The 115343-nt window shown below is 52.2% G+C and carries 92 protein-coding genes and 1 pseudogene (1 of these 93 cut by a window edge); 10 read left to right on the top strand and 83 right to left on the bottom strand.

Annotated elements, in window-relative coordinates:
• Window positions 1-959, bottom strand: the 5' portion of a protein-coding gene (locus tag HMPREF2981_RS08925) for a flavin monoamine oxidase family protein (RefSeq protein WP_070662497.1). Its footprint begins 484 nt before the window's first position; only the first 959 of its 1443 coding nucleotides appear in the window; it begins with the start codon at window positions 957-959; the stop codon falls past the left edge of the window.
• 200 nt (window positions 960-1159) lie between these two features.
• On the opposite strand from HMPREF2981_RS08925, the gene HMPREF2981_RS08920 reads away from it, so the two are divergent.
• Window positions 1160-1858, top strand: coding sequence for a TetR/AcrR family transcriptional regulator (locus HMPREF2981_RS08920; protein ID WP_256370524.1), 699 nt, complete (start codon window positions 1160-1162; stop codon window positions 1856-1858).
• Window positions 1859-1925: 67 nt separating this feature from the next.
• Here HMPREF2981_RS08920 and HMPREF2981_RS08915 read toward each other — a convergent pair whose 3' ends face one another.
• The 24 genes from HMPREF2981_RS08915 to hrcA all read right to left on the bottom strand — a co-directional run bounded on the left by HMPREF2981_RS08915 (window position 1926) and on the right by hrcA (window position 32486).
• A complete protein-coding gene (locus HMPREF2981_RS08915; protein WP_048778199.1) occupies window positions 1926-2660 on the bottom strand; it encodes a polyprenol monophosphomannose synthase in 735 nt (244 codons plus the stop codon).
• 138 nt (window positions 2661-2798) lie between these two features.
• The gene (locus HMPREF2981_RS08910; protein WP_070662494.1) at window positions 2799-3902 is read right to left on the bottom strand and encodes an amidohydrolase; all 1104 of its coding nucleotides are present in this window, start codon (window positions 3900-3902) and stop codon (window positions 2799-2801) included.
• Window positions 3903-3918: 16 nt separating this feature from the next.
• Window positions 3919-6840 (bottom strand): DEAD/DEAH box helicase, encoded by a 2922-nt coding sequence (locus tag HMPREF2981_RS08905; protein WP_070662491.1) that lies wholly within the window; start codon window positions 6838-6840, stop codon window positions 3919-3921.
• Window positions 6841-6901: 61 nt separating this feature from the next.
• On the bottom strand, window positions 6902-7786 hold the full coding sequence (locus HMPREF2981_RS08900) for a twin-arginine translocase subunit TatC (protein ID WP_037230906.1): 885 nt from the start codon (window positions 7784-7786) through the stop codon (window positions 6902-6904).
• A gap of 132 nt (window positions 7787-7918) precedes the next feature.
• The gene (gene tatA, locus HMPREF2981_RS08895) at window positions 7919-8155 is read right to left on the bottom strand and encodes a Sec-independent protein translocase subunit TatA (protein WP_004004679.1); all 237 of its coding nucleotides are present in this window, start codon (window positions 8153-8155) and stop codon (window positions 7919-7921) included.
• Between the two features lie 423 nt (window positions 8156-8578).
• The gene (locus tag HMPREF2981_RS08885) at window positions 8579-10297 is read right to left on the bottom strand and encodes a WYL domain-containing transcriptional regulator (protein ID WP_239668099.1); all 1719 of its coding nucleotides are present in this window, start codon (window positions 10295-10297) and stop codon (window positions 8579-8581) included.
• 476 nt (window positions 10298-10773) lie between these two features.
• Complete coding sequence (locus HMPREF2981_RS08880; RefSeq protein ID WP_048778190.1) at window positions 10774-11169, bottom strand: FKBP-type peptidyl-prolyl cis-trans isomerase; 396 nt, start codon at window positions 11167-11169, stop codon at window positions 10774-10776.
• Window positions 11170-11242: 73 nt separating this feature from the next.
• Window positions 11243-12364: an FKBP-type peptidyl-prolyl cis-trans isomerase gene (locus HMPREF2981_RS08875; protein ID WP_070662485.1), complete on the bottom strand. Its 1122-nt coding sequence runs from the start codon at window positions 12362-12364 to the stop codon at window positions 11243-11245.
• A gap of 205 nt (window positions 12365-12569) precedes the next feature.
• Window positions 12570-14030, bottom strand: a complete 1461-nt coding sequence (pafA, locus tag HMPREF2981_RS08870; protein WP_070662482.1) for a Pup--protein ligase — start codon at window positions 14028-14030, stop codon at window positions 12570-12572.
• A gap of 48 nt (window positions 14031-14078) precedes the next feature.
• The gene (locus HMPREF2981_RS08865) at window positions 14079-14279 is read right to left on the bottom strand and encodes a ubiquitin-like protein Pup (protein ID WP_004004684.1); all 201 of its coding nucleotides are present in this window, start codon (window positions 14277-14279) and stop codon (window positions 14079-14081) included.
• An 8-nt stretch (window positions 14280-14287) separates the two neighbouring features.
• A complete protein-coding gene (gene dop / locus HMPREF2981_RS08860; RefSeq protein ID WP_070662479.1) occupies window positions 14288-16006 on the bottom strand; it encodes a depupylase/deamidase Dop in 1719 nt (572 codons plus the stop codon).
• Between the two features lie 21 nt (window positions 16007-16027).
• Window positions 16028-17686: a proteasome ATPase gene (arc, locus tag HMPREF2981_RS08855; RefSeq protein WP_246825464.1), complete on the bottom strand. Its 1659-nt coding sequence runs from the start codon at window positions 17684-17686 to the stop codon at window positions 16028-16030.
• 273 nt (window positions 17687-17959) lie between these two features.
• Window positions 17960-19015, bottom strand: a complete 1056-nt coding sequence (locus HMPREF2981_RS08850; RefSeq protein ID WP_004004687.1) for a tRNA (adenine-N1)-methyltransferase — start codon at window positions 19013-19015, stop codon at window positions 17960-17962.
• 123 nt (window positions 19016-19138) lie between these two features.
• Window positions 19139-20455 (bottom strand): cysteine--1-D-myo-inosityl 2-amino-2-deoxy-alpha-D-glucopyranoside ligase, encoded by a 1317-nt coding sequence (gene mshC, locus HMPREF2981_RS08845; RefSeq protein WP_070662476.1) that lies wholly within the window; start codon window positions 20453-20455, stop codon window positions 19139-19141.
• A 95-nt stretch (window positions 20456-20550) separates the two neighbouring features.
• The gene (locus HMPREF2981_RS08840) at window positions 20551-21384 is read right to left on the bottom strand and encodes an undecaprenyl-diphosphate phosphatase (RefSeq protein ID WP_172884759.1); all 834 of its coding nucleotides are present in this window, start codon (window positions 21382-21384) and stop codon (window positions 20551-20553) included.
• Window positions 21385-21520: 136 nt separating this feature from the next.
• Entirely contained in the window at window positions 21521-23278 is a 1758-nt protein-coding gene (gene leuA / locus HMPREF2981_RS08835; RefSeq protein ID WP_070662472.1) for a 2-isopropylmalate synthase, read from the bottom strand.
• A gap of 344 nt (window positions 23279-23622) precedes the next feature.
• Window positions 23623-25053 carry an LCP family protein gene (locus tag HMPREF2981_RS08830; protein ID WP_013399089.1) on the bottom strand — a complete coding sequence of 477 codons (1431 nt, stop codon included), beginning with the start codon at window positions 25051-25053 and terminating at the stop codon, window positions 23623-23625.
• Window positions 25054-25083: 30 nt separating this feature from the next.
• Entirely contained in the window at window positions 25084-26202 is a 1119-nt protein-coding gene (locus tag HMPREF2981_RS08825; RefSeq protein ID WP_004004692.1) for a GTPase Era, read from the bottom strand.
• Between the two features lie 38 nt (window positions 26203-26240).
• The gene (locus HMPREF2981_RS08820; RefSeq protein ID WP_070662469.1) at window positions 26241-27608 is read right to left on the bottom strand and encodes a hemolysin family protein; all 1368 of its coding nucleotides are present in this window, start codon (window positions 27606-27608) and stop codon (window positions 26241-26243) included.
• 8 nt (window positions 27609-27616) lie between these two features.
• Entirely contained in the window at window positions 27617-28072 is a 456-nt protein-coding gene (gene ybeY / locus HMPREF2981_RS08815) for an rRNA maturation RNase YbeY (RefSeq protein WP_246825462.1), read from the bottom strand.
• 65 nt (window positions 28073-28137) lie between these two features.
• Complete coding sequence (locus HMPREF2981_RS08810) at window positions 28138-29253, bottom strand: PhoH family protein (protein ID WP_070662463.1); 1116 nt, start codon at window positions 29251-29253, stop codon at window positions 28138-28140.
• 46 nt (window positions 29254-29299) lie between these two features.
• Window positions 29300-30067 carry a 16S rRNA (uracil(1498)-N(3))-methyltransferase gene (locus HMPREF2981_RS08805; protein ID WP_070662859.1) on the bottom strand — a complete coding sequence of 256 codons (768 nt, stop codon included), beginning with the start codon at window positions 30065-30067 and terminating at the stop codon, window positions 29300-29302.
• Between the two features lie 84 nt (window positions 30068-30151).
• Window positions 30152-31288, bottom strand: coding sequence for a molecular chaperone DnaJ (gene dnaJ / locus HMPREF2981_RS08800; RefSeq protein ID WP_004004697.1), 1137 nt, complete (start codon window positions 31286-31288; stop codon window positions 30152-30154).
• A gap of 97 nt (window positions 31289-31385) precedes the next feature.
• Entirely contained in the window at window positions 31386-32486 is a 1101-nt protein-coding gene (gene hrcA, locus HMPREF2981_RS08795; protein WP_070662460.1) for a heat-inducible transcriptional repressor HrcA, read from the bottom strand.
• Window positions 32487-32716: 230 nt separating this feature from the next.
• On the opposite strand from hrcA, the gene HMPREF2981_RS08790 reads away from it, so the two are divergent.
• Together HMPREF2981_RS08790 and HMPREF2981_RS08785 are read left to right on the top strand one after the other, a co-directional pair.
• Window positions 32717-33568, top strand: coding sequence for a DUF3097 family protein (locus tag HMPREF2981_RS08790; RefSeq protein ID WP_246825430.1), 852 nt, complete (start codon window positions 32717-32719; stop codon window positions 33566-33568).
• Window positions 33569-33794: 226 nt separating this feature from the next.
• Window positions 33795-34202, top strand: coding sequence for a DUF4870 domain-containing protein (locus HMPREF2981_RS08785; protein WP_004004700.1), 408 nt, complete (start codon window positions 33795-33797; stop codon window positions 34200-34202).
• 313 nt (window positions 34203-34515) lie between these two features.
• On the opposite strand, the gene hemW is transcribed toward HMPREF2981_RS08785, so the two are convergent.
• The 9 genes from hemW to leuS form a co-directional block, all read right to left on the bottom strand.
• Window positions 34516-35787 carry a radical SAM family heme chaperone HemW gene (hemW, locus tag HMPREF2981_RS08780; protein WP_070662451.1) on the bottom strand — a complete coding sequence of 424 codons (1272 nt, stop codon included), beginning with the start codon at window positions 35785-35787 and terminating at the stop codon, window positions 34516-34518.
• Between the two features lie 110 nt (window positions 35788-35897).
• The gene (gene lepA / locus HMPREF2981_RS08775; RefSeq protein ID WP_070662448.1) at window positions 35898-37757 is read right to left on the bottom strand and encodes a translation elongation factor 4; all 1860 of its coding nucleotides are present in this window, start codon (window positions 37755-37757) and stop codon (window positions 35898-35900) included.
• 178 nt (window positions 37758-37935) lie between these two features.
• Window positions 37936-38199, bottom strand: coding sequence for a 30S ribosomal protein S20 (rpsT, locus tag HMPREF2981_RS08770; RefSeq protein WP_004004703.1), 264 nt, complete (start codon window positions 38197-38199; stop codon window positions 37936-37938).
• A gap of 215 nt (window positions 38200-38414) precedes the next feature.
• Window positions 38415-39011, bottom strand: coding sequence for a type II toxin-antitoxin system PemK/MazF family toxin (locus HMPREF2981_RS08765; RefSeq protein ID WP_070662858.1), 597 nt, complete (start codon window positions 39009-39011; stop codon window positions 38415-38417).
• Between the two features lie 66 nt (window positions 39012-39077).
• Complete coding sequence (gene holA / locus HMPREF2981_RS08760; RefSeq protein ID WP_070662444.1) at window positions 39078-40106, bottom strand: DNA polymerase III subunit delta; 1029 nt, start codon at window positions 40104-40106, stop codon at window positions 39078-39080.
• The gene (locus HMPREF2981_RS08755; RefSeq protein WP_246825429.1) at window positions 40103-41830 is read right to left on the bottom strand and encodes a ComEC/Rec2 family competence protein; all 1728 of its coding nucleotides are present in this window, start codon (window positions 41828-41830) and stop codon (window positions 40103-40105) included. Before HMPREF2981_RS08755 ends, holA begins: the two co-directional genes overlap by 4 nt.
• A gap of 39 nt (window positions 41831-41869) precedes the next feature.
• Window positions 41870-43111 carry a ComEA family DNA-binding protein gene (locus tag HMPREF2981_RS08750; RefSeq protein ID WP_070662441.1) on the bottom strand — a complete coding sequence of 414 codons (1242 nt, stop codon included), beginning with the start codon at window positions 43109-43111 and terminating at the stop codon, window positions 41870-41872.
• 175 nt (window positions 43112-43286) lie between these two features.
• Entirely contained in the window at window positions 43287-44234 is a 948-nt protein-coding gene (locus HMPREF2981_RS08745) for a DegV family protein (protein WP_070662438.1), read from the bottom strand.
• Window positions 44235-44371: 137 nt separating this feature from the next.
• A complete protein-coding gene (leuS, locus tag HMPREF2981_RS08740; RefSeq protein WP_070662435.1) occupies window positions 44372-46867 on the bottom strand; it encodes a leucine--tRNA ligase in 2496 nt (831 codons plus the stop codon).
• 365 nt (window positions 46868-47232) lie between these two features.
• Here leuS and HMPREF2981_RS08735 point away from each other — a divergent pair, with 365 nt between their 5' ends.
• The 3 genes from HMPREF2981_RS08735 to HMPREF2981_RS08725 all read left to right on the top strand — a co-directional run bounded on the left by HMPREF2981_RS08735 (window position 47233) and on the right by HMPREF2981_RS08725 (window position 50530).
• Window positions 47233-48204: an alpha/beta fold hydrolase gene (locus tag HMPREF2981_RS08735; RefSeq protein ID WP_070662433.1), complete on the top strand. Its 972-nt coding sequence runs from the start codon at window positions 47233-47235 to the stop codon at window positions 48202-48204.
• Window positions 48205-48220: 16 nt separating this feature from the next.
• Complete coding sequence (locus HMPREF2981_RS08730) at window positions 48221-49363, top strand: glycosyltransferase family 4 protein (RefSeq protein ID WP_070662430.1); 1143 nt, start codon at window positions 48221-48223, stop codon at window positions 49361-49363.
• A 99-nt stretch (window positions 49364-49462) separates the two neighbouring features.
• On the top strand, window positions 49463-50530 hold the full coding sequence (locus tag HMPREF2981_RS08725) for a hypothetical protein (RefSeq protein ID WP_070662427.1): 1068 nt from the start codon (window positions 49463-49465) through the stop codon (window positions 50528-50530).
• Between the two features lie 252 nt (window positions 50531-50782).
• On the opposite strand, the gene HMPREF2981_RS08720 is transcribed toward HMPREF2981_RS08725, so the two are convergent.
• The 14 genes from HMPREF2981_RS08720 to pyrR all read right to left on the bottom strand — a co-directional run bounded on the left by HMPREF2981_RS08720 (window position 50783) and on the right by pyrR (window position 67959).
• Window positions 50783-51436, bottom strand: coding sequence for a hypothetical protein (locus HMPREF2981_RS08720; protein WP_141756682.1), 654 nt, complete (start codon window positions 51434-51436; stop codon window positions 50783-50785).
• A 543-nt stretch (window positions 51437-51979) separates the two neighbouring features.
• Entirely contained in the window at window positions 51980-54448 is a 2469-nt protein-coding gene (locus HMPREF2981_RS08715; RefSeq protein WP_246825428.1) for a primosomal protein N', read from the bottom strand.
• A complete protein-coding gene (gene metK / locus HMPREF2981_RS08710; protein WP_070620428.1) occupies window positions 54448-55653 on the bottom strand; it encodes a methionine adenosyltransferase in 1206 nt (401 codons plus the stop codon). The genes HMPREF2981_RS08715 and metK overlap by 1 nt, the downstream gene beginning before the upstream one ends.
• 138 nt (window positions 55654-55791) lie before the next feature.
• Entirely contained in the window at window positions 55792-57120 is a 1329-nt protein-coding gene (locus HMPREF2981_RS08705) for a bifunctional phosphopantothenoylcysteine decarboxylase/phosphopantothenate synthase (RefSeq protein WP_070620431.1), read from the bottom strand.
• A gap of 18 nt (window positions 57121-57138) precedes the next feature.
• On the bottom strand, window positions 57139-57591 hold the full coding sequence (gene rpoZ, locus HMPREF2981_RS08700) for a DNA-directed RNA polymerase subunit omega (protein ID WP_004004717.1): 453 nt from the start codon (window positions 57589-57591) through the stop codon (window positions 57139-57141).
• Between the two features lie 154 nt (window positions 57592-57745).
• The gene (gene gmk, locus HMPREF2981_RS08695; protein ID WP_048778143.1) at window positions 57746-58318 is read right to left on the bottom strand and encodes a guanylate kinase; all 573 of its coding nucleotides are present in this window, start codon (window positions 58316-58318) and stop codon (window positions 57746-57748) included.
• Between the two features lie 54 nt (window positions 58319-58372).
• Complete coding sequence (mihF, locus tag HMPREF2981_RS08690) at window positions 58373-58720, bottom strand: integration host factor, actinobacterial type (RefSeq protein WP_037230933.1); 348 nt, start codon at window positions 58718-58720, stop codon at window positions 58373-58375.
• Between the two features lie 178 nt (window positions 58721-58898).
• Window positions 58899-59756, bottom strand: coding sequence for an orotidine-5'-phosphate decarboxylase (pyrF, locus tag HMPREF2981_RS08685; protein WP_070662421.1), 858 nt, complete (start codon window positions 59754-59756; stop codon window positions 58899-58901).
• Window positions 59753-63097, bottom strand: a complete 3345-nt coding sequence (gene carB / locus HMPREF2981_RS08680) for a carbamoyl-phosphate synthase large subunit (protein ID WP_070662418.1) — start codon at window positions 63095-63097, stop codon at window positions 59753-59755. The genes pyrF and carB overlap by 4 nt, the downstream gene beginning before the upstream one ends.
• Window positions 63098-64288 carry a glutamine-hydrolyzing carbamoyl-phosphate synthase small subunit gene (carA, locus tag HMPREF2981_RS08675; protein WP_004004722.1) on the bottom strand — a complete coding sequence of 397 codons (1191 nt, stop codon included), beginning with the start codon at window positions 64286-64288 and terminating at the stop codon, window positions 63098-63100. It abuts the gene before it with no gap.
• A 131-nt stretch (window positions 64289-64419) separates the two neighbouring features.
• Window positions 64420-64965: a PH-like domain-containing protein gene (locus HMPREF2981_RS08670; RefSeq protein WP_070662414.1), complete on the bottom strand. Its 546-nt coding sequence runs from the start codon at window positions 64963-64965 to the stop codon at window positions 64420-64422.
• 31 nt (window positions 64966-64996) lie between these two features.
• Window positions 64997-66304, bottom strand: coding sequence for a dihydroorotase (locus HMPREF2981_RS08665; RefSeq protein WP_070450345.1), 1308 nt, complete (start codon window positions 66302-66304; stop codon window positions 64997-64999).
• A gap of 24 nt (window positions 66305-66328) precedes the next feature.
• Window positions 66329-67330 (bottom strand): aspartate carbamoyltransferase catalytic subunit, encoded by a 1002-nt coding sequence (locus HMPREF2981_RS08660; RefSeq protein ID WP_070662411.1) that lies wholly within the window; start codon window positions 67328-67330, stop codon window positions 66329-66331.
• Window positions 67327-67959 carry a bifunctional pyr operon transcriptional regulator/uracil phosphoribosyltransferase PyrR gene (pyrR, locus tag HMPREF2981_RS08655; RefSeq protein ID WP_048754022.1) on the bottom strand — a complete coding sequence of 211 codons (633 nt, stop codon included), beginning with the start codon at window positions 67957-67959 and terminating at the stop codon, window positions 67327-67329. Before pyrR ends, HMPREF2981_RS08660 begins: the two co-directional genes overlap by 4 nt.
• 244 nt (window positions 67960-68203) lie before the next feature.
• On the opposite strand from pyrR, the gene HMPREF2981_RS08650 reads away from it, so the two are divergent.
• Entirely contained in the window at window positions 68204-68974 is a 771-nt protein-coding gene (locus HMPREF2981_RS08650; protein ID WP_048752107.1) for a hypothetical protein, read from the top strand.
• An 87-nt stretch (window positions 68975-69061) separates the two neighbouring features.
• Here the strand turns inward: HMPREF2981_RS08650 and nusB are convergent, their stop codons facing one another.
• From nusB to hisS, 17 genes are all read right to left on the bottom strand, one after another.
• Entirely contained in the window at window positions 69062-69472 is a 411-nt protein-coding gene (nusB, locus tag HMPREF2981_RS08645) for a transcription antitermination factor NusB (RefSeq protein WP_004004728.1), read from the bottom strand.
• The gene (gene efp / locus HMPREF2981_RS08640) at window positions 69472-70035 is read right to left on the bottom strand and encodes an elongation factor P (protein WP_004004729.1); all 564 of its coding nucleotides are present in this window, start codon (window positions 70033-70035) and stop codon (window positions 69472-69474) included. The genes nusB and efp overlap by 1 nt, the downstream gene beginning before the upstream one ends.
• 209 nt (window positions 70036-70244) lie before the next feature.
• Window positions 70245-71402, bottom strand: coding sequence for a 3-dehydroquinate synthase (gene aroB, locus HMPREF2981_RS08635; RefSeq protein WP_048754021.1), 1158 nt, complete (start codon window positions 71400-71402; stop codon window positions 70245-70247).
• On the bottom strand, window positions 71395-72663 hold the full coding sequence (locus HMPREF2981_RS08630; RefSeq protein WP_246825424.1) for a shikimate kinase: 1269 nt from the start codon (window positions 72661-72663) through the stop codon (window positions 71395-71397). The genes aroB and HMPREF2981_RS08630 overlap by 8 nt, the downstream gene beginning before the upstream one ends.
• A 3-nt stretch (window positions 72664-72666) precedes the next feature.
• Complete coding sequence (gene aroC, locus HMPREF2981_RS08625; protein ID WP_070662408.1) at window positions 72667-73884, bottom strand: chorismate synthase; 1218 nt, start codon at window positions 73882-73884, stop codon at window positions 72667-72669.
• A gap of 82 nt (window positions 73885-73966) precedes the next feature.
• Window positions 73967-74881, bottom strand: a complete 915-nt coding sequence (locus tag HMPREF2981_RS08620; RefSeq protein ID WP_070662405.1) for a shikimate dehydrogenase family protein — start codon at window positions 74879-74881, stop codon at window positions 73967-73969.
• A 163-nt stretch (window positions 74882-75044) separates the two neighbouring features.
• The gene (gene mltG, locus HMPREF2981_RS08615) at window positions 75045-76256 is read right to left on the bottom strand and encodes an endolytic transglycosylase MltG (protein ID WP_004004734.1); all 1212 of its coding nucleotides are present in this window, start codon (window positions 76254-76256) and stop codon (window positions 75045-75047) included.
• On the bottom strand, window positions 76253-76780 hold the full coding sequence (gene ruvX / locus HMPREF2981_RS08610; protein WP_013399125.1) for a Holliday junction resolvase RuvX: 528 nt from the start codon (window positions 76778-76780) through the stop codon (window positions 76253-76255). The genes mltG and ruvX overlap by 4 nt, the downstream gene beginning before the upstream one ends.
• Before the next feature lie 28 nt (window positions 76781-76808).
• Window positions 76809-79490: an alanine--tRNA ligase gene (alaS, locus tag HMPREF2981_RS08605; protein ID WP_070662401.1), complete on the bottom strand. Its 2682-nt coding sequence runs from the start codon at window positions 79488-79490 to the stop codon at window positions 76809-76811.
• A gap of 85 nt (window positions 79491-79575) precedes the next feature.
• The gene (locus HMPREF2981_RS08600; protein WP_070662399.1) at window positions 79576-80055 is read right to left on the bottom strand and encodes a peptide chain release factor 4; all 480 of its coding nucleotides are present in this window, start codon (window positions 80053-80055) and stop codon (window positions 79576-79578) included.
• Window positions 80056-80451 (bottom strand): DUF948 domain-containing protein, encoded by a 396-nt coding sequence (locus tag HMPREF2981_RS08595; RefSeq protein ID WP_004004740.1) that lies wholly within the window; start codon window positions 80449-80451, stop codon window positions 80056-80058.
• 468 nt (window positions 80452-80919) lie between these two features.
• Window positions 80920-81552, bottom strand: coding sequence for a 30S ribosomal protein S4 (rpsD, locus tag HMPREF2981_RS08590; protein WP_070662395.1), 633 nt, complete (start codon window positions 81550-81552; stop codon window positions 80920-80922).
• Between the two features lie 483 nt (window positions 81553-82035).
• Window positions 82036-83481 carry a replication-associated recombination protein A gene (locus HMPREF2981_RS08585; protein ID WP_070662392.1) on the bottom strand — a complete coding sequence of 482 codons (1446 nt, stop codon included), beginning with the start codon at window positions 83479-83481 and terminating at the stop codon, window positions 82036-82038.
• A 31-nt stretch (window positions 83482-83512) separates the two neighbouring features.
• Window positions 83513-83947 (bottom strand): D-aminoacyl-tRNA deacylase, encoded by a 435-nt coding sequence (gene dtd, locus HMPREF2981_RS08580; RefSeq protein ID WP_070662389.1) that lies wholly within the window; start codon window positions 83945-83947, stop codon window positions 83513-83515.
• Between the two features lie 34 nt (window positions 83948-83981).
• The gene (locus HMPREF2981_RS08575; protein WP_246825423.1) at window positions 83982-84497 is read right to left on the bottom strand and encodes a P-loop NTPase family protein; all 516 of its coding nucleotides are present in this window, start codon (window positions 84495-84497) and stop codon (window positions 83982-83984) included.
• Between the two features lie 168 nt (window positions 84498-84665).
• Window positions 84666-86438 (bottom strand): aspartate--tRNA ligase, encoded by a 1773-nt coding sequence (gene aspS / locus HMPREF2981_RS08570; RefSeq protein ID WP_070662383.1) that lies wholly within the window; start codon window positions 86436-86438, stop codon window positions 84666-84668.
• A gap of 142 nt (window positions 86439-86580) precedes the next feature.
• Window positions 86581-87948 carry a histidine--tRNA ligase gene (gene hisS, locus HMPREF2981_RS08565; RefSeq protein ID WP_070662380.1) on the bottom strand — a complete coding sequence of 456 codons (1368 nt, stop codon included), beginning with the start codon at window positions 87946-87948 and terminating at the stop codon, window positions 86581-86583.
• Between the two features lie 282 nt (window positions 87949-88230).
• On the opposite strand from hisS, the gene HMPREF2981_RS08560 reads away from it, so the two are divergent.
• Window positions 88231-89502: a DUF349 domain-containing protein gene (locus tag HMPREF2981_RS08560; RefSeq protein ID WP_246825422.1), complete on the top strand. Its 1272-nt coding sequence runs from the start codon at window positions 88231-88233 to the stop codon at window positions 89500-89502.
• 141 nt (window positions 89503-89643) lie between these two features.
• Here HMPREF2981_RS08560 and HMPREF2981_RS08555 read toward each other — a convergent pair whose 3' ends face one another.
• The 14 genes from HMPREF2981_RS08555 to HMPREF2981_RS08490 all read right to left on the bottom strand — a co-directional run bounded on the left by HMPREF2981_RS08555 (window position 89644) and on the right by HMPREF2981_RS08490 (window position 105542).
• Entirely contained in the window at window positions 89644-92049 is a 2406-nt protein-coding gene (locus HMPREF2981_RS08555) for a RelA/SpoT family protein (RefSeq protein WP_070662374.1), read from the bottom strand.
• A 252-nt stretch (window positions 92050-92301) separates the two neighbouring features.
• Complete coding sequence (gene secF, locus HMPREF2981_RS08550; RefSeq protein WP_070662371.1) at window positions 92302-93399, bottom strand: protein translocase subunit SecF; 1098 nt, start codon at window positions 93397-93399, stop codon at window positions 92302-92304.
• A gap of 2 nt (window positions 93400-93401) precedes the next feature.
• Window positions 93402-95096 (bottom strand): protein translocase subunit SecD, encoded by a 1695-nt coding sequence (gene secD / locus HMPREF2981_RS08545; RefSeq protein ID WP_070535028.1) that lies wholly within the window; start codon window positions 95094-95096, stop codon window positions 93402-93404.
• 89 nt (window positions 95097-95185) lie between these two features.
• Window positions 95186-95524, bottom strand: a complete 339-nt coding sequence (gene yajC, locus HMPREF2981_RS08540; RefSeq protein ID WP_048752078.1) for a preprotein translocase subunit YajC — start codon at window positions 95522-95524, stop codon at window positions 95186-95188.
• 296 nt (window positions 95525-95820) lie between these two features.
• A complete protein-coding gene (gene ruvB, locus HMPREF2981_RS08535; protein WP_210398828.1) occupies window positions 95821-96807 on the bottom strand; it encodes a Holliday junction branch migration DNA helicase RuvB in 987 nt (328 codons plus the stop codon).
• A gap of 138 nt (window positions 96808-96945) precedes the next feature.
• Window positions 96946-97566, bottom strand: a complete 621-nt coding sequence (gene ruvA, locus HMPREF2981_RS08530; RefSeq protein ID WP_004004756.1) for a Holliday junction branch migration protein RuvA — start codon at window positions 97564-97566, stop codon at window positions 96946-96948.
• Between the two features lie 120 nt (window positions 97567-97686).
• Window positions 97687-98352: a crossover junction endodeoxyribonuclease RuvC gene (gene ruvC, locus HMPREF2981_RS08525; RefSeq protein WP_070662365.1), complete on the bottom strand. Its 666-nt coding sequence runs from the start codon at window positions 98350-98352 to the stop codon at window positions 97687-97689.
• A gap of 117 nt (window positions 98353-98469) precedes the next feature.
• Window positions 98470-99228 (bottom strand): YebC/PmpR family DNA-binding transcriptional regulator, encoded by a 759-nt coding sequence (locus HMPREF2981_RS08520; protein WP_070662362.1) that lies wholly within the window; start codon window positions 99226-99228, stop codon window positions 98470-98472.
• A gap of 190 nt (window positions 99229-99418) precedes the next feature.
• Entirely contained in the window at window positions 99419-100180 is a 762-nt protein-coding gene (locus HMPREF2981_RS08515; protein ID WP_070662359.1) for a type 1 glutamine amidotransferase, read from the bottom strand.
• Complete coding sequence (locus tag HMPREF2981_RS08510; RefSeq protein ID WP_070662356.1) at window positions 100180-101466, bottom strand: Mur ligase family protein; 1287 nt, start codon at window positions 101464-101466, stop codon at window positions 100180-100182. Before HMPREF2981_RS08510 ends, HMPREF2981_RS08515 begins: the two co-directional genes overlap by 1 nt.
• Window positions 101467-101621: 155 nt before the next feature.
• Complete coding sequence (locus HMPREF2981_RS08505; RefSeq protein WP_070662353.1) at window positions 101622-102662, bottom strand: DUF2797 domain-containing protein; 1041 nt, start codon at window positions 102660-102662, stop codon at window positions 101622-101624.
• Window positions 102663-102719: 57 nt separating this feature from the next.
• Entirely contained in the window at window positions 102720-103598 is an 879-nt protein-coding gene (locus tag HMPREF2981_RS08500) for a DUF6318 family protein (protein WP_070662351.1), read from the bottom strand.
• 306 nt (window positions 103599-103904) lie between these two features.
• A complete protein-coding gene (locus HMPREF2981_RS08495) occupies window positions 103905-104474 on the bottom strand; it encodes an HIT family protein (protein ID WP_070554424.1) in 570 nt (189 codons plus the stop codon).
• Window positions 104475-104522: 48 nt separating this feature from the next.
• Window positions 104523-105542 (bottom strand): potassium channel family protein, encoded by a 1020-nt coding sequence (locus HMPREF2981_RS08490; RefSeq protein WP_070662348.1) that lies wholly within the window; start codon window positions 105540-105542, stop codon window positions 104523-104525.
• Between the two features lie 250 nt (window positions 105543-105792).
• On the opposite strand from HMPREF2981_RS08490, the gene HMPREF2981_RS11140 reads away from it, so the two are divergent.
• Window positions 105793-107085: a DNA alkylation repair protein gene (locus tag HMPREF2981_RS11140; protein ID WP_141756681.1), complete on the top strand. Its 1293-nt coding sequence runs from the start codon at window positions 105793-105795 to the stop codon at window positions 107083-107085.
• A 131-nt stretch (window positions 107086-107216) separates the two neighbouring features.
• Here HMPREF2981_RS11140 and HMPREF2981_RS08480 read toward each other — a convergent pair whose 3' ends face one another.
• The 3 genes from HMPREF2981_RS08480 to thrS form a co-directional block, all read right to left on the bottom strand.
• Window positions 107217-107909, bottom strand: coding sequence for a HEPN domain-containing protein (locus HMPREF2981_RS08480; protein ID WP_070662345.1), 693 nt, complete (start codon window positions 107907-107909; stop codon window positions 107217-107219).
• Between the two features lie 3 nt (window positions 107910-107912).
• A complete protein-coding gene (locus tag HMPREF2981_RS08475) occupies window positions 107913-108983 on the bottom strand; it encodes a DUF262 domain-containing protein (RefSeq protein ID WP_083313879.1) in 1071 nt (356 codons plus the stop codon).
• A gap of 414 nt (window positions 108984-109397) precedes the next feature.
• Entirely contained in the window at window positions 109398-111434 is a 2037-nt protein-coding gene (thrS, locus tag HMPREF2981_RS08470) for a threonine--tRNA ligase (protein WP_070662338.1), read from the bottom strand.
• Between the two features lie 310 nt (window positions 111435-111744).
• Between thrS and HMPREF2981_RS08465 the strand changes: the two genes are divergently transcribed.
• Window positions 111745-114648: an FAD-binding and (Fe-S)-binding domain-containing protein gene (locus HMPREF2981_RS08465; protein WP_070662335.1), complete on the top strand. Its 2904-nt coding sequence runs from the start codon at window positions 111745-111747 to the stop codon at window positions 114646-114648.
• 488 nt (window positions 114649-115136) lie between these two features.
• On the opposite strand, the pseudogene HMPREF2981_RS10940 reads toward HMPREF2981_RS08465, so the two are convergent.
• Window positions 115137-115343, bottom strand: a pseudogene (locus HMPREF2981_RS10940) (hypothetical protein); the annotation flags it as partial.

The raw sequence follows: 115343 nt of genomic DNA, 5'->3' as shown, positions 1-115343 counted from the left end.
TGCACCTTGATAACCAGACCAAGGGACTGGTGCTGATGCATTTGATGCTGTCGGCGATCTAGCGGCGGCACAAAATGGATACGTGAATATAGGTTCGGAGGAACCGCAACAACAGCGTACTTTGCTCGAACAATGATGTTTTTTTCAGGTGAGGTCTCTCCACCTTCGGAGAAGGCTTCAGCTTCAGCAAGTACGGGGTATTCTCCGTCTTCTTGCCAACGTAGAACGCGGACCGGGTGTTCAAGAATTATATTCTCTTGTCCTATTTTTTCTGCGAGGGCTAAGGAGACGGACTGCATGCCACCCAGAACACGTTTGTCGAGAATAAAATCTTCATCGACAAGGTTAGAGAACGACCCTGCAGATGCAGCCATAAGTACTGCCTGTAAAGCTGAGAATGCGTGAGCCGGTTTAGTGAGCATACCACCAGCAATGAAGAGCCCAATATTGTTACATGCTTCTTCATCATTGGATTGTTCGCGGAGCCAATGGTGAAAACTAATTGTATCGAGCTCGCGTGCCTTGGGGTGCGCCCAAGGTTTCTCGGCTCCGATCTCTGCTGCAAGCTCATCTAAAATTCCGATGAGTCGTTTCATTTCTTGCTGGGTGTGCTCGTTGGCAGGAAACATGTCTCCGTTGTACCGGTGCATGGTACCGTCAGGGTCGCGATAGAGATTCTCACCTTCGCGGTAACGAGAGAAGGTCTTAAGCCCGAGCTCTTCAACGAGCTCGGTGAGAACAGTCTGATCGGGGGAAATCCATTGTCCACCGATTTCAAGGAATGCGCCGTCAATATGGTTGTTCCATGTACGCCCACCTACACGTTCACGCGCTTCAAGGACTGCAACGGTATGTCCTGCTTGCTGCAGCCGGTATGCTGCAGTGAGTCCGGAAGGACCTGCGCCGATAATTACGACGTCTCGGGTCAGTTCATTCGTAGTTTCGTTCTTGGTCGTCATGGTTAAACCCTTTCGCTCAAAGAAGCACAAAACGAATTGTGTTCGTTTTAGTGTATCCCAGAACACAGAAATTACAAATCTAGGGGCATTTATGAAGCGTAAAATTTCTGATGGTATGTTTTATAACTGCTCACAGACGGGACGGCAGTACACGCCGAAAGCAAAGAAATAGTAAAGGATTTATCGTGATCTCTTCCCCCATGCGACGCGCTGGACGTCCCTCTTCGACAGTGTTAAGCGCATCCAAAATTGTGCGGTCAGCACGTAGACTTTTGGCCGATCAAGGAAATTTCACTATGAGCGCACTTGCTCAGAAGCTAGGCGTCGCCCCCTCTTCCTTATACAATCACTTTCAGTCTCGTGACGAAGTACTGGGAGCTATAAGCGATGCGGTCATCAATGACATTACGCTGGAGCCCCTGATACGAGCGACTAAAATTCTTAACGAGCAGCACCTATCCCCCACCGAAAAGCTAGAACTCTGGACTGAATCTTTGAGTCTGTGGGGGAAGTCTTATCGAGACGCGTTCAGTGAGAGCACTGATTTGGTAACAGCGCTCGCATTGACCCCGATCGATCGGGCCCCTCAAACGTTACATATGTATGACGTCCTCATTCAGACGTTAAGAGCTTTTGGGTGTCCAGAATATAAAACTTTAAATGTTATTGAATCTTTAGAGGCATTCCTGCTGGGATCTGCAGTAGACTCCCACGCCCCCGAATCTATCTTTAACCCTGCGGCTTCAGCAGATGAGTATCCGTATTTACAAGACGCATATACAGCGATGCAGCGTAGCTCGCAGACTCCAGCAGAGAACGCATTTAGCTTAGGACTCGAAGCGATTCTTCATGGTCTGGCGCGTACAGCTATACAGGAATACAACACGAATACAGAGTGACATTATACAAAAGTGCCCGAACTATCAAAGGGTAGTTCGGGCACTTACTTATTCTTGTGAAGTTTAGTTATTTGCCTAGCTTCTGTTTGAGCTTATTGATGCGGTTGGAAACGCCCCAAGTCGTCACTTTACGCATAGAATCAAAAATTATATTTCCGGTCATCTTTGATGCTCCGACCTCACGCTCAACAAAGGTAATAGGAACCTCAACAATTTTGAGCCCTGCTTGCTCAGAACGCCAAGCGAGGTCTACCTGAAAGACATAGCCCTTAGATTCAATGCCTTCAAGATTCAAACGTTGTAGTGCTTCACGCCTATATGCGCGGAAACCTGCTGTGATGTCTTTGATCGCAGTCCCTAGAACAACCCGCGTATAAATATTTGCTCCACGAGAAAGAATTTGGCGTTGAACGGGCCAGTTTTCTGTTTTTCCGCCGGGTACATAACGGGAGCCAATAGCTAAATCTGCCCCAGCTTCAACAGCATGTACTAGCGATGGTAACTGCTCGGGCTGGTGAGAACAATCAGCGTCCATCTCGATAAGGACTTCATATCCCTCATTGAGACCCCAATCAAACCCCGCAAGATAAGCTCCACCAAGACCGTCTTTCACGGTACGGTGAAGAACGTGAATCTGTGAATCTTGCTCAGCCATAGCATCCGCAATCTGACCTGTACCGTCAGGGCTATTATCGTCAACTACTAGAATATCGACGTCGGGTGCTGCCTTACGAAGACGTTCAACAACAACGGGTAAGTTTTCCTTCTCGTTATACGTCGGAATAACGGTCAGTACACGCATAATAATTCCCTTGTTTTCCTTTGTTAGAGTGAAGGTAGGGTCTAGGTTTACTAGTATAACCGGCGAAATACGGCGTAAGGGCGTATTCTGCAGATGCACGGTATATTTTCAGGTAACTTTTACGAGCTAGGAAACGTACTATTCCCCTCCCCTAGTGTACATGCGATCTAATACGGGCAATGGCACATCTGAAGCAAGAACCGGTAAAAGTGGAATACGAGCACGGGGATCAGTACTCCACGAGGCTACGCGAGAATCCGGGGCTTGGACCATAAGCTCAGTGACGTTCCAGAGTGCTATATTCGCTGGTGTATCAGGGAGTATTTGGCCCGCAAAGGGGTTCTCGTCGTGGGCTAGCCGGTAGACTCCTCGCGTAAGTGCTGCGAAACCACTGCGTGCTGAAATACCATCTGCGGGTTTTATAAGGGCTGAGATGAGCTCCCATCCAAGAGGCACTTCAACAAGAGATGAGTCTGACCCTAGCGCGAACGCGGTACCAGCTGCATTCGCCCGGTGGGCTAACTTTGCAGTCTCAGTATCAAAGGTTGCTTGGATACCTAAGTTGATCCGTGCATCTGCGAGATCCTGAAGACGTTGATCATCAATGACTCCACGAACCTGATCAAGTCGGACATTAAGCCAAGGATGCTGTTCCCTAACGGCTAGCGCATAGCTAAAGGCATTAGTGAAACTATCTTGGGTGTTGATGGAGAGTACAAGACCATGTTCTGCTGCTTCGGAGGCCAGAGTAGGTAGGTGGTCTAGATTTGTGGCGTGAAATCCAGTGAGTGCTATAGATGATTTATTGAGCAGGTCTTGGGCTGTGGTGACGAGCTCAGCGTACGATGCGGAGGTCGCTTGTGGCTCTGGGATTATGAAGAATCGTACGTCTGGGGCTGTTGAGTGTGTTGTATAAAACGTGTCGAGTGATGCGCGTAGGGTCGGGATGTCTCGTATTGTTCCTGCGAGTGTGTGGGTATGGTATCCCTGGGTATGTGTTCTGAGGAAGTACTCGTAGAGTGTTTTTTCGCTGTGGTTGTTTATGGGTGCGAAGGCACGTGCGAAGGTGGGCGTGATGAGTTTGCCGTTTAGATCGATAGCTCGCATGCGTTCGTCCGTGATGGAGCGAGCTCCCGCATCTGAGCCTATCCAGGTTACGGTACCGTTTTCGGTGAGGAGCGCTGTGGCGTAGGGGTCGGCGGGGCTGTAGATGCTCCCGTTGGTATAGATATAGATGCTCATGTTCTTTCCAGCGGTTTTAGGAGTCTAGTGCGACGACTCCGCGGCGGATGAGGGCTATAGCTTTTTCGCAGCTTGCTCGTAGGTTTGGGCTTATGGTGGGGATATGGGCGATCTGGTCGAGGGCGTCGATAACTTGTTTTGCCCAGCGTACGAAGTCGCCGGCGGCGAGGTCGGTATCTTCGAGTGCTTTTGCGAGGTGCATACCGCGAGCCCAGCGGTAGATAGGGGTGACGAGGCCTAGATCGCAGGGTGGGGTTTGATCTAGTTTGTGACGTTCTTCGTGGGCGTTGAGCCGGGCTAGTTCACGGTTGATGGTCGCGATGGGTGCTTGTAACGAGGGATGTGGGTAGCGTGGGAGAATTTCGATGGTTTCCTTTTTGCCCTGGTATGTGAGCGCGGCTATGGTTGCTGCTATAGCCGCAGGATCCAGATCTGTGAGGAAGCCTTTTTCGAGACAAATAGAGGTGAGAAGGTCTTTTTCCCCGTAGAGTTTGCGCAGGGCTTCCCCCCTCGTCGTTAGCTTGAGCCCGTTATGGGAGTCAGCAGTAACGTAGCCGTATTCAGTGAGGAGCTTTGCGATGCGGTTGAAGACCTGGGCAATAGTGTTGGTGCGTCGGGTAATTTGGCGGCGTAGTCCTTCTGTTTCTGCGTTGAGTTTGCGCCATCGTTCTGCCCAGCGTGCATGGGTTTCCCGGTCAGAGCACCCGTGGCAGGGGTGGTTACGTAGTTGGGTGCGTAGTGTGTCGAGTTTTTCTTGGGCATCGTTATGACGTGTGGCGATGGGGGTATTTCCGAGTTTGCGGGGCGGTCGTTCATCGATGAGCGCTTGACGCATCCGTGAGACGGCGTCGCGGCGTTCTTTGGGTGTTTTAAGGGTTATTTTCTTGGGGATCTTGATATAGGAGACGGGTTCAATGAGCCCCGTGAAATCACGTGCGCTTGCGGTGCGCTGCTGATTGTCTTCGGTAAGGATACCAATGCGTGGGTCTGTGTTGGATTCGGCACGGGTGATGACGATAGCGTAGCCGCGGGAGCGCCCATGAGGTATGTGAATGATGTCTCCGGGCATAAGTTCTTGGATGCTTTGGTGGGTTTGGGCGCGTGCATGTTGTTGGTTGGCTTTGCGGGTTTTTTTCTCTAGATCTTTGATGTTTTGCCGCAGGCGCATGTATTCTGTGAAGTCTCCAAGGTGGCACTGCATGGAGTCTCGGTATCCTTCGAGCGCGTTTTCGTTTTTACGTACTCGTGCAGCTGTTCCTACGACTGATTTATCTGCTTGGAACTGGGCAAAGGATGATTCGAGGATTTTGCGGGTTCGTTCGGCACCATAGGCTGCGATGAGGTTCGCAGCCATGTTGTAGGTGGGGCGGAATGATGAGTTAAGGGGGTATGTGCGAGTGGATGCGAGGGTGGCAACCTGTTCTGGTACAAGACCTGGACGCCAGAGGACTACGGCGTGTCCTTCAAGATCGATTCCGCGGCGCCCTGCCCGCCCGGTAAGTTGGGTGTATTCTCCGGGGGTGATATCGACGTGGGTTTCACCGTTGAACTTGGTGAGTTTTTCGAGGATGACGGTGCGGGCTGGCATGTTGATGCCGAGTGCGAGGGTTTCGGTGGCAAAGACTAGTTTGATAAGACCCTGCGCAAAAAGTGTCTCAACAACTTCTTTGAAGAGCGGCAGCAGACCCGCATGGTGGGCTGCCACCCCGCGGATGAGTCCGTCTCGCCATTCGTAATATCCAAGGGCATGAAGGTCTCGGTTATCAAGGTGTGCGGTGGTTTCTGCAATATAGGCACGGATGGTTTGCTCCTGTTCCTCGGTGGTGAGGACGATATTCGCGTTGACGCATTGGGTAACGGCGTCGTCACATGCTGCCCGTGAAAAGATGAAGCATATGGCAGGCAATAGCCCTTGCTTGTCTAGGATATGGGCCATTTCAGGGCGAGATATGCGGTGCGGACGCAGAACGTCGGTGTCTTGGGTGAAGGTTTTATGACGGGATCGTTCGAGTGCATGTGTGTGTTTGTCATGCCGGTTGCGGCCGCGTCGGAAGCGCTCGCGTTTGGGTGCATTGTGCCGGGGGGTGTGCCGGCGAAAGCCTGGCCGCAGTTGTTTGAGGAGCGGGTTAATGCGTAGCCCCGCGGGAGCGTTTTGGGGTGATTTTGTGTGGTTTTTACGACGTTTTGTAGGTGAAGCCTCTTTCTGAGAAGTTTCATCGGGTACGAAGAGGTCGATGACACGGTTTCCTACCATGAGGTGCTGCCAGAGCGGGACGGGGCGGTGCTCAGAGAGGATAACATCAGTATCACCCCGTACGGTATCTAGCCATGCTCCGAATTCTTCGACGTTGGATACAGTCGCAGAGAGTGAGATGACAGTGACATGTTCGGGAAGGTGAATAATAGCTTCTTCCCAGACTGCTCCACGGAACCGGTCGGCGAGATAGTGTACTTCGTCCATGATGACGTATCCCAGACCGATGAGGGTCGTAGATTCGGCGTAGAGCATGTTGCGAAGGACTTCGGTAGTCATGACGACGATGGGGGCTTCGGTATTGATGCTGGTGTCACCGGTGAGCAGACCCACGCTTTCTTCACCATATTCACGCACAAAGTCATGGTATTTCTGGTTGCTGAGTGCTTTGATAGGGGTTGTGTAGAACGCTTTTGTTCCAGTTTGGAGGGCAAGGTAGATGCCGAATTCTCCAACAACTGTTTTGCCAGCACCGGTGGGTGCAGCAACAAGGGCTGCATGCCCGGCTTCGACGGATTGACATGCCTGACGTTGGAAGCTGTCAAGGGGGAACCCAAGAGTCTTTTCGAACTTCCCAAGCGCTGTTTTTGCGTGAGCGTTACGTTCTTGCGCTTCCTGATACTGTGCAGAGTAGCTCGGGCGGTCGTTCGAGCCGTGAGTGGTTTCTTGGGGATTTTCAGCCATAATTCTAGTGTACCTGCGCCTAAAAATCCTCCGTCTTGAGTAGACGGAGGATTCTGGAGTTTTACTTTTGGGAGGGTTCCTCTTCAAGCTGTCCTAGCTTTTCAAGGTCTTCAGCGCTGGTGGCCGTATTGAGCTCGGTCTCTGTAAGACCCTTTGCTAGTTTAGCTTCGCGGCGGTCGCGCCGTTTATCGTTGAGCAAGCATATTGCTATGGCGAGGAAGAAGAAAGTTAGGAGCGGAATCATCAGGTAGAACATCATCATGATATCCGTCCCGGGGGCCGTCATAGCTGCGATAAGCGCTACAAGAACCACGATCCAGCGCCAAGATTTGAGGATAGTTTTACCCCGAATAACCCCCAGCATGTTCAATCCCACGAGGATGACGGGGATGATAAATGCTAGTGAGAAGAAGAAAATAAACTTAACGATGAAGGAAATATAGGTTGGAGCGTCAATGACGTTCGATCCACCGGGTGGGGTGAACATTGTGAGTGCACGAACAACGCCGGGCAGACTGTACCAAGAGATGAAGACACCGCAGGCAAAGGCAAAGATTGAGCCGCTGAGGAAACCATAGAGGTATTTTTTCTCTTTGGTGTGTAATGCGGGAAGTAAGAAGCGCAGCCCTTGATAGAGCCAAACGGGTGCAGCAAGTCCAAGACCGATATACGTACCCACGCGAATGAGTTGGTCAAAAGGTGAAGAAATTGAGCCGTAGTTTAAGGTTGCAAAGCGGTTATCTGCTGCGTTGATTTGTTTGAGAGGCTCAGAGATTGCATCAATAAAGGGCTGATACAAGAAAATAACGGAAAGTACGGCGGCGATAGCAGTTGCAATAGCCGCTTTAATGAAGCGGTCACGAAACTCACGTAGATGTTCCTTCAGCTCCATACGGGCTTCAGGATTTAGTTTGCGGTTGCGTACATCCTGATCCGGTTTTGCCATCGTTTTCCTCGTTGTATTCTAAGCTCCGCCTCATACCTGTTATTCAAAAATTATCGATATGGGTAGATAAACTACTGGACAACCCGTGCCACCAGAGAGGTGGTTGCACGGGTTGCGTTGTTGTACTGAAAATTAGTTTTCAGACTTTTCGGACTTAGCTTTGTTGTCAACAACTTCAGCGGTGACAACATCGTCCTTATCGTCTTCTTTCTTACTATCGCTCTTCATGCCCTCGACTTCGGACTTGAAGATACGCATCGACTGACCAAGGCTACGTGCCATACCTGGAAGCTTGGGAGCGCCAAAGAGCAGAACGATGAGGAGGATGACTACGATAATAGTTGCCGGGTGACTGAACAACTGACCCATAAGGTATGAACCTTTCTGTGCTTAGAGCAGGTCTCCGATATTTTGAGGTTGGCCGAGTCGATCTCGTCGGGAGACCCGTCGCTTGATCCGCTCAGACCTGCGTGTCTGTTTTCCTTGTTCGTATTCATTGTACGCCGTGGTTACCGGGGTAAAAATCCCTAGGCTTTGCTCGGCGGGCAATTTTCGGCGGGTATTCGCTTGCGCTTCGTCGAAACGAGTTTCGATGGATTCCATCCATGTTGCTACAAGATCGAGTAGCATGAAGCCCCGTGTGAGTGCACGATATACGAACCACGCTAAAAACGCTAGAGAACCTATCGTTAAGGTGCCCCATAGTAATACCCAAAACCACCACGGCATAGGAATTATTATACAAGGTTGTTATTCCACTTATAGATGTCTGGGCGTGTCTTTCGCAGATATCTATGCTAGAAGTGACATCAGACGATCTTTAAGTAGAGACCGTACAGGTTCTGGCTCAAGAATCTCTAAAGCACCTTCATACGCTACAACGAAATGCAATATTTGCTTAAGACCTGCCTCGTTTTCACCAGGATAATAGTGCAGCTCATGGTAAATCAAGGGTGTTTCAGGTTTAGAAGGCTGGGACCGTGAAACGTGAGTACTCCGTCGTTTCAAAGTACGGATAGTACTCTCTCGCCGCTCTGTTTTGAGATTTTCAACGTGGATTTTGATTCGAACATAAGGGTGTTCTGTATTTGTCTGTTGCTGCCGAGACCAAAGATGTGGGGTGTTGGGAGTCTTAGAAGCAGCGACCTGATGGCTTTTACCGCCAAGCCGTGCATTTTTCATGCGGTCAAGAGCAAAATTTCGCCAGGCATTAGAATCGGTAGTTTCACGACACAGCCCATGCAGATAAAAACGATTATTTTCAAAGATCAGTGAGCAAATATCAACGGTGCGCTGCACCCCTGCATAGTCAAAAATAAGGGTTCGTTTCTGAGAGACTGCCCGATGTATTAAAGGAATAAGATGGTGTTCAGGAGTAAAAATTAGGCTTCCGCGCAAGCGCTCAGCATCCTTTGGGTAGCTCACCAACAGCAGCTCACGAATTTTGGAAACGCGTGCATCGTCTGGGTAGAGAACCTCAGCAGCTGACATCGAAAAGAAGAGCATGGCACGCTCTAAAGCTGACAGAGGAACGCCCTGATAAATCAGATCGTCACATGAATAGGTTAGCTCGGCGTATAGTTCATGATCCTGACGGGGCGTGAAGACTATAGGAGGCGCAAGATCCAACTCTGCAGCTCCATAGTCCTCGCATACATCGGTAAAATCACTGACAAGGTTGCTTTTAGACTTGCCGTTATCCACTTGTAGAAGTGAAGTCGCTGGTTTAAAAGGAACGCCCCCTTCGGACCAAGCCGCATCGTCTTGGCTTAGACGATGTAGTACCAAGAGCATATCGATAAAACGGTCTGTATCATCATCGCGTTCACGGCGAGAATTCTTACGCCATGCTTCAGACAAAACAGCCTTGTGATGATGGGTATAAAGCAAACGTTCCACCAGCTTGTGCTGAGCTCGATATGCATCCCGGGCCCGTTGAAGGTCTTTGCCCGAAAAATCTGCGGACGATTTTGGGATCAGTATTTTCAATCCGCGTGCGGTGGCTTTCACCGCAGTTTCTCGAATACCGTAGGAGTCAAGAAGCAGCTGCTCATGTGAATCTAAGGATAAGGCGGGTACGGTACGGGCATAGCCCTGAAGGTTTTCAGAAAGCATGGTTTGAAAATCAAACGTTTCACCAGGCCGAACAAAATTCTTTTGCTGCTGTTGACTACCGTTGATGCGCATACTCTGAATGCGCTCAAAACGGTGAATATACGCACGATTCGGTTCTTCCTCCGGAGCCTCAGAACCCTCGCGAGGGGGATAGTGCGCCGTAAAATACCAATTGCCGTAACGATACCCTATCCCCCACACGGACAGATTCTCGCTATGGCGAGTATTGAGGTCCCCATAGTCCATATCAATGGTTTTATGCTCGCTAAAGGCACTAAAAATCTCTTCTAGATGGGAATCATCACTTAGACGTATACGCTGGAGTGGTTCCTCTAGTTCCTCTAAACGTATAGAAGCTGAGAGCGTGGGAACGCTAAGAACGATCTTACGCATCATACGATGTGCAGAGCTCTCAAGCTCGGTACCTTCCCAGGCACGGCACAGGCTCATGAGAAATTGTGTGTCCTCTAACGTAAGTTCCCAATCAAGAAGCGGATTAGGAGCCGGAGTGTACACATAGTAGCTTTTGCCGTCATGTTCAATATGCTTAAACGTGATACCAGCATCACGCAAACAGTCCTTTGCACGCTCAAACTTTTTAGCGATGGTCTCAGCTTTTCGTTTATTCCCCGAGCCAAAGATGGTGTATTCGTCTAAACCGTACACTTCTAAAAACTCTGCGCGAGAAATACCGCGCCGCGAGCTATTGCATAGCCGATGATAAATCCTAATCAACGATGAACTAGACGAAACATCTCGCGCTTTTGTTGCCATACATCCATCATACGGGGATATATAAAACCTTAAACAACTCAGGGGCTGCTGTATTCGTACCCGTAAATTACGACAGCAGCCCCAAAGTTTAAGATTTTCTAGCTAACGTCTACCAAATCCACTACAAAGATCAGGGATTCACCAGGTTTAATGACCGATCCTGCGCCGCGGTCACCGTAGGCCATGCTTGCAGGAATTTCGAGGCGACGCCGACCGCCAACCTTCATGCCTAACAGTCCTTCATCCCAACCGCGGATAACCTGCCCCACGCCAACCTGGAACGGAAGCGGCTCGCCGCGGTTCCATGAAGCATCGAATTCCTCACCAGTGGAAAAAGCAACACCTACATAGTGCGCCAAGACACGAGAACCGGGAACAACCTCAGCCCCCTTACCTTCGATAAGATCTTGGATAACAAGTTCGGTCGGGGCATTGCCCTCGGGAAAATCAATTTCCGGCTTTTCTCGATCAAGCTTACGCTGGCCAAAAGACATAATATGTTTCCTTTTCTCTCAAGTGCCCTACCGAAGACGGGTACAGCGCTTATCGGCAGAGCTCGAATAGAATTTACTGTTTGGTGGGATCAGCCGTAGGCGCCAAGCTAGACGGGATAGCTGTGGGGGAAGCTGAAGAAGGCTCCTTAGCCTGCTGAGAAGGCTGCGCTGAAGCGTGGGCTGGGCTCATGGGAACAGTTGCTAAAATATCGACAACAAATACTAGGGTTCCCTTGGGTCCACCATTCTGTCCCTCTTCCCCATAGGCAAGTTCAGCAGGAACAACAAGCTCAACTCGAGAACCTACTTTCTTACCCTTTAAGCCCTGTTTCCAACCCTTAATAACTCCGTTAAGCTGGAAATTTGCGACCTGTTTATCGTAGTTCCCATCAAAGACCTTACCATCAGACCACTGAGCGCCAATATAACGCACATATACTGCATCGTTCTCATTGACTTCGGCACCGGTACCAGTAATCAAATCTTGAGCAACAAGCTCATGCGGAGCCTCTCCCCTATCATCTGCGAACTTCAGCTCTGCCTTACCCGTAGTCTCATTCAGAGAGAAGGCAGGAAGCTTCGGATTGGGAGTTTGCTCAGTACCCTGAGCATATTTAGGAAGATCCTTCTCTGTGGGAAGCTTCCGAGCTACGGTATAAACCTCAAGATTGGTTGGTGCACCAGCTTCGACAGTTGGTCGTACTGAGGAAGCAGACTGCTGTTGCTGCTGCTCGTGGGACACATTCGTACTATATACAAAAGAACCACCAACCTTCATCTTCTTCATAACTTCGTAAATAGTGGGTTCTATCGTTTTTAATCGACCAACTTGAATGGGTATAGATTGCTCATTTTCCTTATAAGAACTGCCTACCAATGAACCATTTTCACCATTAAAAATTGAAGCGTTGACGAGAACAGTATCGCTATCCTGAAGGGAGTCACCTGTACCTTCATCCAGTACCCTGGCAACCTCCCGATCTGTAGAAAAAGGTGTAGAAAAAGATACAGCGGGAACCTGAGTTCCGCCCTTAAGATCTACCTGTACTTTGTCAAGTGCTTCTGAGCTACTCACAGTGTTTTCACTAGCAGAAGCGGACGGCGAAGATTCGTTTTGACCCGAGTCACCAGCGCCGCAAGCGCTTAGCAACATCGAAAGAGTGAGTACTGAAGCAGCCAAGGCTTTTTTCGACACGAAGGTTCCTTCCCTAGGTTTTCTTTATTTCGGAGTTCAGACGTTTAAGATACGCCGAAATTATGTGATGCTCTATAACTCAATATTAAACGGGCGAAAACCCGACAAATACAACGGTGTAGAGCAAATCAATAAGAACATAAAACATACGTAAAGTATCAAACCCTAGAATAAAAAGCTAGTTGTAGAACCATATTGTGGAACATTACACCAAAGGCGGAACGGACTGAGGAGGGTTCTTATGGCGAAGCATCTCAAGAACCTTTGTGAGTTCGGAGCTCTCCGTCTGAAAAGGATCTTTAAATACTAGGGTGTGCTGTGGGTATGCGTTGAGTTTAAGGTGTACCCAATCTACGGTAGACTGCTCCCCCGCATTTTTAGCCGCCTCTACAAACTGTGAACGTAGTCGTGCGCGGGTTGCCGGGGGCTCCTGCATCGCACGCTGTGCGGCATCAGGCGGGAGGAGCGTTGTGATGGCTCCACGCCGGGCTAGAGCATGGTAAACCCCGCGGTGGGGGTCAATATCATGGTAAGCAAGATCGAGCTGTTGGATGCGAGCGCTCGCATAGTCTGTCGGAGTTCCAGCCGCGTTGCTACGGGCGATGTATGCGTCTAGGAATTTCTTTTTGATAGCCCAGTCGATTTCGGTGTCAATACTGCTGTAGTCACCGGTTTCGATGGCGTCGAGGGTGCGCTGCCAGAGGTCTAGTGCGTAATCGACACGATGGTGGTGGGTCCCGTATTGCGTGATGTATTGGCGGGCAGCGTCGAGGTAGTGCCTTTGAACGCTTAGAGCTGTGTAGCGTTGTCCGTCTGTGGTTTCAAAAGCTGCGGTTCCGGTGAGGTTGTGGCTGATGGTGCGTAGAGCTTGCGGGACCGATGCGAGTTCTAAGCTGGTGACAGGAAATCGGTCTTCGAGCATGCGTAGCACGAGGTCGGTGCTGACTATTTTGAGCAGTACCGTGGGTTCCGCCATATTGGAGTCGCCGTTGATGACATGCATACGGCGGTATCGTGAGGCATCGGCGTGGGGTTCGTCGCGGGTGTTAATGAGGGGTCGCGTGCGGGAGGTTGAGGTGCTTGCTGCTTCCCAGATATGGTCTGCTCGCTGTGAGAACGAGTACGAAGGTATGCCTGTAGTGGCTTGTGGATCTGTTGAACCTGGTAAGGGTCCTCCGTGGGGGTGGGTTTTTCCTGCGCCTACAAGGATTTGACGGGTGACGAGGAATGGTACGAGTTGTTTAACGAGGATGGGGAATTCGAGTTTGCGGCTGATGAGGTAGTTTTCGTGGCTGCCGTATGAGTTTCCGGCGGAGTCTACATTGTTTTTGAAAAGGTAGATCGTGCCGTTGAGAGGGCGATCGTGGTGTGCGCGCAATTGCTCTTGGGCTTGTTGCGCTAGCTGAGCGAAGAGGAGCTCGCCCGCGCGTTCTTGGGCGAGGAGTTCGTCGATGGTGGCGCATTCGGCGGTGGCGTATTCGGGGTGTGAACCTACATCGAGGTAGAGCCGTCCACCGTTGGGCAGGAAAACGTTAGTAGAGCGCCATTCATCAAGGACGGGCTTGAAGAGCGCTGCAGCTGTTTCTTCGACGCTGAGCCGTCCTAGCCCCTGGGGTACGTAGCTAAGTCCGAATTCGCTTTCTATGCCAAATATGCGTTGTTCCATGGTGTGTTTCTAGTAAGGGGACGAAAGTGCTTTGAGCAAGTCTTTGAGTTACTGACCGCCCTTTTGGACGAATCCGGTGACGAATTCTTCGGCGTTTTCGGCGAGCAGCCCGTCGATTTCGTCGAGGATATCGTCGACTTCGCTTATGTCATGTACAACGGTCGTGTCTTGTTGGGTGAGGGATTCCTCCTGTTCAGTGAGTTCTTCGTGGTACTGGAGCTCTGAAGCGTGGATGCGTTCACGTGACATGTTTTCTCCTAAAGGTCTTTATGGGGTGTCGTGTTCTGTTGGAGGAGTTGAAGCAGTTCGTCGGAGTGGGTAACTCGTGGTAAGAGCGGGTCTACTTCAGATTGAGTGTAGCGTGTGGGCTCTGGCATGGCGAGTCGGGTAAGTTCGTGGGAGTAACGCCCCCGGCAAGATACGGTATCCCAGTTGATACCAATGATTTCATCGGGCCATCGGCTCATCAGGGTTCCTCGGAGATAAGCACGGGTGTCTGATGGTGGGGTGCGGGCGGCGTCTTCGATGTCTTGAGACGTGAAGAGGGTGCGCATCCGACCACGCGCAACGAGGCGGTGGTAAAGACCCCGTGTAGGATCTATATCTGCATAGTGTATGTCAAGGGCTTTGAGCTTTGCATCGGTATAGGGAACACCTTTAGCCACATAGCTGCTGACGAGCGCATATTTAGCGACCCAGTCGAGACGATCTGCAAGTGCGAGAGGATTTGTTTCTAGAGCATCGAGTGTTTCTTCCCAGAGGGCGAGTATTTGTTGGGTGTCGTTATCGACTCCGGTGGGGTTCTCATGTTCGTGGCTTTTGCAGGCGTTGAGGTATGCGCGTTGAATTTCTAGAGCTGTGGCGAATTTGGTGGTGCTGTCAGAATCTTCTGTGAGCGGGAGCTGAGCACTGAGTGATAGGTCGTGGCTGGTGGTGTGTAACGCTGTTACTGGGTCGGCGAGGTGTAGGTTTGGGGCGCGTCCGGATTCTATGAGGTTTAGTACTAGAGTGGCTGTGCCGAATTTAAGGAGGTTTGAATAGTGGGAAAGATTGGCGTCTGCAGGGATGACGTGCAGACGACGGTAGCGCTCGGAGTTGGCGTGGGGTTCATCGCGGGTGTTAACGATGGGCCGTCGAATAGTTGTTTCAAGCCCGACAGGGCGTTCAAAGAAGTCGGCCCGTGAGCTGATTTGGAATCCTGGAATTTCGCCGTTAACACCTATGCCTACGCGGCCTGCCCCGGTATAGATGATGCGTGTTGCAAAGAAGGTTAGGAGCGTGCTGGCAACGTCTTCGAAAGGGATATCGCGGCTGATGAGGTAGTTTTCGTGTGCACCGTAGGATTGTCCCTTGGAATCGGTGTTGTTTTTGTAGAGTTTGATGGTTGGTAGGTTATCATCGGTGTGGTGCGCTACTTCGGTGATCGAATCGTAGGCTATTTTGTCGCCCGCAGCATCGTAAAGTACTGCTTGGAGCGGGGTGAGTACTTCGGGGGATGAGTATTCGGGATGGGCGTGGTCGACGTAGAGTCGGGCGCCGTTGGCGAGCATGGCGTTCATGGTGACTCGGTCCCAGTCGAGGCGTTCCGGGTAGCCTCCTCGTCCGTGGATGAGCTCTTGGGATCCGTCAATTCCTGCTTCTCGTAGGGCTTCAAGCGCTATATCTTCGCTTGTGAGTTCTCGACGGGTGTGTGTGAGTTGTGAGGAGTGTGCCTCTTGTTCTTTGACGGTGTGTCCGAAGGCGTCAGTGAGCGGGGACTCGGATTCTGTAGACCAGTACGTGTGCTGTGCTTTTTGCGCGTTATCCTCAATGGCTCGACGTAGAGATTCTGTGCGCTTTGCTTCCAGTTTTTCGTACGTGTTGACTACGATAGCGGACAGTATCGTGGGGTTTGTGCCGAGGGCATCCGGGGATATAACACCGTATTCGGTTTCTGCTCCCATGATGCGGTGAATACCGTAGACGGGCTGGAACATGAGGTTACTTTCTTGGAACGATTAAGGTGTAGTGGCGGTATGTGGCGGCGTGATGGAAAGAATCCTGCCTCGTATTCCGCGTACGGTGAGTGCGTCTTCAACATCAGGTAGGGGCGGCAGCTCAACTTGATCTTCAAATTCTGCGCGTACCGCTTCGAGAAGGTGTCGTGTGGTAATACCTTCTGGTTGGGGTTCATGGGCAATACCGGTGGGAGGTGAGCTTGTGTAGCTGAGGTGTTCCTTGATGGCGTACTTTTTAGCGCGATCCACAATGTTGCGGATAACGGCGCCAGAGACAAAGTCACCGCGATATAGGGTCTCTTCGTGCAGGCGGGGATTATCTGCCGTGTTAATACCCTGGTCCAAAGTTGCTGCTACATAGGCGTTAGCGGAAGTACGAGCGTAAAGCTGTGCGACGGCGGCAGAGATCATGGCTGCTAGCGTCGCATCTGCTGAACCGTGCTTGGCTACTTCGTGGGGATCTAGAGGCAGATCGTCCGTGAGATATAGCCCGAAAATCTCGGTAGCGCCAGAGGCATCTGGGCGGTTAATACGGATTTTCAGGTCAAGACGGCCTGGGCGCATAACTGCGGCGTCAATGAGGTCTTCACGGTTTGTGGCACCGATAACGATAACATTCTGTAAGGATTCAACGCCATCGATTTCAGCAAGAAGCTGCGGAACGATGGTGGTTTCTATATCTGAAGAACGCCCCGTGCCGCGGGTACGGAATAGTGACTCCATTTCGTCGAAGAACACAACGACTGGGTGACCAGCTTGGGCTTTTTCCCGTGCTGCCACGAAAATATCACGGATCTGCCGTTCGGTCTCCCCCACAAATTTATCGAGCAGCTCGGGGCCTTTGATATTAAGGAAATAACCGCGAGTATTTGTACCTGGGTTTAACGCGGCAGCGCGCGCCGCTAGTGAGTTCGCCACAGCTTTGGCGATCATGGTCTTACCGTTTCCGGGTGGTCCGTAGAGCAATATACCTTTGGGTGGCGCCAAATGGTAACGCTCGAAAATTTCTGGGTGCAGGTAAGGCAGCTCAACGGCATCGCGGATCTGCTCAATTTGCGCTCCGAGGCCACCAATATCTTCGTAAGAAATATCCGGAATTTCTTCGAGGACGAGTTCTTGAGAGCGGCTTGCCGGAACTATCCCGGTAACCATCCGGATGCGGCTATCTAGGGTAACTGCATCACCTGTGCGCAGGGAATCGACATCAAGCTCCCCAGAGACACGGGCAACTTGCTGAGCACCAGACGCAGTATCGATGAGTACTTTCTGGGGACTCAGAACCTCACGAATCGTCACAACGTCCCCATAGGATTCATATCCAAGGGATAGAACAGCTTCAGACTGTTCATTGAGGAGCACCGTCATACCCGGTGCCAAGTTTTTACGGTCCAAAAGCGGGGAGAGCGGAATACGCATAAAACGTCCTCCGATTTGGACATCAAGGTAGTCCTCGGTTTCAGCGGGACTCTTATCGTCAGCAGCCTGCGCGTAGGTCATACGCTGTCCCGTACTGACTGCGAGAATAATTCCCGAGTTCAGCGGGGGCATGATCTCTTGTGCTAGTGAAGCCCGTAGCCGCTCAATCTCATATTTGAAGTGAGTAAGTGCCTCAACCAATTTACGATTTTTCTCAGAAGCGGCTCGTAACTGTCGGTTCATATTAGTGCGGGTAGACTCAGCGGCGCTTACACGCCTCAGTAAAGCCTCATACTCTTGGGGGCTTACCGCGCGCGAGGAAGGTATTGGCACCTGACTCTGCGTTGCAGAATAATGCGGCGCGGGGCTTGGCTGACGAGCCGACGACTTGGGATCTGAAGACGATTCCCGAGACGGATTTATATGTTCAGGCGTCAAATCCTTTTCCTCTCATCAGCAAACTTGTCATGGGCGGTGTTTTTGCCCACCGCTGCGGGCCAGGAATACTGGTCAAGCCTACTCGGGTTTATCTAAACCATTGGGCATAGAAGTTTCTTCCTGAGATTCAGCTACAGCCACCCGATGGGCATGCACTGCATGCTCCGCAAGATTTTTAGCGTCCCGTAGAGCACGGCGCACCTTCTTATCAGTAACCTCTCGCTCCCCCACATTCATCGGAATCCAGGCATTCATATCATCATCGGTGAAGTCGTTTTTAGAAGCCCGACGCTTCGGAGAAAGACGAACTGCACCATCTGCAAGGCGCCGGGCTACGATCAGAAAAGCTGTATGCGCAACCATCCGGTGATCTGGACGAACCGCTAACCCCTCAACATGCCAGCCACGTACCATAGTTTCATCGCACTCAGGCTCTGTAAAACGACCATCCGCACGCAGCCCTTCCACCAGACGAGACATTTGGGTTACCGTTGCCACATAACAAATTAACACCCCGCCCGGTGCAAGAGCCTGCGCAACAGCATCCAAACATTCCCAAGGCGCAAGCATATCAAGTACCACACGATCGACACTGCCGGGCTGCTCAACTTCGGGAAGTCTCTCTTGGAGATCGCCAATGCTCAGCTTCCACGCTGGATGCGTTCCCCCGAACATAGTCTCAATATTTGCACGCGCGACCTCAGCGAATTCTTCGCGACGTTCAAAAGAATGCACACAGCCATCATCGCCTACAGCTCGCAACAAAGCGATAGAAAGAGCACCGGAACCAACACCGGCTTCGACAACACGAGCCCCCGGAAAAATATCGGCCTTCACAATAATCTGAGCGGCATCTTTGGGGTACACCACGGCAGCACCACGCGGCATAGACAACACAAAATCTTTGTACAGAGGGCGCAGCGCCTGATAAAGAAAACCGTGAGTGTTCTCAATAACAGTTCCTTCAGGCGCACCGATGAGTTCATCGTGTTTGAGGAACCCTCGATGTGAATGGTACTCCCCACCTTGCTGCAGAGTGATGGTGGTGATGCGACCACGCTCGTCGGTTAATTGCACGCGCTCGCCGGGGCGGAATGAACCACGGCGGTTAATGGCACCGGTGGGAGTGGTCATATGCTGTGTGTCTCCTTGTCACGTAGTTTATTTCTATTCTACCGGTTCTATGGATAAACAAAGGTTCCCATATCAAGACTCAAAGCTTAGTACGGGAACCAGTCGTTCATGGTAGAACCTGTTTTAGAGCACAACTCCTAGGCGTGCTGAGAGCGTGTCTCGAATAAGTTCTCCGCCGCCACAAGGCTCAGCGTTACCATCGCGCACCTGCTCAAGAGCCGAAATAGCCCAAGCGTCAAGTGCCATGAGCGCACCTGATGTTTTCAGATCATCCGCCAGATACTCCCGTACCTTCTCTAGCGCCTGTTCAGCCGCAGATGAATCAGTACCGTTAGCGCTTTCAACCGCCTGACGGTAAAGATCTAGGCGAGCCTGAGCCTTCTTAAGATCCTCATCAGTCCAGAACCAATCTTCACGGTAGTGGTGATCCATAATAGTGAGTCGGATCGTATTGGGGTCAACACCCGCTGCACGAAGTTTAGAAACCAGCACGAGGTTACCGCGGGATTTACTCATCTTATGACCATCAAGTCCCACCATCCCAGTGTGCGCATAGTGCAAAGCATGTGGGCGGTTCGAGACGGCCCATGAATGTCCGGCGCCCAAATCATGGTGCGGGAATTTTAGATCGGAACCACCTGCTTGAACCGTCAGCGGACCATCTATAAATTTACGAGCAATCATCGTGCATTCAATATGCCAGCCGGGACGTCCCTCCCCTAGAGAGCCTGCATCCCACGAAGGCTCACCTTCACGCTTAATACGCCACAAAAGCGGGTCTAAAGGGTCACGCTTGCCCGAACGCTCAGGGTCTCCCCCACGTTCAGAGAAAATACCGAGCATCTCATCGCGGCTCATGTGGCTGACTTCGCCAGGAGTCCAGGAATATCCGTCCTCATTCTGTGGAAGTGCCTGTACCGCCTTTAGATCAAGATAGATATCACCGCCGGGGTGCTGCACACCCTTTTCATCGACATACCCCGCCACACGATATGCCAGGGAACGTTCAACAAGATCCTCAATCACCGGGAAAAGCCATTGAATGGATTCAACGACGCCCACATAATGATCAGGCGGAAGCACATGAAGCGCCTCCATATCGGTCCTGAAAAGTTCAGTCTGCTCTTCGGCAAGTTCTTGCCAATCAACGCCATTAGCAGTGGCACGCTCTAATAGTGGGTCGTCCACATCAGTCACATTTTGTACATAGGTGACATCTACTCCGGCGTCACGCCAAGCGCGGTTGAGTACATCAAAAGCAACGTAGGTTGAAGCATGGCCCATATGCGTTGCATCGTACGGGGTTATCCCGCAGACATATAACCCTGCGTGTTGGGGCTCTTGAAGCTGAACCACAGTGCCCATCGAAGTATCAAAGATCTGCGGTAGTGGCGCCGACCCCGGCAGAGACGGAACTGTGGGCGTATCCCAAGCTCGCATAGGGCTTCCTTTCAACGACCAAAAATCTACCTACAAGCATACCCGCCCAGCTCAACCTAGCGGACGGGTATGACATGGTGAACGCTCAAAGCGTACTACGACGTAATAAAGCCTGTACCCAGGCCTACGAAAATTAGCGTGCCCAGAATAATGCGGTACCACACGAAAATACTGTATGACCGAGTCGATACATACTTGAGGAACCAACCGATGATCAAATAACCAACGACAAAAGCAATCACGGTTGCGATGAGCGTGGAGAGCAAACCGTAATACTCTAGGTGTTCTTGACCGATAACCACTTTACTGGCCTTATAAAGCCCAGACATATACACAGCAGGCATCGCCAGCAGGAATGAGTAGCGGGCTGCAGCCTCACGAGTGTATCCCATGAACAAGCCAGCCATAATGGTGCCGCCCGAGCGAGAAACACCTGGGATAAGAGCTAAGGATTGTGCCAAACCATAGACTAGACCATGATTCATATTGAGGTCTTTAAGCTCTCGTTGTTCCTTACCGAAACGATCGGCCACCGCAAGGAAGACAGCAAAAACGATCAGAAGCGCCCCGACAATCCACAAAGACCTGAACGAGGTGTCGATGTAGTCTTCCAAGAGGAAACCCAGAACACCAATGGGGATTGAACCAATAATAATGAGCCATCCCATACGTGCATCAGGGTCATCTCGCTTGACTTTACCGGTGAGCGAACCGAACCAGGCACGAATAATACGCACAATATCACGCCAGAAAAAGACTAGGACCGCCGTCTCAGTCCCCAACTGGGTAATAGCGGTAAAAGCGGCACCAGGATCAACATTTTCGGGCAACAGTTGACCGACAATGCGCAAATGGGCAGACGACGAGATCGGAAGGAACTCGGTAAGGCCCTGTACGAAACCTAGAATAATTGCTTGAATATACTCCACGATAATCAAGAATACCGTACCTGATAACGCATGTCTGGGTTTGTGAACCGTCGTCCTCACGCGTTCCCTAACAAACAGCAGGGTTCTAGCAGCACATGTACCACTAGAACCCCGTGTTTACAGGCAGGATTTACCTTTAGATGGATGATGAATGCGCTTCATCACGCAACGCACGGTTCACAGCTGAAACCATAGCCTTCAGCGCTGCACGAGTGGTCGAGTCATCCACCCCGATGCCCCAAAGCACACGCGCATCAATAGCAACCTCAATATAGCAGGCAGCGTTTGCGGTTGAGCTGGAGGACATGGTGTGTTCAGAATAATCGAGCACACGCAGATCTACGCCTTCGTCACGAAGAATACTCTGAAGCGCATCCACGGGACCAGTTCCCGTACCGGTACGGGTAAAGAGATGACCATCAATATTCAGCCCTACGCGAAGGGATGTCGAGCCCGTGTCAGCAGACTCAATATTGATCGACTCAATACGATACTTACCCCAACGAGGCTGATCATCAGGAGCAGGCAAGTATTCATCCGTGAAAATATTCCACAGATTTTGCGAGGTCATCTCGCCGCCGTCGGCATCAGTACGAGCCTGCACAATCTGTGAGAACTCAACCTGGGCACGCTTGGGCAAATCCAGGCCGTAATCCTTCTTCAGCAGATATGCAACACCGCCCTTACCAGACTGCGAATTCACGCGGATAATGGCTTCATAGGTGCGTCCCAAATCTCGTGGATCGATAGGAAGGTACGGAACTTCCCAGAAAACCTCGTCCACAGTCTTACCCTGCTCGGCCGCACTAGTTTCAAGAGCTTCAAAACCCTTCTTGATAGCGTCTTGATGCGAGCCAGAGAAAGCGGTAAACACCAGATCGCCGCCATAGGGGGAACGCTCATGAACCGGCATCTGGTTACAATATTCAACGGTTTTGCGGATTTCATCAATATTAGAGAAATCAATCTGAGGATCGACCCCCTGGGTATAGAGATTCAAGCCCAGAGTAACCAGATCGACATTACCGGTGCGCTCCCCATTGCCGAAAAGACACCCCTCAATGCGGTCAGCACCCGCCAAATATCCTAATTCGGCGGCGGCAACACCCGTACCACGGTCGTTATGGGGATGTAGGGACAAAACGATGTGGTCACGGTGATTGAGATGACGGTTCATCCATTCCACAGAGTCTGCGTAAACATTAGGCGTTGCCATCTCAACGGTAGCAGGCAGGTTTACGATGAGCTCGCGACCATTGACGCCGACCTCAAGCTCATCTGCGACGGCATTACATACGCGCGCCGCATACTCAAGCTCGGTCCCCGTAAAAGATTCCGGCGAGTACTCATGCAGAACCTTGGTATCCGTAATCATTTGCTCTTCGTATTTCTTACACAGGCGTGCACCCTGCAGAGCAATATCCAAGATACCGTCTTCATCTTGACGGAATACTACGCGGCGCTGCAGCACAGAAGTTGAATTATAAAAATGAACAATGGCTTGAGGAGCGCCTTCGATGGCTTCAAAGGTACGAGCAATCAGATGCTCTCGCGCCTGTACCAAAACCTGAATGGTGACATCTTCCGGAATATGTCCGTCTTCTACCAGAGTGCGCACAAAATCAAAATCAGTTTGTGACGCTGAGGGAAAACCAACCTCAATTTCTTTGTACCCCATACGAACGAGTAAATCGAACATCGCCAGTTTGCGTTTTGTGTCCATGGGATCGACCAATGCTTGGTTGCCGTCACGCAAATCAACTGCACACCAACGTGGCGCTTGAGTAGCTACATGTGAAGGCCAAGTACGATCCGGCAGATCAACTTTAATCTGCTCGTGAAAAGGACGATATTTATGTACTGGCATGGACGAAGGCTGCTGGAAGTTTTGCATACTAAATTCCTTGAGAATCGTGCCTTGAAATTAGGCTCATAAACGGGTGTGATAAATCGCGAAAATGCGCCGCACAAAATACCCGGAACGGGTGCGGAAATAACTAAGCCCCGTTCCGGCGAATAAGGAGAAGCAGATGCGAAACTGCACAGTCGCCGAGAGTCTTCATATCTCAACGCTACCACGAGACAGAAGAGGAGCTATTTCCCAACACTCCTCTCGTCCATCATATGGAATAGAAATTTTCCAAGACGTACCTGCTGAAGCAGAAGCGGGAGGTGCCGCCTAAGGTTTTAAACCTTAGGCGGCACCTCCCGTAAAGTAGGCGTCAAAGCCTTACTACATTAATAAGCAAATGCATGCTGGCAGGTGGCCTGATCAGCAGTCTGACCGGCAGCTCCACCCGCGATCTGCGAATCTTGTTTCTCCATCGCATCACCACTGGGGAAATCGGTGCCGATGGTAAGCGTTACGCCGGTAACCTGAGCGTTCGGCTCTACCCGCGTGATATTCATCTTTGCAGCAATTTCGCGCGCCTCAGCTTCGTAACCCTCGCCATAAGAAATTGTGGTGGTAGAAACAGATTCGGCAGTACTTGCCGGGGTTACACTTGTGTATCCAAGATTACCGATGATACGAGCAAGGGCTGCAGCACGACCGTCAATGCCCGTAGCGTTATACACGGTGATAGGTATCGACTTATCAAGCTGTGCAGGTGCATTATCGCCTTGCTTAGCTTCTTCAACCTTCAACGACTTATCATCACGAAGGCGCTGGAACACCGACTGCGCCTCAGAGGTAAGCTGCAGGCGGTTGGGATCTTGGTTCCACGGCTCGGTTGGGATAGTTGCAAAAACCACCTCGGACAGGTCGATGCCGCCAATGGTCGCACCGATACCGGCAATCTCGTTGGGATTGCCCAGATCATCATCAACCGTGACGTTCTGGGTGATAGCCTCCGCAATATTCAAAAGTTTATTTGGATTATCGAGTGTTCCCTCTGCCTTGACCTTACGAAGCAGAGCTGACAAGAACCCCTGTTGAGCTTGAATACGACCAATATCAGAGCCATCACCAAAGCCGTGGCGTGAACGTAGGAATGCAAGCGCCTGCTCTCCCTCGACCTTCGAGTTGCCAGCGGGTAGATTCAATCCGCTGTACTCGTCGTTGACGGGGTTATCTACACAGACTTCGACGCCGCCTACTACGCGAGAGAGTTCTTTAACAGCATTGAAATCTACCAGCATGAAGTGGTCAATGTGTACGCCCGTGAGTTTGCTGATAGTAGCTGCCGTACATCCCGGACCGCCGCGTGCCAATGATTCATTGATTTGTATATCATCCTCAGCTTCATAGGCTTTATTAGTCTTGGGGTCGGTGCATTTTGGGATCGAAACCACCAAGTCACGAGGAAAGGACAGCACATTTACGTTCTTGCGATCTGCACTGATCTGCAGGAGCATCATCACATCGGAACGAGCTTCTGAGTTGCGGTCATCATCGTTCCCGTAGGCGCCATTATTACCTTTACGGGTATCCGATCCAATAATCAGAATGTCGAGTGCACCATTTTCAACCGCACCCGTGAAGTCACTAATATTCAGCGGCTCAGTATGCAAATTTGCGCGCAGACGCAGCAGAATAGCTCCGCCGAAGCCCATGAGGACGACCAACATGCAGACGCTCAAGAGCGCAATCCACTTGTTACGCGCCGACTTCATGATGCCGTGGCGCATATGGCGACCACTACTCTTCATAGAAGGTGCCTGAGGCATACCAACTCTCTTTCTATGTATCAGGACCGCTTAAAAACCTAGACGATTCAGCGCTCGGGGATCAGATTGCCACTCTTTAGCTACCTTGACATGAATATTGAGGTATACACGAGTGCCTAGCATAGCCTCAATCTGCTCACGCGCTTGTGTACCAATCTTCCGAAGATGAGAACCACCCTTGCCGATAATAATGTACTTTTGCGATTCGCGTTCCACAAACAGGTTAACATGTACATCCAGCAAGGGGTTATCTTTTGAACGGCCTTCTCGAAAGTTCATTTCCTCAACGGTAACGGCAATAGAATGAGGCAGTTCTTCACGCGCGCCTTCTAAGGCGGCCTCACGCACAAATTCTGCGATCATGGTAGCTTCAGGTTCGTCTGTAAGTTCACCCTCAGGATAGAGTGGAGGTGAAACCGGCATGTAACTTGCTAAAACGTCAGCAACGGCATCGACTTGAAAGTGCTGTACCGCTGAAACCGGGATAATATCAGCCCAACCACCCTGACCGTCATGGACTGTGGGCTCATAATTTTTGCCAGTTCGTCGTTGAGCTGCGGGACCTGAACCTTTGGCAAAAGGTATATTTTTATTGTCTTTCTTGCTACGCGATACACGATTCTCACGATGCGTAGCCCGGCGGGCTCGATCGGCGCGTTCTGCGCTCATTACCTCTTCGCCAAGAGCCTGCACCGCTATAAGCTGTTCAGAAAGCTGATCGTTACCGACAGTATCAGATTTTGTGACTATTGCCACGACAGGTTTATTACTTGAAGCCACCAACTGAGAAGCAATATAACGGTCACCGGGACCAATTTTCTCGTTTGCCGGGATGCAAAACCCCAAGACATCCACTTGAGAAAGAGTGCCCGCAACAAGATCATTAAGTCGCTCCCCCAAAAGGGTACGAGGGCGGTGAATACCTGGAGTATCAACAAGGATCAGCTGATAATCGTCTCGATGCACAATACCGCGAATCGTGTGGCGTGTTGTTTGGGGGCGACTTGATGTAATCGCCACCTTCTGCCCTACCAAAGCATTCGTAAGGGTCGATTTTCCAGCGTTGGGACGCCCCACTAAAGATACAAACCCTGCACGATAATGCTCAGGGAAAGCAGGCTGAGCAGAGCCGCCACGTTCGATATCCATGATTCCTCGTTTCTGATGAAATGCTAAGCGTATAAAAATTAGTTGAATGTTTGCTGAGAAGAAGATGAATCTAGCGGCGTATTGAAGCCTGTGCCCTCCGGTGAGTTTGATTCTTCTCCTAAGTGAGGCTGCGATTCTTGACGGTACACTCGTAACATATCAACTTGATGGCGCCGCCCGCTGCTACCAATGGCACGAATGGTAATACCCTCAACCGTGACTTCAGACCCCACGATAGGTACTTTTCCTAGGTGCTTCGCTAACAAACCGCCTACGGTATCTACATCTTCATCGTCAAGGTCAATCCCAAAAATTTCTCCAAGATCTTCAATGCTTAGGCGCGCCGAAACTTTGAAGCTTCCATCTTCCTGAAGGGAATACTCAGGTTTCTCGTTGTCATATTCGTCCGAAATATCGCCAACGAGCTCTTCGATAAGGTCCTCAAGCGTGACCATACCGGCGGTACCGCCATACTCATCAACAACGACGGCAACGTGCGTTGATTCCCGTTGCATTTGTCGCAAAAGATCCATAACTTTTTTCGATTCAGGCTCAAAACGTGCCTCACGCATAAGAGAGATAATGCTAGGCTCTGGCGCATCACCGCGGCTATAGGCAAGATGAGCCTGCATGCAGTCCTTGAGATATAGGATGCCAAGCACATCGTCGTTTGATTCCCCAATCACCGGCATACGCGAATATCCCGAACGCAGAAAAAGGCTAAGCGCGTTCTCAATACTCTCATTAGCCTCAACAGTCAACATATCTGTGCGCGGCACCATAATAGAGCGGATGCGCGTATCATCAAGCTCGAAAACCGACTGAACAATCTGTGCCTCATCATCTTCAATAGTCTCAGCATCAGAGGCACGATCCAGGAACTCGCGAAGCTCATCTTCGGCAAAAACACCGGCAGGACCATCTAAAACACGCTGTGGTGCTGCCTTATGTACAAGTGCATCAAGAAAAGACGACAACCACCCGAGAGTAATCGCGGTGAAATGCACAGGAGCAGCAAGACCTTTTAACATCACAACCGCGCGGTTTCGGCCTAAAGCCCGGGCCAACACCGTAAGCAGCGGATATCCCACTAACGCGACACATGCCAGAGTAATAAGCCCAGCCAGCCAGTGATGCTCGACTATGCTAAGGATAGCGACCATAAAGGCAAGAGTAGCCACCCCGGTCGTAAGAACCCGCGCCAGCCGCAAGGGATGCGTATACCGCTCGTCATTTCCGGTACTTGCTTCGGTCAAAACCCGCGCAAAAACACTATGTGGGTGTTCTTGCGCGACTTCCTCTGCCTCAGTGCGCGGTAAATAGACAAAGGCGGTTTCCGCAACAGTGATTGTAAACGCTAAAACCGTTGCGATTAGAGCAAGGATAAAGAGTAATAGCCCGACCATAAATACCCCTAATGTCGGGTCTCGACGGGGGCAGCACGTCCCAAGAAGCCTTCAAGCAAAGAGCGTTGAAGCCCAAACATTTCAGCTTCTTCCTGTGCACTGCCATGATCATACCCCAAACAATGGAGAATCCCGTGCGTTGTCAGCAGACATAGCTCATCAAGCGTGGAATGCCCGGCGTCAGCACCCTGACGAGCCGCAACCGGCGGGCAGAGCACAATATCGCCCAGCATACCCTGGGCAAGCTCATCTTCAGTGCCGGGAACAAGCTCATCCATTGGAAAGCTCATGACATCGGTTGCCCCAGGTAAGTCCATCCATTCCAGATGAATCTTCTCCATCTGCTTCTCCCCAACAACGGCGATAGAGAGATAAGTATCTTTGCTTATGAAAAGCTTCGCGAAGATGTAATCCACCAGATTGCTGAGAACTTCAGTATCTACTGACGCAAAAGCATCATAAATAAGCTGAGTCGTGACGTTACCAGGCTTCTCATTAGGGTCCTCAACATGAAAATCAAGTACAGCCACTAGCGTTGTCCACCCTTCTGCTGTGACTGGTTCTCCCCAGACTCACCACCGTTAATTCCGGCTCGATCCAAAAGTTTCTCAGCCGCAGCTTCAATCGTGGCGCGCTTAACTTTACGATTACGTTTACGTTCCATAGCCTTTTGATCTTCGCCCCACTGATCGTACGCGGAGACAATGTTAGACACTAGACTATGGCGCACAACATCAGAGGAATCCAGGGTGCTAAAAACAATGTCATCAACCCCGGTCAAAATATTACGCACCTGTTTAAGCCCCGAAGCTTGGCCACCCGGCAAATCAACCTGTGTAATATCGCCGGTGATTACCATCTTGGAGCCAAAACCTAAACGAGTCAGGAACATCTTCATCTGTTCAGCCGTCGTGTTCTGTGCTTCATCAAGGATGACGAAAGCGTCATTCAATGTACGCCCGCGCATATATGCGAGGGGGGCAACCTCAATTGTTCCTGCCTCCATAAGCTTAGGGATAGCCTCCGGTTCAAGCATGTCGTGTAGAGCATCATAGAGAGGACGCAAGTAAGGGTCAATCTTATCGTTGAGAGTTCCCGGTAAAAAGCCTAGACGCTCGCCTGCTTCTACTGCGGGGCGAGTTAAGACAATTCGGTTAACCTCGCGGCTTTGTAGGGCTTGCACTGCTTTTGCCATAGCTAAATATGTTTTACCGGTACCAGCGGGACCAATGCCGAAGACAACAGTATTTGCGTCAATAGCATCCACATATTTTTTCTGGTTTACCGTCTTCGGGCGAATCGTCGTACCGCGTGTTGAAAGAATACTCGCTGAGAGCGTATGTGCCGGATTTGAAATTTCATCACCGAGCATACCCATCAGACGATGGATAACTTGTACTGTAATCTGTGTACCGTGACTAGCGAGTACACGAAGTTCATTGAGAAGCTTCGCAACCGTGGTAACAGACACGGACGGACCGGAAATAAGAAGATCAAGATCCTTGGGACGAATTGAAATATTGTCAAAATAGTCCTCAACAATAGTGAGATGCGCGTCTTGAGGACCAAGAACCGCTATCATCTCTGCGGCGCTTTTGAAAGATACGGTACGTGCCGTTGAGAGAGGTCGTGAGGTAGTCGTCAAAAGTAAGCTCCTTGGCTTGTTGGTTCTTAAATAAGTGTAACGTTACTTACCAGCGTCCCAACACTACGTTGATAGTGCACAGTGCTGCGGCACCAGCAGTGGAGGCTCGCAGAATTTCAGTTCCTAACAGTGCTTTGTGCGCACCCGCCCGCGTGAAAAGTTCGATTTCCCGCTCGGTGATGCCTCCTTCAGGTCCTACAAGAATATAAATTCTGGTGGGATTATCAGGGCTGTACCCAATCTTTCGCAGATATTCGCTTAAGGGTTCAGTGGCCTGTTCATGCAGAATATAGACATACGCTCCCTGAGCCGTGAGCTCGCGTATATGTTCTGCGAGTTCCTGCGAAGAATACAGCTCTTCCACGGTAGGAATGAGTGCTCGACGCGATTGCTTAGCGGCGGCAGAGACAGTATTTTGCCACTTTTGGTGAGCTTTAGTAGCGCGTTCCCCTTTCCACCGCACGATAGAGCGATCGGCACTCCACGGGATAACGCTCCGAATTCCAAGTTCGGTGCCGGTCTCAATTGCCAATATGTCTCGGTTATCTTTGGCGAGTGCCTGCACAAGGGAAACTGAGAGGCTGTTATCATCCTTATCTAAGTTTTGGACTGTAACTTCAAGTCCTTTAGAGGAAATCGCTGAAACAATACCGTGGATACGATGCCCTTGGCCGTCTGCAAGGTCAAGGTTCTCCCCTATAGCTAAGCGTTTCACCTTGGCGTGATGCGCTTCCGGGCCAGTTAGAGTAAATGTACTCCCTGCCGTGCAGCTGGCTAGCTCTTTGGCGGTAATGTAGAAAATGGGGGCGCTCATAAGATCCTTGATAAAGCTGTATCCGAAGTGTTTCATCTTACCGTACTAGGATTTTCAGAACACTTCGGATACAAAGAATGTTGTCTATTTAAATTGGTCTTTGAGTCGCGAAAAAAGACCATGTTTTTGTTTGACGTGGGTGCCTTCGTGCAAGTCTTCTCCACGAAGTTCAGCGAATTTTTGGAGCAACTCACGTTGTTCGGAGTTTACATTGGTCGGTGTTGTGACCTGAATACGTACCTGTAGGTCTCCGCGTTTATCGGAGTGAAGGCGGGTAACACCTAAGCCGTTCAAAGTTACGATGTCGCCGCTTTGTGCGCCTTCAGGGATGGTGATCTCTTGAACCCCATCGAAGGTTTCTAAGGGTACGGTGGTTCCTAAAACGGCTGCGACCATAGGAATATTCACCGTTGTGGTGAGATTATCACCATCGCGAACAAAGTATTTATCGCGCTTAACGTTGAGATCAATATAAAGATCGCCATTGGGACCACCATTGAGTCCAGCTTCGCCTTTACCTCGCAGACGTATGCGGGCTCCGTCATTAACACCGGCGGGAACGGTGAAGGTCAGCGGGAGTTTTTCGCCCACACGGCCCTGTCCGTGGCATTCTGGGCAGCGGTGTTTGATGACGGTGCCATATCCCTGACAGCTGGGGCACTCTACCTGCTGCATGACGGTTCCTAGGATGGATTGAACACGGCGCTGCATGAATCCCTGGCCATGACAGGTCTCACAGGTTTCGGGGTGGGTTCCGGGAGCGGTTCCTTCACCTTCACAGGATTTACAAGTGACGGCCGTGTTAAGCTCTACAGTCTTTTCGACGCCAAAAACTGCGTCTTTAAGGGATATCGAGACGTTGATAAGTGCGTCTTGTCCCTGGCGTACGCGGGATGCGGGACCGCTTTGTCCACCGCCTCCGGTAAACATATCGAAGAGGTCTTGGAACCCGAAACTTCCTGAGCCAAAGCCGCCGAACCCTCCTGCGCCTCCAGGGAATCCTGCACGACCCTGTTCATCGCCGGTAGCGTCGTAATTACGGCGTTTCTCGTTATCTGAGAGTACTTCGTAGGCGAGGGTTACACGTTTGAATTCCTCAGCTGCCTCTTCGGATGGGTTAACGTCGGGGTGCAGTTGACGCGCCTTTTTACGGTACGCTTTTTTGATCTCTTCGGGGCTTGCATCCTTCGAGACTCCAAGAGTTGAGTAGTGATCGCTCACGTGTTTCTTCTATCCTTTTCGTACCGGAGTGCTCCGGATATGGTGTCAATATAAAATCGGTAAGTTTACGGGGTTCTGAGGAATTACTCGCACGATGTCATGATGCTCGTGTGCCTAAGACATGACCTAGATAGCGAGCTACCGCGTTCACCGCCGCAATGTTACCACGGTAATCCATGCGGACTGGACCCACCACGCCAAGTTTTGCCGTATGCTTCCCCAAGGCGCCTTCATTATCTGGTAAATGTTGTTTGTTGTATGAAACTACAACGGGTGAATCGTATTCACCAGTGACAATAGAAGCTCCTTGAAGCGCTTGCTCCGTATTCTCGTGACCGATCCTTACACTGTACCCGGCTTCTTGAACCGATGCGTGAGACAGCACGCGAAGCAGCGTAACTTGTTCTTCGAGCGCATCCAAAATGGGAGCTATGCTCGCCGAGAAGTCGTCGTGACTTCGTGCTAGGTTTGAGGTGCCAGAGATCGCGAAGCGAATATCTCGTTCAAAATAAGGTTGTGCTCGCAGATGATCCACGATAGCTTCGGTGAGTTCCGGAGAACGGCCTCGCAACGCTGGATGATGCGCTTCTGGCAGCAATGCACTTATGTTTTCGAAAGGTAAACCCTGAAGCATTTTAAGCAGGTTTTCTTTAATCGCTGCAAGAGCTGATACAGTTTCATCATGCGCTAAGGCTGTAGTCTCTGGCAGTATCACAGTGACCCGGTGGATTGTGCCAAGATCACTGATAAGCAATGCTAAGAGCGTGCGTGAATCCAGGGGTACGAACTCAAGATGCAAGAGAGTTCCAGCGTTACGTGTTGGGTACTGGATAAGCGCCACCTGATGCGTGAGATGCGCAAGTGTTCGGGTGGCGGCTTCAATCATATCTTCTACGCTGTGTGCGCTTTCAAGAATTTGCCGTAACGCCGACACTTGGGTTGCAGAGAGAGCACGCGGCGCGGCTAGAGCATCGACGAAGAACCTGTATCCCTGTTCTGTAGGAATACGCCCAGCGCTGGCGTGCGGTGCGCTCAAAAGTCCCTGTTCTTCTAAAGCTGCCATATCATTGCGTATCGTGGCACTGGATACTTGAAGATGGTGGCGCTGTGCCAGCGTCTTTGAACCTATGGGTTCGCCTGTGCGCACGTAGTCTTCAACGATTGCCTGCAATATGCGCATGCGGCGTTCGTGTGACATGGTACTCCTTGCGACCCTATCGGTGGTTAATAATCTGGCAAAGCATAATCTGGCACTCTTGTTGAGAGAGTGCTAAAAACTACTTTTATCATAGCCGGGTAGCCCCTAGCGGTACTAGTCTTTCGCCAGAAGCGAGTTATCAATACTTTAGAATTGGATGGGTTCTGCCAAAAGCTAACCTGCGGAAACCAGGCAATATCCGTGGTGCCGTTGTACGAAGGATGCAAGATATGAGTGAACGATACGCTTGGGGTGCACAAGATCTATCACGTGCCTCAATAAATAACAGGCCTGCTCCTCCTCGTCGGGTCGAGCTAAAACGCGGGATGGTCCTTGAGGATCTTAACGGGTGGGTTGGCGAAGTAGTGCGTGCCGAACGTATCGGTGGAGAAATATTTTTCGGGCTTGAAGACGCTCACGGACGGGTCAAAAATTTTCCTTTAGGAATCGGGTACTTTCTTGAGGGCGAACCGGTTGAGATTGTTGCCCCAACACCACGAAAGACCTCAGGGCGCAAAATTTCTCGTTCTGGTTCGGTAGCAGTTGAAAACGCTCCAGCGCGGGTGGCGTGCGCATCCAGAATCTGGGTTGAGGGGCTTCATGATGCGGAACTCGTCGAGAAAGTGTGGGGCCATGATCTGCGGGTTGAAGGTATTGTGGTCGAGCCCCTTCATGGTGTTGATGATTTAGCAACTGCCGTTAAAGAGTTCTTCCCCGGCCCAGAGCGACGACTTGGAATTCTTGTGGATCATCTTCTGAAAGGCACCAAGGAAGAACGTGTTGTGGCGGAGGCTTTAGCTGTTCCCGGCGCTGCTGGAAATATTAAGATTGTGGGGCACCCTTTCATTGATATTTGGCAGGCCGTCAAGCCGCAGGTTCTCGGAATTCCGGCATGGCCGCAGGTGCCTCGAGGTGAGGACTGGAAGAAAGGAATTCTACGTCGGTTGGGACAGCCACATCAAAACCAGGAAGACGTGGCAAACGCCTGGAAACGTATTCTTTCCCGAGTTGACTCTTATTCCGATCTTGATCCTACGCTGCTAGGACCTGTTGAGTCGCTCATTGATTTTCTGACTGAATAAGGTAATGTGAGTAGCTCAGGTTGTCTATGCCGCGCCTCTGGCGAGGCGTTCGGTAAAACACGTTACAATAAATAAGGATTTTAGGTTGTACAGGTGCACCAATTGAGGCATGTGTACGGCAGAGCAAAATAGACGAGTAATAATCAGGATTTCTGTGGTTCAAGATACTCGCCCGGAGGGGCATAAACGAAACATTACACCTTTGCCTGTGTCGCAGGACCGGAGCATGGCGACTTTTGCTCACTTTAGCGGCATCATCGGGTTTTTGCCTGCCGCTGCTATCTACTATTTGTATCGTGACCGCGCCCCCTTCACTGAGCAAGAGTCACGTGAAGCCATGAACTTTACGCTTCTGCCTTCAATCATGATTCTTGTTCTTCTCATTTTGAGCTTCGTACCCGGCATGGCAAGCCTCATGATGTTCTTTACTGCTATTCTGTGGCTTTATATGGCGATCAGTTCCGTAATTGCGGGCATCTACGCCGCCCAAGGAGAACCTCATAGGTACAAGCTCAACCTGCGTATCCTTGACCTTTTCCTCAAGCCTGCTGAAGACTTCAAAGAAAAGAAGAAGCAGCACCGAGAAGAAATGGAAGGGCAACAGCAACAACAGGCAGCCGAGCGCCGCGTATAAACAGACTTATACATCGTATAAGGCACCCCGGGTCACTATTTCGATATGGAATATGTGGCCCTTTATTTTTATACGCATATTACATACCATATAAAACGCCTGTTAACGATTGAAGGCCCCTGATACACAAGGGACCTTCAACCGTATTCACTCAACTTCAGCAAAGACGACAACACGCTGTAACATATACCGTCCTGCCAATATAAACTCTACCTTAGTTTCAACCTAATGTCTAGTAATTCAATTATTTTATCCTGAAAGTTAAGGCAATTATATTTTTGGGGTAAGTATTCTCGCATATTTTACGAGACATTTATTTTATATCTGGAAGTAATTCTCGAGTAACAGCATCACCTAAAAGTCGGCCCTGCAACGTAAGTTTTACTGAAGCATCAGGGTTGGGCGCACCAGTATTTGTAAAAATGTCGGGTTCAATAAGTCCTTGTGCGAGCAACCATTGTAAAGAATCCCCCAAGTCAGCGGCAGGATGCACGGCCAGAAGCTCGCTCATAGGCAAACCTCCACGTACTCGAATCAGCAGCATAATTGCCTCAAAAGAACGAGTTCCTGAGTCTAAAACTTCTCGCGCTGCGGCCGGTGATTCCCCAGCCCGAACACGATGTGCATAAGGAATGGGATGTTTAATATTCCACCACCGGGTACCGTTTATATGTGAATGTGCTCCCGGTCCTATTCCCCACCAGTCTTGATTACGCCAATACGCCATATTATGGTCACTTCGAGTATGCTCAGACCGAGAATAATTCGAGACCTCATACCACCGATATCCGGCTTGCATGAGAAGATCTTCTGCACGCAAATACATATCTGCCATGAGGTCATCATCAGGCATTGTATATTCACCGCGCCGAATTTGTGCGGCAAGTTTAGTACCGTCTTCAACAATCAAAGAATATGCAGAAATGTGGTCTGGCTGATAAGAAATCGCCGCTTGCACACTTTGCTCCCACTGCTCCAGCGTTTCTGACGGAGATCCATAAATTAAATCTATCGATACTTGAAGACCAATATCTCGCGCCCACGCCACAACTTTAGGAACATTTTCGGGTGTATGGGTACGGTCAAGAACTTTCAAAACCTCGGGCACAACAGATTGCATACCAAAAGAAACACGCGTAAATCCGCCGTCTTTTAACGTCTGCAGATCCTCATAGGTGACAGAGTCAGGATTAGCCTCGGTGGTGACCTCAGCACCATCTTCGATACCGAAAATATCAATTGCAGTTTTCAGGATGCGCACCAAATCATACGCAGGGAGTTTCGTGGGCGTACCCCCGCCGAAGAATACCGTATGCAACGGCCGCTTTACCACCCCGGATGCTTCAAGAGTGCGAGCGGCAAAGAAAATCTCAGCTGTAGCATCGTCCGCATACGTACCCAGCCCTATCCCGTCACCAAAATCTTCGGTGGCATAAGTGTTGAAATCACAATACCCACATCGCACCGAGCAGAACGGAATATGTACGTAGAGGCTAAAATCACGGTTTTGGCACCCGTGCGCACACGAGGCTGGGATGCGTCCGTCACGCGGCGCGGGCGCGCCAACCGGTTGCGCGGGTGCCATACAATGCCTCCTTCATGAGAATCTAGCCGAGTGCGTGTGCGCAAAAATGATGGGTAGAGACGCTCTTTTCTTGGAGTCAGGTCTCTACCCGCAAGAAAGACGGTAAAGATTTACTTCTTTTTATCTTTCTTCTCTTTCTCTTCGCCCGAAGATAGGGCGGCGATGAATGCCTCTTGCGGTACCTCGACGCGGCCGACCATCTTCATGCGCTTCTTGCCTTCCTTCTGCTTTTCCAGCAGCTTGCGCTTACGCGAAATATCGCCACCGTAGCATTTTGACAGCACGTCCTTGCGCATAGCGCGGATATTCTCGCGGGCAATGATGCGAGAACCAATAGCAGCCTGAATAGGAACCTCAAATTGCTGACGAGGTATTAGCTCACGAAGCTTACTCGTCATCATCAAACCGTACGAATAGGCCTTGTCGCGATGGGTAATAGCCGAGAAAGCATCCACTTTCTCACCCTGAAGCAGGATATCGACCTTCACCAGGTCAGCCTCTTCCTCACCATCGAACTTCCAGTCCAAGGATGCATACCCACGAGTACGGGACTTGAGCTGATCGAAGAAATCAAAGACAATCTCGGCCAGCGGCAGGCGGTACCGCATCTCAACGCGATCCTCAGATAGGTAGTCCATGCCGCCCATTTGCCCGCGGCGCGACTGGCACAACTCCATGATCGCCCCAATATAGTCGCTGGGAGCAATAATCGTACATGCCACCATCGGTTCACGAATGGTTGCGACTTTACCCTCGGGGAACTCGCTTGGGTTAGTCACGCGCTTTGCATTACCCGATTCGTCCACAACATCATAAATAACGTTGGGGGCGGTCGAAATAAGGTCGAGATTGAACTCGCGTTCCAAGCGTTCGCGCACGATTTCAAGGTGCAGCAGGCCTAAGAAGCCACACCGGAAACCAAACCCGAGTGCTGCAGAAGTTTCGGGTTCGTAGACAAGCGCAGCATCGTTGAGCTTGAGCTTGTCTAGGGCATCTCGCAACGCCGGATAATCTGAACCATCAATAGGAAATAGCCCAGAGAATACCATAGGTTTCGGGTCTTCATAGCCGCCTAGTGACTCTGCGGCAGGCTTTACAGCAGAGGTTACGGTATCGCCCACGCGGGATTGCCGAACGTCCTTCACGCCAGTGATCAAATAACCCACTTCACCCACACTCAACCCTTTGGAGGGAATGGGGTCGGGTGAAATTACCCCAATCTCAAGCAGATCGTGTTCTGCGCCGGTAGACATCATCTTGATTTTCTGGCGCGGTTCAAGTTTTCCGTCTACGACACGCACATAGGTGACCACTCCGCGATAGGAATCGTACACTGAGTCAAAAATCATGGCGCGGGCTGGCGTGTCCGCCTGCCCCACAGGCGCGGGTATGCCTTCGACAATACGGTCCAGCAGAGCTTCTACACCCTCACCGGTTTTACCCGAAACCCGCAGAACTTCCTCAGGCTCGCAGCCAATAAGGTTTGCCAGCTCCTCAGCATATTTATCGGGCATAGCGGCGGGCAAGTCGATCTTATTCAAGACAGGAATAATCGTAAGATCGTTCTCCATTGCCAAGTAGAGATTGGCGAGAGTTTGGGCTTCAATCCCCTGTGCCGCATCAACAAGAAGCAGAGCGCCTTCGCATGCGGCAAGTGAGCGAGAGACTTCATAGGTGAAGTCAACGTGTCCCGGAGTGTCGATCATGTTGAGCGCATAGGAAGTACCGTCGATCTCCCATGGCATACGTACTGCCTGGGACTTAATGGTGATGCCTCGTTCACGCTCAATATCCATGCGGTCAAGGTATTGTGCCTTCATATCGCGCGGCGCGACAACGCCAGTTGCCTGAAGCATACGGTCAGCGAGCGTGGATTTTCCATGATCAATATGTGCAATAATGCAGAAGTTGCGAATAATCGCGGGGTCGGTAGCCGCCGGTATTGGCGGATTTTTCGACAGAGGAGCCACTCGCATATTCCTTTCATGGAGGTTCATCAGGCAGCTGGCACAACTATCTTTTATTTTCCCATAATGCACACTGGAAGCGCGAACCGGCACGGTCGGCGGACACAAAGAATTCCCCGCCGGGAGAGAACCGACGGGGAACCCCTATCACTTCGCAATGCGCCTCATACAGAGGCTGACATTAGGAAAGTTTGTTAACCAGATGCGCTAGACCGGACTTCTTGTTAGCAGCGTTCTTCTTGTGCAGAACGCCTTTAGAAACAGCCTTATCCAGCTTGCGGCTCACAAAACGCAGTGCCTCTTCGGCAGCTTCCTTGTTCTGTGCCTCAACAGCTTCCTTAACCCGGCGGGTTGCGGTCTTCAGCTCAGATTTAATAGCGTTGTTACGCAGACGAGCCTTCTCGTTGGTGAGGATGCGCTTTTTCTGGGACTTGATATTAGCCACGATTAAACTTTCTGTTTGTCTTATTGGTCGGTGAGGGCTATGCTGACCGATCATCGACTGAGCGGCGTGGGGATGCCTATGGCAACCAGTCAGCAGTGCCTGATGACCACCAGACACTCAACCACAAATCATAGCAGATAAATGCCTGTAAGAATACCTGTTATTTCAAGGATGATGTATGATTTTTGCGCTTTTGAGATAGGTACAACCGCAGATTAACGGCGGTTGTAGGCTTGTTCGATAAGGCGGAAAGTCTCGTGAGGCATAATTGCCCCTTCACGGCGCATGTTCTCAGGACGCACCCGTAAGACGCGATTGAGTTTGACCTCGGAGGCCCGACCCTGGGAATCCCAAGAGCCTGAACCAATATCTAGATAATTAGAATCTGCATAATCGCGGTTGTTGTGGTCTTTGCTGGTCATCATGAAGGCAAGCAGGTATTCCCCGTCACGCCCTACAAGTATGACCGGGCGGTCTTTCCCCTGAGTATGGTCTTCTTCGTAAGGAACCCAAGTCCACACGATCTCACCAGGATCTGGATCGCCGTCCAATGAGGGAGAATACTCAAAGTCAATAGACCCGCGATAGTCTCCTGGATAGTCTAAGCCCTGTCCCTGCGAACTCTGCTGTTGAGAGGGCGCAGACTTAGAAGCACCGGGGCCTGGTTTCGGCGCATTTGATGTCTGAGGTTGTTCAGAATCGTGGTTGGTCTGTGCTTGCGACTGTTGTGCATTATCGCGCAGAGCATCTTCTGCTGCTTTCCGAAGCGAAGGCAAAACGGCGAAGAATGCTTTTTTCAGTGTTTGTAGCATGGAGTCCATTATGCCTTATGACGCAAATCTTTCCCTAGCTCATATATGAGCAAAATAAAAATGCATTTATGAGCGGTTATGAGGCAACGCAATGGCAAGTACCGCGCGTTCAACCGCATATACCGGGTCTAGGCCCTCCCCCTTGAGCTGTGCGTCGGCATCAGCAAGTAGCTGCACGATACGGGCGATCTGTTCCCCGGTGAAACGCCTTCCGTCGCGTTGCGCCTGTTCAACCTGCCACGGAGCCATACCTACCTCACGGGCAAGTTCCTGGGCACTGGCACGCACATGATGCACGCGGGCAATATTGCGAATACGCATGGCAAGTGCCCCCAACAGAGGGATAGGTTCTGTTCCCGTTGCTAAAGCATGTCGCAAAAGCCTAAGCGCTTCTGTAGCGTTTCCCGTAACGGCGGCGTCTCCCACCCGAAAAGCAGTAACTTCGGTTCGCCCGCCATAGTAACGGTTCACGATCTCTTCGGTAATATTTCCCGCAATATCTGCTTGAAGTTGAGCACAGGCAGAGGCAAGTTCGGCGGTGTCGTTGGTGGCGGCTACGAGTAGACGTAGGGCGCCGGGATCGATAGTGCGTTTAGCCGCTCGGAATTCACCGGTGACAAATTCCTTTTTTTCGCGCTCGGCTTTGAGCGGTTTACAGGGAATAAGAACGTGGTTTTTACGTATGGCATCAATAAGTTTTTTGCCGCGGTTACCGCCGGAATGCTGCATGATGAGCATAATGTCGGATTCTGGGGCAGCAATGTAGCTGAGAACATCGTTAAGGAAGTCTTCACTCATGGTGGCGACGTTGTCAGCATCTATTATTTTGGCAGTCCCGAAGAGCGACGGGCTCGCGAGGAGAGTGAGTTCCCCCGCAGTGTAGGTGGAAGCGTTAATGGTGACTAGGTCTGCATTTGGATAGGTGCTATAAAAAGCGGTGCGCAGACGTTCACGTGCTCGTGAAGCGAAATACTCTTCGGAACCGTGGAGCATGATGACCGGTGCGGGATCTACGGTGCGCCATGCGTTATCAAGCGCTTTATTAGCGCGTTGGCCGCGGTAGTTGCCGCGTGATGAGCTTCCCCTGGGAGTCACGGTACCTCATTGCTCGTTCGGTGTGTTGCTGTTTCTATCATACCGAAGTGTCTTTGACCGATTTGGTGCGTTGGTGATTGACGGCGCGTGCTGGTTGCATGCTGAGTACCGGGTATACGTACATAATCGAGGTGAAGCTCGCGCTTGTAAATACGGTAATCCCAGAGCCATATCAGCAGGCTACCCGCAAAGACAGTAACTCCAGCAAAAGCTATAGATGTCGGAGTAACATCTACATCGAGTGGATTTGCGGGTGCTTGTGCAAAATATTTCGCTATGTATTCGATGCCCTGTGCCGGTATTCTACCGAGAATAAGAGCAATATCCGTGATGGCCGTGAAGTTGATGCTGTAGCTCAGGAACGCGGCAAGACCAGCAAACAAGGTGATCGCGGTTAGTGGAGCGGCAAGCATATTTGCGGGAATGGTATAGAGCGGTATTTTGCCGCTGATACCTAAAATCACAGGGGTACACCAGAGCGAGGCGCTGGCGGAAGCTGCTATAAGTTCGGCGAGGGTGTGCGGTAGGACGCGCATCAAGAGACGCGTGAGTGAGGGTCCGAGTGCTATCAGCGATGCCGTAGCCACGGTGGAGAGCACAAAGCCGAGATCACCAGCGAGTTTCGGCGCAGTGATGAGGCAGAACACGATAGTGGTGGCGAGCGCGCTAAGAGTATTTCTCCCGGTGCCGCGGAGCATCGCCAAAGCCCCTAGTGACCCCATGAGAATAGAGCGGATTACGGATCCCTCAAAGGTGAGAATCGTGGAGTAGAGAACGACGGCGGTAATACCCATTCCGATCATAAGGCGGCGTGGAACACGCACGAGAATTCCAAAACGGTAGCCAGCCATGAAAATGATGGCGATATTTGCTCCAGAGACTGCGGTAAGGTGACTGAGCCCGCTAAGCTTATAGTTTTCCTTACTGGTGTTGGGCATCGCGGAGTCATCGCCATAGGCGGTACCTAGAAGTAACGCCGTGGTTTCGGCATCGAGGTGTCGGCGGGCGTAATCGCGCATCCTAGTGTTTAGGGCGCGTGTGTGCTCAAGATCTTGGTTCGGTTGAGGGAATATGCTTGCACCTTTTAGGAATGCGGTGGTGCCTTTATTTTCAAGGGTTCCGAGCGCGTTAACCCGGGTTCCGGGGTTAAGCTGCTGTTTTTGTGTGTTGTTGTAAATACGAATATCTTCATGAATTGGTGCTCGAAGATTACGGTATTGAGCCGTGTCAGTGCTGAGAATGATCATATTCGTATGCGAGTCAAGAGGGCGTATTTCCCTGATGACTCCGGTTATACGTAACGAGGTTCCTTCGGCATCTCTTAAGGTCGTGCGGCTGGAGTCCGTTCCGGTCAGCATGAGCAGGACAGCTTGCAGAGTCACCAAGAGCATAATGAACATGAACTGCCCGAGGATAGGACAAAGAATATGGGCGATTTTGCGTCCATAGAAGGTATTGAGCGTTATGGTGATTATTCCGAGCAGGCTAATAGCCACTAAAACGCAGTATTTATAGGGCTGAAAAGTACCGTGATACATGGCGGCCAGCGTGAAAATCCAGAGTACGACCGCCGAGACTATAAGCCGTATATCAAGGTGAATAATGGCACTGACAGCGCGAAACCATTCGCGGTTATGGTCGCAGCGATAGCGCATCCACTCAGTACGGGCGAAATTTCGGGTGAGATATGGTTTGAGCTTAGGCGGAATGTGCAGAAAACTCATGATGCGGCTCATTACCTATATTGTTTGACGCTAACGGATTTAGACTGTGACGAGCGGGCGCAGCGAACTCATGAGAGAGGGACCGATGCCAGGTACTGCATCCAGCTCATCAACACTTTTGAAGCCTCCGTGAGCATCACGCCAAGAAATAATGCGGGCGGCTAGAGAAGGACCAATGCGCGGCAAAGTCTGCAGTTGCTCAGCAGTCGCAGTATTTAGGTTGATAGGAGAACCCGGTGCGCCCTGCTGCCCAGTGCCCGCAGAAGATTTCGGTGCCGCAGGATTTTGCGCGGCTCCCGGAGAACCGTTGGGTGAAGCACTGTTTCCTCCGGCTGGTGCGGCAAGTACCGGTGCAGCGGTCTCCCCTGTCTTGGGGATGTAAAGCTGTGTGCCGTCGCTAAGGCTGCCCGCGAGGTTCACCCGGTTGAGGTCGGCATCCGGGGTTGCGCCTCCTGCGGCTTCAAGGGCATCAATGGCGCGGGCATCAGCAGGGAGCGTTTGCACGCCAGGAGTTTTGACTGCTCCAGCTATATGCACTCGAATAGTGCCATTCTTATTCGGAACCTTATTCTGCGCAGATGAATCCGAAGGGGTGGCACTCGGAATTACGGATGAGCTAGCCCCTGGCGCCGCCACCTGGGCGCTACTGGTAGACTCTTCGTTTGCTTGCGGAGTGGGCGTAAATCCTAGCAACCCCCAGAGAATAATTCCCAGAACGCCCAAGGCTAAAACGAAGACGGCATAGGGTGGAACCTTCCACCGAAAAGCACGGGTTTTCGCTGGTGTTTCCCATTCGTCCCATTCATCCTGAATGAGCTCTTCGGGCATATTCTCGCGCTGTGCAATAACGTGAGTAGTGTGCTCGCCGTGCTGTTCATTGGCAGGGTTGTGCGCAGGTTTTACCGCGGAGATCTGCTGCTGTGTACCCTCGTAGTAGCTTTCCGCCAAATCGTCTGGTTTGGTGCTATGAGTGGCGCGTTGTCTAGCTCGTCTTAAGAGCTGTTCAGATGCCGACTCATGCTGCTCATACATGGTTTGTTCGTAAGAATCTGAGTAGAGTCTTCGAGGGCTTTTCCCCACCGAGGCAGAAGAAGCAGACCCTTCCGCAAAATCATCATGCGGCATAAGACGTTCTGTGGGCTCGTCATCCCAGATCCCATAGGGGCTTTGCTTCTCTGTCTGAGCTTCCTGCGCTGGTACCGACGTCTCAGCTCTTTCGGGTAGCGTCTGCATAGAAGAGCTTAGTGGGTGAAATGCTTGGTGGGCGTTATCGCGGGTCATAGTGCAAGCCTAGCCGCGTGCTTATGCCCCCGCCGGGCGGTTCCTATATTCTGTGGATAACTATTTAAGCGGGACACAAAAACCGGCTATCCACAGGGATTGCGCCAATTTTTGCGGGTGAATCGGGTAATTTTAGCGGCTACACAAAGAAAAATGACATTCTCACATCGTATGGCTAATAGATGACAGCGGCAAGTGCTCCCAGTCCGGAATGCGCCGCTAATACGGGCGGGAGAGAGCTGAGAACCGCGTCCGAAGCGAAGGCGCCCAACGAATCTTGCAAGGCTTTAGCCTCCGCAAGGTTACCCATATGGTGAAGCGCTACTACGTGACCGGTTGGTCGTACGTCGTGCTGCGCAGCCGCAGCTGCAGGATGCTTTTTTACCGATTGGTGCTTGGTACAAACGTCACGAATAATCTGCGTGAGGCGTTCTTTCGCGCGCGTTGCGGTACGGGGGCGCTCAACATAGGTCAGTTTTCCATCCGCAACCGTGCCGATAGGCTTGATCTGGAACATCTGCCCGACCATTGCCAACGCGGGCGAGACACGACCCCCGCGGCGAAGCGCATCGAGAGTAGGAATGTAGAAATAAATATCGGTCTCGGCGCATATACCGGTAACTACTTCGGCAAGTTCCTCAGGACTATCGCAAATATCGGCTATATCATGGGCGTGCAATGCCGCATGCCCATAGGCTCCGGCGACGGTACGGGAATCAAGTACGGTCACTCGCGCTTTAGAAAGCTGTGCACCCACTCGCGCTGATTCAACGGTTCCAGAGAGCTCTCCCGAGAGGTGTATCGACAGAATATGCTCGTACCCTTCATCAACAAGGGTATCGTAGGTATCGGCAAAGACACCGGGGGCAGGACCGGAGGTATGGACCGTATTTCCGAGGACATGCGCCATTAAAATGGCTTCGTCAATTTCCTCGAGGCTAAGACCGGTTAAATCGCGGGTATTTGTCTCGGTTCGTGTGCCCCTGATGCCTGCACGTGCGGGTGTCTCTTGAACGGATACCGGCATGGGTACCACGGCAAAGCCACCGCGTTCTTGCCGTTCCTTAAGAATTTCAGGGGTAATGGCAGCGGCTGAGTCTGTCACGACAGCGATGCGTCCCATAAGGTACCTCCTGAATCTTAAAAATACGGCAATTTGCAATAACCGACTTTCTCATCATAGCTAAAAAGAATGGTGCCGCCGGAAGAAAAACCCGAAAAGTTTTCTTCCGGCGGCACCGCATCAACGTTCTGAAAACTCTAGATGACGATATTCACCAGTTTGGGGGCTCGCACAATCACCTTACGGATTTCGGAGCCTTCCACCAGCTTCGCGATAGTCTCGTCCTCCAGGGCTTGTTTTTCAAGCTCAGCTTCAGAAATATCTTTTGATACCTCAAGGCGCGCCTTAACTTTGCCCTTGATCTGTACGATTGCGGTGACGGTATCATCCACAAGCAGGGATTCATCTACCTGCGGGAAACCTGCGGTCAGCACCGGGTTATCGTATCCCAGCGCGTGCCACATGTCCTCGGCGGTGTACGGCGCGTAGAGTGACAATAAGATCGCAATAGTTTCGGCGGCTTCGCGCACCGTGGAGTCTGCTCCCCCAGGGCCCGAATCGATAGCTTTACGGGTAGCATTCACCAGCTCCATAGTCTTGGCGACCACCACGTTGAACTTACCAGTGTCAAGAAGTTGTTTCACATCGTGTACGGTACGCGCCACCAGCTTGTGCAGGTTCGCATCGCCGGATGCCGCATCCACGCCAGGTTCGGAGGTAACGTCCTGAGCAACCCGCCATGCGCGCGCCAAGAACTTCTGCGAACCGGCGGGCGAAACATCCGCCCAGTCCACATCATCTTCGGGCGGCGAAGCGAAGATCATGGTAGTGCGCACTGCATCCACACCGAACTTATCAAGCTGCTCACCCAGGTTTACGCCGTTGCCGAGCGATTTCGACATGGCCTTACCGCCGTTGAGAACCTGCCCCTGATTCATGAGAGCTTTGAACGGCTCGCCGTGCTCAATCAGCCCCAAATCACGAATAACTTTCGTGAAGAAACGCGCATACAACAGGTGCAGAATCGCATGTTCCACACCGCCCACGTACATATCGACCGTGCCCCATTCCCTGATCGCCTGCGGGTCGAAGGGGCCTTCGGCATAACGGGGCGAAACATAGCGCAGGAAGTACCAGGAAGAATCCACGAAGGTATCCATAGTGTCGGAATCGCGGCGGGCGCTCTTACCGCACTGCGGGCAGGGAACTATAGCCCAGTCATCGGCGGCAGCAAGGGGCGATTGTCCCTTGGGAGCTAACTGTTCACCGCGCAGATTATCTGGGAGCAGAACCGGCAGCTGTTCTTCAGGAACCAGTACCTCGCCGCAGTCTTCACAGTGAATCACGGGAATAGGTGTGCCCCAGAAACGCTGGCGCGAGAGCAGCCAGTCGCGCAGGCGGTAAATAACCTTACCTTCGCCGGTGCCTGCAGCCTCAACCAGCTCGGTAGCCTTCGCAATAGCTTCTGCCTTAGGAAGTCCGGTTAGCTCACCGGAGTTAATGAGCACTCCATCGCCCGCAGTGGCGATACCCGACTTGGCAGGGTCTTCCTCGCCCTCAACATCGAGCACCGTCACGATCGGCAGGTCGAATTTCTTGGCGAAGTCAAGGTCACGCTGATCGTGCGCAGGCACCGCCATAATAGCGCCGGTGCCGTAATCGGCAAGCACGTAATCGGAGGCCCACACCGGCAGTTTCGCACCGTTCAGCGGGTTGATTGCGTAACGCCCAGTAAACATACCGGTCTTTTCACGCTCGGAAGACTGGCGGTCAATATCGCTGAGGGCCTTAATCTGCTCGCGGTAGTCCTCTAGCGCCTGTGCCTGTTCGGGGGCCACAATCTGCTCGGCAAAGGTCGAGTCGGCGGCAACAACAATAAAGGTTGAACCGTAGAGGGTATCCGGGCGGGTGGTGAAGACCGTGAAGGATTCGGCAGGCTGCGCCTCAGTAGCCTCAATCTCGAAGCGAACCTCAGCACCTTCGGAACGCCCAATCCAGTTCCGCTGCATCAGCAGAACACGTTCGGGCCATTTGCCCTCAAGCTGCTCCATATCGTCAAGAAGCTGCTGGGCGTAGTCAGTAATCTTGAAGTACCACTGATTTAGCGACTTCTTAGTAACCGTGGTGCCGCATCGTTCACAGGCACCGTTAACCACCTGCTCGTTCGCGAGCACGGTCTGATCTTTGGGGCACCAGTTCACCATTGAGTCTTTGCGGTAGGCCAGGCCTTTCTTATAGAACTGCTCGAAAAGCCACTGGGTCCACTTATAGTATTCGGGGTCTGAGGTGTGCAGGCGTCGATCCCAGTCCACTGCGATAGCGTAGCGTTTGAAAGATTCTGCCTGCGTGTCAATATTCTTGTAGGTCCACTCTTTTGGGTGGGTACCGTTCTTGATAGCAGCGTTTTCTGCGGGCAAACCGAAGGAATCCCAGCCGATGGGGTGCAGAACATCGTAGCCGCACTGCTTGTAGTAGCGGGTATTCATGTCTCCAATAGCAAACGCTTCTGCGTGGCCCATATGCAGGTCGCCTGAGGGGTACGGAAACATGTCTAGCACATAGCGGCGACCTTTCGCGGCGTTGCCGGTTGGCTTGAAGACACCCGTTTCTTCCCAGTAGGGGCGCCATTTCGCTTCCTGTGCACGGAAGTCATACGCATTCTCGGTGCGTTCGGTCTCTACCTCAGCAGACACTACGGTTCCTTTGACGTTTGATTTTCGCTAACCAACCTATTCTAGCGTGTACCCACAAAGGTTTCTTGATGTATTCATAAACTCACGAGTTCCCGTTTCATATCGTGGATGCACCTCACCGCCCCGCCAATCTCGCCTTTGTTGCCGCCAGAGTAACCCCGCGCGTGTAAACCATTTTTAGCCGTATACGACGAAAAACTCTGAATATTGTTTGACTTTTTATCTAAATCTCCAGCACCTACACAGAAATTCCACGTACACTGAGAGAACTCATTGTGTGCGTAAGCCGGTTTACGCACGCCCTCCGTGAATCTCCCGCAGGGATTTACAGTGACCGAGCCCGCAACATACGAAAGGCACCCGCCGTGACATCACCCAGTACCGTTCTTGAAGGTGTGCCGGGGGCACTCATCCCGGGCACCAGATTTGAAATAGAGCTGCTTGGGGCAACTACACGGTATTGGCAGTACGGTGCGGGCATGGGCACCGGCGTTTTTCCCTCCGAAAGCTCTCCAAAGATCCTGCTGATTCACGGGTTCCGCGGTGATCATCATGGGCTTGAGATTATTGCGAACAGGCTTCTGAAGCTTTTACCCGAAGCTAGTATTATCAGCCCTGACTTACCGGGTTTCGGGCGTTCAGAAGACCTGCCCATGACTGTTTCTTTACAGGGCTATACCGCATGGCTGCACGCGCTTATTGGGCAGATAAACCCTGCACGCCCCGATGGCTCTGATATTCACGTGGTAGGACACTCGTTTGGATCTATCGTAACCGCTGCTTATGCCGCCGAATATCTGCATGGACTTGACCGCCTAACGCTCATTAACCCCATTAGCGAGCCCGCACTTGAAGGGTCACAGAAGATTGCCTCGCGGGCGGCATCGTTTTACTATCGCGTGGGCGCGGCACTTCCCGAAAAAATTGGCTATCCGGTGCTGCGTTCACAGCTGATTACCCGCGTAACGAGCGAGCTGATGATGCGCACCCACGAACCTGCCATGCGCCGCTTTATCAATAACCAGCACGCTGCCTATTTTGGGTCTTTTGGCTCGCGTAAGGGTGTTCTGCAGGCGTATGAGGTTTCGATTTCGGCAACTGCCGCCGAGTTTGCTCCGCAGATTCAGGTTCCTGTGCAAATGCTTGTGGCTGAAGACGATGATTTAGGTACCCCGCAGACGGCGCGCGCCATGTTTGCTGCGCTTGAGAGGCGCCCGCACTCCCCCGGTGAACGTTTTGAGATGATTCCTGAGGTTGGGCATTTGATTCATTATGAGACGCCTACAGTGGCGGCACGTTTGATTGCAGAATTTACGCACGAAGATTTTACGGTGTAATCCCGAGGAGAATTCTATGAAACTTATGGTTGACGCCCGTTATACACGCATTGGCTTTCACGACGGCATTAGCCGGTATACCGCTTCGCTCCTGGGCGCATTGAAGGATTTGATGGATTCCGGTGCTCCCGAGGTTGCCGATCTGCAGTTGGTGATGGTGGTTAGCGATGAACGCCAGCTGCAGATGCTCCCGGATTTGCCGCATGTGAAGATTTGTTCACCGACCGGACCCTTAGAACCGACTGCGGCCCTTCAGCTCAATAAGTACAACCCTGATGTGGTGTTCTCGCCTATGCAGACGATCGGTTCGGTGGGGCGTAAGTTCAAGCTGGTGCTGACCCTGCATGACCTGATTTATTATGCGCACCCGACTCCTCCGGGGTTTTTGCCTGCACCGGTGCGTGCAGGGTGGCGGCTGTTCCATAAGAGCTATACACCGCAGCGTATGCTGCTGAATCGGGCGGATGCCGTGGTGACGGTTTCGGAGTCTACAGCGCGGCTGATTCGTGAGCACCGGTTGACGGAGAAGCCGCTGCACGTGGTGCCGAATGCCCCGCAGCCGGGGTCGGTTGTGAGCGAGGATGAGGCTCTGCGCCGTACGAAGTCACGGGCCGAGGGCGCGAGCAGGCACCTGGTGTATATGGGGTCTTTCATGCCGTATAAGAATGTGGAGACTCTGCTGTACGCCATGCGTGAGCTGCCGGGGTACACCCTACATTTGCTGTCGAAGATACCGGATGCGCGCCGCGCCGAGCTTGAAGAGCAGGGGCTGCTCTCTCGCCTGGCGGCGGGCTCGAACGTGGTGGTGCACAACGGGGTCTCTGATGAAGAGTATGCGGAGCTGCTGGAGTCTGCGCACGCACTGGTGACGGCTTCACGAGCCGAGGGGTATGGGCTGCCCGTGGTGGAGGCGCAGGCGGCGGGCTGTCCCGCCGTGATTAGCGATATCGATATTTTCCGCGAGATCGCCCCGCACGCCGTTTTTGCACCTGTGACCGATAATCCACAGACGGATGCTCCTGCCTGGGTTGAAGCGATCCGCTCCCTCGAAGACGAAATGGTACGTGACCGCGTGATCCTTGAAGGCTTGCAGGATGCTTCACACTATTCCTGGCGGGATTCGGCGTTGAAGCTGGTGAGGGTTTTGAAGGGGTTATAAACTAAAAACTGATTTGCAGCTTATCTAGACACGTTAAAATACATAAGAGAAATAGTGTGATTTTTCGATTCGTGCCGATCGCTCACTTAGGAGAACATTGTGAATAAAAATAATGCCATGATTACAATAAATAAATTTATATTACGTGCAAAACGTGTAGAATCTCATTCATTACTAAAAGATATAAATATTTTACGCAGGTACGCAGAAACTGAATCTAAAATTATTTTTAGTAAAGAATCGAATAAAGCAAAACTTATTATAGAACTTCCACCCGACGAAGAAGTATTTGAATCCCTTGTTTCACGTATAAGACCTTTTATACTAAGAAGCGAGCCAATTTTTTATGAAAAGATATTTTCCGCCTTAGAATTTATTCTAGAAACTGAAGAATTAAAAACATCAGTTTCTGAACTAAAAAATCATTGGGATCTAATAAATACTGACAGTAAAGAAATACATGGATATTCAATTTCTGATGATGCGTCACATGAAGCATCAGATCTACAACTCGCAGGAGCATGGTTATATGCTGATTTAGTGCATGCAGACCCGAAAGGAAACAAAAAAGGTGGTATGGATTTTTCGATGAAAGATAGATACGTTGCTGCTGTACGAATCTTTTCAAGCTTAGCATTACTAACTGTCGAAACTTTAGCATTTATATATAATTTGGAAAAACTTGGAATTTTTGATATACCCGAAAATATTAAAACCGAGGAAGTGGTTATAGGAAAAGACCAGATAGTGAGGGAAGGGTTTATATATCAGGCACCAGTTGGTACTGAAGCGCCAAATATTCAAAATATGGCAGATCATTCAGATTGGAGACTTTTAACTAGGGATAGTATACAAACAAATTATGCTGAGCTGATAGAGTTAAATGAGTCTGGAAATCTCATAAAGATACGGCCTGTGTACATAAATGATAAAGTAGTAAAAGATAATAAAGAGTTTATCCAGCTTATTATTGACACTGGGGTAATTATGATTTTGTCCTATGAAGAATCATTAGACAGTAAAACTAATTTTCAAGTATATGATATTTTAATTCATGACTCTACAGAAAATGCAGATGAGATTGTTAATAATCTGAAAAATGTAAGTGGTTTTATTATAAAAACTACTAATTGGGTATCACCAATATTCAAGCTTCAGGAATCGTAAAATATATCTAAAAAGAATAAAGATATGCTAAGAGGGTTTATTTATTAGGTAAATCCCTATATAAAACACGAAAAACAACGGGTCCTCACCTTCTGTCAATGTATAATAGTTGAATCATCAACTACTATTCATTAATCACGCACAGGTAGGAACCGTTGCCCGATCACTGTAGCACTATTTGTATCATCGGGTGTTTCTCGGTTGTGCGCGGAGGACTCATCTTCTGGCCACAAAACTACCTACATGAATACCTTATTTTTTATGTTTTCGTCTAGCCTTACGGGAACGCTTATTTTTTGCTCGACGTTTTCTTTTAGAGTTTTCTGATTTCTTTATTGATTTCATGTTGATTTTTTGGTTATCGAAATTCTCGAAATTTTGATTCTTAATATCAATAGTTGAAATAAATTCTTGCTCTTTATTGTCATCCAAACCTTTATTATGCTGACTCTTTAAAATTTTAAATAGATCTGTAAACTCGACCATCGTGTTTATTTTTGAACTTAGGTGTGCAGATATTTTTTCCATCTTGGAATGAGCGTATTCCTCAATTTTTATTTCAATTTTTTCCTTATTTTTACCATTTAATATGTAACCCTCATTAGCAATATAACTTGCTGTATCTAAGGAAATGGATAGTCTTATTAAAGATACAAATACCATCGAGATAAAATAAAAACTACTCGATATAGTTATCCATATATGAAGATGTTCTATACCGAACTTATGAATTCCACCTTCTAAAAAGCAATCTATGCAAAAAGTGAACATAAACTCTAATACCCAAGCTCCGATTGATGTGTTTAGGTACGGTATAGGAGTAAATACCAAGATTGGGAACAATAAATTAACAAAAAATGACAATAACTTATTGTTGATACGTATAAAATTTGTCAGTGCAGGCAAAAATGCTTTTAGGCCGAATAAGAATAAGTAACAAGTAGAGAATGTCATTAAGATAATTGTTATGTTATTTGTCAAATCTAAAAACTTTATAGAAAATCCAAAGAAATCTTTACCTCGATATTTAAATTCTCAAAATTTTTAGTAATTTTGTTGTTAACTAATGAGTTTATATTTTTTGATACCCATGTAAGTAAAAAATAAATAATGGATAGTCCTAGAACGAGCGATGGGAATCTTATATATTTTCTTTGTTTTGTTTCTTTATTTACTACACCCCACGAGAAAACTATTTTTTCTAAATATGAATTATTGTAATCATTAATAATTAGTTTCTTAGCTGATTTAAATGATTTTTTATATAGTTAAATATATTCATACGTATTCCCTTATAAAAGTAAATGTCAATACTGATTAAGTCTGAAAAGATTACATCCATAGAGTATCGAGAGTTCATGTAAGAATCAAGAAAACACCCATACATGCATGAAATATTTCTATAACTTTTAGAGTAAAGTTAATGTCAGTTTGCATAAAGCTTAGTGATTAGACGACATCCAACCCGTCGCATCGAACCTGCACCGCTCCGACACGCTTAAGCGCTGATAGTGCCGCACGCACGGAACGCAGCTCGTGGGTGACCTGCGGTGCCTGGGCGTAAGAGAAGAAGAGAATAGCGCGCCAGTCCCCGGGCACCGCATCCTCGGTACCTGACGGTGAAGGTTCGGTAATCTCGCTCTCTCCCCCGCTCTCGATACCGGCATGCACAGACTGATGCGCAAAGAAATCTTCGTCCAACGGCACAGGCCCGGTCACCCGAACACCTTCTGGCAGGTTCAGCTCTTCCAGGAAGGCCTGGACATCATCCTCGCTACCCGTAATAGCCGCTGTGCGTACCGCCGGGGGCAAACCGATCTGCGATCGCTCATCCAGCTCATACAAGGCAAACCATGTGGGATCCCACCGGACGAGCGCCTGCTCCACCGGGGATGGAGATGCGGTCGTCACCACAACCCCACCCTGAGCAGCAGAACGCACCAGCGCCGCAGCGTTGAACCAGCGCCTCAACGCGGCCTCCGGGGCACGCAAAGAATCAAAACGCAACATAGAATCGGCGTCCAGAAGCAATGCCGCCGCATAACCGCCGAACGCTACGGGTTCAGCCCCGGGGGTGGCAACCACCAGCGCAGGTTCGGCCCCCACCGAAGCACGCACATGGTCCCCCGCCGAAGAAATTACCGGGACACCCCGGAAGGCACGCCCCAGCTCCTCTGCGGTGCGCAAAGCCCCCACGGTACCCGAACGCCACTGATCGTACCCGCACTCTGCGCACCGCCACTGCTGTGCCAGACGCCCACACCACGAGCAACTCGGCACCGAAGCACCCGCCGCCAACGAGAGTGGCCCCCGGCATGTATTACAGCGCGCGGGCATGCGGCACCGCTGGCACGAAAACGACGGGACATAGCCGCTGCGCGCAACCTGCACCAACACCGGGCCATGCTGCAGAGCCACACGCGCACGCTCAAACGCTAACCGAGGAATACGTGCCACAGCCGCCAACGGGTCACGCGCCAACTGGTAGTCATTACCCGTCGAAAAAATGCGCGGCGAAAACTCGTGCACCGTCGCCCGAGGTGCCCGCACATGCGAAGCCCACCGGGTGCGTACCAATCGTGCCGATTCGCTGCTCATCGCGTACCCAGCGAACAGCACTGCCGCATCTGTTGCTTGGGCACGCAATAACAGCACATCGCGCGCATGGCAATAGGGCGCACGACGCTCCACAAGCGAGGAATCGCCGTCATCCCAGCACACCACCAATCCCAAATTGGCAACCGGAGCGTAAGCCGCCGCACGAGTACCGATCACAATGGGCACCAGCCCTAGGCGTGCCTTCAGATAGGCGTGATACCGGTTATGCGGTTTATCACTCGAACTCAACCGAACATAAGCACCCGCCGGCACCCGACGTTTCAGCGCGGACTCTAGCCTGTCGAGAGTCTTCTGATCGGGAGCCATCGCCAAGGCACCGCGGCCATTCGCAGCCGCCGTCACCACGGCAATAGCCAGCAGCTCAGCCCAATCGAACTCAGGATGCGCGGGCAGCACATTCATGACCGCACGCGCCGGGGACCCAGCCGCCAAGTCCTCTAAAAATTCGGCACCATTCTCATAATCGCTAAAGGCACGGGAGTCTTCTGCCGAAACCTGGGCGGCAGGCGGGTGAAGCTGGTAGGGAGCGAAACCGCCCAAGAGGAAACCACGAATATCATCGGTCAAAGAGGGCGAACCGTTATCCGGCGATTCTTTAGGAGATTCTTCTTGAGGCTCACGGTCAGCATCTAAGTCATCTTCGGCGGCCGATTCAGAAGTGCTGTCTTCCGCTGTATTGGCCGTTTCGTCGGCTTCTTGTGGCAAACCCATGAGCTCGGAAAACGTAGGCAAAAACTGGGCATACTGTTTATCAAGAGATGCCACGCGCGGCGTCACCGCAAGCCGCAAAACATTCGCCACCGTTGAGGCGTACCGGTCTGCAAGCGCCTCTGCAAGGTCAAAAATCTCGGCAGAAACCGCAGGAATCCGCGACAAAACCGATAAAAGCGGCTGCAGGCCCTTAGCAACATCGGTTGTTTCGGCGCGCTCCGCGATAAAACCTGTGACCCGCTGCGATCCGAACCGCACACGCACACGGGCGCCGGGAACCGCGTCTTCGCTCAGCTCAGCAGGAACCTGGTAGTCAAAGGTACGGTCAAGATGCGGCAGGGTGTTATCTAACCGAACCCGCGCCACCGGGTAGGGAACCCCGCTCTGGGCAAGCCGCTGGTGTACATCAACCGGCTCAGGCTCGGGAGGAATCAGGGCATCGCGGAGAGCAGGAAATCCCTGCAACAGATCAGGCTGTTGCAGGGATTCCTGCTGAGCGGGCTCAGAAGTCGAAACGTTCATCGACGAAGTATCGGTAGGGTTCTGAGCATCCGCGTCATTGGGCTGCATACTCGCAGGTTCACGCATTAGGATGCTGAAACCGCCGAACGCAGAGCCTCAACACGGTCCAAACGCTCCCACGTGAACTCGGGTTCATTGCGTCCGAAGTGACCGTGAGCCGCGGTCTTTTTATAGACGGGTCGGCGCAAATCAAGGTCATTGATAATCGCTAACGGGCGCAGGTCAAAGACCTCACGCACAGCCTTTTCAATCTTGAGAGGATCAACCTTTTCGGTTCCGAAAGTCTCGACGTACAGGCCCACAGGTGCCGCCTGCCCAATAGCGTAAGCGACCTGAACCTCGGCACGGTCAGCAAGACCAGCGCCCACAATATTCTTGGCGACCCAACGCATGGCGTATGCCGCAGAACGATCAACCTTCGAGGGATCTTTGCCCGAGAACGCGCCGCCGCCGTGACGAGCCGAACCGCCATAGGTATCAACAATAATCTTGCGCCCGGTCAAACCGGCATCGCCCACGGGGCCGCCCTGCACAAAACGACCGGCAGGGTTCACAATAAACTTCGTGTTCGAGCTATCAAAATCGGCAGCATCCAGCACCGGAGTAATCACGTGTTTGATAATATCCGCACGCAAATCCGCTAAATCGTAATCGGCAGTGTGCTGGCTGGAAACCACCACGGTATCAACCGAAACAGGCTTATTATCGGCGTCATACCCCAAAGTGACCTGAGTTTTGCCGTCCGGGCGCAGGTTCACCAGCGTACCGTTTTTACGAACATTCGTCAGACGCTCTGAGAGACGATGCGCCAGCCAAATCGGTGCGGGCATCAATACGTTCGTCTCGTTCGAAGCGTACCCGAACATAATGCCCTGGTCGCCCGCACCCTGGCGGTCATAATCATCAACCGCGATACCGCTGCGAGCCTCTAAAGACTCATACACGCCAGCATTAATATCGGGTGACTGCTCGCCAATTGATACCGATACGCCGCAGAATTCACCATCGAAACCGCGGGTCGATGAATCGTAGCCAATACCTAGAATAGTTTCACGAACGATCGATGGAATCTCAACATAGCTTGAGGTTGTCACCTCACCAGCAACATGAACCTGTCCGGTTGTTACCATTGTTTCGACAGCAACGTTCGCGGTGGAATCCTGCGCGATAATGCCGTCAAGAATCGCATCAGAAATCTGGTCACAAATTTTATCGGGATGCCCTTCAGTCACCGACTCGCTGGTGAAAAGGCGTAGATGGTTATTACTCACGGTTTCTACTCTACTAGGTTTGGGGCACGCGGGATACAGTACCCAAGGATGTGAACTCGTGTATCAATTATGACAGAACGTTACACGGGTCCGGAGGGAGGGAGTCACAAACTTAATCGGCTCGTATTTCTGCATTTCTCAGGGCTTTACATACTGTGCAAGAGTGCGCAATATCTGATCGGAAACGACCTGTTTAGAGCCTGAAAAAACGGGTTCCCGATCTGTGAACGAAGAGAGCAACGTAATCGTATTCTCATCGGTTCCGAAACCCTGGTTTACGCCCACCGTGTTGAGAGCCAGAAAATCACATCCCTTACGTACCAACTTCTCGCGCCCAAGCTCAAGCGGGGTTCGCTCAGCTGACCCTGTCTCTGCGGCAAAACCCACAATCAAGCGTGCACCGGTACCTGTCTTCTGTCGACGCTCCACGACTTCACGCAGAATATCAGGGTTGCGTACCAGTTGAATCGCGGGAGCGTCCGAAGAATCTGCGAGCTTCTTAATCTTGTACTCGGCGTATTCGGCAGGCCGAAAATCTGCGACCGCTGCAGACATAATAAGCATATCGGCGTTGTTCTGAGCTTCCAGCACGGCATCGCGTAGTTCACGGGCGCTCACTACTCGGGTTACCTGTACTCCCTCAGGCGCGGGGACTTCAAGGTTAGCGCCGATTAGATGTACCGAAGCCCCTAGATCACGCGCAGCCTGCGCCAAGGCCACACCCTGTTTACCTGTTGAGCGGTTACCCAAAAAACGCACCGGATCCAAGGCCTCACGGGTGCCTCCCGCCGTAATCACGATGCGTTTCCCTACCAGAACTCCGGGCTCGGGCTCAAGACCTGGCGCAAACGAGCTGCCAGACTCTTCCGCCGGGCCAGTGTGAACCGGACGTGTGGGCGTATATCCCGGAATCTGCGAAGGATGCTGCTCCCCCTTCGGGAACTCGGCAATTACGCGCTGCGCCGCCTCAAAAATATCTTCCGGTTCCGGCATGCGGCCCACACCCGAATCGGGACCCGTTAGACGCCCAACCGCCGGTTCAATCACGTGATACCCAAGTTCGCGTAAAGTCTGCACATTCGTTTGCGTTGCTGGATGCTCCCACATCTGAGTGTGCATAGCGGGAGCCATAATCACCGGCGCGTGAGTAGTCAGTACCGTAGCAGAGAGCAAATCATCGCAGCGCCCCACCGCCAACCGAGACATCAAATCGGCGGTCGCCGGTGCTATAACAATCGCATCCGCAAGCTCGGCCTGGCGAACATGGTTAACCTCAGGAACACGCTCAAAAACGCTCGTGGAAACCGGGTTGCCACTCAGGGCCTCGAAGGTAGCTTTACCCACAAACTCCAAGGCAGCTTCGGTGGGCATGGCAATAACCTCATGCCCATCTTTTGCGAAAAGACGAAGGAGCATTACCGCTTTATACGCGGCAATGCCCCCTCCAATACCAACGATAATGCGCATGGTATTTACAAACGTTCCTTACTCAGCGGAGTCGTCAATAACAACCTCTTCAAGAGCAATAACCTCTTCGGTACCGGCAGGAATGTACTCCTCCTCAATAGCGCCGAAATCGGCGTCGCCCAGACCCAAGGATGCGAATTCCTCAGGAACCAGGTAACCATCTTCGTTGAAGTGCCCATCCGGCACGTGATCGGCAACAATCTGATCTGCCATAATTTCACGCATTGCAACCGAAAGAGCCTTGTCATTAGCCTCAGACTCAACCAGAGGACCAACGTGGTCGCCCGCGCTCTCCTGCAGATTCGCGTAATAAGCGTTAATCTGGCGAGCACGACGAGCACCGAAAATCACCAGCCCGTACTTAGACTCAGCCTTCTGAATCAGCGCATCCGCGCTGGGGTTCACAATCCCCTCGGGCGCTACGCCATCAACGAAGTTGTAGTCTTCGTGCTCTTTGATTTCGTTTACCACAGAAACTCCAATATGTTGTCTTTGTACACTGCTGACATTCATGTATACGAACTCAGCCAAAACTAAAGCAATATTTTACCGCTAAAATCGGTAAAAATCACGTACCATAACGAGAAAGCACAGTAATACCCGGCACGTCGCCAAAATACATACCCTATGCTTTAGCAGATTCGGCACCCACAATGTGCGCAATTTCCTGTGCCGCGCGCTCTACCGAATCATTGACCACGGTTACGTCGAACTCACTCTCAGCCTCAAGCTCGATTTTGGCGGTCTCAAGGCGCCGCTGCTGTTCCTGCTTTGATTCAGTACCGCGCCCCACCAGTCGAGACACGAGCTCATCCCAGCTGGGCGGTGCCAAGAAAATCAGCTGTGCCTCCGGCATAGACTCCCGAATCTGCCGAGCCCCCTGAAGATCAATCTCAAGGATTACTGGGCGACCAGCATCTAGAGCTTCCTGAACCTTAGCACGCGGAGTACCGTATTTATTCTTACCGTGCACCACCGCATACTCAAGCATCTGCCCGTCAGCAATCATCTGATCAAATTCCTCGTGCGAGACAAAATAGTAGTGCACGCCCTCTTCTTCACCAGGGCGAGGGTCACGAGTAGTTGCCGAAACGGAAAACCAGACGTTCGGATAGTGCTCACGAATATACTGGCAGACGGTTCCCTTACCCACGGCGGTGGGACCAGCCAGAACGGTAAGTCTAGGTTGAGCGGTCATCGGGTTCTCCCTGCGGTGTGATGTAATAATGCGTATTTTATTCGGCGGCGAGAACTATCGACCGCTGCGGCGGCGTGTATGCCGAACATTGCGGTTAAAATACTCCACCATTTTACGGCGTTGATGCACGCCAAGACCGCCCAAACGACGGGTCGGCGCGATCTGCAGCTCTTCCATAATTTTCTCGGCACGCACAGCACCAATTCCCGGGAGGGCACGGAGCATTTGATCGACAGGCATCTTTGCAAGAGCTTGGTCGTCATCGACCAGATCGAGTACCTGACGTACCGACAGCTCACGGGTAGAAAGTGCCTGCTTAACTTCCTGGCGGCGAGTACGGGCAAGCAACGCCTTTTCACGTGCTGATGCACGCACCTCATCGGTTAGCGGCGTAATCGGCATGGGGTCTCCCATCAAGCGATATATGTATATAAATCAGCGTTCTTACGTTTTCTAACTTAGCATGTTGCACTGTAAAACGATGAACTGAGGTTCGTAACGTAAAGCCTTTCAAGCTCAACACAGCACAATGGCGCACAGAGCAGATCAACTCTGTACGCCACCACGCGATCACAACGATTTACACTGCGCCACGCACACGCACCAAATCGTCACGTGCACTCTGTGCCGCCCGCGCCAGGTCAGTCGGCTGCGGACCTGCTGAGAGCACGCCACGGCTGGAATTCACCAAAACCTGAGATTCAGCACCTGCAAAAATCCGGTATAGGTTCTCAGCACTAGCCCCCTGGGCACCATATCCCGGTGAAAGAATGGGACCGTTGAAAGTGCTCAGGTCTATCGCCAATTCCTTGAGGGCCTCCCCCACGGTGGCACCCACAACTAGACCGCATGAACCCATATGTTCCCAAGTTTGCGCAGTGTTCTCTACAGTGGCTGCGGCGATAATTTGCTTCGCTACCGCCCCGGTATCTTCTGCTTTGCCCACATGCTGCACACTCTTACCCTCAGGGTTTGAGGTCAGCGCCAGCACGAAAGTTCCACGCTGGTTCGCAGTTGCCGCATCCAGCGCTGGGCGAAGCGACTCGAACCCCAAGTACGGGCTTAACGTGACCGAATCCGTGCCGAGTGGTGAAGAGGTACCGAGCCAAGCATCCGCATAGGCTTTCATAGTCGAGCCAATATCACCGCGTTTTGCATCCGCCACGATCAAAACCCGGTCTTCAGCGGCGCGAGCAAAGAGCTCTTCCAACACAGCAAGACCTGCGGAACCGTGGCGCTCAAACAGGGCAACCTGGGGTTTGAGCGCTGCGGCGTAGGGGGCGCATCCTTCGTAGACATTCATAGCGAAAGTACGCAGAGATTCGGCAGAATCTTCCAAACCCCAGACCTGCAGCAGGTTCGGATGCGGATCAATACCCACACACAACGGACCGTATTCGTCCATCGCAGCCGCAAGACGATCGCCGAAAGGGATCACGAAAGTTCCCCCTCACGCACCTGTTCGCCCTTGTCCTGCCCCTGCTCGCCGGTGCTGGCGGTCCGCAAAAACTCACCATGTTCTTGCAGATTTATAATCTCCCAGCTACGCTCGCGCAGCGCGGTAATAGCTTGAACAGCAGCCGCGAACTCCGAAATCGTGGTCATCACAGGGCAACCAACACTGACTGCGGCCGCACGGATTTCGTAGCCATCGCTACGAGCTGCACCGCCAGCAGGTGTATTCAAAATCAGATCAATTTCGCCATTGCGCACCATATCAACAATCGAATGCTGACCGTTTGCTTCCGCAAACTTGGAGGCAACCGTGGAATTCACACCATTGCGACGAAGCACATCTGCAGTGCCGCCGGTAGAGACAATCTCGAAGCCCAGCTGTTCAAGCATCTTGGCATAGATAATCACATTGCGCTTATCATGGTTAGCCACCGAAACGAAGACCTTGCCCTCGGTCGGTAGCGGTGACCCCGCACCTGCCTGGGCTTTCGCAAAGGCAGTGTCGTAGAGGGTATCAAGACCCATGACTTCGCCGGTCGAGCGCATTTCGGGGCTAAGTAGGGAATCAACCACCACACCCTCAGGAGTGCGGAAGCGGCTAAACGGGAGAACCGCTGCTTTAACTGCAATTGCAGTATTCTGCGGCAGAGATGCACCATCCATGTTCTTAGGCAAGTATCCCTCTGCCTTCAGTTCAGCAATGGTCTTCCCCAAACCAATCATCACGGCAGCCTTTGCCAGCTGCACGCCGGTTGCCTTTGAGACAAACGGTACGGTGCGAGAAGCACGTGGGTTTGCCTCAATCACGAACAGATTCTCGGAGACGTAGGCAAATTGAATATTAATCAGGCCCCGCACTCCGGTACCACGCGCAATAGCCTCGGTTGCTTCTTTAACCTTGGCGATCACATCGGGACCCAAGGTAATTGGCGGCAAGGTGCAGGAAGAATCACCTGAGTGAATGCCGGCCTCTTCAATATGTTCCATGACACCGCCCAAGTAGAGCTCGGTGCCGTCAAAGAGCGCATCCACATCAATCTCAATAGCGTCTTCCAGGAACTTATCGATGAGCGCTGGCTGAGAGGGAGAAACCTCGGTCGCATTTTCAAGGTAGCGTGCGAGATTTGCCTCGTCATAGACGATCTCCATACCGCGCCCGCCCAGCACATAGGAGGGACGAACCAACACCGGGTACCCAATCTCATCGGCAACGCGTTTGGCCCCCTCGAAGGTGTATGCGGTACCATTCTTCGGCGAAATCAAACCACCTTCCTCCAGCACGCGCGCAAACTCGCCGCGATCCTCGGCAAGGTCAATAGCTTCGGGAGTAGTGCCCAAAATCGGCACACCAGCATCTTTGAGGGCTTTCGCAAGCTTTAGCGGAGTCTGTCCGCCCAACTGCACGAAAACGCCCAACAAACCGCCCGTGCGGCGCTCTGATTCAACAACTTCGAGCACATCTTCCAACGTCAGCGGCTCAAAATACAGACGAGTCGAAATATCGTAATCGGTCGACACAGTCTCCGGGTTACAGTTCACCATAACCGTCTCGTACCCCAGCGAACGCAGCACCAGCGAAGCGTGTACACAGGAATAATCGAACTCGATACCCTGGCCGATGCGGTTCGGCCCCGAACCTAAAATCATGATCGAGGGAGTCTCATGGTGAGCGACCTCATCCTCAGAATCATAACTAGAGTAGTGATAGGGGGTAAACGCCTCGAACTCAGCAGCACAAGTATCAACAGTCTTGAATACGGGGCGAATACCTAGGGCATGGCGCACACCGCGCACAACGTCCTCAGAAGAACCGATAATCTCTGCGATTTGCGGGTCGGAAAAGCCGTGGCGTTTTGCCAGCTGCAGGATTTCAGGGGTCAAGTTATCGCGATTTTCCCGCACAATCCCGGCGACTTCATTCAGCAGCACCAGCTGATCTAAGAACCATGGATCAATCTTGGTGGCTTCAAAAACCTGCGCGATAGATGCGCCCGCCAAAAGTGCCTGCTGTACCTGGTAGATACGCTGCGTGGTGGGTATCCTGGTCTTCTCGATAAGCGCGTCAAGTTCTTCGGCATTCAGTTGCTGCTTCGTGAACGAGAAAGAAGCACCTTTCTGCTCTAGAGAGCGCATAGCCTTCTGGAGTGCCTCGGTGAAGTTACGGCCCAGTGCCATTGCTTCGCCCACCGATTTCATGGTGGTTGTGAGAGTCGGATCAGCGGCCGGGAACTTCTCAAAGGCGAAACGCGGCACCTTGACGACCACATAGTCGAGGGTCGGTTCAAAGGATGCGGGCGTTTTCTGGGTAATATCGTTCGGAATCTCATCCAGGGTGTACCCCAGCGAAAGTTTAGTCGCAATTTTAGCGATCGGGAACCCGGTTGCTTTAGACGCAAGCGCTGAAGAGCGTGAAACGCGTGGGTTCATTTCGATAACGATGATGCGCCCGGTCTTGGGGTCTACGGCAAACTGAATATTGCATCCGCCGGTATCAACCCCAACTTCGCGGATCACGTTGATGGCGATATCGCGAAGTTTTTGGTACTCACGGTCGGTGAGGGTGAGGGCAGGCGCCACCGTGATGGAGTCGCCGGTGTGCACGCCGACCGGGTCGAAGTTTTCAATCGAGCAGACGACCACGACGTTGTCATTTTTGTCGCGCATCATTTCGAGTTCGTATTCTTTCCAACCAAGAATAGATTCTTCGAGCAGAACCTCGGAGGTAGGCGAATACTGGATACCTGCGCCGGCAATGCGGTAAAGATCTTCTTCGTTGTAGGCCATGCCGGAGCCAAGTCCGCCCATGGTGAAGGAAGGACGCACGACCATGGGGTAACCGAGCTCTTTGGCCGCTTCAAGAGCTTCCGGCATGGAGTGCACAATGATCGAACGTGCCGATTCGCCGCCCGCGCGCTCTACCACGCCTTTGAACGCTTCACGATCTTCGCCCAGGTTTATGGCTTCGATATTTGCGCCAATGAGTTCAACATCATATTCGCGCAGAGTTCCCTGCTTATCGAGAGCGATAGCGGCGTTGAGCGCAGTCTGCCCGCCTAAGGTAGGAAGAATGGCGTCTGGACGTTCTTTTTCGATAATCTTAGCGATGACTTCGGGGGTAATCGGCTCAATATAGGTGGCATCTGCAAACTCAGGGTCGGTCATAATGGTCGCCGGATTGGAGTTTACGAGGACAACACGCACACCTTCTTCTTTGAGCACGCGTAGAGCCTGAGTGCCGGAGTAATCGAATTCGGCTGCCTGACCGATGACGATCGGACCTGAGCCGATGACAAGGACGCTGTTAAGGTCGGTACGACGTGGCATTTAGGCTTCCTTTGCAGTCTTCTTGGTGGAGGTCATGAGGTCAATAAAACGGTCGAAAAGATATGCGGAGTCGTGCGGACCTGCGGCTGCCTCCGGGTGGTATTGAACCGAGAACGCGGGAATATCTTTGCAGGTTAGCCCCTCGACCACGTTATCATTCAGCCCCACATGGGAAACCATGACCTCGCCGAATTCGGAGTTGGGGGCGGTTACGTATTCACCGATAGGCGCATCGACGGCGAACCCGTGATTTTGGGCGGTTATTTCAACTTTGCCGGTGGTTTTATCCATGACGGGCTGATTGATACCGCGGTGTCCAAAGGGCAGCTTGTAGGTCCCGAACCCGAGCGCACGGCCGAGAAGCTGATTGCCAAAGCAGATACCGAAGAACGGGGTGCCCTGGCGCAGTACACCCTGCAGGAGTTCAACCTGTTCGTCAGCAGTCGCCGGGTCGCCGGGACCATTGGAGAAAAATACGCCGTCTGGGCGAAGCGTATTTACGGTCTCAAGGGTTGTGTTTGCGGGCAGTACATGTACACGCACGCCGCGTTCCGCGAAACGCTGCGGGGTCATAGATTTGATGCCAAGATCGAGTGCAGCAATGGTAGCAACCGGCGGAGCGAACCAGCCGTATTGGTGAGGTTCAACTGTGTAGGCTTCTGTCACGGAAACGGTATCGGCAAGTTTACGGCCTGCCATCGGCTCGGAGGCGCGCACCGCTTCCAAAAGTTCGGCTTCGGGGCGATTGGCGTGACGTCCCGAAAAAATGCCTGCACGCATTGAACCGCTGGAGCGTAGGCGGCGAGTCAGCGCACGAGTATCAATGCCTTGAATGCCCACGATACTTTGGGTCCTGAGCTCGTCATCCAGGGTACGTTCTGCACGCCAGTTGGAGGCAACACGTGCGGCATCTCGTACCACGTACCCGGCAACCCAAATTTTGCGGGATTCTGCATCTACCTTGTTCACACCGGTGTTACCGATATGAGGCGCGGTCTGCACCACGATTTGCCCAGCGTAGGATGGGTCGGTCAGCGTTTCTTGGTAGCCGGTCATGCCGGTGGAAAATACTGCTTCGCCTAAGGATGCGCCAATTGCTCCATACCCGTAGCCTCGGTAGATGGTGCCGTCCTCAAGAACGAGTAACGCGCGGTCCGTGCCCAAAGCACCGGAACGTGTCATCTCAGTCATGCTCTTACTTTCCTTTTCTCGGTGGTCTGTTCCCCTGCTTGTGCCCGTTATAAGTGGAACACTGTGTGCAGGAAATTCTTGGTATGCCGTTCGTAATTAGCGGGCATTTTGTGGGTGAGTTGTATGTGTATTTAGTGATGTGCCGTCTCTTCCCGCACCCATTTTTCGGGGCTATCGACCGCATCCGGCGAGATCTCGCGAAGCTTCTCAAGCGTAATTTTCTTCTGATCAGCATAGCGAGTGCGAAATCCGGTCTGCACGCGGTGACCGTCAAGAGTCCAACCGATCACTATAAGTCCGTCACGTTCTACAACCTTGCCGATCATTCCCCGGCCGGTGGTAATGACCGCAAGTTTCTTCGCGGGAATCCACAGGTCTTTAGCCCCGTTGCGGGTGAAGATAATGCCGTCCGAGTAGATCAGGAGCGTGGATTTTGTTTTGAACCCTAGCTGGTCGAACCCCACACGGTTCAGTTCATCACCGAACATCGTAGTGCTCACATACTCCCCCTCAAACGCCGCCTCGGCTTCAAACCCGTCGTAGCGTTCGGGAACGTCTTTGAGCGAACCGAACATCGTGGACTGCCGCTTGAGACGGGATTTCCAACCGCGCCAAATACCAAAGAAGCACAGTGCCACCACAGCAACGCAGATAAGGGTGGGAATCAGTTTTTCCACGGTTCTTCTTTCTTCTCGGTTTTTGGAACGATCAAGCCTGCCGGTGAGGGCTCGCGAGCTCACCATTCAAAACGGTTGGATGCCCCGCGTAAAAGGTTGCACGCACAACACCGGGAACCTCCATCCCGCGATACGGGTTGTTCTTGCCCTTCGTGGCCTGATCCTCAGGCTTAATCACACGGCTAGCCTTCGGATCAACCAACACGATATTTGCTGGTTCACCTTCGGCAAGCGGACGGCCCTGCTCAGCATCCAGGCTGCCAATTTTCGCCGGAGTTTCGCTCATAATCCGTGCGACATCGGCCCAGGTAATATGCCCCGGCTCCACAAGAGTCATCTGAATAATCGAGAGTGCCTGCTCAAGACCGGTCATGCCGTTTGCAGCACACGCCCATTCACATTCTTTGCTTTCTGCCGGATGCGGTGCGTGGTCGGTACCAATAACATCAATAATGCCGTCGGCAACAGCCTGACGCAGAGCAAGCACATCCTCTTCGGTGCGTAACGGCGGGTTCACCTTAAAAATCGGGTCGTAGGTGCGCGCCTTTTCATCGGTCAAGATCAGGTGGTGCGGGGTAACCTCGGCGGTTACCTGCACGCCGCGAGACTTAGCCCAGCGCACAACCTCGACCGAGCCTTTAGTTGAGAGGTGGCAAATATGCAGACGCGAGTTCAAATGCTCAGCCAGCAGAACATCGCGGGCGATAATAGCTTCTTCCGCCACAGCAGGCCAGCCGGTAAGCCCCAGATCGGCGGAAACCTTACCCTCGTTCATCTGAGCGCCCTCAGTGAGGCGGGGCTCCTGCGCGTGCTGGGCGATCACACCGTCAAAAGTCTTTACGTATTCAAGAGCACGGCGCATAATCGCCGGATCGTAGACGCACATGCCGTCATCCGAGAACACTCGAACCTTCGCCTCAGAGGTCGCCATAGAACCAATGTCCGAGAGGAATTCGCCTTTCAGCCCAACGGTCACTGAGCCGATAGGCTGCACACGGCACCAACCAGACTCTTTACCCAGCCGGTCAACCTGCTCAACTACGGCTGCGGTATCTGCAACGGGAAGTGAGTTCGCCATCGCAAAAACAGCCGTGTAGCCGCCTAAAGCCGCCGCGCGAGTACCGGTCTCAACGGTTTCAGAAGCCTCATATCCGGGCTGGCGCAGGTGAGTATGAATATCGACCAGACCGGGAAGAGCAATCTGACCAGAAGCATCAACGACCTGAGCGTCTGCGGCTTCTATATCTTGACCGATACGCGCAATTTTGCCATCCTCAATCAGGATATCGGCAACGCGCTCACCCAACAGGGATGCGCCTTTAATAAGGTACGTGCTCATATGTATTCCTTCTTTCGGATAGCGTTAAGATTCGTCGCCGGAATATAGTTTCTCGCTTGACCCGTCAGTCAAGAGCAGGTACAGCACCGCCATGCGAACCGCCACGCCGTTACTGACCTGGCGCAGCACCCAGGCGTTCTGAGAATCGGCGGCTTCGGCGCACAGCTCCAGCCCTCGGTTCATGGGACCCGGATGCAGAATTGCGATTTCTTGAGGCTGCGCCAGCAGATTCTCGAAACGTTCTTTGGTGAGTCCCCACAAGGCGGTATATTCCTCTGCCGAGGGAAAGTAAGCGGCGTTCATACGCTCTTTTTGGATGCGCAGCATCATAACCGCGTCAGGTTTTGTAGCGATTGCGTCATCAAGATCGTGGAAAACTTCAAGTCCCCAATCCTGCTTCCAACGCTCAGTATGCACAGGCAAAAGCGTAGGCGGAGCCACAAAAGCGACATCGGCCCCCAGATTTTTTAGCAACCACAGATTCGACCGCGCCACGCGAGAGTGCAGAATATCCCCCACGATCAGCACACGCATACCGTTTAAATCGGTTCCTCGCGTTGATTCCAGACCATCATGCTGAGCCTTAAACTGGCGTAGCGAAACCGCATCCAAAAGAGCCTGTGTCGGATGCGCATGCGTGCCGTCCCCCGCATTTAGCACGGGAATATCGGTCCACCCGGCCTCGGCAAGACGCTGCGGGGCACCCGAAGCCGAATGACGAATCACGAAGGCATCCGCACTAATCGCTTTGAGAGTCTGAGCAGTGTCTTTGAGGGATTCTCCCTTAGAAACCGATGAACCACGCGCAGCAAAATTGGTGATATCGGCGCCCAGACGTTTCTCTGCGGATTCGAAGGACAGTCTGGTACGCGTTGAGTCTTCAAAGAAAAGGTTGACTACAGTCTTGCCAGCAAGCACATTGAGCTTCCGGTTTTCTGCCTTAACCCGTGCCATATAATCAGCAACATCGAGTATTTCAATGGCCTGAGTTTGTGTGAGATCGCGAGTGTCAAGCAGATGTTTCATGAAAGCTGTCCTTCCAGCTGAATGATATCAACGCGGTCTGTGGCGTTATCCGTTTCTTCGAGTACCACACGAACCTTCTCTAATGCACTGGTCGGAAGGTTTTTCCCCACGTGGTCGGCGCGAATTGGGAGTTGCCGGTGTCCGCGGTCTACGAGGACTGCCAGGCGTACGAGGGCGGGTCGTCCGTGGGCGTTGAGTGCGTCGAGGGCGGCGCGTACGGTGCGGCCGGAGTAGAGGACGTCGTCAACGAGGACTACGGTTTTGCCGTCGAGACCGCCCACCGGGATCAAGGACTCCCCCGCGCTGCGGTTTTCATATTCCTCATCGGTGAGGTCATCGCGATACGAGGTAATATCGAGAGCGCCCAGGCCATTTTTGAGATCAAAATTTGAGTCATTCGTCTGGATGCGCTGTGCCAGACGCTGTGCCAACGGGTATCCACGAGACCGAATACCTAAAAGCACCAGGTTATCGGTTCCCTTATTAGACTCAAGAATTTCAAAAGCAATACGTGTAAGAGCGCGACGGATCTCATCGTCGCTAAGGATAGTGTGCCCTTCATTGGGCGTTTTTATTGGCGCGCCTATGGGATGCGCACCAGGCTCATAGGGTACAGATGTCCCCGACACAGCCGACTCCTTCCCCGCCTCACAGGACGGATTTAAAGGTCTCTTGCTTTTACCAAGACTACCATACGTACCACGCAGTTCAGGGGTATGTGTTCCTGAAGTTTTAATTTTTTTCGGAGTCAAAATCCTCTACATATCATGCAATAAACGCTCATGTTCCCTGAACAAAGACTCATAAAACGTCGAGAGTCCATTATGCTAGTAAAAGCATCACCGATAGTACAACCACACCGAGGACTGCATCATGGAAGATCTCTTTGAGGGCCTGGTAAGAATTATCTTTGGGATTCTTGCAGCCCCTATCGTTTTCGTGGCGCACCGCTACTTTAAGCGCCGCAACCGAATGCGCACCCGGCAGCTTATGGAGCTTGGCTTTGCTTCTTCCACTCAGGTGATTCGGCATACTCTTGGAGAGACTCAACGCAACTCATACTTCTCGGTTATTGGTGCAGTCCTCTTTGGACTATGTACCCTCATCATGGCATGGATTTGGATAGCTTCCTCTTTTGACACTATCGCTACTGTCCTACTGAGCGTCGTTGCTCTATGCGCTCTTATCTTCATCTGGTACTACCGCCGATCCTACGTTGAGTTCAGGCTATACGAGTTTATGAGATCCCGGCTTGGCGAGGGCGTTATCACTCTTGACTATGCTGATATTGATGCCTATACATTTACCTACAATAAGTTTGAAACCGCTCTTAAAATCACCACGGTATCCGGCATATCATTTGAGCTCGATCCCGCCATTCAAGACTGCCGTTACCTCTGTGCCATGATCGCTATGCGTATGCGTTCTAATCGCTGGCCCGATCCGTCCTCAGACCGTGATATGAGCGTTGTGCTTCATATGATGCGTACACAACACTGGCTCAAGTTCCTACTGCACGTACGTGAAGGGTCTAACCTTGCTGCTAATAATCTCGCTTCTACCCAGCATCGCAATACTCGGTACACCCATGAGGGCAGCGAACTTTTTGAAGAGGCTAAACGCCAGCTCGGGTTCTATGCATAACCCGGCTTGATCTGTATGAATGTATACTAAAAGCCGCCTCAAACCCCTAAAAAGCAGGGGTTTGAGGCGGCTTTATAACTGAGCCGTTTAAGCAAGCAGAGTCGGTTTTACCTGGCGCAGCTTATCCAAAAGACCGTTAACAAATTTCGGTGAATCGTTTGTAGAGAGCACACGCGCCAAACCGGTTGCCTCCGAGATAGCAACCGCATCTGGAACATCATCATTATAGAGAAGTTCCCACGCGCCGATCCGCAAAATTACGCGGTCGACAGCTGGCATACGCTCAAACGACCAGTCACGCGCATAGGTCTCAAGGTATTCTCGAATCTCGTCATCATGTTCACGTACGCCGCGCACGATCTCTTCGGCATAGGCCGAGATCTGAGCGGCAGTATGCAGACGGCGTCGCTTCAGCACATCAATAATGTCTTCTTGACGCTGATCGGCTTCAAAAAGTACCTCGACGGCACGTAAGCGGGCTTTGGTACGAGAGTTCATTAGTCGTTAACACGGCCCAGGTAATCGCCGGTACGGGTATCAACCTTCACCTTGGTGCCTGTCTCCAGGAATAGTGGAACCTGAATTTCATAGCCGGTCTCAAGAGTTGCAGGCTTATTGCCACCAGTGGAACGGTCACCCTGCAGGCCAGGCTCGGTGTAGGTAATTTCAAGAACAACAGAGGCAGGAAGCTCAACATATAGCGGAGTACCCTCATAGAGGGCTACAGTCGCGGTCTGCGACTCCAGCATGTAGTTAGCAGCATCGCCCACCACAGCTGCAGGAACATTAATCTGATCATAGGTCTTCAGATCCATGAAGACGTAGTCTTCGCCGTCCTGGTAGAGATACTGATAGTCGGAACGATCAACAGTAGCAGTCTCAATCTTAGCGCCAGCGTTGAAAGTGCGGTCGACAACCTTACCGGAGGTTACGTTACGCAACTTGGTACGCACAAACGCACCACCCTTACCGGGCTTTACATGCTGGAACTCAACAACGGACCACAGACCGCCATCAATCTTGAGGATTGCACCGTTTTTAATATCAGTGGTAGATGCCATGCGGCTCTCCTTCGTATTGTCGACGCTTACACACAACACGATGCGTGTTGCCGCAGGCGCTAAGTTATCAATGAGCAAATAATGTCGCCCTTTAGTTTACACTATGGCACCGCTACTATGACATATCTAAGTAAAATTCCCATCACGTTCTGTATGTTTGACTGCCTAGACATGGGTACCCCCTGTAAAAGCACCTAAAATGCAGTTAGTTATTCGGCGATTTCTTGGTATGTCATATACAGGATGGAGTCATCGGGAACCTCATAAACACGCGGTTTACCCAGTCCTTCCAAAACGATAAAACGCAAAAGCGAGCCGCGCGCTTTTTTATCCCGGCGCATAGTTTCGAGAAGCTCTTTCCAACGATCCCCCCGGTAACCCACTGGAAGATTCAAAGATTTGAGAATGGCACGGGTGCGATCAACAATTGTTTCATTAAGATACCCAGCGGCAAGCGCGAGCTCGGCCGCATACACCATCCCCACCGCAACGGCTGCGCCGTGGCGCCACTGGTATCGCTCGGCACGTTCAATAGCGTGCCCTAAGGTATGCCCGTAATTGAGAATTTCGCGGCGACCAGATTCGCGTAGATCTTCGGAAACAACCTCCGCTTTCACCCGAACGGCACGCTCAATCAGGTCACGCACTATTGACGACTGAGAATCCCGAATCTTTTCTGGGTTAGCCTCAATAATGTCAAGAATCTGTGGGTCAGCAATGAACCCACACTTTACGACCTCCGCCATACCTGTTAAAAGCTCATGCTCCGGCAAGGTACGCAGCGTACCAATCTCACAGAGCACTGCAGAAGGTGGCCAAAATGCCCCCACAAGATTCTTTCCCTCGGCGGTGTTAATACCTGTTTTTCCTCCCACAGCGGCATCAACCATGCCAAGAAGAGTGGTCGGAATGTGAATCACACGTACCCCGCGCAGCCAGGTTGCCGCCACAAAACCGGCAACATCAGTAATGGCTCCGCCGCCCACTGAAATAATTGCATCCGTGCGTGTAAAGTCGTTCTGACCTAAAACCTGCCAGCAAAATGCGGCCACTTGATGGTGCTTAGCTTCTTCAGCATCAGGAATTTCAGCGCTAAAAGACTCGTAGCCAACTTTACGCAGATCCTCCATAACAAGCTCGCCGGTAGCCCGTAGGGCGCGCGGGTGGATCACCAAGATTTTATGCGCTGTGTTACCTAGAATATCGGGGATTTTCTTAAGCAAATTATGCCCCACCAGAACATCGTAGTTCTCGCGTGGTGAGCTGCCTGTGACGGGTATATAGGTAATGTCTTCCTCACCGGAAGCTCCGAAAGTTGGAGCTACAGAGGTTTCGGACTCAGCGGCGTGATGTGACTGTTCAATCATGAGAGTGTTCCTTTCGGAAGGCAAGAACAAAGTTCTGAATTTCGGCGGTCATAACGCTAATATTTTTTTCTCCACGCGCATCCAAAGTATACTGTGCAAGTTCCTCATACCGATGCTGCCTATGCTCAAAAATCTCAGACCAGCGCTCTACCGGGTTAGGCTCTAGAAGCGGGCGGGTTTTATTGCCTGTAATGCGCGGCTCAACCGTATCCACATCGACCAGAATGTAAACCACGCATTCGTCACGCAAAAGGTCAGCAACCGCATCAGTCATAGGGGCACCGCCACCCAGCGAAAAAACTGTGTTGCGATAGGTTGGCGAGGTCAGCACATCTTCAATAGTCTTGCGTTCAAGTTCCCGAAAATAGGCTTCACCAAAGATTTCAAAAATCTCGGATACCTCACCATAACGTTCCACAATCAGCTGGTCGGCGTCAAGAAACTCATAGCCGTAAAACCGTGCAAAATGGGTGCCAATATAGGTTTTTCCCGCCGCCATAGGACCGATGAGAACTACCGGACGGGCACGTTCGGCAAATTCTTCCTGAAGCTCACGTACCTGCTGCGGATGTATGCGAAGGGTATTTTCCTCGCTTTTCTCCTTAGAGATGCTTTCGCGCTTTGATTCTAAACTAGCAGTGCTATGCCTCAGGTGTGCAGCCTGTGCCATACGCGCTGTAATCGCGGCAAAACTTGCGGATTCATGTGGCTGTTCAGACACAGGTGCCCGTTCCAAGTCATCATTTTTACGTGAAGCCTGTTCCGCAACGATGCGCGGGCGTGCGAAGATTGCGGGCGTCGGTATAGTGTCTGATTGCTGACCGCGTGCTGCCTTGTTCGTCTCCAATACTTCAGACTCTTCAGGAACTTGAGGACTCCCCTGTCCGTCCTGCGGTTTATGAGATTCTACAGTAAAGCCCGCCAATTTTTCACGAAAAACGCTTGAAGCGAGAGGAGCGGGTGTATCCGAATCAGATGAAGCATATACCCGTACCTTCGACGTAGCGCGAGGGACAGCTTTCCCAAATTTCCCAAAAACCGTGAGTGGGCTGGGAACAGCCGCTTTGCGAGCAGAATGAAGTTCTTGAGTGTGTGAGCCTACCTCATGCTGTTCAGCCGTATTCTCCTCAGGTTCCGAAAGCTTTGACTGCGGGCGCGATGCATTCCCCTCTCGGGCACGGCGCGCTGCTTCCGCTATGCGAGAGAAAGGGTTCGTCTCCGACGATGGGCGCCCGGAAGGCGCTGGATCCTCAGCAGCCACAGTCTAGGAATCCCATCCCGCAACATTAGATGCCCAAGCCAGAGATTCGGGAATCTCTGCCAGATAAGAGTCCATATTTCGACGTGTCTCGCCGATGGAATCGCCACCAAATTTCTCCAGTGCTGCCTGTGCGAGTACAAGGGCGACCATAGCCTCCGCCACCACACCGGCGGCTGGTACAGCACACACATCAGATCGCTGATGATGCGCCTTCGCGGGTTCCCCGGTTGAAGTATCAATAGTTTTGAGTGCCTTGGGAACGGTAGCGATAGGCTTCATAGCGGCACGAACACGCACAAGATCGCCTATACTCATACCGCCTTCAATGCCGCCGGCTCGGTTCGTATCACGAGTCACGCCATGTTCACCGACCGAAATCTCATCGTGTGCGACGGTACCAGGGCGGTCGGCGGTCGCAAAGCCATCACCAACTTCGACACCCTTAATAGCTTGAATCCCCATTAGCGCTGCGGCAAGGCGAGCATCCAGACGACGATCCCAATGCACATATGAACCGAGTCCTGGGGGCATACCATAAGCCAAAACCTCGACGATACCGCCGAGTGTTTCTCCATCTTTGTGCGCCTCATCAACCCGGGCGACCATAGCATCTGAAGTAGCTTTATCGAAGCACCGAAGAGGATCAGCGTCAAGAGCAGCAACATCACGGGGAGCAGGCACTGACACTCCATTGGGCGCGTGTACGCCGCCCACTGCAACAGTATGCGATACAAGCTCAACACCGAGTGCTTTTAAAACCTGAGCGGCGACCACGCCCAGAGCTACCCGAGTCGCGGTTTCACGTGCCGATGCGCGCTCAAGAACAGGACGAGCCTCCGAAAAGTTGTATTTCTGCATACCCGTAAAATCCGCGTGACCGGGGCGCGGGCGTGTCAGGGCAGCATTGCGGGCACGCCCTTCAATAAGTGCGGGATCTACCGGATCTGAGCTCATGACATCAACCCATTTAGGCCATTCAGTATTCGCGATTTCAAGTGCTACGGGGCCACCCTGCGTCAGGCCGTGCCGTACCCCGCCCAGAATACGCACTTTATCTTCTTCAAACTTCATACGAGCGCCGCGGCCGTACCCTAGACGGCGGCGAGCCAGCGCATCACGCACCATCTTGCTGGTAAGCTCCACGCCGGCGGGGACTCCTTCGATAATACCGACCAGCGCTTCACCGTGAGACTCCCCCGCGGTCAGCCAACGTAGCTCCATGTATTTCCTCATCTCCGTTTTGCCGTCCTGAGAGTTCCGGCACCGTCAAAGTTTGAATCTGTATATAAATTCTAACGTCTCTTTAGCGCACAATGTCAGGAAGCTGTTCACGCGGAGCAAGATTGACAGCGGCACACATCGCATTGAGCACGTCAAGCTCGTGCGGGAGACGCTGATCTGTAGCATGCCCGGTAAAAACGCGCACCTGGTCGAGAGCCTGATAGAGAAGCATTTCAAGGCCTGATACGACGCACCCGCCGCACCGCTCCCAAATCTGCGCTAGCTGAGACGGCCACGGATCATAAGCTACATCCAGTAGAACAGCGTACGGGTAGACCTTGTGTATGTTTTCAGTAAAATCATCTGCAGCATGAGCGGGGAGAGTCGAGATCACCGGGTAATACGCGGCGCAGTCTTCCGGAAACCGGGTAAGAGGCTCTGCCTGGACCTCAAGACTCAGACGTTTTGCTGCGTCATATATGGCAGAGAGCTTATGCAGTGAGCGCGCGTACACCGTCACACGAGTGTACCCCAAACGGTGTAAGGCGGCTAGAGCAGAAATAGCGGTTGCGCCGCCGCCCAGGATAGCCGGTTGTGTCGTTGTTTGGTGAGTTTCAAACCCAGCATGTAGAAGTGCATTGACGATGCCGCCGACATCTGTATTATGGCCACGCGGCAACGGCACTTCAGTATCTTCTGTCTTTCTCCAGAAAACGGTGTTAACCGCCCCAGTCACCTGGGCCAAAGCGGTTGTTGAGTGCATATACCGAATAATATCGGTCTTGAGCGGCATCGTGACCGAAAACCCGCAGATTGCTTCTCCGGCCTCTGCCTCGTCCATGAGGGCCGGAAGATCCTCAGGGAGCGTGTCACGACGGGCATACGCAATGTTCTCTTTGAGTACCTGGTACGCAGCGGTATGTAAAACTGGCGAGAGCGAATGCGCTATAGGATGCCCCAGCACATAGGCTCGTCGTGCTCCCGCTGCTTCAGTCATGGTATTCCCTTCCCACGCGATGCCATTTAGGTTGTCCGTCACTTTATACACATAAACGGAACGGATGCTCCTTCCAGTTTAGTGGAAGGAGCATCCGTTCCGTTTTATGAAGAACCGTACAGAACCTACAAATACGGTGCCTCAGTACTGACTATGCAGTATCTTACTTACAGCGACCTGAGTGTTCCTCACACCACTGGTTGTACTCGTCAACGTACTTCTGGTGTTCCTTATAGGTGCGGGAGTACTTCGTCTCACCCGTGTCAAGGTCAACCGTTACCCAGTAGTAGTACGGGTTGTTCTCGGGATTCGCTACCGCTTTGATTGAGGATAACCCTGGCGATGCAATCGGGCCTGCAGGCAACCCCGTATTTGCATAGGTGTTGTACTTATTATTCTTATCAGCCTTTTGCTCTTCCGTGAGGTGATATGAACGTACACCCAAGCCATAGGTCACGGTAGCATCGGACTGAATCAAACCGTTAGTCTCCCCCTTGGGGTTATTGAGGCGGTTATTGATAATGCCCGCAACGGCCACATAGTCCTTAGGCTGTGCTTCAAGCTCCACGATAGAAGCCTTAGTCAGGACCTCAAAGGTTCGTTGGTCTCCGCTAACTCCTGCTTCCTGCAAATCAGCCTTTGTTCGCGAAACCATAGCCTCAATAATTTTCTTGGCGTCGGTCCCTTCCTTCGGAATTCGGTATTCGCCCGGGTGCAGCCAGCCTTCCATAGAGGGGAAGTTCTTCGGGATACCGTATTCTTCGGGGTGAGACATAGCAGCTTCAATATCGCGACGACTTATCTTGCCTTCGGTAGCTTTAGCGATAATATCGACCGTCTCGTTCATACGCTTACCCTGCTGAACCGCGATATAGAAAATATTATTATCGCTATCTACCAGGTTCTTCACGACCGAAGAGCTGCTCATTTGCTTCTGCAACTCATAGGTACCAGCTTTAAGAGTTTTACCGTTAGCCTCTTTCTGGTACACGTCAATAAACTTGCCGGGATCGGCAATAATGTCTTTTTCTTTGAGCGCCTGCGCAATCTGCGCGGTACTCTCACCCTGCTCAATCGTGAAGCTTACCGGCTCGCCATTTCCCGACCCCGAATAGTCACGATTTTTGAAGGGGTTAATGTCGTAACGCTGCACGAAGACCACCCCAAGCACAATAAGTACCACGGCAAAGACGCTCAAAGCTGTTGCCATGATGGTGTGGCGGCGACGCTTACGTGCGCGTAGCTCCCTAGCGGTTACCACCTCATCCTCAAGGGTGATACCGCGAATGCCGGCCTGGCTTTCGGCGAGTGTCGGACTGAGAAGCTCGCTTAAGCTACTCTCTCGCGTCCGCTGTTTTGTAGGTTCTTCGGTCACTGAAGGTTCTCCGTTTCGTTGACGGGGCCGTCTATAGTCTCTTGCAGATGGGAATCTTCGCGAGGTGATTCATGCACCAGATATCCAGCGACAGCTTGCCCAGCTTTAAGAGCATCCAGACTGTACTGCAATATGTTAACAGCAGCAACCTGGTCAACCATAGTCTTGAAATTTCGGCTGGATACACCAGCCTCGTGGAGGGAACGATGCGCGCTCACTGTGGTGAGACGTTCATCGACCAGCCAAATGTTGATGTGTGTATTTCCTTCTGCATCCAATTCGGAGCGCAAAGCGTGGGCGTAATCCCGTGCCATGCGGGTGGAGTCCGACTCTCCTCCCCGCATGGTTTTGGGAAGCCCCACAAAGATCTCTTTCACGTCGTTAACCTCCACAAGTTTGCGGAGAACTCGACGGTCCGAGTTCTTCTTGCTGTCACGACGGAGTGTCTTGAGCGGAGTCGCCAAAATGCCGTCTGGGTCGCTCAATGACGTGCCAACGCGGGCATTACCCACGTCAACACCCATCCGTACTCCTCGTTGAAATTCAGTCAAGTTATGCCTGCGCTATCGCGTTGCGGATAGCATCCAGTGCTTCTGAAACCTTCGAAGCATCCTGTCCGCCACCCTGTGCAACATCGTCCTTGCCGCCGCCACCGCCGCCGAGTATACCTGCTGCGAGTCGCACCAAGGCACCGGCTTTAATGCCAGCTTCACGGGCACCTTCATTTGTGGCGACAAGAATAACCGGGCGACCATTGGCCACGCCAGTCACCGCCACAACGGCAGCTTCAGAGCCGAAGCGTGAACGTAAATCTAACGCTAGCGAACGAACACCGTTGGCGTCCAGCTCTCCCGCATGATGTGTAAGAACTCGTACGCTGCCGATGGTTTGCGCGTTTTCTAAAAGCTTACCAGCCTCAGCCTGAAGCTTCTCGCGGCGCAGCTTTTCAAGTTCTTTCTCAGCTGACTTTAGTTTCGCCAACGTCTGGTTTATTTTCTCGGGTAGTTCAGCCGAGGACTGCACTTTCATCATGCCGGTCAGCTGATTGACTAGGGTACGCTCAGCGGCAAGATGCTCGAAAGAATTCATACCGACCAGTGCCTCAACGCGGCGGTTACCCGAGCCCACAGACTGTTCAGTGAGCAGAGTCAGAGAACCAATTTCAGATGAAGTTCCTACGTGGGTGCCGCCACAAAGCTCACGCGAGAACTCTCCACCGATTTCGACCATACGCACGATGTTGCCATACTTCTCGCCGAAGAGGCTCATAGCGCCTAGGGCTTTAGCCTCGGCAAGAGGCATCTCACGCGCAATAACTTCGTGATTATCCCGGATAGCGAGGTTTGCTACCTCTTCGACTTCACGCTTAGCGGAGTCAGATAGGCTCTCACCCCATGCGAAGTCAAAACGCAGGTAGCCTTCCTTATTGAAGGAACCACGCTGAGTTGCTTCATTACCCAATACCTGGTGCAAAGCCGCATGAACAATATGGGTACCCGAATGGGCTTTTTCACCATCTCGACGACGCTGCACATCAACCTGCGCCACAACCTCAGCGCCCGGATGCGCTTCACCTTCACGAACAACGGCGCGGTGAACGCTCAAACCCTTGACGGGCTGCTGCACGTCCTGAACATCGATCACGAAACCGTTTCCAGTAATCACGCCGGTATCAGCTGCCTGTCCGCCGCCCTCCGCATAGAACGGGGTTTCGTCCAAAACAACCTCGATCTTATCGCCCGCTTTAGCTACGGGAACGGAAACCCCATCCTTCAGCAAAGCACGAAGATGAGTTTCGGTACGAAGTTCGGTGTACCCGGTAAAGATAGAACCACGTTCATCCACGAGCTTACGAAGCTCAGAGAGGTCTGCGAAAGAACCTTTTTTAGCCTTAGCATCAGCCTGAGCACGGTGACGCTGCTCAGCCATCAGTTCGCGGAACGCCTTCTCATCAACCTTTACGCCTGCTTCAGCAGCCATTTCAAGGGTCAGGTCGATTGGGAATCCGTAGGTATCGTGCAGTGCGAATGCTTCTGCCCCAGAAACAGAGTTTGACCCGTCTTTCTTAGCCGTAGCAACGGCTTCTTCCAAACGCTCAGTGCCGGTTTCAATCGTATGCAAAAATGCCTTTTCCTCGGCATAAGCGATGCGGGAAATACGCTCGAAATCATCCGCCACGTAGGGGAAAGCACCAGCCATCGCATCGCGAGAAGCGGGGAATAGAATAGGCAGGCACGGTTCAGTAACGCCCAGCAGACGCATCGCACGAATAGCGCGGCGCATCAGGCGGCGTAGAATATAGCCGCGTCCTTCGTTGGAGGGAGTCACACCATCGGCAATCAGCATGAGAGAAGAGCGAATATGGTCCGCGACCACACGCATGCGCACATCGTCTTCATACCCCGGATCTTCGGGAGATTCAGAGCCGTGGTATTTTTTCCCGGAGAGCTTCGAAGCGGCGTCAAGTACCGGGCGCACCTGATCGGTTTCGTAGAAGTTTTCAACACCCTGCAGAAGCATCGCCAAACGCTCAACGCCTAAACCGGTATCAATATTCTTCTTGGGCAATTCACCCAGAATCTCGAAATCTTCCTTACCGATCCCTTCACCACGCTGATACTGCATGAACACAAGGTTCCAGATCTCAATATAGCGATCGTCGTCTACCGCCGGACCGCCTTCTTTGCCGTATGCAGGTCCGCGGTCATAGAAAATTTCGGAATCGGGGCCTGCAGGACCAGGCTGACCTGTAGACCAGTAGTTTTCCTTCATACCCATGCGTTGGATACGTTCTTCGGGGAATCCTACGGTTTTAGTCCATACGTCGAAGGCTTCGTTGTCTCCTTCGTAAATGGTCACCCACAGACGTTCCGGGTCCAACCCGTAACCGCCTTCATCCTGACTAGCGGTGAGTAGTTCATAGGCGAAAGGAATAGCTTGCTCTTTGAAATAATCGCCAAATGAGAAGTTACCCGCCATCTGGAAAAAGGTACCATGACGGGCGGTCTTACCTACTTCGTCAATGTCGAGGGTACGAATACACTTCTGAACGCTTGTTGCACGCGAGAACGGAGGGGTCTCTCGTCCAAGAAAATAAGGGATAAATGGCACCATACCGGCAATGGTAAACATGGCACCGGGTTCGTTTGAGATGAGTGATGCAGAAGGCACCACGGTATGTCCGCGCTTCTCGAAAAATTCGATCCAACGCTTAGAAATTTCCTGTGAGAGCATCGCTTTCCTTAGACAATTCTGTGTGAAAATCTACGAAATCTATCAAGTTCGTCATGCCGTCATTACGGCTGCGTTACAGTACCGGCTAGTTAAAGAAATCTTCACCCAGCTCTCGGTCACGTTGGATGCGGGCGGAGCGAAGTTCTTCCTCGGTGGCGGCAATCCGCGATTCCACGTCGAGCAGTTCCCGCTCGGCAGCAGCCCGATTTGTGGAAGCAATTTCTTGCTCACTCATCCGACGGTCCCAGGTATCTATAGAACCAGGACGTATATCCTGTTTCTGTCGCTCAACTTTAGCATGAAGTTCAGCTTCTTTTTCCTGCATGCCTTCACGAACACGCGCAGCAAATTCGACAGCTTTAAGCGCATAGGGTTGAAGAGGCTTACCAACGGGTGAATCGAAAAACTTTCCCATCTGTGACTCCGGGTTAAGAGCGAGTGTACCCTGTTGGTACTGAACAAGAGCGCCTGTTTTCTTTTCAGCCGATGCGTTGGCGCGTTTTGAGGCAAAGTAGCCTACCGCCGCACCCGCTCCCACAAGAAGAACTGACCGAAATAAACCCAATTACTGTTCACCTCCCTGTGAAGTACCAGCTGCACGATCATCGTCACCAGGCTTCTTACCGCGGAATGCCTGACGGACACCGTATGAGAACGAAGCAACTTTAATCAGGGGCTGCCCCACAGTTGAGGTCACCAAAGAAGACAGGGCAGAAACGTTCGCGGAAGCATCGGATACGTTAGAGGTGATACCGTCTACCTTCTCAAGCTGCTCATTCGTGGTAACGACTGTTTTAGTAACTTCGTCGATCAAAGGCGATGTGCTCTGGTTGAGTGAACGAATGGTCACGATAAGTTCATCGAAAACTTTAGTCAGGCGAATAATAGGTAAAGCAAGTAACGCCACAAGAATTGCAAAAACACCGGCAGCTATCAGACCTGCAATGTCTCCACCACTCATCACGACCTCTTTCCTATATCAACCAGTAAAACACAGTGGGCGCCCGCGAGAAACAAGTTTTGAAGCGAGCACACAGAAAAACCGTACCCACGGCTTACTCCATCATAAATGAAAAACCTTGTGCATGCCCATTTTGAACGCCGCTTGTCGTCAAAATATACAGCTCTACCAGGGGTTTTATAAAAAATTTACACTTACTGCGGTGTCTCGTTACAGTTCAGATTCCACGTTTATTACCCTCATCAAACTCTATAAGACATGCATAAGATGCAACATCAAGGAATAATCCTCAGGTTTAGTCATACACCACCGACCTGAATTTTGGGTTCTGAAGCAAGTAAACACCTTCAATAAATGTTGTACCGTCTATTAAACCGGTAATAGCACACAAGAGATTATGCAATAAAAAAAATAACCCCTCCTACAGCCGAACCGTAGGTAGGGGTTACCCTTCTCGAAAATTCGAGATTATGCTAGGCGTGAGTAGTACTCAACAACCAGCTGCTCATCGCAGATCACAGGGATCTCTTCGCGCTTGGGGGCGCGTTCGAGCTTAGCGTGCAGCTTCTCGATTTCGACGTTTAGGTATGCCGGAACCTCAGGCAGAACTGCCTGGTTCTCGCCCGCAGCCGCGACCTGGAAAGGAGTGGTCTTCTCAGACTTCGGGTGAACGTGAATCAGCTGGCCGGGCTTAACACGGAACGAAGGACGATCCACGCGCACACCGTCAACCATAATGTGACGGTGTACAACCATCTGACGAGCCTGTGCAATGGTGCGAGCAAAGCCCGAACGCAGAACCAGAGCGTCAAGACGGGTCTCAAGGTGCTCAACCAGGTTCTTACCGGTCTGACCCTCGACACGCTTTGCTTCAAGGTATGCGCGGCGCATCTGTGCCTCACGAATGTTGTACTGAGCGCGCAGACGCTGCTTTTCCTTCAGCTGGGTAGCGTAGTTAGAATCAGCCTTCTTGCGGGCACGACCATGCTGACCGGGGCCGTAAGGACGGCGCTCAAGGTACTTTTCTGCCTTCGGGGTCAGTGCGATGCCCAAAGCACGGGACTGACGCACGGTACGGCGGGTGCGGTTATTTTTAGCCACAATTACCTTTCATAGTGCAGAACCCTCATGTATTCACGCTAAGGGCTCTTATCTTTTTGGAGCTGGCCTCCTTGGTTTACCCGCACCGGGTGGTGGGGCGGAGAGTTTGGGGCAGAGTACCCCAGCACTACGTCAGCGTTATTCCTAAACCAAAACACAATATACTGCGCTATATAGTAGATATAACGAGACTGCCAGACCCATCAAGTCTACCGTGGTTCGCATTCAGAATCTACCTGAGTACCGCACAAATTTTGTGTTCTCAACCATGCGCAAGAACACATTATGACACTCCCTCAAAACTTTATGACAGAAGTTCCTTTACCGAATCTTTACCATGTCATAGAATAAAGGCAGTACACCGGATGTGCGACCGACTTCCGGGCTCATAAGAGTCTGGTGCGCATTCGGAGTTTATCTATCACATCTCACTCTAGCGGTATACACCACGGCCGAGGTGGTGCATACCGCTTTTCTGTTCGGTTAGCTATCGGCTCGATTCAGAATTTCTCGGATACGCTCGCGCCGTTCAGCCAGGGTTCGTTCAAATCCATACTGCGTCGGCTCGTAGTAGACCTTATCCCGCAAGGTATCCGGCAAATACTGTTGAGCTGCCACATGCCCCGGCTCATCGTGCGCATAAATATATCCGTCGCCGTGTCCCAAATTGGCGGCGGCCGCATAATGGGCGTCTCGAAGATGAGCTGGAACCTGCCCCGAAAGCCCAGATCGTACATCCACTATTGCCTTATTAATAGCCACATATGCCGCATTCGATTTGGGTGCTAAAGCACAGTAGATCACCGCCTGCGACAGAATAATACGCGCCTCTGGCATGCCGACCAACGCCACCGACTGGGCGGCGGCGGTCGCTACTTGAAGCGCCTGCGGATCGGCGAGGCCGATATCTTCACTCGCCGCAATCATAATGCGCCGCGCCACAAAGCGTGGGTCTTCGCCGCCTTCGAGCATGCGCGCTAGATAGTGGACGGCGGCATCAGCATCGGAACCGCGTATAGACTTAATGAAGGCGCTAATCACGTCGTAGTGCTGATCACCACCTTTATCGTAGCGAACGGCAGCACGGTCAACGGCTTCCTGGGCATGTGCCAGAGTAATGCGCACAGGCTTGCTATGGTTTACCTCTCCCCCAGATTCCGCGTTCTCGTCCGGGGATTCGACCTGTTCATGCTCACTGAAGGCTACGGCAGCGGCCGCTTCTAAAGAAGTTAGCGAGCGACGTGCATCGCCACCGGAGACTGCGGCAAGGTGGGCACGAGCATCTTCATCAATCACAGCAGCACCGTTGAACCCGCGGGGGTCTTCGAGCGCTCGGTTAATTAAAGACTCAATATCGGCTGGCTCCAAAGAATGCACCCGGAGCAAAAGTGAACGTGAAAGAAGAGGCGAAATCACGCTGAACGAGGGGTTTTCCGTCGTTGCCGCCACAAGAATAACCCAGCGGTTTTCGACTCCGGGCAGCAGCGCATCTTGTTGAGCCTTCGTAAACCGGTGAATCTCGTCAAGAAAAAGCACTGTTGTGGTGCCGTACATGTCACGGTCTAAAAGTGCTTGGTCCATAACGGCGCGAACGTCTTTAACTCCGGCGGTGATAGCGGAAAGCTCGACGAATTTACGCCCCGGCGCACGTGCGATGACATGCGCCAATGTGGTTTTCCCGGTGCCGGGAGGGCCGTACAAAATAACAGACGAGGGTCCTGCTGGTCCAGACTTATCGGCACCGGCAAGCACACGAAGCGGAGACCCTGGGGTCAGCAGATGGGCTTGTCCAAAAACTTCATCGACGTGACGCGGGCGCATACGCACTGCCAAGGGCGCTTGGGATGCGGTACGTGAAGACGGTGCGGACGCAAATTTTACGCGATCTTCGTCGTCTGGAAGGTCAAGGTCAAAAAGCGAATCTGCCATATTTCAACTCTACCGTGCCTATACGCGGTATCTAGAGGGTTTCGCTATCGAGAATGAGGGTTACCGGTCCGTTATTAACGAGTTCAACCTGCATATCGGCGCCGAAAACTCCTGTTTCAACACGGATCCCGATAGCGCGAAGCTTCTGGACAAAAGCCTCAAAAATCGGCTCGCTGACAGCGCCCGGAGCCGCTTTCGACCACGACGGGCGCCTGCCTTTTTTCGCATCTCCGTAGAGCGTGAATTGACTAACGGCGAGAACGGGCGCATCAACCTCAAGCGCGGATTTTTCGCCATCAAAAAGGCGCAGGTTAGCGGTCTTATCCGCCATTTTCGCCAGTTGGGCCTCGCCGTCCTCATGGGTAATACCGACGAGTGCAAGATACCCGGTTTCTTCAATCGCCCCAACGATTTTATTCTCTACACGCACGGATGCACGGCTTACACGCTGCAAAATAACTCGCATGGGTATGCTCTGCCTTTCGATGTTTATAAGACGTTCAGATACTTCCGCGAAGCTGTACCGCTTGCAGAAATTTCTCTGCTTCACGGGGTGTTCGGAATTCGATATATCGTTTGTCAGGGTGATTTCTGCGTGCTTCGACCATAAGAGGGTCATATGTAGGGTAACTGATCCAGCTATAGCGAATCATATTTTCAGGGTCGGTAAACACACTCCACAGGGGCGGCTCAGTATTTCCCGCCCAGAGTTTTTCACGATTTACTGCCCGGCGCAGGGTTCTTCGAATAACCCGCTGCTCAACAAACCATCTCGGATAATGCAGGTAAATGACGGTATCAGCACGCTCTAGAAGACGCTCACGTACCTGCGAATACTGCCATTCTGTAATCCACGAATCCTGCGCCGCGAGCTCATCCACATCTGCTTCAAAACTGGGGCGGGGCGTCCAGTTCTCGCCCCAGTGCAAAGAATCCATTTCGGTATGCGGTATGCCTAAAATCGCACCAAGTCTTCCGGCAAATGTGGTTTTGCCGCTGCCACTGGCGCCTGTCATGAGGATGCGCATAGGTTCATATGCCTTTCGTATGGGGACTCTTTCCAGAATAGCTAACCCATACACGAATGCGCACCGAAACGACGAAAGCGGGCTGCATATACACCGTGGCGTATCTACAGCCCGCTTTCCTCTCAGCGATCACGCACCGAGGCTTTCAAGCAAGAACTACTCCTCGTCGTCCTTCTTCGGCTTGAAATCAACGCCTGCTTCCTTGCGCTGCTGCGGCGTGATCGGCGCAGGTGCGGCAGTCAGCGGGTCGTATCCATTACCAGTCTTCGGGAAGGCAATAACCTCGCGAATCGAATCTACCCCCGCAAGAAGCGAGATAATGCGATCCCAGCCGAATGCGATACCGCCCATCGGGGGTGCACCGTATTTGAAGGCGTCCAGCAGGAATCCGAACTTCTCCTGCGCTTCTTCCTCACCAATTCCCATGACCGCAAAAACACGTTCCTGCACGTCACGGCGGTGGATGCGGATAGAACCGCCACCGATTTCGTTACCATTGCAGACAATATCGTAGGCGTATGCCAGCGCCGAACCGGGGTCCTTGTCGAAGGTATCCAAAAACTCGGGTTTTGGCGCCGTGAAGGCGTGGTGCACGGCAGTCCATGCGGAGTGCCCCAGCGCGACATCTCCCGACTCGGTGGCCTCTGCGGCAGACTCAAAGAGAGGCGCATCCACAACCCACACGAAAGACCACTCGCCGTCCTTAATAAGGCCGGTGCGGTGACCGATCTCAACACGGGCAGCGCCCAGCAGAGCACGCGCCTGTTTAGCTTCACCGGCGGCGAAGAAGATGCAGTCCCCGGGGTTGGCGCCGGTTGCTGCAGCAAGACCTGCACGTTCCTCATCAGTGATGTTCTTCGCAACAGGACCAGTCAGTTCGCCGTCTTCCTGCACCAGTACATAGGCCAGACCCCTCGCACCGCGCTGCTTTGCCCATTCCTGCCATGCGTCCAGGGTGCGGCGCGGCTGAGAAGCGCCGCCGGGCATTACCACGGCACCCACGTAGGGAGCCTTAAACACACGGAACGTGGTGTTGGCAAAGTAATCGGTAAGTTCGGTCAGCTCAAGACCAAAACGCAGATCTGGCTTGTCGGTACCGTATTTCTCCATCGCTTCGGTATAGGTCATACGGCGAATAGGACGGGGAATCTGCACATCAATCAGATTCCAGACAGCCTCGACAATGCGTTCGCCCAGGTCAATAATGTCGTCTTGATCTACGAAGGATGCCTCAATATCGAGCTGAGTGAACTCAGGCTGACGGTCCGCACGGAAGTCCTCATCGCGGTAGCATCGAGCAATCTGGTAGTACTTTTCAATGCCGCCCACCTGCAGGAGCTGTTTAAACAGCTGGGGTGACTGCGGCAACGCATACCAAGAACCAGGTGCCAAACGCGCAGGAACCAGGAAGTCACGGGCACCTTCGGGTGTCGAACGGGTAAGAGTGGGGGTTTCAACCTCAAGATAGCCGTCATCAGCAAGCAGGTTGCGTGCCGCGCGGTTAGCGTCGGAACGCAGGCGCATGATGCGAGCAGGCTCGGGGCGGCGAAGGTCAAGGTAACGGTAGCGCAGACGCGCCTCTTCACCAACCTCAACATGCTCGTCAATCTGGAATGGAAGCGGTGCCGCAGTATTGAGAACCTCGACCGCAGAAACTTCAACCTCAATTTCACCGGTTGCAAGATTCGGGTTTTCATTTCCCTCAGGGCGCTTGGTCACCTGACCGGTTACACGCAGAACGTATTCATTGCGTAGGTGTTCAAAATCATCTTCGTTATGGAACACGCACTGGGTGACGCCCGCGCGATCACGCAAATCGACGAAAGCTACGCCGCCGTGGTCACGACGACGAGCTACCCAGCCGGTGAGGGTTACGGTTTCTCCGATGTTGGCGGCGGTGAGCTCGCCATTGGTATGGGTGCGAAGCACTGCATTCCTTTCATTGCAGGCACCTCACGACTATAGACAGTAGCCGGGTGCATGCGCTTGATTTTTAAGATACGCACACTGCGTGCGCATTGTCCCATTGTAATGCCGCCACTCACTATAGTGTGGCGACACCCGCAATATTTTATGAGCCGATGCTCTCGGCAGGCACTATACGCACGTTCAGGTCTTCTTCTGGAGGCATCCAGCTCGCGGGGTCCGCAGCAACTTGTTCCCCCGAACGGATATCCTTGACCTCGTGCGTCAGCTCGCCGTTATCCCCCGTCGAAATAAACCAGACGAAAGGAATACCGCGTTTTTCAGCATATTTGATCTGCTTACCAAATTTTGCTGCGTTCGCCGAAACTTCACAGGCGATACCGCGCGCCCGAAGCGCATCGGCCACATCGTTGGCGGCAGACCAGCCTTCATCATTAGTGAGGGCGATAAATACCGCAGATGGAACCTTACGAGTAGCCTGTGCAAAACCCTGCGAGAGGATGCGCGCCACCAGGCGGGTTACCCCAATTGACAGCCCGACTCCGGGATAGGTTTTCTTCCCGTTCGAGGCCAGCGACTCGTACCGACCGCCCGAGCAAATCGACCCTAACGATTCATGCCCCACAAGCACAGTCTCATAGACGGTACCGGTGTAATAATCCAGCCCGCGCGCGATAGAGAGATCAGCAAGAACTTTTCCGGGGGCACGGCGGGCAGCCTCATCAATAACTTCGGCAAGCTCAGTAACACCCCGATCAAGAAGTTCATGCTCAACCTTGTACCGCTCAGCGAGTTCACGGACCTGGGCCACAAAAGATGAATCCTCGGTACGAATCTGCGCAAGCTCTAGGGCTGCATGAGCCTGCTCTTCAGAGGCGCCAACCTCACGCTGAAGTTCCTGCGCCACCGCATCCGCGCCAATTTTTTCAAGTTTGTCAATGGAACGCAGCACCGCGGCTGTATCTGTAAGTCCTAGCCCACGATAAAAACCCTCCGCAAGTTTGCGGTTGTTCACCCGAAGTTTGAAATCGGGAATAGGAAGTTTTGAGAGTGCATCCACGACAACGAGAGCAAGGGTCACGTCATAGCGGAAAGGCAGTTCACCATCACCCACAACATCAATATCAGCCTGGGTAAACTCACGTGCACGCCCTTCCTGCGGGCGCTCGCCGCGCCAAACTTTCTGAATCTGGTAGCGAGAGAACGGAAAATTCAGGTACCCGGCGTTTTCAACGACGTACCGCGCGAAAGGCACGGTCAGATCGAAATGCAGAGCAAGTTTTTCTTTAGCTTTACTGGCGTTGTCATCCAACAGGCGAGAGATCGAGTAAACTTCCTTATCAATATCACCCTTGCGAAGAAGCTGCTCAATAGTCTCAACCGAACGGGTCTCAATCGAAGAAAAACCGTGAAGCTCGAAGGTCTTACGCAGAGTGTCAAGAACATGGTTCTCAACAAGTCGTTCAGCCGGTAAATACTCCGGAAAACCAGACAGCGATGCCTTGCGAGCCATATGCTTCTCTCCTTGAAATCGTGGTATCAGATGTGCGCCATATTATGTGACGCGCACAGCCTTTTAATCATAGCAAGGATGCGCCCACAGCGAACCGCAAAACTTCGCGCCTATTCTGGCGCGTCACATGCCGCTATAGGATGTATAAACCGTATACACCCGCTATGCTGTATAGATGCGCTATATGTTTCGGACTATAGCCATGAGACGTTTCCCCGGCATGACATAGAGCCTATTTTTCCGATGGGTTTTTCATGCCCCTAGTGAATGAGAGTTATAGCGGTGACTATTAAATCCGACGACACCCAGGTAAACCTTGAGCAGGCACGTAAGTTTGGTCGTGTATCCGATGACGGTCATGTTTTTGTGATTGTTGAGGGTGAAGAGTACGCCGTAGGGCAGTTGCCCGGTGCCTCCGAAGAAGAAGCCCTGGCATATTTCGCCCGCAAGTTCGAGAACGTTGAGGCACAGGTCTCTCTGCTCGAATCGCGTGTTGAGAATAATTCCCCGGCGTCAGATCTGCAAAAGGGTATCACCTCCATCGGTGCGCAAATTGGTGTGCGCAATATGGTGGGCGATTACGCAAGCTTGCAGGAGCGCCTGTCAGCATTGAACGAACGCATTATTAAGCTGGGCGAGGCTCAGCAGCAGGAACGTGCCGAGAACCGTGAACGTGCTCTGGCGGCGCGCGAAGAGATCGTTGCTGAGGCTGAGCAGATTGCGGCTCAGGATGTTGAGAAAATCCATTGGAAGAATTCTCACGCCCGTATGAACGAGCTCTTCGATGCGTGGAAACAAGCACAGCGTGAAATTCATTTGGCGAAATCAGTTGAAGACGAGCTGTGGAAACGATTCCGCGCCGCCCGCACCACCTTCGACCGCAACCGTCGGGCGCATTTCTCGCAGCTTGACGATCGTAACGCCCGCATCAAACGCGCGAAGGAAGAGTTGATCGCTCGCGCTGAACAGCTGTCTTCTTCAACCGATTGGTCTGAAACCTCACGTGAATACGGCAAGTTGATGCGTGCTTGGAAGGAAGTTCCGCGCGGTTCTCGCCGTGAGGACGATAAACTGTGGGCGCGTTTCCGTGCCGCTCAGGATGTCTTCTTTGATGCCCGCAACGCCGCCGAAGCACAACAGGACGAAGCGTATGCCGAGAATCTCAAGGTTAAAGAGGCTCTGCTAGTTGAAGCTCGCGCCCTGTTGCCGGTAACCGACATTTCTGCCGCTAAAAAGGCTTTTGAGAAGATCCTTGATCGTTGGGATGCAGCCGGTCGAGTTCCGCGCGCAGATTTGCGCCGTATAGATTCTGAGCTTCGTAAGATTCAGGATGAAATCAACGGTGCAGAAGCCGCTAAATGGAAGAAGAACGATCCCGCTAAGGCAGCCCGCGCAAACTCGCTGCTCACCCAGATCCAGGATTCGCTCGCCGAGCTTGAGTCTGAGCTACAGGCAGCACAGGCCTCCGGCGATGCTAAGAAGATCGCCAAGGCGCAGGAGGCTTTGGAGGCGCGCCGCGCCTGGGCGGCAACCCTTGAAGGTTTCAACGCCTAAAGCTTGTTCCTCCTTCTTACGAAGGTACAAAAAACTCCGAGGTTTTCCCTATCGGGAGACCCCGGATTTTTTGTGTTTATCTACCAAGCTATGCCCTGCTTACACGCTTTACACCCTGCACAGATTTCACGCACCTACAGACTATGCAGCCGCTGGCTTGGCACCGGTGAGACGATACGCCTTATAGACACCCGCAACGTTGCGCACAACGTTCAGGACATGCTCCAGCATAAACCTGTCCCCTAGCTCAACCGCAAACCGGTCGATGACAGTACGATCCTCAGAAGTATGCACGCGCGCATCCAGAATGCTTACTCCGGCCTCTGAAATAGCTCGGATGAGGTCGCTGAGCAGACCCTTACGGTCCAGGCCCTCCACCTGAATCTGCACGCGGTACATGGCATCAGGTGAGGAAGCCCATTCCACCGTGGTAATACGGGGTTCCTCATCAGCATTACGCATATTGGGGCAGTCGCGCCTATGTACCGAAATACCGTTGTACCGAGTCACCATGCCAATAATGTCATCGGGCGGAACCGGTGTGCAGCATCGTGCAATCTTCGTCAGCACGCCCTCGGCACCTGGAACGACCACGCCGTTATCGCTAACAGCACGGTGAGTCTGCTTAAGCAGGGTCTCATCAAAGTCGCTAACCTCAACTTCAGATTCTTCAATCTGGTCGCCATTATAGAGCTCAACAAGAGAGTCAATCACCTGCTTTGGCGATATTTCGTTCTCACCAATTGCTCGGTACAGCGTTGCAACGTCATTCTTGTGCAGCTGTTGAGCTACCTGCGTCATGAGCTCTGGGCTCATCATCTTCTGCAGCGGCAGCTCATTATTGCGCATGCTCTTAGTGAGAGCTTCACGCCCGCGATCCAGCGCCTCAAGACGGCGTTCTTTTGCGAAATGCTGACGAATCTTTGTTCGCGCTCGCGATGAACGCACGAATTTGAGCCAGTCCTCGCTGGGGCCAGCGTCCTCATTTTTGGTGGTCGTAATTTCGACTGTTGAACCCGTAGGCAGCACTGTATGAAGTGGCACTAGGCGCCCATTCACCTTAGCGCCAACGGTACGATCCCCCACTTCAGAGTGAATAGTATAAGCGAAATCCACAGGAGTTGACCCGGCGGGAAGAGCGATTGCTTCACCGTCGGGGGTGAGCACCACGATTTCATCGGTATCGAGAGTTTCTGCCAAAGACTCATAGAATTTATCTGACTCAGGGTTGGAATTGGAGATTTCGGCAATAGACTGCAAAATCCCCACATTCATGGCAGAGGTATGCGCCCCCGGCTCGTGTTTCTGCTGGGTTATTTTCTCACCCCGCGAAGCCGCTTTATATCGCCAGTGCGCGGCAACACCGTATTCCGCTTCCTCATGCATCTTATAGGTGCGGATTTGAATTTCCAACGGTAAATTACCCGGCCCATAAACCGTCAAATGTAATGATTGATAATTGTTATTTTTAGGATTCTTAATATAATCTTTGAAACGCCCCGGCATAGCAGGCCAGAGTGAAAGTATATGCCCTAAAACGGTGTAACATTGTTCATCCGTTTCGACCATAATGCGCACCGCGAGAATATCGTTAATCTCGTCAAAACTACGCCCTTTGGTTTTCATTTTTTGATGAATGGAATAGTAATGCTTCGGGCGGCCCGTCACCGTAGCCTCAAGCCCCACCGAGTCTAAACGCTCTGTAATCTTACTGCGTGATTCATCAAGAAATTTTTCAAGTTTAGGAGTACGCTCTCCCACCATACGCACAATTTCGGCATATATTTCGGGGCTCATCGCGGCAAATGACAGGTCCTCAAGCTCCCACTTGATGGTGTTGAGTCCCAAGCGATGGGCCAGCGGAGCATAAATTTTAAGAGTTTCTTCAGCTTTCCGCGCCGCCGACCCTGCAGCTACAAAACGCCAAGTACGTGCATTGTGCAGACGATCGGCAAGTTTGATAAGAAGCACGCGAATATCTTTACTCATCGATAGCACGAGTTTGCGAATAGTCTCGATGGATGCGTGCTCGCCATAGGTCATTTTGTCGAGCTTTGTCACACCATCAACAAGGTAAGCAACCTCTTCGCCGAACTCCTCTGTGAGCTCTTCCATGGTGTATTCGGTGTCTTCGACTGTGTCATGTAGAAGCCCCGCTGCCAAGACAGGACCGGTCGCGCCCATTTCAGCAAGAATCGCGGTCACGGCAACGGGGTGGGTAATATACGGATCGCCACTTTTACGTTTTTGACCTTCGTGATATTTATTCGCTATTTCAAAGGCACGCTGCAGAACTTGAATATCTTCATCGGGGTGATATTTCCGCACGGCGCGTACAACAGGCGCCAAAAGCGGTGAGAAACGTACGGACGCGCTTTCGTTGGCTCCCCCAGATGTTGAAAGCATGCGGCGACCAAAAACCAAACGGTTAGGCACACGTCCGGATGCTGCCATCACACGGTGAGAGCCACGCACAATTTTCTTAGGCGGCTGCGTCTGCATGCCGCCTTCGTTATCGGGGATTACGGGAGATCCTGCTGCGCTCATCTTTCTGCCTTCTTCCTCGTGCCCTCCACGTATTGAGAATCATCATCGACCCACGCATCACCATAAAACCTGCGATATCACGATATCTTGAGTGAGACTCTCATGTGTTTATTTATCCTACTCACTGTTGTGCAAATGCGGCAAACTCATACAGTGAAACTTTCAAGATTTATTGTAGGTGTTACATAAACCATAGGGGGCGCTCTTGTGAGAACGCCCCCTATGGTTATTCACTTATATACTTCCGTTGAGTTATTGGTCTGCGTTTATAACGTTGACTTCAAAACTCGGTTTACGGCGTTTACGCGGTTTATCATCGTCATCCTCAGATGCGGCATCCGCCTCTGCCTGACCACTCGCGCGGTATTCCTCAACCTTACGTGTGTGGGCGATGATCTTCCGCTCGCCCAAACGTAGGGTTCCATAAAGCGGCGCCGATACGAAGAGTGTACCGACCATGCCGACCAGAATACCGACGAACAAGGACAGCGAGAGATCTTGCAGAGTACCGGCGCCCAACATAAACGCGCCGATAAAGAGGATCGAACCCACCGGAAGAACACCCACAATAGCAGTGTTAATTGAACGCACTAGCGTCTGGTTAACCGCAAGGTTAATGTCTTCCGCAAATGTCCTGTCTTTACGGGAGAAAGCATCCTCGGTGTTCTCACGGATCTTATCGAAAACCACCACTGAGTCGTACAGTGAGTAGCTCAAAATCGTCAAGAAACCGATGATCGCACTCGGGGTAATCTCGAATCCGAGAGCCGCGTAAATTCCTACCGTAACAACTACGGTAAAAAGCAACCCGGCTATAGAAGCCAGCGACATCTTCCACGTGCGGAAATAGAACGCCATGCCGATCAGGGCAAGGATCACGAACACGATCAATCCGAAGAATGCCTGGCGAGTTACGTCTTCGCCCCAGGTAGGACCAACGTAAGAAGAGGTTACGTCATTCTCGCTCACGCCATAAGCATCTTGCAGAGCTTTCTTAACACTGAGGGTTTCGTTATCAGAGAGCTTGCTCATTTGAGCGCGGATAGTTCCGGGGGCAATATTTGTAACACGCACATCCGATGCCGAGGGTGCATGCTCTTTCACGGCGTTTTCGCCCTCAGATACCTCAGTGTGGGTGGTTCGAGATACCACAAATTCCGAGCCGCCACGGAAATCAATACCCAGGTTAAATCCACCGCTTACAAGCGGTATGGCAACAGATACCGCCATCAGCAGAACCGCAAGTAAGAGCCAGAGGCGGCGCTTGCCGATGAAAGGATAAGACCGAGCACCCGAGTGCAAGTCATTACCGAAGCGCGCAAAAACATTAGGCTTAACTTCAGTAGCCATGATTACGCCTCCTTCTCATCATTTGTTGCTTCTTCAGCAGTGGCGGCGCGCTCAGCACGTCGACGCTCCGCAATACTTAGGGTAGGTTCCTTTGACGAGCGGAAACGACCGGCGCCTCGGTATAGGGGTGCTGCCCCCAAGGATTCCGGTGAAAGCCCGGAATGGCGGTGCCCCTCGCCAAAGTATCGTGTATTTGCAAGCAGAGTAAGCGCCGGGTGAGTGAAGAGATACACCACAATCAGGTCTGCGATCGCGGTAAGACCTAGGGTAAATGCGAAGCCCTTCACCGAACCAACCGACACCACGTACAGCACTACTGCCGCCAGAAGGTTCACAGCCTTAGAAGCCAGGATAGTTCGGGACGCGCGCTTCCACCCGTGACTGACAGCCGCCGGTATTGTACGTCCGGCACGAATTTCATCACGAATACGCTCGAAGTACACAATGAAGGAGTCTGCCGTCGCACCAATTGCCACAATCAAACCGGCAACACCCGCCAGGGAGAGGCGATAGTTTAGGGCCCATCCCAAAAGCACAATGGCTTCATACGAGATAATGCCCGCGACCACCAAAGAAGCCATTGTCACAAACCCGAGCAGACGGTACTGGAACAGTGAGTACACAAAGACTAAAAGCAGACCAATCAGACCGGTCAGAATACCCACTTTAAGCTGTTCTGCGCCCAAAGTTGCAGAGATCTGCTGCTCTGATTGAATAGAGAAGCTAATCGGGAGAGCACCGTACTTCAGCTGATCGGCAAGATTCTTAGCTTCCTGCTCTGAGAAGTTACCGGTAATCTGCGGCTTGCCGTCTGCAATAACCGCCTGCGAGACTGGCGATGACAAAACCTTACCGTCGAGCATAATAGCAAAGCGGCTGCGGGGATCGTTCGGGCTCTGACCGCGAATAGCGTTCAGACGAGTCGTCACTTTCTTAAAAGTTTCACGGGCCGAGTCGTTGAACTCAATATTCACGGTCCAGCGACCGGTGTTAATGCCCTGCCCGCTAGTTTCTTGCGAGTGACTTGCCGTCGAAATATCGTTACCGTTGAGTTCTACCGGGCCCAAAATGAATTTCTCGTTGCCATCGGTAGAGCACGCCACGATAGCTTTCTTGGGGTCTGCCGCTTCCGCATCTTCATTATTGCCCGCGGAGCAATCTTTAGCCTCAAACTCTTTATAAAGCTCGGGAGTAATCCAGTTGGTATCTGAACCGTTATCCTCCTGTGGCTCTGCGGTAGGCTTTGGGAGTTTATCGTCAGGAGTGCGTGATTCCTCAGGTACTGCTGTACCGGGCGATGAGGACTGCAGCACCGCGCGGAAGGTCATGTTGGCGGATGCCTGAATAAGCTCACGGGTTTCTGGGCTGATATTTCCAGGAACCGAAACCACAACGTTGTTTCCGGAGCCGAAGGACGTTGTAACTTCTGCCTCCGAAACGCCCGCACCGTCAACGCGCTGACGAATAATTTCAACGGCCTGTTTCAGCTGCTCCTGGCTAACGTTGGTGTCGTTCGACCCGTTCACTTTGGGTGAGAGGATCATCTGGGTACCACCAGATAAATCAAGTGCTAGTTTTGCTCCCCACGATCCACCGGCTTGCGTGGTACCGAAAATACCAGCGGCCATAAGGATCATGAGCAAAACCATCGAGACGAGGGCGCCTCGCGCGGCTGCAAGCGGTGAACGCCTAGCCATATGTGCCCCTTACTAGTTCTATGTTCTAGATATTCTTATGTGCATTAGATAAGGAGCTTCCCCTTTTAGCGGCGAAACTCCTTGACCAGTTATTCTTTGGTCTCTGAAACGTCAGAGCTTGTTTCTTCGGATGCGCCAGCACCTTCGGCAGAATCTTCAGCAGCCGTAATAACCTGCGCAATCGAGTGTGGGTTAATGGTGATGACGGTGCCTTGAGCAATCTCAAGTTTGGCTTTCTGCGCCTCAGCATCAACGGATACAATTTTGCCGTATAGACCCCCACGTGTCATGACTTCGTCCCCGGGTTTAAGCGAAGCGATCATATCCCGCAGCGCTTGGAACTGACGCTTCTGCCGCCTAAAACTGCTGTAAATTAAAAACCCAGCAAAGACGACGACAAGAATCATCATAAGCGAATTGACGTCCATATGTTTCCTCTCCGTAGGCGCAAGCCCACCGCCGCAGGTTGGTAATTCCTACGGATATTTTGACGTTTTATCTGTGCACTACCTATCCATCCTACGCGAGAGGGCTGTGTTTCCCTACTCGTTTCATGATATGCGTGTAGGTTTTCTCAAGCATTATTCGCCGTTTTGGCGATACTCAGGCATCTTTTATGCGGATAGCTAACGCACCATTTTTAGCTTATAACCCACACAAAGGTATATCCCGACAAAGACAGTGCCTGTACCTAGTCTCCGATCTCACTGAGCAGCAGCGGGTACTAGAGGTTAATTTCAGGTGCCTCAAGCCCCAAGTGTTCCCAAGCCGCAGGCAGTGCTACGCGCCCGCGCGGGGTGCGACCGATCAAACCCTCACGCACCAAATAAGGTTCAGCGACAGTTTCTACAGTCTCGGTTTCTTCCCCCACCGCAATAGCAAGAGTTGAAAGACCCACCGGTCCCCCACAGAATTTGTGGATAAGAGACTCTAAAACGGCGCGATCTAGACGGTCGAGGCCGCGCGCATCCACCTCATACATATCAAGGGCGGTCGCGGCATCATGAGAGTTAATATCATGAACATCATTGACGAGCGCCCAGTCTCGCACACGGCGCAGCAAACGGTTTGCAATACGCGGGGTTCCGCGCGAACGACCGGCGATCTCGGCATATCCTTCACTCGTGATACGCATATCCATCAAACCGGCGCTTCGGCGAAGTACAAGTTCTAACTCGGGCACAGAATAGAACTCAAGGTGCCCGGTAAAACCAAAACGGTCACGCAGCGGACCGGGAAGCAGGCCTGCCCGGGTTGTGGCACCCACCAACGTAAATTGAGGAAGCTCAAGTGGAATCGAAGTTGCTCCGGCGCCTTTGCCAACCACAATATCCACACGGAAATCTTCCATCGCCATATAGAGCATTTCTTCTGCCGGGCGGCTCATACGGTGTATTTCGTCAAGAAAAAGTACCTCGCCCGGTGTGAGCGAAGACAGAATCGCAGCCAAATCACCCGAATGCTGAATCGCTGGTCCGGAGGTAATACGAAGCGGTGCCTCCATCTCAGCGGCAATAATCATTGCTAGGGTGGTTTTACCCAGCCCAGGAGGGCCGGAAAGCAACACATGGTCGGCACTGCGCCCACGCATTTTTGAGGCTTCGAGCACAAGGGAAAGCTGCTGACGCACGCGCTTTTGCCCTACGAAGTCGTCAAGCGACTTAGGGCGCAGCGCCGCCTCAATCATTTTCTCCTCAGGTTCTTCTTCCATTGCAACCAGACGTTGCCCAGGAACCTGCCCTGGCGCGTATCCGCCGGATGTAGCGTTATCGTATGGATTCTGAGTCACAATATCGTCCTTTATGGAAGAGAACACCGAGTCTTCTTAGCCTACGGCACTGGCGTACCGCTAATGCCGCCCCACCGTATTCTGCGCTCCCAGAGAGGCAAGCACCCCTCGCAGAGCAACGCCCACGGCTTCCTTTTCTGCATCTGGGTTATGCTGCACGTAAGCGTCGATTGCGGCATCTGCGTCTTTTTCGCTCCACCCTAAAGAGGTGAGCGCATCCATAACCTGGGGCTTCCATGCGATGCCTTGGGCGGGAGCATTTTCTTCGGCCTGACCTTCGCTCAAAATGAGTTTACCAGCCAGTTCTAGCACAATGCGCCGCGCACTTTTCGGCCCGATCCCCGGAACTTTGGTAAAGGCTTTATCGTCGCCGGTTGCAACGGCTCGCTCAACCTCGGTAGCAGTATGCACGCTCAAGACGGCAAGGGCGATACGCGGGCCAATCCCCGAAACCGAAAGCATCATTTCAAAGACCTCTCGCTCTGCAGGTTCTGCAAACCCATAGAGAGTCATGGAGTCTTCGCGCACGATCATAGAGGTCAACAAGGTTGCAGTGGATCCCGTGCGCAGATTTGAGAGGGTACGTGCTGTGGCTCGAACGAGCATACCAAACCCATTGACATCAAGAATTGCGCTCTCTAGCCCTACATGGGTTACATGCCCCGTTAACGACGCAATCATCTTTTCCCTCTCTTGTTACCTTGACCCTGCCAACGTGGGTGCCATCATCCAGTATATTAGAATATTTTTCTGAATGTACAGTTTATAACAATCTTTATCGAAAATATTTCCGATATAAGTTTAGCGTCGTGTCTTTGCCTCAGCTTCAAGCCAGATTCGTTGTGCTGGTGTCAGCTTCGCATGCTGTGCACGCATGGGGCGTGACCCCTGGTGAGTCTGCGTATTCGCTGACATATTAATGCCAGAACCAATGCCGCCACCGCGCCAGCCATGACAGATTGCGATCGCTAAAGCATCTGCTGCATCGGCGGGTTTAGGAATTTTTTCCAGCCCCAAAATCTTAGTAACCATACGACCAACCGAGGCTTTATCTGCACGCCCCGAGCCGGTAACGGCGGCTTTCACTTCAGAAGGCGTATGAAAGAAGACCGGAATGCCGCGTACTGCCGCGGCAGAAATAACCGCCCCAGAGGCATGGGCCGTACCAATCACCGTATTGACCTGCTCCTGCGCAAAAATGCGTTCAATAGCAAGAGCATCAGGTTTATAGGTATCAAGCCAGGTTTGCGTCACGGTAAAAATCCGCAGAATACGCTCGTCAAGAGGCTCAGCGGCGGCGGTTCCCGAGATCCCCACGTTGATGAAGCTGGCTTTGCGGTTGGCGGTCATATCTATCATGCTGAGCCCACAGCGGGTAAGCCCCGGATCTACACCCATAATGCGGGTGGCACCAGCAGAGCGCGGCTCATTACGAAGAGGATGGTTTTCTTGCGTAGTTGCGTTCATGGTCCTCTTTCGTTGTTGCGCTGGCGGGGCTGTTTATATAGTTCATGCCCGAGTGGCTGCGATGCCGGTGTCTGGGACCGTATCGTAACCGTGCTCGGGCATGAGGTTAAAAGGCTTTTACTCTGCCTCTAACTGTTCCATGACGTCGGCAGAGACGTTGGCGTTGGAGTATACGTTCTGCACGTCGTCAAGTTCTTCGATGGCATCTGCAAGTTTGAGGAATTTCTTGGCGCCTTCGAGGTCGAGGTCTACCTGCATGGTGGGGCGGAATACGGGGTCGTCGTTATTGTAATCAAGTTCCGCTTCATCCAGCGCTTTGCGGATTTCAGGCAGGTCAGTGGGAGCGGATACAACCGTGAAGACATCGCCTTCGTCGAGTACTTCTTCGGCGCCTGCGTCAAGCACCGCCATAAGAACATCGTCTTCGGTCAGACCGTCGGTCTTGGTAACTTCGGCAATGCCCTTGCGTTCGAAGAGGAAGGCGACCGAACCTTGATCTGCCATGGTGCCGCCGTTGCGGGTGACTGCCAGACGAACATCTGACGCCGCACGGTTACGGTTGTCGGTAAGGCACTCGATGTAGAGCGCGGTGCCCTGAGGCCCGCGAGCTTCGTACAGGATCTCGGTGTAATCGATGGTTTCACCGGTGAGCCCAGCGCCACGCTTAATAGCGCGGTCAATGTTGTCGTTGGGTACGGAGTTTTTCTTTGCTTTAGAGACGGCTAGGTCGAGTGCGGGGTTACCAGAAATATCTGCGCCGCCCATACGAGCCGCAACTTCAATAGCTTTACTGAATTTTGCGAAAGCCTTCGCGCGCTTAGCGTCAATTGCGGCTTTCTTATGCTTTGTAGTGGCCCATTTAGAGTGACCCGACATTCGTATCTCCCTTGTCTCTTCTTCGCCCGTGGCGGCGTACTTGCCCTGTTGCCACGTCACAATACTTTTACACTATACCGGTTTCGCGCGGTTCTCGGATAGTTTCATACCTGCGTTTCGCGGGGTGCATACCGTCAAAGTTTTGGTGTGCACCCCGCGGTTTGTTTGGATGTTGTGGCGAGTATGTGCCCTAGCGGGGGCGTTTCATAGCGGATGCGCGCGCTTTTTCGACCATCGAGTCATCAATTTTTTCAGGGGTGAACTCCCCATATTTGCGTTGCGCTGCCGCCTCAATCAGATAGTCCGAAATCTTCGGGTTCTTCGGCAGAAGCGAACCGTGCAGATAAGTACCCACCACGTTGTGCACGCGAGCGCCTTCATGATGATCTGTCGAGTTGTTCCCTACGCCTTTGGTCACGGTTGCCAAGGGCTCGCATCCTGCGCCGAGGTAGGTTAGTCCCGAGTGGTTTTCAAATCCCACGATGGTGCCGAATTCTTGTGAGTCTTCAACGATGTTGCCAATCAGACGTTCGTTGCCGCCGACCGTGTAGGCATCAAAGATGTTAATACCTTTGAGGGTTTCGCCTTCGTGGGTGCGGAATTCTTTGCCGAAGAGCTGGTAGAGCCCGCAGATCACGAGCATGGGCACGCCGTCTTCTGCATTCTTTTTGAGCTTAGCCCCTATGGCGTGCAGGTCTTCTTGAATTACGGTTTGTCCGGAGTCTTGGCCACCGCCTCCGATAATAATATCGACGTCGTCGGGGAAGGTATCTCCGGGGTTGTAGTCGAGAATTTCAACGTCGACCCCGTGGGCGTGTGCGCGGCGTGCCAGCGCTAGGGTGTTTCCCCAGTCCCCGTAGATGTTCATATCTTTGGGGTATAGCTGAAGAATGCGCAGGGTTTTGCCGTTATTGGGGCTTGAAACCGGTTCTCCTGCAATGGTGTGGGTCATTACGAAACCCTTTCGACGTCGGTGAATTTGGTGAGCTCTTCGCGTAGGGCGAGCATTGCGGTGTAGGTGCAGAAGATTCGCATGGGTGCGTCGCCGCTGGTGGTGATGAATTTCCTGAGGGCTTCGCTGAGGTTTTCGTTGACGTCATCCACTCGGACACCGTCGTGTTCGAGGCGCAGCGCCATGTCCCAGGCGCGTACCCCTGAGACCATGTCTACGCCGGTGTCACTCAGCGAGTCGAAGTCTACGTCCCATAGCCATGAGACATCACGACCGTCTGCGTATTGGTCGTTGATGGTGATCATGGTAGCGTAGTCGTCTGCGCTGGCGCTGGCGAGTGAGAGGCGGAATCCGCTGGGGTTCTTAACAAGCAGAAGCTGCAGCGGGCGGCCATTGATGTTGAGGGTTTCGCCGCGACCGAATGCCGGGGTGATTTTAGCGAGTTCGTCGATGAGGGCTTGTTTGTTGAGTTTTTCGCCCAGAACCGCACGGGTGAGGGCAATGGCGCCGGCGGCGTTGTAGATATTGTAAATACCGTAGAGGTTGATGTTTCCTTCGCAGGTTTCACCGGCGAGATCAAAGGTTGCGCTGGTACCTGAGAACGCGGTGAGGGTAACGTCTGCGGAGGGCAGTTCGCCGCGATTGTTATTGATTCCGGCGCGCATTTCGTCGTCCGAGGGGAAGAAGGAACGCAGCGTTTCGCTGAGCCCAAAGTAGCTGATGTTTGTTCCGGTTTTTACGGATTGCGCAAGCGAGAGGATGCGCGGGTCTTCCCGGTTGAGTACCACAGTATCGGTGGTGGCTTCGGCTACAGTGGAGAGCATGCGGCGGGTTGTGTCAATTTCGCCGAATCGGTCGAGTTGGTCTCGCAGCACGTTCAGCAGCAATGCGTAGTTTGGTTTGACGGCTTTGACGAAGTGCACGGCGTGGGCTTCGTCAAGTTCTAGTACGGCAATGTCTGCGTCGAGTTTGCCGCTAAGGTCCATGGCTCCGAGCAGTGCCGCCGCCACACCGCGCACAAAGTTTGATCCAGTGCGGTTGGTGAAGACTTTGAGTCCCTGTGCTTCGAGGAGCTGCACAGCCATTTTGGTGGTGGTTGTTTTGCCGTTGGTCCCCGAAACGACGACGACGCCATAGGGCAGTTTGGCGAGTTCTTCGGCAACAAATCGTGGGTGTAGTTTTTCCATCACGAGACCGGGGAATGCTGATCCACCGCCGCGTAGTGTGCTGGCGTAGCGAATGCCCTGTCCGAGAAGGCGAATTAGGGGTTTTGACATGTTCACCATTCTATACCGTTTGTGGTGTATTCCTGTGCGAGGGTTCTTCGCAGCGTAGCACCAGCTATACACCGGGCTGGATACCGCTCCCCTGACTATAAGCACTAAGCATGCGACGAGATTTCCCTGTACGAGTTCCCTCAGAGAGTTTTGAACACGACGACCTAGAAAAGCGAGGTCTGTACCGTGACGGCGCTGAGAGTATCCGTCGGTTCCACCACATAGTTAGCGAGTTCTGCGGTGTTGATCAGCACGGCGGCATCCGGGTCTCCAACGTGAGCGGTCACGAATTTTCCTGCGGCTCCGGTGCAGAAGAAACCGGCTTCGCGAGTTTTGAGGATGCTGGGGAATGCGTCGAGTGGTTCCGGGTTTTGCGCACGCAACGCCGCGTAAGGGCGGTTCATTGCCGCGGAGGGAACCCAAGGTTCATCCAAGGCGGTAAGCTGCGCTAATAGCCCAGATTCGGTGAGTGCCTCACGCGCGCGCTCCACTGTGTTTTGATGCGCCGCCCGCAGTTGAGCCCCGGGCAGCGGCTCAGTCCAGGCTCGGTATTTACTCGCTACCTGTTTGACCTGCGGAATATTGGCGATGTGAGTTACCGCATCCTCAACTTCACGAATCAGCAATCCATCGGGCGCCTGGGCTATATAGGTTGCGGTGGCGACGGCCTGCTCATCCAGACGACGCGGTGTTGAGTGTTGCGAGCTGGTACCGACTTTAGAGCTTCCGTCAGGAAAAGTGGCGATATAAAGCCTGTGGGGTTGCTGTGCGTAGGCGCGCATTCCGGGTGTCAGCGTTCCCGCGTAAAGATGTGCGGTATGCAGAGCCGTGAACTCGTCATGCGCGGTGCAATATTCGCATTGTTTCCCGCTCTCTAGGCGGTTTCCCTGTGGGCACGCTACACGCTGTATCTGCCCGGTTTCTGTATTGCCGCGTGTGTATCCAGCGCAGAACTTTTGGAGGTTCCCAGTGCCGTCCGGTACGAGCCGCAACCCAAGAAACGCACCCGGAGTCACGGGAACGCTCATAACATCGCCGCTGGGTTTTATGCTTGTGCTGCCTGAGGCATCCACCAACACCACGGGTTCAAGGCGCAGAAAAGGCTGCCTTTCACTCCACTGCACATCACGCCAGATGAGGGCATGTGCGTTTTCGGCTGCTGTGGAAACATTAAAAATTGAGTCCAGCAGGTTGGGGTACCTCATACGTTCAGTGTAACCCTGCCTTTCACACGCGAATAGAGCTGTCGTTTTCCTCTGAGGCTAGTACTCCTCATTCTTGAAGAATTCGTCGCTGCTGAGTGAGACGGAGAGCTTTTTCAAAACTTCGAGTTCTTTGATTTTCCAGCCTTCGCCCTTCACATAGACGAACGTGGCTTTCATTTCTCGGTTCATACCGCGGTTGCGGTAGATTTTGTTGTTTTGCAGGCTTTCCTCGTTATACCAGGCGTAGCGGTTGCGTTTGTAGGAATACGTCACTACCCATTCAGCAGAGTCCCCAGAACCGACTTTTTCCGAGCTTAGAATCTCTACCTTATAGAGTGGGTTCACAGGCCAATACCCCGCCGAGGTCATATCGTCAAACTTCATGGACTCTTCGGGCGTATCCCCGCGGTCTTCGGGGGTGCGGGTGTCAAACGTCGAAGGACGCTCGGTAAATTTATAGTCTTTGGTGAAGAATTGCAGCGACTCTTCATCAGTCATTTCGTGGTTCGTAAGAATCTCATACTCATGGAATTTTGCGAGACGTTTAAGCAACGTTTCTGGACCTTCAATACCCTGCTCTTTGACTTTAGGGTCGAATTCAGGCTCGTGAACGTTATACGCAGGGTGCTCTTCAGTAGCCGCAACAAATTCTCCATTGTCATAACGGTTCTGTTCACTGGGTGTCAGGGGTGCTTGTGCACCGCTGGGCAAGAGTGCAGGCCCGTTGGGCTTGATCTTAGCGGGGGAAGGTTCCGCTGTCGGCGTTGGGTTGCCGCTGGCGTCGTCATAGGAGTTTCGGTTATCCTCAGATGCCGTCGAATTTCCGCCGCTGTGGCTCATGGGAGAGGATGCCACGCATCCAGGCGTAGCTAGAATGCAGCCCGTGAGAGCGAGAGATAAAAGGGTACGCTTGTACCCAGCGGCGGATGCTGTCATCAACAAACCAGCTTTCGAGAGTGGTTGGTATGCGGTTAATTGTTGAAGCCGGAAGAGCGCTTCAAGCGGTGATGTTGCTATTTCTATCCTGCCACATGCACACTCTAAAAGCATTAATGTACCAGATGATGGTTGAGTGTGGAGGATTTCAAGAGCAATTTTGCGATTAAAGAGCAGGTCACGAGCGTATTTTTACGTCGCGTTAAGACTTCGGAACACTCATGAAGTATACCTGCATACGCGGCTTAACGTGAATGTTTCATAGCCCCTCAAAGTAACATAACTGTCGGAAACGTTCAGGCGGGGCTATGAGGGCATGCGAGCGAACCCGTCCGCGATAATCTGGCGCATGTCATCAAGGGTTCGAGACATAGTTTTCGTATGGGCGATAATGGGTAGAAAATTGGTGTCACCGCTCCAGCGAGGAAGAATATGCTGATGCAGGTGATCGGCTATACCCGCTCCCCCAACTTTGCCCTGATTCATGCCGATATTGAACCCGTCATTATGGGAAACTTCGCGCAAAACACGCATTGCACGCTGAGTCAGGCGTGCCATTTCGAGAGTTTCTTCCTCACTCGCCTGATCGTACAGAGGAATATGGCGGTACGGGCAGATGAGCAAATGCCCCGGATTATAGGGGTACAGGTTTAGCAGAGCGAAGGCGTGCTCTCCACGATAAACAATGAGCGATTCTTCATCACTACGCGAAGGGGCTGTGCAGAACGGGCAGGTTTTCTCAGTGTGGTCCTGCTGCCCGCCGCTCACATAAGCGGTACGATGCGGTGTCCAGAGCCGCTGGAACGCATCGGGCACGCCGGGCAGCTCGAAGTCATCGGTGACGTTCGTGTTCTGGGCATTCTGGTTTTCGCTCATACCCCTATTAAACCGTATATTTAACTCCGCGAGCGGCTCACGTGTGCTCTAATCTGAATCACGCCCCAGGCGCACCGCGATCTTCTGACGAATCACCGTGAGCGTCTGCTTAGTCTCTTCCAGCAGTTCCATAGGTTGTTCGGGCTCGTGATCGTCTTCTTCGGTATCAGTGGCAAGATTGCGGTGAGAGGCAAGAAACTCTTGTGTAAGTTCTTCGGGTGGATGATATACCGTGCCGTCTCCCATACGGATAGCGAGCATCACCTTAAGCTCGGCGATTTCGGCGTGAAGTGCCTCAATATCGGCTTTCGTTGCGGCGTGGTATTCTTCAGTGACTCCGCTAATTTTTTCGATCACCCAGGTAGCAAGCGCACCGGTAATCACGCCGAACAGACCAACCCCGTAAATCATGACAATCACGGCAATAACCCTGCCGGGCACGGTAACCGGGTATACGTCACCGTAGCCCACGGTCGCCAGTGTTGCGAGAGTCCACCAGTACGCCGTCCAGATATCTTTGATGAGGGCACCTGGGGCACCTTGCTCAATAGAGAAGATAGCAAGGGCCGCCATAATCACGAAGATCAGTGTGTACCCGAAGAGTTTAACGGCCAGTTCTGAGAGCAGTTTGTACTGGCGGTTGGCGGTCATGTGGAGCATCGCCAAGAAACTCACAATGCGCCAGGCTGGCAGAAGCACAATGGCGAGGTTCATCAGGTTGTGCGTGAAGAAGTAGATGCGCCGGGGCGCCAGGTAGAGACGCACACAATAATCAACCGCGAAAAGCGCCCACAGTATCATTTGAAAAATATTGAGGATGCCGTCAAGCGGTGCGCTAATGCGCGTGCTTACAATGGGTGCAGCGTAGGCAACAAGGTACAGGAGCGAGGCGATAAAAAGCGGTTTATCGGTGCGGCGCTCCCATTCAGTGAGTCCTTCTTCGCCACGGGTAATCTTAGGGCGGCGCTCATTGTGTGGGTGGTCAACTACCGTATCGGCGGAGGTAGTGCTGTCAGGCTCGGGTACGGTACGGGTGTGTGATGTTTCTGTACCGTTTGCCTCTGCCATACTGCCCAATCCTTACATGCTCTTCGTTGAAGCAGGTCTACCATGAATTGTTGGCTCGCGTGCGAACCTTCTGTAGCCATCATATCGGTTTTCTGTAGGTATCTGTGGACGCTGCAAGCCTGACGTTAGGGTCTTCACGAAGCGGGAGCGTTTTCTTCAGTCGGGAGCGCATAAACTGCTCCCGACTGAAGAAAATGCTCCCGGATTTTACCCGTCCCGATATAAACGCTCTGTCTGAGAGAGTAGAACTATGAGTTCTTCAATTTCTCAGACAGTCCGCGAGCTTGCCGAACCAAAACTGGCGGAGTTCACGGCGAAGCTGATTCCTACGGTTGATCCCGAGCGGATTTTAGGCGTGCGCATGCCCGCGCTGCGCAAGCTCGCTAAGAAGCTGTTGCGTGAACATCCGCAGGAAGTTACGGAGTTTATGGCGGCGGTTCCGCATGATTTTCAGGAAGAAGATCTGCTGCATATGCTGCTTCTGAATGAGGAACGTGACTTTACAACCTGGCATGCGGGAATTACTAATTTCTTGCCATATATGACGAACTGGACTCTTACGGATGCCGTCTCCCCGACCTGCGTGAAGGGCCGCAATGCAGCCAACCTGCCGCAGCTGGAGCGGGCCTGCCTCGACTGGATGGTTGATGATCGTGTGTATGTGCAACGTCTAGGCGTGGTAGTGCTCATGTCACTGTTGGGCACCGAGTATTTCTCACCGGAGCATCTGCGTAAGGAGTACGAGTACTACGGCATTGAGACCTGTGCTGTGGACGGCATGTGCCAGACCCGCTGCCCTGTGAACATTAACACTGGTGACCTGATTCGCCGCCTGCGTTCTGAGAACCAGGACAAGCTGGCTGCTACCGGCTGGAAGGTTGCCGCGCAGCAGTGGGGCGTCATGGATAAGGTCGCCGGTAAGGCCCTGACTGTGGCTAAGAAGCTGCCGTTCCCCGTGGTGCACAGTACCACCAGCATTGCCCGTAAGGTCATGGGTGATGACATGGTGCCTTCCTACAAGAAGGGCCTGCCGGTCGTGTGCGACGCTTCGTCCTGTACTGAGGGTCTTGAGGTGATGCGCAAGAAGGTTATTGAGGCGCTTGAGCACAAGATCGTGAACGGCCTGAAGCCGGGCGAGCCGGACTTCTCGCGTCTGCGCATGTACGACGCGGTGCAGTTCGCCGCCGACAACATGCTGGACAAGCTGACCGTGTCTGCTCCCCTGCCGTCGATTGCACTGCACCCGACCTGCTCGATGACTCACCTGGGTACTCAGCCTGCGTTTGAGAAGATTGCGAACGCGATGAGTGCCGACGTGTACGTACCGAAGCACTGGGGTTGCTGTGGTTACGCGGGTGACCGCGGTATGCTGCACCCGGAGCTGACGGCGAGCGCTACGGAGGCGGAGGCTGCGGAGCTGAGCGAGCAGAAGCAGTTCGCCGCATACATTTCGGCGAACCGCACCTGCGAGCAGGGCATGACGGAGGCGACCGGTCACACCTACCAGAACGTGCTGCAGCTGCTGGAACGCACCACCCGCTAAAAGGCTGAGCGCATAGCGGCGGTATAAAGAAGGGACCCGGCGGGCTATCTGATGGATAGCCAGCCGGGTTCTTGGTAAACGCAAAAAGGTTCGGTGGATAGTATTTCTACGAGATCCACCGAACCAAAATTTTAACAGCATAAATATTTCTTATTGTCTACATAATCAGAAAAAACATCAGTCATATAATTTATCTGATTTATATAAATCTGTACATATTCAATTAACTTACTAATAGATAGCTCTTCCCTGTCTGCAGGAAACACCACTCGCAGAGAATCCCCGTGAGCAACTTCGTTTCTAGCAGAAGCGACTACTTCTATAGCCTTTGGAATTTTATCAGAGGTATCATAAAAAACCCTGCTTTTATCTATACCCAGAAACCTGAAGACCAGCCCAAGGTTTCTAGAGTTAATAGTCTGCCCCATGCCCAATGGTGGGGCAGCCCTATTTAAATTAGACCCTTCAGGTATAGAGAACAGCGTCCCTGAATCTGCTATTTCAAATATTTTAATTTTATCTTCCCAGCGCATTCTATATCTTTTGAAATCTAAATGAATTGCACGCAATCCAGGACTCAATTTAGATAGCGCAACAGATTCATCGGCAATTTTTTTATATATATACCACAAAGAATCCTTCAAGAATGATTCAATCTCTGCAGACATTGCAACCACAGAGCAACCCTGAATTTCTCTCTGGACAAGATTTATACTAGACATCTGACCTTTTGAATTTTCAAATGTCGCCATCCAAAACAGTAGCCCTTTTAAGCCTTCCAATCTATCAAGAGCCTTGTCGCAATATTTATATATATCACTCATGATTTACGAAACACCTTTAGTGAAAATATTAATTGCCGCTTCAATTCGATCCCTCAGCTTCTGCGAAGTATTAGTAGCACCTCGGGTACTAGCGTCAAACTTCTCATTTCGCATCCAGTTTTCAGGCAACGAATCCACCAGTTCACCCCCGGCAGCAAGAATAGTGGCAACTCCAACCAAAGATGCTTCAAATTTAATCATAGGGGTTACGGAGTTACCCTTAGGGTCAATAAAATGCTTTTCACCAATCAGGCGATACAAAGCACCAGCAGTATCCTTAAAAAGCTTTGACTCCTCTTCGTAGTCAAAGCTAATGGAACCTTCAGTAACTTCCCGAGTAAAATGATTCAAGAAGTCTTTAACTGAACCCTTAAAGTTTTCCCTATAGTTCTTGTATGCAAAGAACTTAATTACCTGCTCTGCTTTAGTTCCATCGCTAGTGTGAACTTTTTGAAGCTTAAGCATGTTTGAGAATGCAGAGTATTCAGAAAGCTCATCAATGAGGTCAATGAAATCTCCTCGGTAAACTGCCGATCGGATTTCCTGTTCAGTCAACGAAACAGAACCGGTATTGATTCGACTGAAAAGATCATACCTAACATCGCTATCGCTCATATCAGTCAATGAGATAACCTGCAAAGGACACTGCAAGAAATACCTTTTAATCTTTTCAGGGGTTTCTGAAAATTTAACACCATTAATTCCTTCAAGGATCTCAAGATCTTTCAGAGTTAAGGTGGAACTCTTTCCAATCTTATGCAAGGTGTCAGCGTCCTCAGTCATATACCTAATAATTGTTGAGATACGCTGAACACCATCAACAACCTCTTGCGTAAAGGTGTCGTTAGTGGCAATGAAAATAGGGGGAATGGGAAGACCGAGGTAAATCGATTCAATAAATTTAGAGGCAGTTTCTTCATTCCAGCGATACTTACGCTGATATGAAGGGTCAATAATGAGAACACCTTCATCATAAAGATTAAATATCTCTCGGGTTGAATAATTAATGGTATTTACATTAATTTTCTGTCGCTCAGTCTTGAGCTGCTCTTCAAATTTTTCTACAGATTCCATTATTTTTTATCCTAATCTAGACGACACACAAAATGTGCATTTTCTAAAACCTAATTGTTAGCAAATAACCTAAAATCAGAAATTACCTATCGCCGCATCCTTTCAGCTAGTTTTTTAGTGCGCCCAGCAAATAACCATGCATATGTAACACTCACTTACTGCCAGACGTCCTTATCCGAATCGTACAATTACCGGCACCTCCGAACAGCAACGAACGTTAGCGCCATCATTTACATTAGCACAAAGACACCCGCCCGGACTAGGAAAAACTCCACCACAACACAACTTTCTGCACCCAACCGCACCCCCCCCCACCCTCGCCTCCTCAAAGCGCATAGAAACCACCCCCTCCGCAGCTTGTCGCCGCAAAGGGGGTGGTTTTCTATATAGCTAGGTTAGAAGCCTAAGCCCTTACTACTCAGCAGCCTCAGTGCTGGGCTTGGGGTCTTCGTTCACGCGGTTGCGGATATGCTCCACAATACGTGCCACCGCCTCGTCAACAGGAACACCGTTTTCCTGTTTGTTGCCGCGGAAGCGGAATGAGACTGCGCCAGCTTCCGCGTCCTCGCCGCCAGCAATCAGAATGAACGGTACCTTCTCGGTAGAGGCGGTGCGAATCTTCTTCGTAAACCGGTCCGAACCATAATCAACCTCAACGCGCACACCCTGCTCACGCAGCTTATCCGCAATCTCGGTCATATAGTCGTTGAAAGCCTCCGCCACAGGCACACAAATCACCTGCACCGGTGAGAGCCACGCCGGGAACGCACCCGCATAGTGCTCAGTCAGCACACCCAGGAAACGCTCAATCGAACCGAACTTGGCCGAGTGAATCATCACCGGCTCCTGAATTGAGCCGTCCGCAGCCTGGTACTCCAAGCCAAACCGGCTGGGCTGGTTGAAGTCATACTGCACGGTAGACATCTGCCAGGTGCGGCCAATCGCGTCCTTCGCCTGCACCGAAATCTTCGGGCCGTAGAACGCAGCCCCACCCGGGTCAGGCACCAGCTCAAGACCGGTCTCCTTCGCCACCTGCTCCAGCACGGCGGTGGCCTGCTCCCACTGCTCATCGGTGCCGATAAACTTATCCTTCTTATCGCCCTCAGTGTCGCGGCTCGAAAGCTCCAGGTAGAAGTCTGTCATGCCGAAATCTTCCAGCAGGCTCAGCATGAAATTCAGCAAGTGCCGCACCTCATCGGGTGCCTGCTCCTTCGTCACATATGAGTGCGAATCATCCTGCGTAATCATGCGCACGCGGGTCAAGCCCTGCAGCACACCCGACTTCTCGTCACGGTACACGGTGCCAAACTCGAAGAAACGTAGCGGCAGCTCACGGTACGAACGCCCACGCGAACGGTAAATCTCGTTATGCATGGGGCAGTTCATAGCCTTCAAACGGTAATTGCCGTTATCGAGCTCCATCGCTGGGAACATGCCGTCAGCATAATACGGCAGATGCCCGGACGTGTAGAACAGGTCTTCCTTCGAGATATGCGGGGTGCTCACGTACTGGAAACCCTCAGCAATATGGCGGGCGCGCACATAATCTTCCATCTCGCGCTTAATCACACCGCCCTTAGGGTGAATCACCGGTAGGCCGGGGCCAATATTCTTCGGGAACGAGAACAGGTCAAGCTCCTTGCCCAGGCGGCGGTGGTCGCGGCGCTCAGCCTCAGCAATACGGTGCTTATACTCCACCAGCTCATCCTTCGTGGGCCAAGCGGTACCGTAAATACGCTGAAGCATGGGGTTCTTCTCAGAACCGCGCCAATACGCGCCACCGGCACGCATGAGCGCGTAACCGTTAGCAATCAGCTTAGTATTCGGCAGGTGCGGGCCGCGGCACAGGTCATTCCACAGCACCTCACCGGTTTTCGGGTGCACATTATCATAAATCGTAATCTCGCCAGCACCAACCTCAACCGAGGCGCCCTCGGCAGCATCAGCACCAGAACCAGGGCCTTGGCTAAGCGAAAGCAATTCAAGCTTATACGGCTCGTTCTTCATCTCTTCAACCGCTTCATCGTGGGTGACCACGCGGCGGCGGAACAGCTGGCCCGACTTGATGATCTTAATCATCGACTTCTCGATCTTCTTCAGATCCTCGGGGGTGAAGGGCTCAGCCACATCAAAGTCAAAATAGAAGCCGTCCGTAATATAGGGGCCAATGCCCAGCTTCGCGTCCTTGCGGTACTCCTGCACCGCCTGCGCCATCACGTGCGCCGCAGAATGGCGCAGCACATTCAAGCCATCGGGTTCGTCAATGAAAACGGGCTCAACGGTATCGCCCTCAGAGAGCTTGTGAGAAAGGTCAACCAGCGTGCCATTCACGCGGGCAACCACAATCTTTGCGTTATCTGCAAAGAGTTCAGCGGCGGTGGCGGCAGTAACCTCGCGCTCCTCACCGGATACGCTGATCTTAATAGGTGCTGACAGTTCAGCGGTAGACATGTGTCTCCTTTAGGTTAGGCACGGGGCCTACTCCCCAGCGTACGGGGCCAGGATAGGCGAAGCCGCGCAGACTAATCCGCACTGTACAGGTGCACGGACATCACCATTCTACGGCGTTCACAGCAAATTTTCAGGTAACGGCTCAGGGTAGACACAATATCAACGATAGTTTCCCGTCATAATACCTCAGTAAAACGGGTATTCCGGCGTGTAAGCCTAGCCAAAGCTAAGCAGACATAACGTGTGCAAAAGCACATACTGGAAGGATAGGAAGAGAACTATACCTACACCGGTAAGGAGATTAAGGCCCATGACAGTTGTATCCAATACATCCGAAGCTCTGAACTCCCCCTACACCAACGCCCTTGAGCATATGCTCGCCGAAACTCGCGCGCACGCCCTCGATTCCAGTGTCAAAGAAATTGACAGGCTCGCTATCTCACACGATGCCTCGCATTACCTGCTGGTACCCGCTGGAATCGTACGCCCCGATTCAGCGGAGGCGGTCGCCGATATTTTCCGTGCCGCCAGCGCCTTCAACCTGCCGCTCACCTTCCGGTCGGGCGGCACCTCTCTATCAGGCCAGGCAAGCGGCGATGGACTGATGGTCGATACCCGCCGTAACTTCAAGAAAATTGAGGTGCTTGACGGCGGCAAGAGGGTACGCGTTCAGCCCGGCGCCACGGTGATGGCGGTCAATAATATGCTGGCGCCCTACGGGTATAAGCTTGGGCCTGACCCGGCCTCATGGTCGGCATGCACTATCGGCGGTGTGGTCGCCAATAACTCCTCAGGTATGTCTTCCGGCACCGAATTCAACACCTACAACACGCTGGAATCTATGGTGTTCGTGCTCCCTAGCGGAACCGTTATTGATACTTCTGCGCCCGATGCCGATGACCGCCTGCGCGCCCTCGAACCCGAGATTCACGAGGGGCTGCTGCGTCTGCACAAGCGCGTGGTCGAAAACCCGGAATCGGTTGCGCGCATTCGCCAGCAATACTCCATGAAGAACACTATGGGCTACGGCGTAAACTCCCTGCTGGATTACAGCACCCCGGTTGATATTCTGCAGCATCTTCTGATCGGTTCTGAAGGAACACTCGGGTTCGTGGCGTCTGCAACCTACCGTACTCTGCCCATTCATAAATTCGTTTCGACCGGTCTGCTCGTGTTCGATAACCTCTTGGATGCAACCCGTTCCGTGCCCGAGCTTGTGGCTAACCATCTGGCGACGGTTGAGCTCATGGATGCCACCAGTATTCGTGTGGCGCAGCGCACCGGGCAGGCGGCGGAAGCTCTTGCCGCCATTGATGTGCGTGAGCATGCGGCTCTGCTTGTGGAATTTCAGGGAAACTCTGAGCAGGAGCTCACCGATCTTGCCGCATCTGCCGCACCTATGTTTGATGCTCTCCCGGTGGTGTCGCCGGTCGAAATGACCAGCAAACTTTCTGAGCGTAATGCACTCTGGGCTGCGCGGCGCGGGCTGTACACCACGGTTGCGGGCAACCGTCCAACCGGTACGAATGCGTTGCTTGAGGATGTGGTGGTCCCGGTGGACGTACTCGGTGCTACCTGCCGCGATCTAACCACCCTCTTTGATGCCCATGGTTACCAGGACTCGGTCATTTTCGGGCACGCCAAAGACGGCAATATTCACTTCATGCTCAACGAACAGTTCCGCGACGCCAAGCAGCTTGTGCGGTACCGCGAGTTCACCGAGGAAATGGTACAGCTCATTCTGGATGCTGACGGCTCGCTCAAGGCAGAGCACGGAACTGGGCGTATTATGGCGCCGTTTGTACGCCGCCAATTCGGTGACGAACTCTTCGAGGTCATGCGCGAGATTAAGCGCCTGATCGACCCGAAGGGTTTCTTGAATCCGGGTGTGGTTCTTGTCGATGAAGATACCGATTATGCCACCGATCTGAAGGTTGCCGAAACCGTTGAGGAAGAAGTCGATCGGTGTGTGGAATGTGGGTACTGCGAACCGGTGTGCCCGTCTAAGGATTTGACGCTGACCCCGCGCCAGCGCATTGTGCTACGCCGCGAAATTGCTGCAGCAGAGGCTAATGGTGATACTAAACTTGCCGAACGCCTACGCCAAGAATACGAATACTACGGTGTGGATACCTGCGCGGTAGATGGCATGTGCGTTACGCGCTGCCCGGTACTGATCAACACGGGTGACTTGGTGCGCCGTCTGCGTGCCGAGAACCAGGATGCCCTCGGTGCCGCCGGGTGGAAGTTCGCCTCGAAACACTGGGGCACAATCGATAAAGTGGCGGGTAAGGCTCTCACGGTCGCAAAAATGCTGCCGTTCCCGGTGGTACGCGGAGCCACCGATATTGGTCGTAAACTCTTCGGTGACGATATGGTGCCCGCCTATAAGAAGGGGCTGTCTGCCGGCGGCGCGCCACGTGTGCCGCATGCGGAAGCAACCCCCGAAATCGTGTTCTTCCCCGCCTGCGTGAACGCCATGTTCGGCGGTGTTGATGGTGACGGTAAGCACGACCCGGTGAATGCGACTCAGGCGTTTATTCGCCTCTGCGAACGCGCAGGTGTGAAATACCGGGTTCCCGAAGGCATCGACCAAATGTGCTGTGGCACGCCGTGGAAGTCCAAGGGGTACACAGACGGCTACTCAATTATGAGCGACCGCGTGCTCAAAGCACTGTGGCAGGCGACCGACGGCGGGCGCATCCCGATCGTGTGCGATGCTTCCTCATGCACTGAGGGCCTTGAGGTGATGCGCGCGAAAGTTGCAGCCGCTGTGGAGCATAAAATCACGCAGGGTCTGGGGGCAGGCGAAGCCGATTACGCTCAGTTGAAACTTATTGACTCGGTGCAGTTCGCCGCCGATACGCTGTTGCCTAAGCTCACGGTATCGGCTCCCCTGCCGTCGCTGGCGCTGCACCCCACCTGCTCAATGACTCATCTGGGTGTGCAGCCAGCGTTCGAGAAGATTGCAAACGCCATGAGTGAGCAGGTATACGTTCCAAAGAATTGGGGATGCTGTGGTTACGCGGGTGATCGCGGTATGCTGCACCCCGAGCTCACGCAGAGCGCTACCCGTGCCGAGACCGCTGAGCTAAACGAGCACGAGTTCGCCGCATATGCGTCCTCAAACCGAACCTGTGAGCAGGGTATGACCGAAGCAACCGGACATACCTTCCAGAACGTACTGCAGCTTCTAGAGCGGGCCACTCGGTAAAGCTTTGCTTTGTTAGAATCGTAGGGCTGTGGGGCGGCATCGCAAGATGCTGCACCCACAGCCCTATGTCTGTAATGCTTCTTATTTCAACAGCTCGGGAGGTCGGTTTATATTCTGCCCCCCTGGATATACAAAAACGCTATGTCCTGTTCCTAGCGTCAGAGCTAAATCTTCAGGACATAGCGTTTTTAGCGAAATCGCTAATAATCGTGTTGTGCGGTGCGATATAAGAGCAACCCGGAAGTCTTGTTGCCCAAGGTAACCCTTCAGAACTACCTCACTTCTAACATTAGCCTTATCTGTAAGCGAACTTCAAAGATATTCGGAAATTGTAACCAAATCTTTATGTTTAGCGAAAAGTTCAACCTTTTATCAACATTTTGGTAGTGTCATACTAATTTTCACGACAGGGGTATATGAGACTTTCTCCTATACAATAAAACAGTTTTTATATGTGAGGTATTACTCTTCATATACTGACAATCTGTTTACATGTTGGGCCAGGTCGGGTGCAACCGACCCTCACTATCCCCCACCCCCACATCATCCAAATGCCACCGCTGACCCGTATACACATCCACCTTACGCAACTGCGGATTCGGATTCTCAACATCAGGCTCCTTCGCATGACCCGGACACCCTTTCGCTCCCGGGTCCTCAGTACAGGTCTTGCCCACCGAGTGCACCTCAGACTC

The organism is Rothia sp. HMSC069C01 (assembly GCF_001814655.1).
GTDB classification, from domain to species: domain Bacteria; phylum Actinomycetota; class Actinomycetes; order Actinomycetales; family Micrococcaceae; genus Rothia; species Rothia dentocariosa.
Note: the sequence above shows the minus strand (reverse complement) of the source record. Positions and strands in the feature narration are given on the sequence as shown.

Coding starts and splice junctions, on each gene's coding strand:
- HMPREF2981_RS08555 (WP_070662374.1), bottom strand. CDS start 92,049: ATGAGCGCAGCAGGATCTCCCGTAATCCCCGATAACGAAGGCGGCATG.
- HMPREF2981_RS08805 (WP_070662859.1), bottom strand. CDS start 30,067: ATGAGCGCCCCCATTTTCTACATTACCGCCAAAGAGCTAGCCAGCTGC.
- dop (WP_070662479.1), bottom strand. CDS start 16,006: ATGTTCCAGCCCGTCTACGGTATTCACCGCATCATGGGAGCAGAAACC.
- hisS (WP_070662380.1), bottom strand. CDS start 87,948: ATGGCTCGCAAGGCATCGCTGTCTGGTTTTCCGGAGTATTTACCGGCT.
- HMPREF2981_RS08510 (WP_070662356.1), bottom strand. CDS start 101,466: ATGGTGAACATGTCAAAACCCCTAATTCGCCTTCTCGGACAGGGCATT.
- HMPREF2981_RS08825 (WP_004004692.1), bottom strand. CDS start 26,202: ATGGATATCGAACGTGGCGGCTCTGCTCAGCCTGCTTTCCCTGAGCAT.
- hrcA (WP_070662460.1), bottom strand. CDS start 32,486: ATGTCACACGAACGCCGCATGCGCATATTGCAGGCAATCGTTGAAGAC.
- HMPREF2981_RS08715 (WP_246825428.1), bottom strand. CDS start 54,448: ATGCGTGAACCTGCGAGTATGCAGCCCAATGACGCGGATGCTCAGAAC.
- HMPREF2981_RS08765 (WP_070662858.1), bottom strand. CDS start 39,011: ATGCTACAAACACTGAAAAAAGCATTCTTCGCCGTTTTGCCTTCGCTT.
- HMPREF2981_RS08465 (WP_070662335.1), top strand. CDS start 111,745: ATGACAGTTGTATCCAATACATCCGAAGCTCTGAACTCCCCCTACACC.
- HMPREF2981_RS08515 (WP_070662359.1), bottom strand. CDS start 100,180: ATGACCCACACCATTGCAGGAGAACCGGTTTCAAGCCCCAATAACGGC.
- ruvC (WP_070662365.1), bottom strand. CDS start 98,352: ATGAACGCAACTACGCAAGAAAACCATCCTCTTCGTAATGAGCCGCGC.
- yajC (WP_048752078.1), bottom strand. CDS start 95,524: ATGGACGTCAATTCGCTTATGATGATTCTTGTCGTCGTCTTTGCTGGG.
- HMPREF2981_RS08865 (WP_004004684.1), bottom strand. CDS start 14,279: ATGTCACGTGAACGCATCCACGCTTCAGAGCTCCAGTACCACGAAGAA.
- HMPREF2981_RS08520 (WP_070662362.1), bottom strand. CDS start 99,228: ATGTCGGGTCACTCTAAATGGGCCACTACAAAGCATAAGAAAGCCGCA.
- HMPREF2981_RS08620 (WP_070662405.1), bottom strand. CDS start 74,881: ATGACTGAAGCAGCGGGAGCACGACGAGCCTATGTGCTGGGGCATCCT.
- carB (WP_070662418.1), bottom strand. CDS start 63,097: ATGCCACGTCGTACCGACCTTAACAGCGTCCTTGTCATCGGCTCAGGT.
- HMPREF2981_RS08650 (WP_048752107.1), top strand. CDS start 68,204: ATGGAAGATCTCTTTGAGGGCCTGGTAAGAATTATCTTTGGGATTCTT.
- hemW (WP_070662451.1), bottom strand. CDS start 35,787: ATGGCACCCGCGCAACCGGTTGGCGCGCCCGCGCCGCGTGACGGACGC.
- ruvX (WP_013399125.1), bottom strand. CDS start 76,780: ATGGGTGTTGACGTGGGTAATGCCCGCGTTGGCACGTCATTGAGCGAC.
- mihF (WP_037230933.1), bottom strand. CDS start 58,720: ATGCCGATTACGCCGCTAACCGATGAGGTGCGTGCATCAGCACGTGAA.
- thrS (WP_070662338.1), bottom strand. CDS start 111,434: ATGTCTACCGCTGAACTGTCAGCACCTATTAAGATCAGCGTATCCGGT.
- HMPREF2981_RS08820 (WP_070662469.1), bottom strand. CDS start 27,608: ATGGTCGGGCTATTACTCTTTATCCTTGCTCTAATCGCAACGGTTTTA.
- HMPREF2981_RS08575 (WP_246825423.1), bottom strand. CDS start 84,497: ATGACAGGCGCCAGTGGCAGCGGCAAAACCACATTTGCCGGAAGACTT.
- gmk (WP_048778143.1), bottom strand. CDS start 58,318: ATGACCGCTCAACCTAGACTTACCGTTCTGGCTGGTCCCACCGCCGTG.
- HMPREF2981_RS08750 (WP_070662441.1), bottom strand. CDS start 43,111: ATGACCCGCGATAACGCCCACCAAGCATTTCACCCACTAAGCTCTTCT.
- HMPREF2981_RS08915 (WP_048778199.1), bottom strand. CDS start 2,660: ATGCGTGTACTGACCGTTATTCCGACGTATAACGAGAAGGAAAACTTA.
- aroB (WP_048754021.1), bottom strand. CDS start 71,402: ATGATTGAACAGTCACATCACGCCGCTGAGTCCGAAACCTCTGTAGCT.
- nusB (WP_004004728.1), bottom strand. CDS start 69,472: ATGAACTCTCGTACCAAAGCCCGCTTACGTGCCGTCGAGGTACTTTTT.
- carA (WP_004004722.1), bottom strand. CDS start 64,288: ATGACTGAGATGACACGTTCCGGTGCTTTGGGCACGGACCGCGCGTTA.
- HMPREF2981_RS08830 (WP_013399089.1), bottom strand. CDS start 25,053: ATGCCTCAGGCACCTTCTATGAAGAGTAGTGGTCGCCATATGCGCCAC.
- HMPREF2981_RS08880 (WP_048778190.1), bottom strand. CDS start 11,169: ATGTCTTTTGGCCAGCGTAAGCTTGATCGAGAAAAGCCGGAAATTGAT.
- leuA (WP_070662472.1), bottom strand. CDS start 23,278: ATGCAAAACTTCCAGCAGCCTTCGTCCATGCCAGTACATAAATATCGT.
- HMPREF2981_RS08785 (WP_004004700.1), top strand. CDS start 33,795: ATGGCGACTTTTGCTCACTTTAGCGGCATCATCGGGTTTTTGCCTGCC.
- secD (WP_070535028.1), bottom strand. CDS start 95,096: ATGGCTAGGCGTTCACCGCTTGCAGCCGCGCGAGGCGCCCTCGTCTCG.
- arc (WP_246825464.1), bottom strand. CDS start 17,686: ATGAACCGACAGTTACGAGCCGCTTCTGAGAAAAATCGTAAATTGGTT.
- HMPREF2981_RS08665 (WP_070450345.1), bottom strand. CDS start 66,304: ATGAGCACGTACCTTATTAAAGGCGCATCCCTGTTGGGTGAGCGCGTT.
- HMPREF2981_RS08920 (WP_256370524.1), top strand. CDS start 1,160: ATGCGACGCGCTGGACGTCCCTCTTCGACAGTGTTAAGCGCATCCAAA.
- HMPREF2981_RS08595 (WP_004004740.1), bottom strand. CDS start 80,451: ATGAGTGGTGGAGACATTGCAGGTCTGATAGCTGCCGGTGTTTTTGCA.
- HMPREF2981_RS08705 (WP_070620431.1), bottom strand. CDS start 57,120: ATGCGCATTATCGTTGGTATTGGAGGGGGCATTGCCGCGTATAAAGCG.
- HMPREF2981_RS08910 (WP_070662494.1), bottom strand. CDS start 3,902: ATGAGCATCTATATCTATACCAACGGGAGCATCTACAGCCCCGCCGAC.
- HMPREF2981_RS08885 (WP_239668099.1), bottom strand. CDS start 10,297: ATGATGCGTAAGATCGTTCTTAGCGTTCCCACGCTCTCAGCTTCTATA.
- secF (WP_070662371.1), bottom strand. CDS start 93,399: ATGGCTACTGAAGTTAAGCCTAATGTTTTTGCGCGCTTCGGTAATGAC.
- mshC (WP_070662476.1), bottom strand. CDS start 20,455: ATGCGAGCTTGGGATACGCCCACAGTTCCGTCTCTGCCGGGGTCGGCG.
- HMPREF2981_RS11140 (WP_141756681.1), top strand. CDS start 105,793: ATGAGTTCTTCAATTTCTCAGACAGTCCGCGAGCTTGCCGAACCAAAA.
- HMPREF2981_RS08850 (WP_004004687.1), bottom strand. CDS start 19,015: ATGACCACTCCCACCGGTGCCATTAACCGCCGTGGTTCATTCCGCCCC.
- HMPREF2981_RS08480 (WP_070662345.1), bottom strand. CDS start 107,909: ATGAGTGATATATATAAATATTGCGACAAGGCTCTTGATAGATTGGAA.
- pafA (WP_070662482.1), bottom strand. CDS start 14,030: ATGGAACAACGCATATTTGGCATAGAAAGCGAATTCGGACTTAGCTAC.
- HMPREF2981_RS08585 (WP_070662392.1), bottom strand. CDS start 83,481: ATGGCAGATTCGCTTTTTGACCTTGACCTTCCAGACGACGAAGATCGC.
- HMPREF2981_RS08500 (WP_070662351.1), bottom strand. CDS start 103,598: ATGACAGCATCCGCCGCTGGGTACAAGCGTACCCTTTTATCTCTCGCT.
- HMPREF2981_RS08900 (WP_037230906.1), bottom strand. CDS start 7,786: ATGGCAAAACCGGATCAGGATGTACGCAACCGCAAACTAAATCCTGAA.
- HMPREF2981_RS08755 (WP_246825429.1), bottom strand. CDS start 41,830: ATGAGTTTTCTGCACATTCCGCCTAAGCTCAAACCATATCTCACCCGA.
- alaS (WP_070662401.1), bottom strand. CDS start 79,490: ATGCTCTCACAGGAAATTTCTAAGCGTTGGATCGAATTTTTCGAGAAG.
- HMPREF2981_RS08745 (WP_070662438.1), bottom strand. CDS start 44,234: ATGGGACGCATCGCTGTCGTGACAGACTCAGCCGCTGCCATTACCCCT.
- aroC (WP_070662408.1), bottom strand. CDS start 73,884: ATGGAGCTACGTTGGCTGACCGCGGGGGAGTCTCACGGTGAAGCGCTG.
- ruvA (WP_004004756.1), bottom strand. CDS start 97,566: ATGATTGCGTCGTTAACGGGGCATGTAACCCATGTAGGGCTAGAGAGC.
- HMPREF2981_RS08905 (WP_070662491.1), bottom strand. CDS start 6,840: ATGGCTGAAAATCCCCAAGAAACCACTCACGGCTCGAACGACCGCCCG.
- HMPREF2981_RS08790 (WP_246825430.1), top strand. CDS start 32,717: ATGAGTGAACGATACGCTTGGGGTGCACAAGATCTATCACGTGCCTCA.
- HMPREF2981_RS08490 (WP_070662348.1), bottom strand. CDS start 105,542: ATGGCAGAGGCAAACGGTACAGAAACATCACACACCCGTACCGTACCC.
- HMPREF2981_RS08495 (WP_070554424.1), bottom strand. CDS start 104,474: ATGAGCGAAAACCAGAATGCCCAGAACACGAACGTCACCGATGACTTC.
- HMPREF2981_RS08505 (WP_070662353.1), bottom strand. CDS start 102,662: ATGAGGTACCCCAACCTGCTGGACTCAATTTTTAATGTTTCCACAGCA.
- HMPREF2981_RS08660 (WP_070662411.1), bottom strand. CDS start 67,330: ATGAAACATCTGCTTGACACTCGCGATCTCACACAAACTCAGGCCATT.
- ruvB (WP_210398828.1), bottom strand. CDS start 96,807: ATGGAAGAAGAACCTGAGGAGAAAATGATTGAGGCGGCGCTGCGCCCT.
- tatA (WP_004004679.1), bottom strand. CDS start 8,155: ATGGGTCAGTTGTTCAGTCACCCGGCAACTATTATCGTAGTCATCCTC.
- dtd (WP_070662389.1), bottom strand. CDS start 83,947: ATGCGAGTTATTTTGCAGCGTGTAAGCCGTGCATCCGTGCGTGTAGAG.
- HMPREF2981_RS08475 (WP_083313879.1), bottom strand. CDS start 108,983: ATGGAATCTGTAGAAAAATTTGAAGAGCAGCTCAAGACTGAGCGACAG.
- efp (WP_004004729.1), bottom strand. CDS start 70,035: ATGGCATCTACCACTGATATTAAAAACGGTGCAATCCTCAAGATTGAT.
- HMPREF2981_RS08730 (WP_070662430.1), top strand. CDS start 48,221: ATGAAACTTATGGTTGACGCCCGTTATACACGCATTGGCTTTCACGAC.